104 protein-coding genes, 1 tRNA gene and 1 pseudogene (2 of these 106 running past the window's edge) are annotated in these 115343 nt (G+C 62.6%); 67 read left to right on the top strand and 39 right to left on the bottom strand.

Going from position 1 to position 115343, the window contains the following annotated elements; genetic code table 11:
- Positions 1–630 carry the 3' portion of an ATP-binding cassette domain-containing protein gene (locus B5526_RS26665; protein ID WP_079542796.1) on the top strand. Its footprint begins 216 nt before the window's first position, so only the last 630 of its 846 coding nucleotides appear in the window; its start codon lies off the left edge, out of view; the stop codon is at positions 628–630.
- 7 nt (positions 631–637) lie between these two features.
- Complete coding sequence (locus B5526_RS26670; protein ID WP_079542797.1) at positions 638–1210, top strand: flavin reductase family protein; 573 nt, start codon at positions 638–640, stop codon at positions 1208–1210.
- Here the strand turns inward: B5526_RS26670 and B5526_RS26675 are convergent.
- A complete protein-coding gene (locus B5526_RS26675; protein ID WP_079542798.1) occupies positions 1187–2521 on the bottom strand; it encodes a (Fe-S)-binding protein in 1335 nt (444 codons plus the stop codon). The two genes, B5526_RS26670 and B5526_RS26675, sit on opposite strands and share 24 nt — an antisense overlap.
- Positions 2522–2686: 165 nt before the next feature.
- Here B5526_RS26675 and B5526_RS38515 point away from each other — a divergent pair, with 165 nt between their 5' ends.
- Positions 2687–2842, top strand: coding sequence for a hypothetical protein (locus B5526_RS38515; protein ID WP_172842113.1), 156 nt, complete (start codon positions 2687–2689; stop codon positions 2840–2842).
- A gap of 227 nt (positions 2843–3069) precedes the next feature.
- On the opposite strand, the gene B5526_RS26680 is transcribed toward B5526_RS38515, so the two are convergent.
- Positions 3070–4032 (bottom strand): AraC family transcriptional regulator, encoded by a 963-nt coding sequence (locus tag B5526_RS26680; protein WP_079542799.1) that lies wholly within the window; start codon positions 4030–4032, stop codon positions 3070–3072.
- A 712-nt stretch (positions 4033–4744) separates the two neighbouring features.
- Here B5526_RS26680 and B5526_RS26685 point away from each other — a divergent pair.
- Both B5526_RS26685 and B5526_RS26690 read left to right on the top strand, forming a co-directional pair.
- Positions 4745–6250 (top strand): YadA family autotransporter adhesin, encoded by a 1506-nt coding sequence (locus tag B5526_RS26685; protein ID WP_172842114.1) that lies wholly within the window; start codon positions 4745–4747, stop codon positions 6248–6250.
- 35 nt (positions 6251–6285) lie between these two features.
- A complete protein-coding gene (locus tag B5526_RS26690) occupies positions 6286–6915 on the top strand; it encodes a hypothetical protein (RefSeq protein WP_244562066.1) in 630 nt (209 codons plus the stop codon).
- Positions 6916–6993: 78 nt separating this feature from the next.
- On the opposite strand, the gene flbD is transcribed toward B5526_RS26690, so the two are convergent.
- From flbD to B5526_RS26730, 8 genes are all read right to left on the bottom strand, one after another.
- Entirely contained in the window at positions 6994–8373 is a 1380-nt protein-coding gene (gene flbD, locus B5526_RS26695; RefSeq protein WP_079545421.1) for a sigma-54-dependent transcriptional regulator FlbD, read from the bottom strand.
- A 54-nt stretch (positions 8374–8427) separates the two neighbouring features.
- Positions 8428–8778 (bottom strand): flagellar motor switch protein FliN, encoded by a 351-nt coding sequence (gene fliN, locus B5526_RS26700; protein ID WP_079542802.1) that lies wholly within the window; start codon positions 8776–8778, stop codon positions 8428–8430.
- 42 nt (positions 8779–8820) lie between these two features.
- Positions 8821–9447: a FliH/SctL family protein gene (locus B5526_RS26705; RefSeq protein ID WP_079542803.1), complete on the bottom strand. Its 627-nt coding sequence runs from the start codon at positions 9445–9447 to the stop codon at positions 8821–8823.
- Positions 9447–10529 carry a flagellar motor switch protein FliG gene (gene fliG, locus B5526_RS26710; RefSeq protein ID WP_079542804.1) on the bottom strand — a complete coding sequence of 361 codons (1083 nt, stop codon included), beginning with the start codon at positions 10527–10529 and terminating at the stop codon, positions 9447–9449. The genes B5526_RS26705 and fliG overlap by 1 nt, the downstream gene beginning before the upstream one ends.
- Before the next feature lie 6 nt (positions 10530–10535).
- Positions 10536–12161 (bottom strand): flagellar basal-body MS-ring/collar protein FliF, encoded by a 1626-nt coding sequence (gene fliF / locus B5526_RS26715; protein ID WP_079542805.1) that lies wholly within the window; start codon positions 12159–12161, stop codon positions 10536–10538.
- A gap of 171 nt (positions 12162–12332) precedes the next feature.
- A complete protein-coding gene (locus B5526_RS26720) occupies positions 12333–12608 on the bottom strand; it encodes a DUF1153 domain-containing protein (RefSeq protein ID WP_002714638.1) in 276 nt (91 codons plus the stop codon).
- Positions 12609–12889: 281 nt separating this feature from the next.
- Entirely contained in the window at positions 12890–13594 is a 705-nt protein-coding gene (locus B5526_RS26725) for a flagellar hook assembly protein FlgD (RefSeq protein WP_079542806.1), read from the bottom strand.
- Positions 13595–13604: 10 nt separating this feature from the next.
- On the bottom strand, positions 13605–15239 hold the full coding sequence (locus B5526_RS26730; RefSeq protein ID WP_172842115.1) for a flagellar hook-length control protein FliK: 1635 nt from the start codon (positions 15237–15239) through the stop codon (positions 13605–13607).
- 347 nt (positions 15240–15586) lie between these two features.
- On the opposite strand from B5526_RS26730, the gene mnmA reads away from it, so the two are divergent.
- The 4 genes from mnmA to B5526_RS26750 all read left to right on the top strand — a co-directional run bounded on the left by mnmA (position 15587) and on the right by B5526_RS26750 (position 18362).
- A complete protein-coding gene (gene mnmA / locus B5526_RS26735) occupies positions 15587–16777 on the top strand; it encodes a tRNA 2-thiouridine(34) synthase MnmA (protein ID WP_079545423.1) in 1191 nt (396 codons plus the stop codon).
- A gap of 19 nt (positions 16778–16796) precedes the next feature.
- The gene (locus B5526_RS26740) at positions 16797–17435 is read left to right on the top strand and encodes a class I SAM-dependent methyltransferase (RefSeq protein WP_079542808.1); all 639 of its coding nucleotides are present in this window, start codon (positions 16797–16799) and stop codon (positions 17433–17435) included.
- Positions 17436–17720: 285 nt separating this feature from the next.
- Positions 17721–18077 (top strand): hypothetical protein, encoded by a 357-nt coding sequence (locus tag B5526_RS26745; protein ID WP_079542809.1) that lies wholly within the window; start codon positions 17721–17723, stop codon positions 18075–18077.
- Positions 18078–18285: 208 nt separating this feature from the next.
- Positions 18286–18362, top strand: a tRNA-Met gene (locus B5526_RS26750).
- A gap of 127 nt (positions 18363–18489) precedes the next feature.
- Here B5526_RS26750 and B5526_RS26755 read toward each other — a convergent pair.
- On the bottom strand, positions 18490–18954 hold the full coding sequence (locus B5526_RS26755; protein ID WP_079545425.1) for a PaaI family thioesterase: 465 nt from the start codon (positions 18952–18954) through the stop codon (positions 18490–18492).
- 71 nt (positions 18955–19025) lie between these two features.
- Positions 19026–19670 (bottom strand): TetR/AcrR family transcriptional regulator, encoded by a 645-nt coding sequence (locus B5526_RS26760; protein WP_244562403.1) that lies wholly within the window; start codon positions 19668–19670, stop codon positions 19026–19028.
- Positions 19671–19977: 307 nt separating this feature from the next.
- Between B5526_RS26760 and B5526_RS26765 the strand changes: the two genes are divergently transcribed.
- From B5526_RS26765 to B5526_RS26775, 3 genes are read left to right on the top strand one after another with little or no spacing between them, the layout of a single operon-like run.
- Complete coding sequence (locus tag B5526_RS26765) at positions 19978–21018, top strand: MBL fold metallo-hydrolase (protein ID WP_154071474.1); 1041 nt, start codon at positions 19978–19980, stop codon at positions 21016–21018.
- Positions 20963–21979 (top strand): D-2-hydroxyacid dehydrogenase family protein, encoded by a 1017-nt coding sequence (locus B5526_RS26770; RefSeq protein ID WP_349642746.1) that lies wholly within the window; start codon positions 20963–20965, stop codon positions 21977–21979. The genes B5526_RS26765 and B5526_RS26770 overlap by 56 nt, the downstream gene beginning before the upstream one ends.
- 51 nt (positions 21980–22030) lie before the next feature.
- Entirely contained in the window at positions 22031–23002 is a 972-nt protein-coding gene (locus B5526_RS26775; RefSeq protein WP_079545428.1) for a quinone oxidoreductase family protein, read from the top strand.
- A gap of 288 nt (positions 23003–23290) precedes the next feature.
- Here B5526_RS26775 and B5526_RS26780 read toward each other — a convergent pair whose 3' ends face one another.
- Positions 23291–24133: an alpha/beta fold hydrolase gene (locus B5526_RS26780; protein ID WP_079545431.1), complete on the bottom strand. Its 843-nt coding sequence runs from the start codon at positions 24131–24133 to the stop codon at positions 23291–23293.
- A gap of 857 nt (positions 24134–24990) precedes the next feature.
- Positions 24991–25944: a helix-turn-helix domain-containing protein gene (locus tag B5526_RS26785; protein WP_079542813.1), complete on the bottom strand. Its 954-nt coding sequence runs from the start codon at positions 25942–25944 to the stop codon at positions 24991–24993.
- A 1181-nt stretch (positions 25945–27125) separates the two neighbouring features.
- On the opposite strand from B5526_RS26785, the gene B5526_RS26790 reads away from it, so the two are divergent.
- Genes B5526_RS26790 through B5526_RS26800 form a run of 3 tightly spaced genes read left to right on the top strand, consistent with a single transcriptional unit; the run spans position 27126 to position 30422 of the window.
- Positions 27126–28532 (top strand): adenylate/guanylate cyclase domain-containing protein, encoded by a 1407-nt coding sequence (locus B5526_RS26790; protein ID WP_079542814.1) that lies wholly within the window; start codon positions 27126–27128, stop codon positions 28530–28532.
- A 7-nt stretch (positions 28533–28539) separates the two neighbouring features.
- Positions 28540–29577 (top strand): aldo/keto reductase, encoded by a 1038-nt coding sequence (locus tag B5526_RS26795; RefSeq protein WP_079542815.1) that lies wholly within the window; start codon positions 28540–28542, stop codon positions 29575–29577.
- Positions 29577–30422 (top strand): amidohydrolase family protein, encoded by an 846-nt coding sequence (locus B5526_RS26800; protein ID WP_244562067.1) that lies wholly within the window; start codon positions 29577–29579, stop codon positions 30420–30422. The genes B5526_RS26795 and B5526_RS26800 overlap by 1 nt, the downstream gene beginning before the upstream one ends.
- Positions 30423–30436: 14 nt before the next feature.
- On the opposite strand, the gene B5526_RS26805 is transcribed toward B5526_RS26800, so the two are convergent.
- The 3 genes from B5526_RS26805 to B5526_RS26815 form a co-directional block, all read right to left on the bottom strand.
- Positions 30437–31297, bottom strand: coding sequence for a carbohydrate ABC transporter permease (locus B5526_RS26805; protein WP_244562404.1), 861 nt, complete (start codon positions 31295–31297; stop codon positions 30437–30439).
- Positions 31298–31403: 106 nt separating this feature from the next.
- The gene (locus tag B5526_RS26810) at positions 31404–32522 is read right to left on the bottom strand and encodes a carbohydrate ABC transporter permease (RefSeq protein ID WP_079545439.1); all 1119 of its coding nucleotides are present in this window, start codon (positions 32520–32522) and stop codon (positions 31404–31406) included.
- A gap of 108 nt (positions 32523–32630) precedes the next feature.
- Entirely contained in the window at positions 32631–34259 is a 1629-nt protein-coding gene (locus tag B5526_RS26815; protein WP_154071760.1) for an extracellular solute-binding protein, read from the bottom strand.
- A 118-nt stretch (positions 34260–34377) separates the two neighbouring features.
- On the opposite strand from B5526_RS26815, the gene B5526_RS37970 reads away from it, so the two are divergent.
- On the top strand, positions 34378–34593 hold the full coding sequence (locus B5526_RS37970) for a hypothetical protein (protein ID WP_154071475.1): 216 nt from the start codon (positions 34378–34380) through the stop codon (positions 34591–34593).
- Between the two features lie 2 nt (positions 34594–34595).
- On the opposite strand, the gene B5526_RS26820 is transcribed toward B5526_RS37970, so the two are convergent.
- Positions 34596–35051 carry an RbsD/FucU family protein gene (locus B5526_RS26820; RefSeq protein ID WP_079542816.1) on the bottom strand — a complete coding sequence of 152 codons (456 nt, stop codon included), beginning with the start codon at positions 35049–35051 and terminating at the stop codon, positions 34596–34598.
- 264 nt (positions 35052–35315) lie between these two features.
- Between B5526_RS26820 and B5526_RS26825 the strand changes: the two genes are divergently transcribed.
- From B5526_RS26825 to B5526_RS26885, 13 genes are all read left to right on the top strand, one after another.
- A complete protein-coding gene (locus B5526_RS26825) occupies positions 35316–36116 on the top strand; it encodes an AMP nucleosidase (RefSeq protein WP_079542817.1) in 801 nt (266 codons plus the stop codon).
- A 181-nt stretch (positions 36117–36297) separates the two neighbouring features.
- On the top strand, positions 36298–36582 hold the full coding sequence (locus B5526_RS26830; protein ID WP_079545444.1) for a DUF485 domain-containing protein: 285 nt from the start codon (positions 36298–36300) through the stop codon (positions 36580–36582).
- A 9-nt stretch (positions 36583–36591) separates the two neighbouring features.
- Positions 36592–38166 carry a solute symporter family protein gene (locus B5526_RS26835; protein WP_079542818.1) on the top strand — a complete coding sequence of 525 codons (1575 nt, stop codon included), beginning with the start codon at positions 36592–36594 and terminating at the stop codon, positions 38164–38166.
- A 46-nt stretch (positions 38167–38212) separates the two neighbouring features.
- Positions 38213–39298: a carbon-nitrogen hydrolase family protein gene (locus B5526_RS26840; RefSeq protein WP_079542819.1), complete on the top strand. Its 1086-nt coding sequence runs from the start codon at positions 38213–38215 to the stop codon at positions 39296–39298.
- A gap of 80 nt (positions 39299–39378) precedes the next feature.
- Positions 39379–40305: a LysR family transcriptional regulator gene (locus tag B5526_RS26845; protein WP_079542820.1), complete on the top strand. Its 927-nt coding sequence runs from the start codon at positions 39379–39381 to the stop codon at positions 40303–40305.
- A 188-nt stretch (positions 40306–40493) separates the two neighbouring features.
- Positions 40494–41840 carry an ABC transporter substrate-binding protein gene (locus tag B5526_RS26850; protein ID WP_079542821.1) on the top strand — a complete coding sequence of 449 codons (1347 nt, stop codon included), beginning with the start codon at positions 40494–40496 and terminating at the stop codon, positions 41838–41840.
- A gap of 90 nt (positions 41841–41930) precedes the next feature.
- Entirely contained in the window at positions 41931–42791 is an 861-nt protein-coding gene (locus B5526_RS26855) for an ABC transporter permease (protein WP_079542822.1), read from the top strand.
- Between the two features lie 29 nt (positions 42792–42820).
- Entirely contained in the window at positions 42821–43681 is an 861-nt protein-coding gene (locus B5526_RS26860; protein WP_244562068.1) for an ABC transporter permease, read from the top strand.
- Between the two features lie 11 nt (positions 43682–43692).
- Complete coding sequence (locus tag B5526_RS26865) at positions 43693–44799, top strand: ABC transporter ATP-binding protein (protein WP_079542824.1); 1107 nt, start codon at positions 43693–43695, stop codon at positions 44797–44799.
- 27 nt (positions 44800–44826) lie between these two features.
- Positions 44827–45315 (top strand): (2Fe-2S)-binding protein, encoded by a 489-nt coding sequence (locus B5526_RS26870; protein ID WP_079542825.1) that lies wholly within the window; start codon positions 44827–44829, stop codon positions 45313–45315.
- 2 nt (positions 45316–45317) lie between these two features.
- Entirely contained in the window at positions 45318–47705 is a 2388-nt protein-coding gene (locus tag B5526_RS26875) for a xanthine dehydrogenase family protein molybdopterin-binding subunit (protein ID WP_079542826.1), read from the top strand.
- Positions 47706–47717: 12 nt separating this feature from the next.
- Positions 47718–48521: an FAD binding domain-containing protein gene (locus B5526_RS26880; RefSeq protein ID WP_079542827.1), complete on the top strand. Its 804-nt coding sequence runs from the start codon at positions 47718–47720 to the stop codon at positions 48519–48521.
- A gap of 8 nt (positions 48522–48529) precedes the next feature.
- Positions 48530–49987 carry an amidase gene (locus B5526_RS26885; protein WP_079545447.1) on the top strand — a complete coding sequence of 486 codons (1458 nt, stop codon included), beginning with the start codon at positions 48530–48532 and terminating at the stop codon, positions 49985–49987.
- A gap of 87 nt (positions 49988–50074) precedes the next feature.
- Here the strand turns inward: B5526_RS26885 and B5526_RS26890 are convergent.
- Together B5526_RS26890 and B5526_RS26895 are read right to left on the bottom strand one after the other, a co-directional pair.
- Positions 50075–51058: pseudogene (locus B5526_RS26890) on the bottom strand (LysR substrate-binding domain-containing protein); the annotation flags it as partial.
- 50 nt (positions 51059–51108) lie between these two features.
- Positions 51109–51615: a MarR family winged helix-turn-helix transcriptional regulator gene (locus B5526_RS26895; protein ID WP_079545450.1), complete on the bottom strand. Its 507-nt coding sequence runs from the start codon at positions 51613–51615 to the stop codon at positions 51109–51111.
- A 172-nt stretch (positions 51616–51787) separates the two neighbouring features.
- Here B5526_RS26895 and B5526_RS26900 point away from each other — a divergent pair, with 172 nt between their 5' ends.
- Genes B5526_RS26900 through B5526_RS26915 form a run of 4 tightly spaced genes read left to right on the top strand, consistent with a single transcriptional unit; the run spans position 51788 to position 56036 of the window.
- A complete protein-coding gene (locus B5526_RS26900; protein ID WP_197688368.1) occupies positions 51788–52306 on the top strand; it encodes a flavin reductase family protein in 519 nt (172 codons plus the stop codon).
- 47 nt (positions 52307–52353) lie between these two features.
- The gene (locus tag B5526_RS26905) at positions 52354–53592 is read left to right on the top strand and encodes an acyl-CoA dehydrogenase family protein (RefSeq protein WP_079542828.1); all 1239 of its coding nucleotides are present in this window, start codon (positions 52354–52356) and stop codon (positions 53590–53592) included.
- 20 nt (positions 53593–53612) lie between these two features.
- Entirely contained in the window at positions 53613–54635 is a 1023-nt protein-coding gene (locus tag B5526_RS26910) for an amidohydrolase family protein (protein WP_079542829.1), read from the top strand.
- Between the two features lie 45 nt (positions 54636–54680).
- Positions 54681–56036 (top strand): MFS transporter, encoded by a 1356-nt coding sequence (locus B5526_RS26915; protein WP_079542830.1) that lies wholly within the window; start codon positions 54681–54683, stop codon positions 56034–56036.
- A gap of 227 nt (positions 56037–56263) precedes the next feature.
- On the opposite strand, the gene B5526_RS26920 is transcribed toward B5526_RS26915, so the two are convergent.
- Together B5526_RS26920 and B5526_RS26925 are read right to left on the bottom strand one after the other, a co-directional pair.
- Positions 56264–56599 (bottom strand): 2Fe-2S iron-sulfur cluster-binding protein, encoded by a 336-nt coding sequence (locus B5526_RS26920; protein WP_079542831.1) that lies wholly within the window; start codon positions 56597–56599, stop codon positions 56264–56266.
- Entirely contained in the window at positions 56596–58323 is a 1728-nt protein-coding gene (locus B5526_RS26925; RefSeq protein ID WP_197688369.1) for an FAD-binding protein, read from the bottom strand. Before B5526_RS26925 ends, B5526_RS26920 begins: the two co-directional genes overlap by 4 nt.
- A gap of 389 nt (positions 58324–58712) precedes the next feature.
- Between B5526_RS26925 and B5526_RS26930 the strand changes: the two genes are divergently transcribed.
- Entirely contained in the window at positions 58713–60320 is a 1608-nt protein-coding gene (locus B5526_RS26930) for a GMC family oxidoreductase (protein ID WP_079542832.1), read from the top strand.
- Between the two features lie 99 nt (positions 60321–60419).
- Positions 60420–61403: a hydroxymethylbilane synthase gene (gene hemC, locus B5526_RS26935; RefSeq protein WP_079545456.1), complete on the top strand. Its 984-nt coding sequence runs from the start codon at positions 60420–60422 to the stop codon at positions 61401–61403.
- Between the two features lie 187 nt (positions 61404–61590).
- On the opposite strand, the gene hemE is transcribed toward hemC, so the two are convergent.
- Positions 61591–62562 (bottom strand): uroporphyrinogen decarboxylase, encoded by a 972-nt coding sequence (hemE, locus tag B5526_RS26940; protein WP_433994665.1) that lies wholly within the window; start codon positions 62560–62562, stop codon positions 61591–61593.
- Positions 62563–63204: 642 nt separating this feature from the next.
- Here hemE and B5526_RS26945 point away from each other — a divergent pair.
- Both B5526_RS26945 and B5526_RS26950 read left to right on the top strand, forming a co-directional pair.
- Positions 63205–63435: a hypothetical protein gene (locus tag B5526_RS26945; protein ID WP_079542834.1), complete on the top strand. Its 231-nt coding sequence runs from the start codon at positions 63205–63207 to the stop codon at positions 63433–63435.
- A 249-nt stretch (positions 63436–63684) separates the two neighbouring features.
- Positions 63685–65577, top strand: coding sequence for a sensor domain-containing diguanylate cyclase (locus B5526_RS26950; protein ID WP_079542835.1), 1893 nt, complete (start codon positions 63685–63687; stop codon positions 65575–65577).
- A 272-nt stretch (positions 65578–65849) separates the two neighbouring features.
- Here the strand turns inward: B5526_RS26950 and B5526_RS26955 are convergent, their stop codons facing one another.
- Positions 65850–66065 (bottom strand): SlyX family protein, encoded by a 216-nt coding sequence (locus tag B5526_RS26955; RefSeq protein WP_079542836.1) that lies wholly within the window; start codon positions 66063–66065, stop codon positions 65850–65852.
- Positions 66058–66810: a rhodanese-related sulfurtransferase gene (locus B5526_RS26960; RefSeq protein ID WP_079542837.1), complete on the bottom strand. Its 753-nt coding sequence runs from the start codon at positions 66808–66810 to the stop codon at positions 66058–66060. Before B5526_RS26960 ends, B5526_RS26955 begins: the two co-directional genes overlap by 8 nt.
- Before the next feature lie 233 nt (positions 66811–67043).
- On the opposite strand from B5526_RS26960, the gene ggt reads away from it, so the two are divergent.
- From ggt to B5526_RS26990, 6 genes are all read left to right on the top strand, one after another.
- Positions 67044–68630, top strand: a complete 1587-nt coding sequence (gene ggt / locus B5526_RS26965; protein ID WP_079542838.1) for a gamma-glutamyltransferase — start codon at positions 67044–67046, stop codon at positions 68628–68630.
- Positions 68631–68865: 235 nt separating this feature from the next.
- Positions 68866–69702, top strand: coding sequence for a transglutaminase-like domain-containing protein (locus B5526_RS26970; RefSeq protein WP_079542839.1), 837 nt, complete (start codon positions 68866–68868; stop codon positions 69700–69702).
- A gap of 191 nt (positions 69703–69893) precedes the next feature.
- Positions 69894–70328: an FKBP-type peptidyl-prolyl cis-trans isomerase gene (locus B5526_RS26975; RefSeq protein ID WP_433994599.1), complete on the top strand. Its 435-nt coding sequence runs from the start codon at positions 69894–69896 to the stop codon at positions 70326–70328.
- Positions 70329–70372: 44 nt separating this feature from the next.
- A complete protein-coding gene (locus tag B5526_RS26980) occupies positions 70373–71386 on the top strand; it encodes a D-2-hydroxyacid dehydrogenase family protein (protein WP_079542841.1) in 1014 nt (337 codons plus the stop codon).
- Positions 71383–71898, top strand: coding sequence for a cupin domain-containing protein (locus tag B5526_RS26985; RefSeq protein ID WP_079542842.1), 516 nt, complete (start codon positions 71383–71385; stop codon positions 71896–71898). Before B5526_RS26980 ends, B5526_RS26985 begins: the two co-directional genes overlap by 4 nt.
- Before the next feature lie 50 nt (positions 71899–71948).
- On the top strand, positions 71949–72686 hold the full coding sequence (locus B5526_RS26990; protein WP_079542843.1) for an enoyl-CoA hydratase/isomerase family protein: 738 nt from the start codon (positions 71949–71951) through the stop codon (positions 72684–72686).
- A 119-nt stretch (positions 72687–72805) separates the two neighbouring features.
- On the opposite strand, the gene B5526_RS26995 is transcribed toward B5526_RS26990, so the two are convergent.
- Positions 72806–74332 (bottom strand): amidohydrolase family protein, encoded by a 1527-nt coding sequence (locus B5526_RS26995; RefSeq protein ID WP_079542844.1) that lies wholly within the window; start codon positions 74330–74332, stop codon positions 72806–72808.
- A gap of 223 nt (positions 74333–74555) precedes the next feature.
- Between B5526_RS26995 and B5526_RS27000 the strand changes: the two genes are divergently transcribed.
- Together B5526_RS27000 and B5526_RS27005 are read left to right on the top strand one after the other, a co-directional pair.
- A complete protein-coding gene (locus tag B5526_RS27000; RefSeq protein WP_079542845.1) occupies positions 74556–75581 on the top strand; it encodes an alpha/beta hydrolase in 1026 nt (341 codons plus the stop codon).
- 163 nt (positions 75582–75744) lie between these two features.
- The gene (locus tag B5526_RS27005; RefSeq protein ID WP_079542846.1) at positions 75745–76233 is read left to right on the top strand and encodes a VOC family protein; all 489 of its coding nucleotides are present in this window, start codon (positions 75745–75747) and stop codon (positions 76231–76233) included.
- Between the two features lie 31 nt (positions 76234–76264).
- Here the strand turns inward: B5526_RS27005 and B5526_RS27010 are convergent, their stop codons facing one another.
- From B5526_RS27010 to B5526_RS27020, 3 genes are all read right to left on the bottom strand, one after another.
- Entirely contained in the window at positions 76265–77959 is a 1695-nt protein-coding gene (locus B5526_RS27010; protein WP_079545459.1) for a thiamine pyrophosphate-dependent enzyme, read from the bottom strand.
- 212 nt (positions 77960–78171) lie between these two features.
- Positions 78172–79335, bottom strand: coding sequence for a hypothetical protein (locus B5526_RS27015; RefSeq protein WP_079542847.1), 1164 nt, complete (start codon positions 79333–79335; stop codon positions 78172–78174).
- Between the two features lie 2 nt (positions 79336–79337).
- Positions 79338–80066: a FecR family protein gene (locus tag B5526_RS27020; protein ID WP_079542848.1), complete on the bottom strand. Its 729-nt coding sequence runs from the start codon at positions 80064–80066 to the stop codon at positions 79338–79340.
- Positions 80067–80232: 166 nt separating this feature from the next.
- On the opposite strand from B5526_RS27020, the gene B5526_RS27025 reads away from it, so the two are divergent.
- A complete protein-coding gene (locus B5526_RS27025) occupies positions 80233–81552 on the top strand; it encodes a phospholipid carrier-dependent glycosyltransferase (protein WP_244562069.1) in 1320 nt (439 codons plus the stop codon).
- A 49-nt stretch (positions 81553–81601) separates the two neighbouring features.
- Here B5526_RS27025 and B5526_RS27030 read toward each other — a convergent pair whose 3' ends face one another.
- The 3 genes from B5526_RS27030 to B5526_RS27040 form a co-directional block, all read right to left on the bottom strand.
- The gene (locus B5526_RS27030; RefSeq protein ID WP_154071476.1) at positions 81602–81952 is read right to left on the bottom strand and encodes a hypothetical protein; all 351 of its coding nucleotides are present in this window, start codon (positions 81950–81952) and stop codon (positions 81602–81604) included.
- Between the two features lie 110 nt (positions 81953–82062).
- The gene (locus B5526_RS27035; RefSeq protein WP_079542851.1) at positions 82063–82389 is read right to left on the bottom strand and encodes a hypothetical protein; all 327 of its coding nucleotides are present in this window, start codon (positions 82387–82389) and stop codon (positions 82063–82065) included.
- Between the two features lie 134 nt (positions 82390–82523).
- Positions 82524–83168 carry an OmpA family protein gene (locus B5526_RS27040; RefSeq protein WP_079542852.1) on the bottom strand — a complete coding sequence of 215 codons (645 nt, stop codon included), beginning with the start codon at positions 83166–83168 and terminating at the stop codon, positions 82524–82526.
- 145 nt (positions 83169–83313) lie between these two features.
- Here B5526_RS27040 and B5526_RS27045 point away from each other — a divergent pair, with 145 nt between their 5' ends.
- The 5 genes from B5526_RS27045 to B5526_RS27065 all read left to right on the top strand — a co-directional run bounded on the left by B5526_RS27045 (position 83314) and on the right by B5526_RS27065 (position 87366).
- Entirely contained in the window at positions 83314–83682 is a 369-nt protein-coding gene (locus tag B5526_RS27045) for a type II toxin-antitoxin system RelE/ParE family toxin (RefSeq protein ID WP_079542853.1), read from the top strand.
- A gap of 12 nt (positions 83683–83694) precedes the next feature.
- Positions 83695–84033, top strand: a complete 339-nt coding sequence (locus B5526_RS27050; RefSeq protein ID WP_172842116.1) for a helix-turn-helix domain-containing protein — start codon at positions 83695–83697, stop codon at positions 84031–84033.
- Positions 84034–84208: 175 nt separating this feature from the next.
- Positions 84209–85615: a caspase family protein gene (locus B5526_RS27055; RefSeq protein ID WP_079542855.1), complete on the top strand. Its 1407-nt coding sequence runs from the start codon at positions 84209–84211 to the stop codon at positions 85613–85615.
- A 276-nt stretch (positions 85616–85891) separates the two neighbouring features.
- On the top strand, positions 85892–86146 hold the full coding sequence (locus B5526_RS27060) for a hypothetical protein (protein ID WP_079542856.1): 255 nt from the start codon (positions 85892–85894) through the stop codon (positions 86144–86146).
- Between the two features lie 53 nt (positions 86147–86199).
- Positions 86200–87366 carry a winged helix-turn-helix domain-containing protein gene (locus B5526_RS27065; RefSeq protein ID WP_079542857.1) on the top strand — a complete coding sequence of 389 codons (1167 nt, stop codon included), beginning with the start codon at positions 86200–86202 and terminating at the stop codon, positions 87364–87366.
- Here B5526_RS27065 and B5526_RS27070 read toward each other — a convergent pair.
- Both B5526_RS27070 and B5526_RS27075 read right to left on the bottom strand, forming a co-directional pair.
- A complete protein-coding gene (locus B5526_RS27070; protein WP_079542858.1) occupies positions 87351–87803 on the bottom strand; it encodes a DUF2809 domain-containing protein in 453 nt (150 codons plus the stop codon). The two genes, B5526_RS27065 and B5526_RS27070, sit on opposite strands and share 16 nt — an antisense overlap.
- A gap of 41 nt (positions 87804–87844) precedes the next feature.
- On the bottom strand, positions 87845–88747 hold the full coding sequence (locus tag B5526_RS27075) for a LysR substrate-binding domain-containing protein (protein ID WP_079542859.1): 903 nt from the start codon (positions 88745–88747) through the stop codon (positions 87845–87847).
- Positions 88748–88919: 172 nt separating this feature from the next.
- Between B5526_RS27075 and B5526_RS27080 the strand changes: the two genes are divergently transcribed.
- From B5526_RS27080 to B5526_RS27090, 3 genes are read left to right on the top strand one after another with little or no spacing between them, the layout of a single operon-like run.
- A complete protein-coding gene (locus B5526_RS27080; RefSeq protein ID WP_079542860.1) occupies positions 88920–89666 on the top strand; it encodes an SDR family NAD(P)-dependent oxidoreductase in 747 nt (248 codons plus the stop codon).
- Between the two features lie 30 nt (positions 89667–89696).
- Positions 89697–90443: an SDR family NAD(P)-dependent oxidoreductase gene (locus B5526_RS27085; protein ID WP_079542861.1), complete on the top strand. Its 747-nt coding sequence runs from the start codon at positions 89697–89699 to the stop codon at positions 90441–90443.
- A gap of 21 nt (positions 90444–90464) precedes the next feature.
- A complete protein-coding gene (locus B5526_RS27090) occupies positions 90465–91097 on the top strand; it encodes a glutathione S-transferase family protein (protein WP_079542862.1) in 633 nt (210 codons plus the stop codon).
- Between the two features lie 4 nt (positions 91098–91101).
- On the opposite strand, the gene B5526_RS27095 is transcribed toward B5526_RS27090, so the two are convergent.
- The 3 genes from B5526_RS27095 to B5526_RS27105 are packed head-to-tail and all read right to left on the bottom strand — an operon-like array spanning position 91102 to position 94959.
- Positions 91102–92739, bottom strand: a complete 1638-nt coding sequence (locus B5526_RS27095) for a sensor histidine kinase (protein ID WP_349642747.1) — start codon at positions 92737–92739, stop codon at positions 91102–91104.
- A complete protein-coding gene (locus tag B5526_RS27100) occupies positions 92736–93434 on the bottom strand; it encodes a response regulator transcription factor (protein WP_079545461.1) in 699 nt (232 codons plus the stop codon). The genes B5526_RS27095 and B5526_RS27100 overlap by 4 nt, the downstream gene beginning before the upstream one ends.
- A 7-nt stretch (positions 93435–93441) precedes the next feature.
- On the bottom strand, positions 93442–94959 hold the full coding sequence (locus B5526_RS27105) for a DUF4153 domain-containing protein (RefSeq protein WP_079542864.1): 1518 nt from the start codon (positions 94957–94959) through the stop codon (positions 93442–93444).
- 267 nt (positions 94960–95226) lie between these two features.
- On the opposite strand from B5526_RS27105, the gene B5526_RS27110 reads away from it, so the two are divergent.
- The 9 genes from B5526_RS27110 to B5526_RS27150 all read left to right on the top strand — a co-directional run bounded on the left by B5526_RS27110 (position 95227) and on the right by B5526_RS27150 (position 109266).
- Positions 95227–96564, top strand: a complete 1338-nt coding sequence (locus B5526_RS27110; protein WP_079542865.1) for an MFS transporter — start codon at positions 95227–95229, stop codon at positions 96562–96564.
- Positions 96565–96869: 305 nt separating this feature from the next.
- Positions 96870–97976: an efflux RND transporter periplasmic adaptor subunit gene (locus B5526_RS27115; RefSeq protein ID WP_079542866.1), complete on the top strand. Its 1107-nt coding sequence runs from the start codon at positions 96870–96872 to the stop codon at positions 97974–97976.
- A gap of 25 nt (positions 97977–98001) precedes the next feature.
- On the top strand, positions 98002–101142 hold the full coding sequence (locus B5526_RS27120; protein ID WP_079542867.1) for an efflux RND transporter permease subunit: 3141 nt from the start codon (positions 98002–98004) through the stop codon (positions 101140–101142).
- 35 nt (positions 101143–101177) lie between these two features.
- Positions 101178–101792, top strand: a complete 615-nt coding sequence (locus B5526_RS27125; RefSeq protein WP_079542868.1) for a TetR/AcrR family transcriptional regulator — start codon at positions 101178–101180, stop codon at positions 101790–101792.
- A 135-nt stretch (positions 101793–101927) separates the two neighbouring features.
- Entirely contained in the window at positions 101928–102551 is a 624-nt protein-coding gene (locus tag B5526_RS27130) for a flavin reductase family protein (protein ID WP_079542869.1), read from the top strand.
- 330 nt (positions 102552–102881) lie between these two features.
- Complete coding sequence (locus tag B5526_RS27135) at positions 102882–105158, top strand: acyl-CoA dehydrogenase (RefSeq protein WP_079542870.1); 2277 nt, start codon at positions 102882–102884, stop codon at positions 105156–105158.
- Complete coding sequence (locus B5526_RS27140) at positions 105158–106441, top strand: acetyl-CoA C-acetyltransferase (protein ID WP_079542871.1); 1284 nt, start codon at positions 105158–105160, stop codon at positions 106439–106441. Before B5526_RS27135 ends, B5526_RS27140 begins: the two co-directional genes overlap by 1 nt.
- 2 nt (positions 106442–106443) lie before the next feature.
- A complete protein-coding gene (locus B5526_RS27145; protein WP_079542872.1) occupies positions 106444–108540 on the top strand; it encodes a 3-hydroxyacyl-CoA dehydrogenase NAD-binding domain-containing protein in 2097 nt (698 codons plus the stop codon).
- A 291-nt stretch (positions 108541–108831) separates the two neighbouring features.
- The gene (locus B5526_RS27150) at positions 108832–109266 is read left to right on the top strand and encodes an acyl-CoA thioesterase (protein ID WP_079542873.1); all 435 of its coding nucleotides are present in this window, start codon (positions 108832–108834) and stop codon (positions 109264–109266) included.
- A gap of 12 nt (positions 109267–109278) precedes the next feature.
- Here the strand turns inward: B5526_RS27150 and B5526_RS37980 are convergent, their stop codons facing one another.
- Both B5526_RS37980 and B5526_RS27155 read right to left on the bottom strand, forming a co-directional pair.
- Positions 109279–109506, bottom strand: coding sequence for a hypothetical protein (locus B5526_RS37980; RefSeq protein ID WP_154071480.1), 228 nt, complete (start codon positions 109504–109506; stop codon positions 109279–109281).
- A 47-nt stretch (positions 109507–109553) separates the two neighbouring features.
- Entirely contained in the window at positions 109554–109994 is a 441-nt protein-coding gene (locus B5526_RS27155) for a hypothetical protein (protein WP_154071481.1), read from the bottom strand.
- 662 nt (positions 109995–110656) lie between these two features.
- Here B5526_RS27155 and B5526_RS27160 point away from each other — a divergent pair.
- The 4 genes from B5526_RS27160 to B5526_RS27175 all read left to right on the top strand — a co-directional run.
- Positions 110657–111487, top strand: a complete 831-nt coding sequence (locus tag B5526_RS27160; protein WP_079542875.1) for a DeoR/GlpR family DNA-binding transcription regulator — start codon at positions 110657–110659, stop codon at positions 111485–111487.
- A gap of 269 nt (positions 111488–111756) precedes the next feature.
- Positions 111757–113301 (top strand): glycerol-3-phosphate dehydrogenase, encoded by a 1545-nt coding sequence (gene glpD, locus B5526_RS27165; protein WP_079542876.1) that lies wholly within the window; start codon positions 111757–111759, stop codon positions 113299–113301.
- A complete protein-coding gene (locus B5526_RS27170; RefSeq protein WP_079542877.1) occupies positions 113298–114377 on the top strand; it encodes an ABC transporter ATP-binding protein in 1080 nt (359 codons plus the stop codon). The genes glpD and B5526_RS27170 overlap by 4 nt, the downstream gene beginning before the upstream one ends.
- A gap of 12 nt (positions 114378–114389) precedes the next feature.
- Positions 114390–115343 carry the 5' portion of an ABC transporter ATP-binding protein gene (locus B5526_RS27175; RefSeq protein WP_079542878.1) on the top strand. Its footprint extends 132 nt past the window's final position, so only the first 954 of its 1086 coding nucleotides appear in the window; it begins with the start codon at positions 114390–114392; its stop codon lies off the right edge, out of view.

Below are 115343 nucleotides of genomic sequence, written 5' to 3' on the forward strand. Positions count from 1 at the left end.
CGCAGCGGCTGCGGCAAGAGCACGCTGTTGCGCCTGATCGCCGGCCTCGAAACCATCGACGCCGGCGCCATCAGCTTTGGGGAAGAAACGCGGCCCGAGGACATCCGCGTGATGTTTCAGGAGCCGCGGCTGTTGCCATGGGCGCGGGTTCTGTCGAACGTCGAGGTCGGTCTCGGCCGCGACCGCGCCTCTTCGGATGCGCAAGCGCGGGCCGAAAAGGCGCTGACCGAAGTCGGCCTCGGCGACAAACGGGGCCAGTGGCCGGCGGTGCTTTCCGGCGGGCAGAAGCAACGGGTGGCGCTGGCGCGGGCGCTGGTCAGCGATCCCCGGATTCTGGCCTTCGACGAGCCGCTCGGCGCGCTCGATGCCCTGACGCGGATTTCCATGCAGCGCTTGCTGGAGCGGGTTTGGCGCGACCAGGCATTTACGGCGATCCTGGTGACGCATGACGTGTCGGAAGCGGTCGCGCTGGCCGACCGGGTGCTGGTCCTTGAAGACGGCCGCATCGCCCACGATATCAAGGTGGATGTGCCGCGGCCACGCCGCCGCGGCTCCGCCGATCTCGCGGCCCTGGAAGGTTCGATCCTGCGCGAGCTATTGCAATCCAACAGCGAACCGTCAGACTTGTGAGGCCGCCATGAACTCCGCCGTCCGCACCATCAAGATCGATTACGAGCTTTCCGCGGACGATTTTCGCAAGTCCATGCGCCATCTGGCCGGCGGCGTCAGCGTCATCACGGTCGGACGCGGTAACGACATCACCGGCATGACCGTCACCTCGGTGGCATCGCTGTCGGTCGATCCGCCGACCTTGATCGTCAGCATCAACCGGGAATCATCGTCCTGGCCGCTGCTCAAGCGCCACGGCTGCTTCGGTGTGAATATTCTCAACGCCGACCAAGTCGACATCGCCGAGAGATTTGCCGGCAAGGATGGGCTGAAGGGCGCCGAGCGCTTTGCCGGCGCCGAATGGTTCACCCGCACGTCGGGCGTGCCGCTGCTGGCGGGTGCGCTGGCCGCGATCGACTGTGAGGTCGAGGACATCGTTGAACGCCATTCCCACGCCATTGTGATCGGACGCGTGCTCGATGTGCGGCGCTCGCCGCATAGCGCGGCGCTGGTCTATTGGCAGGGGCAGTATGTCGCGCTCGACCACCACGAGGACGCCGGGTCTGCGCTGCTAAGATTACCGGCCGCCATTCAGGGGTAGCGGCTGGTCGCCGAGCATCGCCTTGACGACGACATCGCGCGCCTTTCCTGCATCGAGCGCGTGCGCTGCGATCAGGTCCCTGCATTCGGAGATGATCTGGTCGGCGTCCTGCATGATCTTGAGCTGTTTGTAGCGATCCTCGCGATTGAGGCCCATGCTCTCGCCGACGATTTCGAGAATATTGACGATACGGAACGGCCAGTCGCGCTCATGCGCGCAGAGCTCGCGATGCTCGGAATGATAGACGGTGACCAGCGCGTCGATGCCGGCATCGCGCGCGGCCTCTAGTTCGCCAAGCTGCAATTCGCGCTTGAACGCCGGCAACACGGCGAGACTGACGCTCTGAAGGCCTACCGCCGGCTGGTTCAAATCGACCAGTTCGACGCCGGGGATGGCCTGCAAAATATCAGTTGCGGCCTCCATCACGCCGGCGACGCCGGGATGCCGGTGCAGCGCGACGCGCATTCTGACCTCTCGCCGCAAATGCGGCGTCAGCTCGGCCAGCCGGCCGCCGAGGAAGCGAATGAACGGCGTCATTTCGAAAGGCCGCGCGCCGCGCTGCCGCTCCAACGTCGGCAATGTGGTTTCGGTGAACTGGACATAGCAGCTCGGGCACCAGGAGATCACCTGGCCGGATTTCGATTGCGCCAGTTTCTCGATCGAGTTCGCCCCCATCCGAGCGGACATCTCGATATCGCCGGCGCGCATTTGCAGGATCCCGCAACAATGGCTCGGTCCGCCCATGACTTGATAAGTGACGCCGAGGGCATCCATGATATCCAGCGCCAGCAGCGCGATATGCGGCGTCTTGAGCACGTTGCAGCCGGTGTAGAATACGAAGTCGGGCGCTTCCGCTGGCGTCGCCACCGACGCCGATTTCTGGCCGAGCCGCTCCAGCACCTCGCCATCGAGCTGCAGCTGCGACAGCACCGTCACGTCGCGGCCGAGATCGCGGTATTTTTCCACGCCCTGGCGGCGCCGTTCGGGCAGTTCATGGTCCGCCTTGGCGATGGCAAGCCGCGCCATCGCCAGCAGAAACCGCGGATTGACGCCCTCATCGCAGGCCTTGATGCAGTCGCCGCTGAGCATGCAGGAGGCTGCCCATGTGCGCGACGCCTCAGGTCCGTCGCCGCTGCGCACGATGTCGAGCACGCCGCTGATGATGTCCTCAGACCTCGCATCCGCGATCCCTGCGGGTTTTACACTCGGACAGGCCTCGACGCACTTGCCGCATCGCGTGCAGGCGTCGAGCATATCCTCGACGCGCCCGGCGAGCGCGGTCTCGAAGGAGATGTCGCTGTTCGGCTGCATGCCAGCTCTCCAGGCGTGCGGATAGCGTACGGTAGCGCACCGCGATCGTGAAAGCCTAACTCAGGAGAGGAGGGTCGTAAATGGCAAGCCGTACCGCCGGGTCGGCGCGGGAATATCGTCTCGGCGAGTAGCGTTTTGCGCCGTCGGGGACTAAAACCTCAACCGATGAAGCGTATTGCGACCTGGGTTTTCTATTGTATCGGCGTGCTCGCGATAGCGTATCTCGCGCTCTACGCCTATGCGGCCTTCACCGGCCGCGACCTGCAGCCCGGCGATCCCATCCATATTTTCCGCAAACCCGACGCGCCGGATTATTCGTGATCCCTCCATCGTCATTGCGAGCCAACGGGTCGGCGCAAAGCGCCGCCCGATGACAGGCTCCGCGAAGCAATCCATAGCGCGGCATAGTAACTGTGGATTGCTTCGTCGCGGAGCCTGTCATCGGGCGCGCGTTCGCGCGACCCGTTGGCTCCTCGCAATGACGGCGGAGAGGGTCTTACCCAATCAAGCCTGCGCGGCGACGCGTTGGCCGGCCTCGGCCCACAAATTCACTCCGGCTCGCGGCGGGCTTGCTCCCTGGCGTCCGATGGCGTCATGCCGAAGCGGCGACGAAATGAGCGGGTGAAATAGGGCAGATCGCCAAAGCCGGCCTTGAGTGCAATATCGCCGATGCTGTGACCGGCAAATCGCGGATCGGTAAGCATCCGCCTCGCCTCGAGCAGCCGCCGTTCGATGACATATTCGGTGAATGTCGCGCCGTCGCTCTCGAACAGTTTCTGGACGTAACGCGTCGTGACGCCGTGGCGTAGCGCGAGCGCGCCGATCGACAGGTCGTTGCGGCCGAGAGATCGTCCGATGTCGAGCTTGATGGCGACCAGCCGCGCGGCGCGCAGACCACGACCGCGCGCGACTTCCTCGCCGTCGCTTGTGGCGCCAATCGCCAGCACCATCAGGTCCTGCAGGTGAGTGGCGAAGGCCTGGCCGAGGCCGGGAGAGTCGAGGCTCAGACTGTCGGTGGATTGTATATAGGAGATGAGCAGGCGCAACACCTCCGATCGCGGCAATGGCCGGCATGCGATGGCTTCGGGATCGCGGACCATCGACACGAGGGTGCGGCGTGGTGCGCTGATCGTCAGGTGCCGCGAGGCACCCGGATGGATGCCGCTGCCTTGCTCGGCGTTCGACATCAATACGCCTTCGTGAGAAGCCAGCACGGCTTCGCGGCCGAGCTGGTGAAACTGCGAACGGCCGGCGCTATTGATAATGAGGACAAGGTTGTCATTGCCGTCAACGACCAGGTTCTTGGTTCGGGTCACTTGATAGCCTGTGCTTGAGAACGAGCCTAGCGACAAACCCGGCAGCTCCCGCAACGTGGCGGTTTGCGAAAAACCGCCGTCTCCGGCCGGCTCAACCTGCGCCATCACGACATAGCGGCCGAACACCTCGCGCCAGATCGCGAGACGGTCGCGCTCCGGCAACACGTCGGTGGAAAATCTCAATGGCTGCTGCATGGGAGGTTAGTTTCCCCGGAAATGTCGTACCCGGTAGTTGCAGTGTTCCGCGTCGGGGTTCGACAAATTCATCCGATTTGCGACGCGCTATCCAGATTGCCTGACAGAAGTGCAATGGACAAACGCCCGAAGTTCGCTTCAGGGCAAACCTGGTTCGTTCGGCGACAAGTGTATTCGGCGCGTCGCCGGTGTTGCAGGATTGCATCGCCGCGGACAAACGACCGAAAATTCGTTTCCCTCCAAGCCGCGTTCGCTTCGGAACAAACGCATTTGCCGGGCGCCGGCTATCTCTGCGGCAGGATGACTGTACCCGCCTGATGCCACGAGAGAGCAATTGCCAATGCGTGACTTCCATCCAATCCGATCGTATCTACGGAGCCTGCTGCTCGGCGCCCCGCTTGCGGCTCTCGTTGGCGTGGCGGCTGTGCCGGCCGCAGACCTTACGCCGAAGACCTACGTCAAGGCGCCCCCGGCGCCAAGTCCGGCCTACGACTGGACCGGGTTTTATGCCGGCGTAAATATGGGCTATGGGGCAGCCTCCGATCCGCTCCATATGTCGTTCAGAAGCGGTCCTGGACCAGGCCGTCAGTTGTTCGGATCCTCGATTCGGTTAAGATTCGGTGAGGCTTAGGTGCACGGAGCAAAGATCAGGTTTGGGCGCAGGCTAATTCACACGAGCTTATTTCAAACGACCCCCGGGCGGGCAATGACCATGAATTTGCGGATTTCGCGCGTTTCGTTTGTTGTGTTTTGCGGACTCACGGCGGGGCTGCTGGCGGAGCCGCCCGCGGCAAGGGCTGGGTGCAATTCAGGCAACGTTGCCAACACCGATTTGCTTTCTAGCGCGAATTGCCAGGCCAATGCGTCCGGCAGCGCTACTGCCGTAGGGCTCGGGGCGACTGCAACCGGGACAAATTCCGCAGCCTTTGGGAACGGGGCATTCGGGCAAGGGGTCAGTTCGACCGCGATCGGTGTTAACTCCGGACCCACTGGCGCTGTAAACGGGTCTACTGCGGTTGGCGCCTTCGCTGGAAGTCTTAGCAGTGGAACATACTCAACCGCTATAGGCGCTGGACAAGGTGTGGGTTCTGCCCCGTCAGCCACAGGGAATTTTAGCGTCGCCGTCGGGGGCGGTGATGGTACTACGATCAACGGCGCTCGAGCCAACGGGAATTTTGCCGCAGCCGTCGGCAGCGGCAGCCAAGCTAGCGGCGACTTCGCATCGGCGTTTGGTATCAATTCAAATGCTGTTACGGGTGCAACGGCTGTGGGTAACAACGCCAGAGCGACCGGAGGCGCTGGAGGAATCGCCAATGACGCTTCGGTAGCGGTCGGAGGACAATCGAATGCGACTAACAGCGGTTCGGTCGCAGTCGGCACCATTTCAAATGCGACGGGAGCGTTTTCCACGGCCCTTGGCGCCGGTAGCACCGCAAACGCCGTGAACTCGATCGCAATAGGCGGCGGCCGCGTCGGTTCTAACGCTCCTGCTTTTGCCGGCGGGGCTAATGGCATAGCAATCGGCAGCAACGCTAGCGTCACAGCGGCGGGCGCAATTGCGCTCGGCCTTAATTCCGCGTCCACTGGCACCAATGCGATCGCAATCGGAGTCGGCGCAACCGCAACCGGGTCTGTCGCGTTGGGAGCCGCGGCGTCCGCAGCGAACGGTGGTGCCGCCATCGGCGATGGCACGGTGGCGACCGGCTCGCTTGCGTCCGCGCTCGGGCCTAATACATCGGCGACGTTCGCTAATTCCACAGCCATCGGCACCGGTGCAGCGACCACACGAGCCAATCAAATCGTGGTCGGAACCGCGGCTAACACTTATACCATGGCGGGCGTCACGTCAGCGGCAAGCCTCGCGGCACAAACGGGGCCGACCAAGGTGTTGACCACCGATGCCTTCGGGAATCTCGCGGCGGCGAGCTTCGCTCCGCAGGACATTTCAGCTTTGCAATCCAACGTGAGCGTCCTTCAGCAGCAGATGAAGCAGGGGTTCGAAGGCACCGCAATCGCAATCGCATTGGGTGGCGCGGCACTGCCATCCGACAAGAGGTTCGCGATCTCCACGAACTGGGGTAATTTCCGCGGACAAAATGCCGTTGGCGTTGCTGCCCAATTCCGGCTCACCGACTACGCCGTTGCGAATATCGGTGTCGGCGGCGGCTTTGCGCAGGGCGGCATCGGCAGCCGCGCAGGCGTGACGTTCGCCTGGTAATGATCGGAACTCGCCCGTCCCTTCAGGCAATCTTGTTGATCGCGTTCATTTGCACGAGCTTCGGCGCGGGACAAGCGCAAACGCCGAAGCCGAAAACTGCGCCGGTCGAAACGCCGGCGCCCAAGCCAGCCCAGATCGATCGCAATGGCGTCTTGATCCTCATCCGCTCCGCATTGCTGGCGCTCGATCAGGCCAACAAGACCGGAAATTATACCGTGCTGCGCGATCTCGGCGCGCCCGGCTTTCAGGTCAACACATCAGCGCGTCTTGCCGAAATATTTGCAAAGCAGCGCAACGATAATCTTGATCTCTCAGGGGTTGCCGTGATCGATCCGCAGCTCAGTCTGCTGCCGCAGATCGAACCCAACGGGCTGATGCGGATGGTGGGCTTTTTCCCCTCGGTGCCGTCGCAGGTCAATTTCGAGCTCACCTTCGCGCCGGTGAACGGCCAATGGCGCCTGTTCGGCATTTCCGTCGCCCTCGGGCAAAGCGGGCCGGTCGCGCCGGAGCCGCCGCCACCTCCTGCCTCGAAGCAAGCGCCTGCTGCGAAGCAAACCCCCACGCCTGCTGCCAGGCAACCCAATGTGGCCGCACCGCTTCCGAAGCAGATCAGCCCTGCGGCTCCGCCCAAGCAACCGGCCACGCAGGACGGGCAGGAAAAATAACCTCGCGGCTGCGTGCGCCAGCGTAAGTGGCAATTCCAGGCGGCACGCTCAGACTCCCGCGACGGGAGAGCGAAAGCATCAGGCCTGCGCCGCGACGCGGTTATAATCGCCGGCGCCGGCGGGGGTGATCGGCAATCCGCCGTCGGCATATTCGTTCAGCTTGTTGCGCAAGGTGCGGATCGAGATGCCGAGGATGTTGGCGGCATGGGTGCGATTGCCGAGGCAATGTTTTAGGGTCTCCAGGATCAGGTCGCGCTCGACATCCGCAACCGTGCGGCCGACCAAAGCGCGCGTCACCTGCTCGGCGGCAAACGTCGCATGCGCCACCGCCGGCACGGTTTTTGGCGCGTCGAGGCGGTCGCCGTCCGGGGTCAGGATGGCGTCGACGCCGATCTCGTCGCCCTGCGCCATCAACACCGAACGATGGATGGTGTTTTCCAGTTCGCGGACGTTGCCGGGCCAACGGTTCGACGTCAGCACCCGCCGCGCATCGGCCGAGATCGGCCGCAACGGTACGCCATTGGCGTCGGCATATTTCTTGGCAAAATGCTGCGCCAGTTCGAGGATGTCCGCGGGGCGATCGCGCAAGGGCGGGATCTTGAGGTTCACGACATTGAGCCGGAACAGCAGATCCTCGCGGAACGTGCCTTCGCGCACGGCATCCGCGAGGTTGCGGTTCGAGGTGGCGATGATACGAATATCGACCGGAACTGGCCTGGTGCCGCCGACCCGGTCGATCACGCGCTCCTGGATCGCGCGCAGCAATTTGGATTGCAGCCGCACGTCCATCTCGGAGATTTCGTCGAGCAAGAGCGTGCCGCCGGTGGCTTCCTCGAATTTCCCGATGCGGCGCGCGACCGCGCCGGTGAACGCGCCCTTCTCGTGGCCGAACAGTTCGGATTCCAGGAGGTGCTCGGGGATCGCCGCGCAATTGATGCTGATAAAGGGCTTTTTGGCGCGGTTGGAGCGGGTGTGGACATAGCGCGCCAGCACTTCCTTGCCGGTGCCGGACTCGCCGGTGATCATGACGGAGGCGTCGGAGCCCGCGATCTGCTGCGCCAGTTTTATCACTTTCGCCATCGCGTCGTCGCGATAGACGAGGTCGCGGGAATCGTTGGCGACGGCGGCGAGCACGGCGGCGATCAATTCCGGATCGGGCGGCAGCGGGATGTATTCCTTGGCGCCGGCGTGGATCGCGGCAACCGCGGCGCGGGCGTCGTTGGAAATGCCGCAGGCGACGATCGGCACGTGGATGTGTTCGGCCTCCAGCCGCATCACCAGGTCGCGGATGTCGAGGAAGACATCGACCAGCAAGAGGTCGGCGCCCTTGCCGCCGCGCAACACCCGCATCGCCTGTTCATGGTCCTCCGCATGTGTCACGGAAGCGCCGTTGTCCATCGCGATCTTGGTGGCTGTCGTAAGCTGGCCCTTTAGTGTGCCAACGATGAGAAGCCGCATCATAATCTCCTGTTCGTCTGTTCGCGCCGTCATGCGCGGTATCGCCTAAAAGGTTTAGCTGCGTTCCGCCTTGATGATTTCCGTCATGGTCACGCCAAGCTTGTCTTCGACCAGAACCACTTCGCCGCGCGCGACCAGACGGTTGTTGACGTAGATGTCGATGGCTTCGCCGACGCGGCGGTCGAGTTCGAGCACGGTGCCGGGACCGAGCTTAAGCAATTCGCCGACGTCCATCTTCGAGCGGCCGAGCACGGCGGAGACCTGCACCGGCACGTCGAACACGGCCTCGAGGTCGGCGGCAACCCGCGAGGCCTGTTCGTTGTCGTGATAGGCCACGTCATCGATCGGCGGCACCTCGGTGGAGTTGAGATCCGGAAGCGGGACCTGTGCGTCGGTGTCACTCATGGTTCAGCCCTCATTTCAGTCCGCATTTCAGTCCTCCCGGCCTCAAGTCGTGGCCTGGTTGCGGGACGCGATGTAGCGTCCGACAAGTTCGTCGATCTTGGTCTCGATCGCGGTGCGCTCCAGCACGACGCCGCCATCGGCCCATTCGATCCTGCAATCGCCGGTGTCGATCTGCGGCTCGGCCAGGATCACGAGACGGCCCTCGAAGCCGCTTTGTTTCGCCAGTTTTTCGATCCGCTCGCGCGCCGCCTCGTAGAGAGAGTCGTTGATCCGGACCACCAGATGCGGCGTCGAGACCAAATGCGAGAAGCAATCGCTCACTAGCGCTGTGATCTCGCCGAGCGGCTCGCCGGCAATCAGTGCGCTGCATAGCTTGCGCGCCACTGCGACCGCGACGTCGACCGCCTCGGTCTCCATCCTGATTTCGATGCCGGAAAAGCGCGTCGCGATGCCCTTGATGGCGATGCCGATCTCCTCGAGCGCCAGCGCCGCGCGGCGGTCGCTTTCCGCCCGTGCCTCGCGTTGGCCGGCATCGAAGCCTTCGCGATAGGCGCGGGCCTCGGCGGCGGCGAGCTTCTGGGCGATCTCGGCAGGAGTAGCCGGCCGCTCGCGCGTCTTGTCCGGCGCGGAGAAGTCGGTGTCGAACAAAAATTTTGCCGGTGCGCCCATCAATACACCAATTCGTCGTCGGCGCGGTTCTTGGTCAGCATGATCTCGCCCTTGGCCGCCAGATCCTTGGCGAGGTTGACCAACAGCGCCTGCGCCTCGTCGACGTCGCGCAATCGCACCGGTCCAAGCGCCGCCATGTCGTCGAGCAGCATCTTGCCGGCGCGGGACGACATGTTGCCGAGGAAGAAGCCGCGGACTTCCTCGTTGGCGCTCTTGAGCGCGACGCCGAGCTTGTCCTTGTCGACGTGGCGCATCAGGGTCTGGGCGGAACCAGAGTCGAGCTTGACAAGGTCGTCGAAGGTGAACATCAGCGCCTTGATGCGTTCGGCGGACTCGCGGTTTTCCTCTTCCAGCGAGGTGATGAAGCGGGTTTCGGTCTGGCGGTCGAAGTTGTTGAAGATTTCCGCCATCACCTCGTGGGCGTCGCGGCGGCGGGTCTGCGACAGGTTCGACATGAATTCGGTGCGCAGCGTCTGTTCGACGCGCTCGATCACTTCCTTCTGCACCGCTTCCATCTTCAGCATGCGGCCGACCACGTCGAGCGCCATGTCCTCGGGCAGGATCGCGAGCACGCGGGCGGCGTGCTCCGGCTTCAGCTTCGACAGCACTACCGCGATGGTCTGCGGATATTCATTCTTGAGATAGTTGGCGAGCACCTCTTCCTGGACGTTGGAGAGTTTCTCCCACATGTTGCGCCCGGCGGGGCCGCGAATTTCGTCCATGATGCCGTTGACGCGCTCGGGCGGCAAATAGAGCTGCAACAGCCGCTCGGTGCCGTCGAAGGTTCCCATCAGCGCGCCGGAAGCCGACATCCGCGAGACGAATTCGAGCAAAAGGTCTTCCACCACGTCGGCCTCGACGGTGCCGAGCGTCGACATCACGAGCGATAGCTCGCGCACTTCATCATCGTCGAGCAGCGACCAGACCTTGCCGCCATATTGCTCGCCGAGTGCGAGCATCAGCACCGCGGCGCGTTTCGGGCCGCTCAGCGGCTGGGCTTTCGGGCGACCGCTCTGACGGGCCGCCAGCGAGGAGATGACGCTGGTGATATCGTTGACGTTGGTGGTTTGCGGTACGTTCATGTCAGATCACGTGGCCGTTTCGGTGAGCCATTGACGAACAATATTGGCGGTTTCATTGGGGTTTCGTTCGGCCAGTTCACCGACCCGATGCACCGACTGGGCATGGACCTGGCCCTGGATCTGGGCGACGTCGATCATTTGCGCGGTGGCGTTGGTGGAGGGAACGAGATTCTGGCCGCCCCCTTGCGCGCTGCCATCGGTCAGCGCCGCCATCGCGCCGTCGCCGGTCAGGGCGGCGACCTCCTCGGAGGCGAGGATGCGCTTGACCAGCGGCCGGATCACCATGAACATCACCACCAGGCTGAGCATCATCATGACGCCGAGCTCGATGACGTACATCACGTCGTCCTTGGTGAACTGCAGCATGCCGAGCAGGCCGGTCGCTTCGGCGACCGGGGGAACCATCGGCGCCTCGGCGAATTTGAGGTTGACGACCTCGACCTGGTCGCCGCGCTTCTGATCGAAGCCGATGGCCGAGCGCACCAGCGCCGCGATGCGGTCGAGCTGTTCCTTGCTGCGCTCCTGGTAGACCATCTCGCCCTTGTCGTTCTTGGTGTAGCTGCCGTCGACCAGCACCGCGACCGAGAGACGGTTGACCCGTCCGGCCTCGGTCACTTCGGTCTTGGTGGTGCGGGAGATCTCGTAATTGTTGGTCTCTTCGGTCTTCTTGCTCTGGTCGCGCGCCGGTATCGCATTGTTGCCGTTTTGATTGCCCGGCAATTCGTTGTTGACGGTGACCTGGCCGTTGCTGTCGGTGGTCGCCGCGGATTCTTCCTTGGTCTGGGTCGAGCGCAGCACGCGGCCTTCGGGATCGAACTTGTCCGAGGTCTGGGTGATCTTGTTGTAGTCGAAGTCGGCCGAGATCTGGACGCGGGCGCGCCCCGCGCCGACCACCGAGGACACGATCGCCTCGACCTGGTTGCGCATCCGCTTCTCGAAGCCCGCCCTTCGCTCGTCGGCCACCGCGTTGTCGCCATCGGTGCCGGTCCCGGCGCCGTCGGCAAGCAATTGGCCGGCCTCGTCGACGATCGACACCCGCTGCGGCTTCAAGCCGTTGACGGCGGAGGCGACCAGATGGCGGATCGCCCGGATCTGCTGCGGTTCCAGCGCGCCGCGGACGCGCAGCACGATCGAGGCCGATGGCTCGGGGGTTTCGCGCGAGAACAGCGGCCGCTCCGGCAGCACCAGATGGACCCGGGCCGCCTGGACCCGGTCGATGGCGTGGATGGTGCGGGCGAGTTCGCCCTCGAGCGCGCGCAAATGATTGATGTTCTGGACGAAACTCGTGGTGCCGAGCGCGTCGGATTTGTCGAAGATCTCGTAGCCGACGCCGCCGCCCTTGGGCAGGCCGCCCTCGGCGAGCTTCATGCGCAGCCGCGTCACCTTGTCCTTCGGCACCATGATCACGGCGCCGTCGTTGCGCAGCTCGAAGGGGATCGCCTGGCGTTCTAGGTCCTTGATGATGGCCGAGGAATCCTCGACGCTTAAGTCGGTGAACAGCGTCGTCAGCTGCGGGGTGGTGACGCGCATGATGACAAAGCCGAAGAAGGCGATCAGCGCGGTTGTCACCGCGACCATCGCCATCAAGCGCGAAGCACCGAGGCCCCTTAGGAAAGCTACCAGACCCTGCACCGACTGCCCCCGAGATTCGGCGCCAAGAGCCGACTGGGCAATTATTGCCTATGGGATGGTTTCGATATGGTTAACGAAGGTTAAGGGGGGCCTGCGAAACGCAAACATCAAAAAAATCGGCTTCGCAGAACGAAGCCGATTTTCATCAAATGCAGTCGGTTTCGAAGAGGGTTATTGGCGATATTGCTGGATGCGGGTCGTGCGCAGTCCGGCAAGGCCATGTTGGTCGATGGAAAACTGCCAAGAGAGGAACTCGTCGACCGTCAGCGTGTAGCGGCTGCAGGCCTCCTCGAGGGAGAGCAGACCGCCGCGCACAGCGGCAACGACTTCGGCCTTACGGCGAATTACCCACCGTTTGGTTCCGGGCGCGGGCAGATCCGCAATCGTTAACGGACTACCGTCAGGCCCGATGACGTATTTTACCCTCGGGCGATGGGGTTCTGTCATGGCGTACTCACAAACTCTCAACCACTGAACTCACGAGCAACAACCTACGCCCCGCGGCTTAAAATTTGCCTAAGCCCAAGGCTTCAATACGAATCTCCTTGAAAATGCCTGTAAAAGGCCATCGGCCCGGCGTCCGAGACGCCAGGCCGGGGGGTTGACCAACAGCGTAGACGTCATTCCGGGGCGCCGCGAAGCGGCGAACCCGGAATCTCGAGATTCCCCGATGTGCAATTGCACATCTGAGGTCTGGTCCTTCGGACCATCCCGGAATGACGAAAGCCCTAGCTGGCGATGCCCTTGATCTGGCTGACCGTATAGGTCTTGCCGTTGATCGACAGCAAGGGGGGTGACTGGGTGAGGTCCACCGAACTGACCACGCCCTGGATCTCGGTGGTGACGGCCACCGAATTGCCCGCGCTGTCGGCAGCCGTTGCGGTCAGCTTGTATTGGCCGTCCGGCAATTGCGTGCCGTCGTTGCCCTTGCCGTCCCAGGTGAAGGGCTGATTCTGGCCGGCGCTGACTGAGTAGCTGCCGGAAAAGACGGTTTGCCCGGTTGAGTTGGTGATCGAGATTTTGACGTTGGAATTGCTCGGAACGCTCAATTCCCAGGTGGCCGAACTCTTGGTCAAGGCCGCGGTCGAGCCGTCGACCACCGCGGTCTTGCCGACGAATCCGAGCGCCTGCGTCGATTGCGCGGTCTGTTGCAGCGAAACCAGGTTAGTCAGCTGATCGTTGGTCTTGAGCTGCTGCTCGACGCCGGCGAATTGCACGAGTTGCTGGGTGAACTGGTTGGTGTCCAGCGGATCGAGCGGATTCTGGTTCTTCAATTGCGTCGTGAGCAGCGTCAGAAAAGACTGAAAGTTGCCGGCGAGCGTGGCGCCGGAGGTCGAACTCAGGGAGGAGCTCGACGAAGACGAGGCCGGTTGCTTCGTCGTCCCCGAAACGATCGGGCTCGCTGTGGTTGCTGCGCCTGTTGTTGTTGTCATGTCCGTCTCCTCAGACCCTGATATCGACGCCGCTGCTCGATCCGAGCATGCGGCCATAGCTTTGTCCCGCAACCGTTGCGGGGATCGTGACGTCGTCGGTGATCACCAGCCGCTGCGCGTTGCGGGGCGTGTCGTTGCCGCCGTTCTGGCCGGAAAAGGACTGGTCGCGCAGGCTGAATTGCAGGCCGCCGTCGCCGGTCTTGAAGCCGGCGTCGTCGAGCGCCTGCTGCAACTGCGGTGCGTCCTGACGCAGCATCGACAGCGTTTCCGGCTTTTCGACCGTCAAATGCGACGTCACGTTGCCGTTGGTATCGACGTTGATGCGAACGTCGATGCGGCCGAGATCGGCCGGATCGAGCCGGATCTCAAAACTGCTCTTGCCGCTCTTGACGGAGGCTGCGATCTGAACCGCAAGCCCGCTCAGCGGCACCGGCGCATTGGTCGCTGCCGTGACGCTCAACGGTCCGGTGGGAGCGAGCGGGGTTGCAGCAGTGCCTGGCTGCGGCTGGAACGCGCCCGTCACTTGGCCGCCGGCATCCGACGAACCGGTCGGTGCGTTGGCCGTCGCCGCGACCGTCGAGTGATCCCGGGCCGTCACGGGCGCAGGCGTTGTCAATGCGGCGCCGGCGGAGGCATCCGGTTTTGCCGCAAGACCGTTGCCGGCTTCCGGCTTGGCGGCGGCGGCTTGTTGTGACGCGACATTGCCGCGATCGGCCGGTGCGGCGGTTGCGGAGGAATCGGATGTTCCTGACGTCGCATCCGAGGTGCCCGATGTCGCGCCCTTTGCCGGCGTAGCCACTGCGGCCTTGGTCGAGGTGGTTTTGGGCGCGACGGGCGCTGTTGCGGCAATGGTCGTTGCCACATCGGTTGCGCCGGTTGGCGTGAGCTGCGGCTTGACGGGCTTGGCGATCGCCTCGCCCGCCGCCGCTTGAACGGCGATCTTCGCCGCTGCCGCGGCATCCGGGTTGGTTGCTGTGGCGGCGGTTGTCGAGGCGGCAGCGGCAGCGTTCGCATCGATCTTGGTCTGCGCGGATGACGTCGATGCCGGTGCGGCTTGCGAACTGGCGGCGATCGCCGCCGCCGCAATCGCGAGCGGTGCCGTAGCGCTGCCGGATCCGGACGCCGGCGTCGCGCCGGGGGTGCCGGACGTTGGGATGGCGACGGCAATGGTGACGGCGACCGGGTTCGGCGTCGTGATGGACAGCGGCTGGGCTACGACGGCGGGAGCCGTCGAGGAATCGGCCGTGGAATTGGCACCGGAAGCCGGCTTGTCCGTCGATTTCGTAGTGTCGGATTTTGTCGTGCCGGATTTCGTCGCGGCGGGTTGACTGGCATTGGCATTGGCACCGGCATCGGAGCCCGGTCCGGTCGTGGCGCCGCCGCTGTTGCCTGAATTGTTGCCGGCGCTCTGGTCGGAAGCCGCTTTATCGCGCGACCCGCTGTTATCCGCAGGCGCCGAATTATCGTTCGAAGGACGCGGCGAGGGGGACTGCTGCGGAGCGGCATGTGGCTGCTGCGCGGCTGGGGCGGTGGAACTGTTGCTGACGTCGGCGGCCGCGTTGCTATCGACCAGGGCCCCGAAACTGTCGGTCGCCCGCGATTGGTCGGAGCGCACGGATTTCGGCGGCGTGGTCGGAACGGACACGCTTGCTGCTAGGTCTGACGTCACACTGAACACGGGCGGCCTCTCGCGATGAAACTGGACCTGAGATCAGCAAGGACCGGGCCATCCGGCGCCCTAAAAAAATCGCTATGTATTTCAATGCGTTATAAAGCGGGCGATGGACCGCGGCGGGGCCGCCGCGGCCCCCCTTTTCTGCCCGGCGGCAAGATTTGCCGATTGTTGCGGGCGAAGCGGGAAGCGTGATTGCTTCACGGGAATGCGGCCTATATTAAAGAGCGGCTTTCACGCCGCATCCGGCAGGGCCAGACCGCTTTGGCCGGAAACCCGCTGTATTCGATGCCGCGGCGATCGCAGCAATGACCGGAACCATGCTCAACAGTCTCGATCTCAAGGGCCGTCCACAGGACACAAGGGTCGTCGTCGCCATGTCGGGCGGCGTCGATTCCTCGGTCACGGCCGCGCTGTTGAAGTCGGAGGGCTATGACGTCGTCGGCATCACGCTGCAGCTCTACGATCATGGCGCCGCCACCCATCGCAAGGGCGCCTGCTGCGCCGGGCAGGACATCCACGACGCGCGCAATGTCGCCGAGCGGATCGGCGTTCCGCATTATGTGCTGGATTACGAAAACCGCTTTCGCGAGTCGGTGATCGACAATTTCGCCGACAGCTATGCCTCGGGCGAAACGCCGGTGCCCTGCATCGAGTGCAACCGCTCCATCAAATTCCGCGACCTGCTCAAGACCGCGCGCGAGCTCGGCGCCGACGTGCTCGCCACCGGCCATTATGTCGCCTCGCGCCGCCTCGCCGACGGCTCGCGCGCGCTGCTGTGCGCGGCTGACGCCGATCGCGACCAGAGCTATTTCCTGTTCGCGACCACGCGCGAGCAGCTCGATTATTTGCGCTTTCCGCTCGGCGACATGACCAAGCACGAGACGCGCGAATTGGCGCGGCGCTTCGGTCTCGAGGTTGCCGACAAGCACGACAGCCAGGACATCTGCTTCGTGCCGACCGGACGCTATACCGACATCATCGGGCGCTTGCGGCCGAATGCGGTTCTGCCCGGCGATATCGTCGACCTCGAGGGCCGCGTCATCGGCAGCCATCAGGGTATCGTTCATTTCACCGTCGGCCAGCGCCGCGGATTGGGCATTGCGTCGAGCGCGCCGCTCTATGTGGTGCGGCTGGAGGCTAAAAGCCGCCGCGTCGTGGTCGGCCCGCGCGAGGCGTTACGGATGGATCGCATCGTGCTGCGCGACGTCAACTGGATCGGCGACGGCGCGCTCGAGCACACGGTCGGCGAGGGGCTCGAGATTTTCGTGCGGGTGCGATCGACCCGCGCGCCGCAGCCGGCATGGCTGCGCGCGGCCAATGGCGGCTACGAAATCGAACTCGTCGCGGGCGAGGAGGGCGTCTCCCCGGGCCAGGCCTGCGTGTTCTACGATGCGCCGTCAGGCCAGGCCCGCGTGCTCGGCGGCGGTTTTATTCAGAGCGCGACCGCGAAGCGCGCGGCGGCGAGCGACACCATGCGACCGCCGCTGGTCGAGGCGATGCGCGGCTAAGAAATTTCAGGGCGGGGGCATGGCGGCAGATATCGACCGCGCGGGGGTCGCGAAGGCTTATGGGCGCTGGGCGCCGGTCTACGATCTCGTGTTCGGCAGGGTATTCGACCACGGCCGCCAATCGACGATTGCCGAAGCCGACCGGATCGGCGGCCGCATTCTCGACGTCGGCGTCGGCACCGGATTGTCGCTGTCGGACTATTCGCGCACCACGAAATTGTGCGGTGTCGATATTTCCGAGCCGATGCTGCGCAAGGCGCAGAGCCGGGTGCGTGCGCTCGGGCTTTCCAATGTCGAGACGCTCGCGGTGATGGACGCCAAGAATCTGGCTTTTGCGGATTCCTCCTTCGACGCGGTGGTGGCGCAATATGTCATCACCGCGGTGCCCGATCCCGAAGCGACGCTCGATGATTTCATCCGCGTGCTAAAACCCGGCGGCGAGCTCATCCTGGTCAATCACATCGGCGCTGAAAGCGGCCCGCGCCGCGTCTTCGAACTGGCATTCGCGCCGCTCGCGCGCCGGCTCGGCTGGCGGCCGGAATTCCCCTGGCTGCGCCTGGAGAAGTGGGCCGCCAAACACGGCGGCGTCAGCCTCGCCGAGCGCCGCCCGATGCCGCCGATGGGGCATTTTTCGCTGATCCGCTATCGCAAATCGTAAGAGTTCCGCGGAACCGCTCGCCGTCTCCCTCGCCCCGCCCTTGCGGGGAGAGGGCGTAGGCGGCCTACGGCCGCCGTGATTGATAGAAGAACGCCGATGCGAAGCATCGGCTATTGTGAGGGGCTGCATCCGCAAATTCGGAAGATTAAAGAGTGCGCGGAGACTCCCCCTCACCCGGCTTCGCGCAACCGCGCGAATCCGACCTCTCCCCGCACGCGGGGCGAGGTGAAGATCCGGCTTTTCGGCGGAACATCTGGGCCTGCGGATCGTTTTTCCCGCATGTCAATGAGATCCGTCAGCCTTCTCGCAAGTGTTCTGCTGGCCGCGTCCGGCGCAGCCAGCGCGCAAGCCCCGCCGTCGCCCAAGACGCCGCAGGGCCAGACCGCGCCGCCGCTGCCGTCGCGTGCGGGCGGTTGCGCGCCGATGCAGCCGGCGACGCCGCACGGGGCCGTGCCTGAAGGCACGACGACCGGCCAAAGCAGAGAGGTGCTCGGCGACAAACTGGCAAGATCCGACGGCGTGTTATGCCCGCCCTCGGGCGTAGACCCCGAAATCCGCGCGCCGACGCCGGATAGCGGCAACACGCCGGTGATCCGGCCGCCTGGCAGCCCCGGCGGTGACCCGAGCGTGCGGCCGAAATAAGCGCGGTTTACAGGCACTTGGCGCGACAAAGCGTTTTCGAGCGAAGTGGGCACCGGTTCGCGTGAAGAAAACGCGTCAAACACAGGGTTAAAGCCTCGGTTCTGAGACATCAGGACCGAGGCTGCTTTGCTTGACATGCCCAAGGGCTACTTCTTATATGCCGCGCGTTCGCGACCGCGGTATATAGAGCCGTGACGACGGACGCCGTGGCGGGGTAGCTCAGCTGGTTAGAGCACGGGAATCATAATCCTGGGGTCGGGGGTTCGAGTCCCTCTCCCGCTACCAAAAGTCATACGATTTTTGCTCGCGATCTTTCGATTTTTTACGGTCCCGCTCACTCGATGGTAGCGCTTGGTCAGTACGGCAGCTCGGCCGTTGTTATCGCGAAGGGCTGGCGCTGCGTAAACTTCCCTCAGGAAACTCCTTCCCGCACGACATGGCAGGTGGTCGTCCCGTGGGCGAGAAGCCTACCCTTCGCGTCGAGCAATCTGCCTTCGCCGATGGCCATCTGCCGACCGACATGTAGCGTCTTGCCCTCCCCACGGACGACCCCCGTATCGGCGGACATCGGTCTTGTGAAGTTGATCTTGTATTCGAGCGTCACGGGGGAAAGGCCTGGCTCCAGCGAAGTTACGATGGCTGCTGCCATACAGGTATCGAGCAGGACGGCCGCGTAACCACCATGGACGAATCCCAGGGGATTGTAGTGCTCTGCCGTCGGTATCGCGGTTAGCACGACGAGCCCAGGCTCGGCAGCCTCGATGTTGATATCGAAAAGCTCGAGCATCGCCGAACGCGCAATGGACCCCTCCATGAGCGCTCTGAAGTACTTAAGACCAGAGAAAGCGGAAACGCCTTCGTTTGCGGTAGGATCCATGCGCTTAGCCTGCATTTAGTTTGTGCTCGATCATCACCGTATTCGGGAGCACTCACCCGAACGAGATCTGCCTAGTGTTTCTTTCGCGGTTTGGGAGCCCGGCCCGAACCCTCATCGAGAGATGCGAGTACATCTCGCTTAACGTTCTCCAGCATCTCGTTCGAAAGCGCTGGCGCGGCCTGCGCGACAGACCGCGACAGGACCAGCGCACCCAGCATTTCGCAATGCAAGCTGATCGCCCGTTCGCGTAACGTCCTACGCTCGCCAGCCACAGCCAAAGATCCGCTCTCGGCGATCAGCCCAGCCAGGATCGTTATCTGATCGTCCAATCCGCCGGCGAAATGCGACTGTGCTTCGGCGCCCAAGCGAGGAGCATCGCCAGCAAATCCAGTGACGGGGCAGCCGTGGTCGATATCGTCGCGGTGGGCCTGCGACAGATACCAGTTTATGTAGTGCCGAAGAGCGGTGGTGGACTCATCGACGGGCGCCTTTGCGATTTTGATGAACTCGGCATTCCCCTCAGCGATTGCCGAGGCAAGCACCTCGGCAACCAGGGCGGCCTTCGACTCAAAGTGGTTGTAGAAGCCACCTTGCGTAAAGCCGGCATGCTTCATCAGTTCGTTCAGCCCGACGGCCTCCACTCCGCGTTCTCTGAATAGCCGCGTCGCCGCGGCAACGATCGCGCGGCGGTTTTCCGCAGCCTGTTCTCTCGACACGCCCAAAAGCTTGCTCCTCGATTCGTTGCCGCCACGGGCATTGACTTAATACATCACGATTGCGTTTACAATCGACAATCACGGTCAGAATGCTGGCTCAAGGCTGGGGTGCATAGAAGCATGACGGGCTCGCTATCAGGCGTTAATTCAATGGATTAGCCTCAATGCGAGGTGTCATGCTCAAGCTCGGATGGTAGAGGCTTGACCTTCTGCCGAAGTAGATTGACAAAGACAATTGTGAACGACATTGTGTTTTATACCTTTCGCGAACGCTACCGCCTCCGCGCTGGCACGCAGCGCCTTCACCTTGGAGATCGACATGATTAAGCCCCCGACGACCCTAACCCGTCGCAGCGTATTTCGTGCCGGCGCCGGACTGGCTGTTGCTGCAACGGCAACGCCGTTGCTCACCCCCGCCTCGGCCCAGTCGGAGGGCGCCCGTCAAGCCGGCGCGGAACCCCTAAACGGCGATGGCTTCTATCGCTTCAAGATCGGCGACTTCCAGGCGACCGTGATCTCGGATGGCTATGGGCAGATACCGATCCGGCCGATCCTCGTTATGAACGCCTCTGAAGCTGAACTCGCTCCGGTGTTGAAGGCAAACTTCATGCAGCCGGTGATCCAAGCCACGAACAACATCTTGGCGGTCGACACGGGACGGGAGCGCATCCTTGTCGATTCCGGCTTTGGTGAGAGACTCGGCCCATCCTACGGCAGCTTTCCCGGGCTCGAAGCGAACCTGCGCCGGGCCGGAATCGCGCCCGAGACTATAGATCTGGTCGTGATGTCGCACGGTCATCTGGACCATATCGGCGGCCTTGTGAAGAAATCGGGCGCGCTGGCGTTTCCGAAGGCTCAGTTCGTCTTTGTCGATACGGAGTGGAACTACTGGACCGGCAGCCGTTACGAAAGCGAGGTCAACAGTTCGCCGATGCCCGACCAGTTCAAGAAGGGTACGATTGGGGCAGCTCGAGATAACTTGCCACCGGTCGCCAACCGAACCCGGTTCGTGAAGCAGGGCGGCGAAATCGCGAGCGGCGTGAACTATATTGCGGCGCCGGGACATTCGCCGTCCCATGCCGCAATCCTGTTCACCTCGGGCAAGGAGCAGTTCATGCATATGGGTGACATCGCCCATAACCCGGTGACGAGTTTGCAGCACCCCGACTGGACGCCCGTCTTCGACTACGACCCCGCGCAAGCGATCAAGTCGCGCAAGGCCATTCTGGACCGCGTCGCGACTGATCAGGTCATGGTGATGGGCTATCATTTTCCATTCCCGGCTATTGGACATGTCGTCCGATACAACACCGCATACCACTGGGAAGCTGCCCAGTGGGCCTGGTAGCGAGCGGCACGCGATGTCTTCCAAGCAAGAGCCCTTTAGAATCGCCGTCCTGGACGACTACCAGCACGTCGCTCTTTCGCTCGCGGACTGGTCGGTGCTGGAAGCGCGGGCGACCGTCACTGTATTTAACGACCATCTCGCGGACTCCGACGCCGTCGTCGAGCGCCTGCAGCCATTCGACATTGTCTGCGTGATGCGCGAGCGCACGCCAATGACGCGCACCATCATCGAGCGCTTGCCCAAGCTCCGCATGATCGCCTCGACGGGGCCCCGGAATGCCTCGATCGATCTCAAGGCTGCAGAAGAGCGGGGCGTGCAGGTCGTTCATACGGGCTACACCTCGGCGCCGACGATCGAACTGACCTGGGCACTTATCCTGGGCAGTGCCCGCGATCTCGTCACCGAGAATACCTCGTTGCGCGGCGGCGGATGGCAGCAGTCGGTCGGTGATGACATGGCCGGGCGGACGCTCGGTGTCCTGGGTCTCGGCAATGTCGGCGGTGCGGTGGCACGGATTGGCAACGCCTTCGGGATGAAGGTGATCGCGTGGAGCCAGAATCTCACGACCGAGCGCGCGGCTGAAGTGGGCGCCACACTCGTCTCGAGGGACGAGCTGTTCCAAAAGGCGGATGTCGTCTCCGTCCATCTGGTGCTCAGTGGAAGGACGCGCGGCCTCGTCGGTGCGGCGGAACTAGCGCTCATGAAGCCAACGGCGCGCCTGATAAATACCTCGCGTGGACCGATCGTCGTCGAGGCCGATCTCGTTGCGGCGCTTAAAGACAAAAAGATCGCCGGCGCAGCCATCGATGTCTTCGACCTGGAGCCGTTGCCGCTCGACCATCCGTTCCGCGCGCTGCCGAACCTGCTGGCAACGCCGCATATCGGCTACGTCTCACGCGGGCTGTACGAGCGCTTCTACCAGGATACGGTCGCGAACATCTGCCGTTGGCTCGACGGCTAAGCAGCCGCTCGACATCTACTGAACAGGTCCGTCACTTTATGGAGGATGGCGATGCGTGCGATCGAGGCGAAAACCTTCTCGGGCTATGGCGGGCTGCGGCAGAGCGAATTGCCCAAGCCGCAACCCGCAAGGGGCAGGGTGCTGGTTCGCGTCACAGCCGCCGGCGTCACGCCGCTCGAATACACGGTCCTGTCGGGAGGACATCCCCGGGCCAAGGCGCCGCTGGTGCTCGGCAACGAGGGCGCGGGTGTCATCGAGGATGCCGGCGACTCCGGTCTCGCGGTGGGAAGCCGCGTGATGTTCACGGGACCCTACGGCGTCGGTGAGAATGGCGCGTGGCAAGAATGGCTGCTGGTGAGGCCCGAAGATCTGGCGCTCGTGCCCGACGCGATCGACGACGTCGTCGCGGCCAGCCTTCCGGTGGCCTATCTGACGGCGCAGATCACGTTGACGCTGGCCGGATTCAAGCCGGGCATGACGGTGCTGGCTCCGGGGATCGGCGGGTCGGTCGGCAACGCGACCTATCAGCTTGCGCGGGCGCAGGGCGCCGGCAAGGTGATTTCGACCGCCGGCAGCGCGGTGAAAGCCGCCAGGGCGCGCGAGCTTGGCTTCGAAGACGTGATTGATCTCTCCACGGAAGGTCTCGCCGAGGGCGCTCGCCGGATAACGGCCGGCAGCGGCGTCGATATCGTCATCGAGAGCATCGGCGGGACCGTGACCAGCGAGGCTTTGAGCAGCCTCGGTCTCGGCGGTGTTCTGATCACGTTGGGCTATTCCGCCGGGCGCAAAACCACCATCGATGTGACAGACCTGATCTGGAAACGGGCGCGGATGGCCGGCTTCTCTCTGTTCGCCCAATCGCCGACCGCGATCGCCACTGCGTGGCGGGACATCATCCCGCTGATCGTCAGCGGATCGGTCAAGCCGATCGTCGAGCGGGTCTATCACCTCGGCGAGGCCGGCGAAGCCTTGCGCCATCTGATTGAGGAACGACCGTTTGGCAAAGTCGTCCTCGCGGGGTGATCACCACTTCGGCGCGATCAAATTTTTGCGCGGAAAAGTCACGGCTTGCTAAGCTTTAGGGTGCGGAGGCAGCCATACGCATCGCACGTTGCGATCTTCGTGGACGACAGGCGCGGTCGATCGGCGAGGCGCCGCTCAACTTGCCGGAGGCGCTCAGATGGTGAGGTTGGTGCAGTACTGAGCATCGAACAGGAAGCGGCCTCCGCTAGTCGTTCGACGTCGCTACGCTCGGCCATCAGCGCGAGCATCGGGAACGGGGCGCGCTGAGGCTGAACGTATGCGGCGGGCCTAGGCCGCCTTGTGCGCTTCCTTGCGTTCAGCAAACGCAAGCAGATCGGCGCTCACCTCGTCCTTGTGTGTCGTGCACAGGCCGTGCGGGGCGCCCTTGTAAACCTTCAGGGTCGCGCCCTTGATGAGCTTGGACTGGAGCTGGCCGGCGTCGGCGAACGGCACGATCTGGTCGTCGTCGCCCTGAATGATGAGCGTCGGTACGTCGAACTTCTTCAGGTCCTCGGTTTGATCCGTCTCGGAGAACGCCTTGATGCAGAAGTATGCGGCAGGGAAGCCCGCCCTCATTCCTTGCAACCAGAATGATTCGCGCACCCCTTCCGAGACCTTCGCGCCGGGTCGGTTGTAACCGTAGAATGCAAGGCTGAGATCCTTCCAGAACTGCGAACGGTCGGCGGCAACGCTGGCGCGTAGCCCATCGAACACCGTGATCGGCAGGCCACCCGGATTGGCGGGCGTCTTCAGCATCAGCGGCGGTACGGAGGCGATCAGGACTGCCTTGGCCACGCGCTTCGTGCCGTGGCGAGCGATATAGCGGGCAACTTCGCCACCGCCCGTGGAGTGACCGACATGGACGGCGCTCTTGAGATCGAGCTTTTGGACGAGTTCAGTGAGGTCGTCGGCGTAGTGGTCCATGTCGTTGCCGGTCCACGGCTGGCTCGAACGCCCGTGGCCGCGGCGGTCATGCGCAATGCAGCGATATCCGTGCGAAGCAAGATAGAACATCTGGTCTTCGAAGGCGTCCGCGGAGAGCGGCCAGCCGTGGCTGAAAACCACCGGCTGCCCGGTGCCCCAATCTTTGTAGTAAATCTGCGTGCCGTCTTTGGTTGTGAAGCTACCCATGTTTCGGTTTCCTTTCGTTGGGTCGGAATGGGTCGAGGCGTTCGCCTGCTCGGAAGTTGCAACCATCGTCGCTGCCGGCAGGCTTGCGGCAACGGCAATACCAGCGCTGCCGATCAGAAACCGGCGGCGCGACGGGGAAGCGACCATCGGTGACGCAATGACTGAATCTTTGAGTGCGGCGCGCTTGATGGTTGACATCGTAAATCTCCCTCGAAACAAAACGGTCAGGCGACGATCTGGAGCAGACACTTGCTTTCCGGAATATGTAGATTGGCAACGTTGGCTGACTCGTCAGAAACTCCGGGGCTTCGTCAGAGACAGCGATAAACCATCGTCCCCAAGATCCGGTGTAGGGAGGTGAATGCGTCGGCCCACGACTCGCGGTCTTCGATGCGGGCTGGCACGCGTCTCGCGCTGAACGTGTACCTGCAGAGAATTCAGACCTCGGATTAGATCTGGAAGGGTTCCGGGATCTGTTTGAAGCACAGGTCGCACACTTGCCCGGCGAAGCCGGATGCGGTGGGATATGCGCTAGGATCGGGACACAGACGCAGGCTCATGCGGCCCCTAAAGGAAGGGACGCATCGAAATCAACTCCAGCGGCCGGCGAGCATACCCTCCGGCCATTCTCGTTAAGCAGGAAAACTGCCCAGCTCGCGGGTCCAAGAAAGACGGCGATAGTTGGGCCGCTATCGGCTTCTCCTTAAAGGCGTGTAAACGCAACAACGTCGAGCGAATTGACTAGCCTGCATGGGTTACTGAAAGCCATTAGGCGAAATCCTGGCGGGAGGAGAGCCCCGTAAGGGAGCGAGCGATTCGCGCGCGACGGATGAAAGTCTTGTCGGTGTCCGGAAGTCTCAAACCATCTTGCGTATTCGCCACTGCGTTGGTGTAGCGCTGGTCTCTCTCTTGAATGCAACACCCAAGGAGCTCTGGTTGGCATAGCCTAGGATGATCGCGATCTGGGTCAGATTCAGGTTGGCATCATGGAGCAGGGCCTTTGCCCGGTCGATCCGCTGACGGCGCACCCATGCATGGGGGGTTATACCCAACGACTGCTTGAATGCCGTTGAGAAATGGCCTGTCGACAGCTCTACACTCGCCGCCACTTCCTGCAGCGAGATATCCTCTCCTAAGCCGCTCATCATGTAATCACACGCGCGGCGGAGACGTGACGGCGGGAGCCCCCCGCGCCGGATCTCCTTCAGCGGGGGAGTGACGGTCGAGAGATTGCGGATGAGATGCATGGCCAAGAGCGTGGCCGCCGTTTCCGTGTAGAGAATGCCTTGCGGCGCACCGTTGGAGCACTCGTCATAGATCACGCGAGCCAGTTGCCAACTCAACGTATCCCTGTAGTCCCACGTTTCGCTAATGCCAAAGTTCACAGGACCTTCAAAGCCTGCGGCACCCAAAAGAAAGTCCCGCTCCAATTCCACTGACAAATTTCGAAATTCGCGAGCCTCTTTCACTCGAAACGCGACGAGAGTGCCTGGCGGAAGAATGTACGCATAGCTCGGCCTGTTTTCGTCGTACCAGATCTTACCGCCCGATCGTGCCTCCGCGTTGATGCAGCCCGAATTCCACGAGAAATGCAGCTCAACCGCCCTGGCCATCACGTCCGCTTCGCCAACCAATGATTGGATTTCGTGCGCTGTAGCGCTGCCACCTGCCCAAGCAACCTGCCGGGACTGATTTACCATTCCATCGAGCGTTGAATGAATGGTTCCCCGGTGCCCATGATGGCCGATCATTGCCGGCGAGGCCCTAAGCACCGTGGGTGCACTTCGAACGAATACTCCGTCGCGGCTCATGCTGGTTTTCCAAGTAGGGCCTTAGCGCCGCGTGCCTCAGCGACGGCCGCTATTTGAACCCACTTCCACCAGATCGACGGGCAGGGTGCCTTGGTAGATCTTAGGGCACATCGTTGAGCCTTTCTCCAAATCGTTCGCGCCGACGAGAAGCGCCGTGCGCGACGAACGCTCCCCGGCTGCCACCCCTACTGTATGCGACGGCTCGCCCTGTTCGGGTTGGAGGACGCGTGCCTTGAGGGTCTCCGACCCATCGTGCTCGGCGTCCGAGCCGCCGAGCTCGGCGTCTCGTGAATCTGCTGTTTTCCAAAATAGGCATCGACAAACCGAAACCAACGAGAATTTGGAAAATAGCCATACGACAAATTCAAAACGCCGTGAGCCGTCCTAGAGGCCGACCACCCATTCGGTTCGCGAGCCTGCCACGATTGCCCGACGGGCAAATCACTCATTTGGCTGTCTAGCCCCCTTTGCAAAAATATTCCTGTTTCGTTCTCACGCAAATCACTTCACTAATATCGCCATCCCGTCCCACACAGAGGGGCGTTTCGCGATCGTCACGGACGTAGGCGGCGGGATGCGGTGGACGCGGCAGCGTCAGGCGCGCGAATAGCGCGCGGACGAATGATGCTGATGCGGACGGCGAAGTCGTGTGGTCCTGACGCCCCGACGCTGGTGTCAAGTTCTTGAGAAGCAAGCTTCTCAGGGGCGACGGTGGCAAGAAAGCCCGGTCGCCGGGGAGAGCACGAAGTAGCGGTTAAAACCATTGCGCGGGGAATGCCGGGTGATTCCGGTGTGACCGTGGTGACTAACGCGCGTGTTTACTACACTACACGCGCGGCTGCGGGCGCATCGGCGCCCGGCATTCCCTGCGCCCTCTGATCTCCGAGGGCGGGAAGTTCTTGCAAACCTCGCGCGAAACACGCGGCGAGATCGCGAAGCCATATCCAACGATCATGGGTCGGGTCGAAGACCGGCGCTGCAAGATCGGTGGGCACTCGGGTGGCGGCCGCAGATGGACCAAGATGCGCCAGTCTCTCGCTCGTTCAGTCGGCCGCAAGCATCAAATCGCACCCATCCTTGTCGGACTTCATCGCCATGACGTCCGGGTTCAAGTTTTCGGTACGCACAAGGGATGGGTCCGCGGGGTTTCCGCTTTGCCTGCTTTCGTGTAGCATTGTCGCATGAACGACGCCGAGACTTTGTTTGTGGCCCTGCGTCAGTCGGCCGACGACGACGTGGTGGACATGCTCGAGCGCATGGTGCGGGATGCCCCGGATCATGCCTTGAACAAGATGAACGCGCTTGATCTCGCGGCTAGCGAAGGCCTCGACGAGGAGCGGGTCATCGCGGCGCTGCTGAATGCGGTGGGGCTCGGCATTTTCGAGATGACATGGAATGTCATGTGCCCAAGTTGCGCCGGTGTTCTTTCCGCCAATAAAAGCCTGAAGACCCTGGATCGGGCGCAGTATAGTTGCGCTTTCTGCGCTGCGGGTTATGACACGACGCTCGACAATTTGGTCGAGGTGACCTTCACGGTAAGCCCGCGCGTGCGGAAGATCGCGGCCCACAGTCCCGACGAATTGTCCGCGGCCGAATATTATCGCCAGATCTTCTGGAGTTCGGCCATCGATCTTCCAGCCGATCTGGAGAAGCTGCTGCGCGAGGTCACGCTCGAAATGGTTGACTTGCCGCCAGGAGAAAGGGCCATCCTTTCATTACAATTGCCGAAGGGCACGTTGATCGTGTTCGATCCCGTGACGCATACGGCCCAGTTCCTTGATGTCGGCGGCGAGGAGGCGAGCGATCGCCAGAACCTGTCCGTGATTTTCAACAAGGTCGATGTTCCCGTCGACACCGTTGCCTTGCGCCCCGGGCCACTGCGCCTGGCTTTGGAAAACCGCACCGAGAGTCGCGTATTACCGGCGGTGTGGGTGGCGAACCAGGTGCTGGACGACCTCCTGAAGCGACGCAAGCCCGTTCTCACTGCAAAGCGTCTCCTCACCAATCAGACCTTTCGCGACATCTACCGGACCGAAACGCTCGCCATCGGCCAGCGCCTCAAGATCTTGAGCCTGACTTTCCTGTTCAGTGATCTCAAGGACTCCACTGCGCTCTATGAGCGCGTCGGTGACCTCGTCGCCTTCGATCTCGTCAACGAGCATTTCAGGCTGCTGCAGGAGATTATCGCGTCCGAAAGGGGGGCCGTCGTGAAGACCGTTGGCGATGCCGTGATGGCGACCTTCGAGACACCTGACCGCGCCATCGCCGCTGCGATCCGTATGCGCGAGGCGATGAGCGATCTCGGCGCCGAGCGTCAGCATCAGAGCCTGCACCTGAAGATGGGCATCCATGAAGGATCATGCCTCGCGGTCACACTCAATGGCCAGCAGGACTATTTTGGCCAGACTGTGAACGTCGCGTCGCGCGTCCAGGGCCTTGCTGACTCACGCTCGATCGTGGTGACGGAATCGGTGGTGGAGAATGTGCATGCCCGGGCCCTGCTTGAGACCAACGGGCTAACGCCAACGCTCAGACACGTGGCGCTGAGCGGCATCGCGGATAAGGTGTTGGTCTACGATATCTCTTGAGCCACATATGATTGCGCTGTCCACAATACCGCGGCGGATGCTGGGCCGGACCGGACTTTCGGTCTCGGCTCTCGGGTTCGGCACCGCGCCGCTTGGCGATCTCTTCGCGCGGCTGGACGACGCCGCTGCCATCGCCGCGGTCGAGCGCGCATTCGAGCTCGGCATCAACCTGCTCGACACGTCTCCTCTTTACGGCCGCGGCCTCGCCGAACATCGCTGCGGGACGGCGATCCGGCGCGTGCCGCGACAGGACATCGTGGTCTGCACCAAGGTCGGTCGCTGGATGGATCCGTTTCACGCGCCCAGCGACGCTTCCGGCTTTGTCGGCGGGCAGCCGCACCGCGCGGTGGTCGACTATTCGTATGACGGCACCATGCGTTCGGTGGAGCAGTCGCTGTTGCGGCTTGGCACCGACCGGCTCGACCTGCTGTTGATCCACGACGTCGATGTCTGGACCCATGGCCTGGAGGCGATCGAGGACCGGTTTCGCGAAGCGATGACTGGGGCCTATGTCGCGCTCGACCGGCTTCGCGCAGAGGGCGTGGTCGCGGGCATCGGGATCGGCGTCAACGAGGCCGAGATGTGCGTGCGTTTCGCGCAAGCCGGATCGTTCGACACCATGCTGCTCGCCGGGCGCTATTCGCTGCTGGAGCAGCCGGCGCTGGCGCACTTCCTGCCGCTGGCCGAGAGGCAGGGCATCGGTGTGTTGCTCGGCGGCGTTTTCAATTCGGGCATTCTGGCAACCGGCGCAGTTCCCGGCGCCAAATACAACTATAGGGACGCGCCACCTCACATCCTGGCAAAGGTTAAAGAGATCGAACGCGTCTGTGCAGCCCATGGCGTCGCCTTGCCAACCGCGGCGCTGCATTTTGCCCTCGGCCATCCGGCTGTCGTCAGCGTCGTGCTCGGAGCGCAACATCCGCAGGAGGTCGAGCGCAACGTGGCTGCACTCGCAAGCCAAGTGCCGTCAGCGCTTTGGAGCGATCTGAAGGCGCAGCACCTGCTCGACGCGGATGCGCCGGTTCCGTCATCGGTCACCGGCTGATGCGGATCGATGCGCATCATCATGTGTGGACTCTTGCTCGCGGCGATTACGGCTGGCTGACGCCCGACCTGGCGCCGATCTATCGCGACTTTTCCCTCGCGGACCTCGCGCCGCATCTCTCCGCAAGCCGCATCGAGGGAACGATCCTGGTGCAGGCCGCGCCGACCGAGGCCGAGACAATGTTTCTGCTCGACATTGCTGACAACGCAGAAGTCGTGCGCGGCGTGGTCGGCTGGACGGATTTCGACGCAGCCGACGCCGTGGCGCGTATCGATGCGCTGGCCGCGCGGAAGCTACTGGTGGGGCTGCGGCCAATGGTGCAGGACATCGCCGATGATGATTGGCTGCTTGGTCCGGGATTGGCGCCGCTGCTGACAGCGATGGCGAGAGGCGGCCTGGTATTTGACGCGCTGGTGCTGCCGCGGCATTTGCCGCGACTCCTGCAAGTGATCGGCCGCCATCCCGATCTGCAATTCGTGCTCGATCATTGCGGCAAGCCGCAGCTTGCGACCGGCGAGATTGCGACATGGCAACGCGATGTCGCGCTGCTTGCTGAGCACCCCAACATCGTCTGCAAACTGTCGGGACTGGTGACGGAGGCTGCACCGGACTGGCAGATCGCGGATCTGCGCCGGGCGGTGGATCATGTCCTTGCGTGCTTCGGGCCACAACGCATGCTGTGGGGAAGCGACTGGCCGGTGGTCAATCTGGCGGGAGGTTATGCAAAATGGTTCGCTGCCACGGAAACCTTGCTGGCTGATCTGTCGCAGCACGAAAAGGCAGACATCTTCGGCGGCAACGCGGCGCGAATCTATCTCTCACGCCGGGGACGACGGAGATCTTGAAGACGATTGACGCCCTACTTGCCCGCGCCCGTGGTCAAACCGCTGACGATGTAGCGTTCCAGGAAGACTCCAACAATCACGAGCGGAGCGATCGCAGCAGTCGAAAGCGCCGCCATCGACCACCAGTTGATGCCTTGCGAGCCGGTTTGGCTGGCTACCATGACGGGCAGGGTTTTGGCATCCGTGCTCGTCAGCAGTGCCGCGAAGAAATATTCGTTCCAGCACAATACAACCGAGAGGATGAAGGCGGCCGCCATTCCGGGAACCGCGAGCGGCAAGATGATACGAAAGAAGGCGCCCCAAACCGACAGGCCGTCGACGAAGGCGGCCTCATCGAGTTCGACCGGGATCGAGTTGAATTGATCGCGCATGATCCAGATCACGATCGGAAGCACGGTCAAAGTGTAGAGCAGGATCAGGCCCAATCGCGTGTCGAGCAGCGACAGCGCCTTGTAGAGAACCAGGAACGGCAAGGCCAGCACGACCGGCGGCAGGATCAACTGCGACATGAAGAAGAACAGGATATCGTCGTTGCGCATCCATGCGAATTTGTACCGGAAGCGGCTCAATCCGTAGGCAGCCAGCGATCCGAGCACGAGCGCCAGGATGGATGCGCCGACCGAGGTAATAATGCTGTTCCCGAACCGGCTCATGAACTCGGCGCGGGCGGTGGAGGTTCCGAAAATCGAATCCGGCGACAGCCCGAGCGAGCGCCAGCCTTTCCAATCCGGCTGGAAGTCGAGCCAGGGAATGAGGTGACCTTGCGTCACGTCGAGTGCCGACTTGAACGAGGTCGTGACCGTCCAATAGATCGGAAACAGGCAGACGAACGCCCAGAACAGCAACGCGCTGTAGATCAGCACACGGCTCAAGATCCGGGTGGCCCGGGACTTCGCGTGAGACTTGCGGACTGGCGGTGCCGCCGAGGTGAAAATGGCCAATCGAGCAACTCCCTTCAGAAACCGGTTTCGGCTTGCGGGCTCACGAAACTCTCTGCGTCCAGCGACTGGACAGGCGCAGCAACACCGTCAGGAAGACGATGATCATGAGAAGATAGAACATGGCGAGCCCGGTGCCGTACCCGACATTCGATCGATCGCGGTACACGCGGTAAATGAAGCTCGACACCGTGTCGGTGGCGCCGCCTGGTCCTCCCGCCGTCACGTTGATCACGATGTCAGCGAGCTTCAATTTGAAAATGATCCTGATGATGAGCACGGTGACGCTCACCGGCAGCATCAGGGGGAACGTTACATGCCAGAACGACTGCCACGCACCCGCGCCATCGACCTTGGCGGCTTCCATCACCTCCTTGGGCATCGCCTGCAGGCCGGCGAGCAACATGATCATGATGAAGGGGATGGAAACCCAGGCATCCATCGCCTCGATGCTGAAGCGCGCGATCCAGGGGAAGGCGAAGAACGCCGGATTTTCCCATCCGAGATCGCGGGCCAGCGTGGCCGCCGGACCAAAGCGATACTCCATCAGCGACTTGCCGATCATCCAGCTCACGGCCACGGGACTGAGCATCAAAGGCAGCAGGAAAACGACGCGAAAGAATTTTCGCCCGCGTATCTCGGCGTTCAGCAACAGAGCCAGCCCAAACGCGATCGCATACTCGCCAAGCACGGCCACCGCGTAGAAGACCATGTTGCCAAGCGCGTTCCAGTAGTAATTATCGTGAAACAATCCGATGAGATTGTTGAGGCCGTTGAAATGCGGGCCTTCGAACGAGCTGAGATTCCAGTCCAGCGAAGCAATGTAGATCCCGAACAGCGTCGGAAAAATAACCACCGCAACGGTGAACAACACGGCCGGCAGCAGGAACAGCGCGCGCAAACCGCGTTCGCCGCGGACCACGACTTGCCCGACACCGAGCGCAATGGCCCAGACGAGATAGGCGTAGAGGATCGGGCGCCAATCGGCGAACCCCGCAGTGATCGATCCGGTCGTGTGCAGAATCTGGATCAGCAGCAGGAGCAGGAATGCAAGCGAGGCTAGGACAATGAGCGCGCGTCCTGCGTTCTTCCGGCTGACAGGGAGCCGCCGCGATGCGAGCTTGTGGTGCGGCTCATCCGCCACCGGTGATGAATTCTGCATCAACATCGCACTCTGCCGGTTTGGATTTTGATCCGGATGCCCCGGGAAAATTTCGGCTGGTGCCGCGAGCGGCGCCAGCCGAAGGCCGATGAAATGTGGCGTGGGAAACTACGCCATGCCGAGCGATGCCTTGTAGAGCGCGATCTGCTTCTCGCGACCGATCTGGTCGGTCAGCTTTTCCCAGGCGGCTGCGATCGCGTTGGCGCCGGTCTGCGCGTCGGCACGGCCGGCGAAGATCTTGGTCAGTTCGTCCTCCGCGATGCTGTAGTACTGGAAAATACCGGGAATGCGCGGCTCGACCGCACGGTTCGGATGATTATAGGAGCCGAACTGCGAGTTCAGGTACGACGTGATGTATTTCCTGTCGTAGCCCGCCGCCACCCATTCGTCGATGTTGGAATGGCTGGTCCGGTGAACCTGGAAGCCGGACGGATACATCACGGTCCACAGCGACAGATCCTTGCCGCCGACATGGGCTGCCGCACTCCACGCCGCCTTGTGCTTGCGTTCGTCGGAGGCGACCCGCGCCATGACGTAAATGCCCCAACCGAGATAGGCGCAGTTCGGAGCATGGTTTGGACCGCTGGCGAGCTTTTCCCATTTGCCTGTCTTGGAATTATAGACGTCGTCCGATCCGGGCAGGATGTCGAAGCCGACGATGTCGCCGATGACGGAGGTGTCGCTCGCTTTCGCCACTTGGCCGATATCTCCCCACCACGGGATCATCGAGCCGATGCCGGCCAAAAACTGCTGGAAGCCGGTGGTGTTCGGGTCGGCGTTGAGCTGATCGGCCGGCTCGTACGGCAGCGCGTCGATGACGTCCTGAATGGCGCGAACCCAGGCCGGATTGTTGATGCGCGGCTTCATGGTGTCGACATCGAACAGCCAGGCCTTGTCGTCCGGATGCTTCGCATAAGCGGTGGCGCGGCTGCCGAGGAAATAGAAGCCGAACCCACCCCAGGGTTTTGGCGCATCGAGGTAGCCGACCGCATTCTGGCCTTTTATCTTTTTGCCCTTGAGGAACTTGGTCACGGCCTGGACCTGCTGCCAGGTCTTCGGCACGCCCCATTCGCTCTGGTTGCCGGCGTCCTTCCAGGCCTTGGCGAGCCCAGCGTCGGAGAAATAATCGGTCCGGTAGTTGAAGTTGTGGCAGTCGCCGTCGATGGTGACCCGATACGTCTTGCCGTTCCAGGTACCGACCGGCGGTTTCAGGTATTCCACATAATCGTCGATATCGATCTGCTTCTTGACCCAGTCCGGCATCTCCGACGCCAGGCCCTTGCCGCACACATCGCCTTCGAACGGGGCGCCCATTTCAAGGATGTCGAAGTCGACCGTGCCGGTCGCGATCGCCTGTTGCAGTCGCGGGTTGTAGTCAGCCTGAGCGAGATCGATCCAGGAAATTTTTGCGCCCGTGTAGGCCTCCCACGGTTTCAGGAAACCGCGGAACAGCAAATTGTGCAGGTTCTGGTTGTTCAGCCCCATGAACGAGAGTTCGACGCCCTTGAATTCGCCCTCCTTGACGTTCGCCTTGGTCGGGCCGAGGCAAAGCTCGCCGACCTTCTGCCAATCGGCGTCGGTTGGAGCGCCTTTGCCCACGCCCGGAATCTGCAGGATCTGTGCCCGCAGATTGTTCTGTGCCAGCGCACGCTCGGAAAACGCGCCGAGAGCGCCGGCCGAGCCGAGGGCAGCCGCGCTGGCCGCTCCCTTGAGGACAGTGCGCCGGTTCGGTCGCATTCTCTGATGCTGATCGTACTCTTGCTGTTTCACCACGAACCTCCCTTTGTTTTTTTGATGCTGCGTTTTGGTCGCCTGAGCACCATTATTCTAGCGGATAGAACTTCGGAGGACTCATATGTCCTCCGCTCTTATTGGCGATATCCGGACAGGTGGTGACAGAGGCCTGTTCGAGTATGCAACAGCCTTGATCAATGTCAACGAAACCGCAGGCAGCCTGGTGCCGGGTATCGCGCTCTCGCAGCGAGATATCATTGTCCGTGAGAAGGAGCGCCGCGCTGGACGTGCATGCGGCGGCGCAATATCGGCGCAACCGCCGTTGTTGATCCCGTAACGCTAGGCCGCATCGGGCCCGATCACTCCCTTCTTGAACACGAAGCAGCCGTAGAAGCGCCGTTCACCGGTCTGGATCACGCAATAGGATTTCTTCGCGAGTTCATAGAAGGCAAATCGCTCGATCGAGCCCATCGGCAAAGGGCCGCCCTGCGCAGCGTCGATCTCACGCTGCACCTCGATCTGCACCGGAGGAACCTCGTCGGGCTCGCCGACGATTTGCATTCGCAAAGCGGGCTTGTCGACAAAGGAATCCAGCGGCAGCACTGAAAGGATCGCGCGCGCCGCCCGGCCAGCCGTTACGTTATCGATCCGCAGCAGCCGCCCCAACACGCTCTGACGGGCGACCGCGTCGGCCGGGAAATTCGTGTCACAGATGACGAGGTCGTCGTCATGGCCCATGGCCCGCAACGCGTAAAGGACGTCTGCATTCAACATTGGATCGATCGACTTCAGCATGCTGCGCCTCCCTAATTGACAGCTTCTTTTTTGGCGACTGGCTGTCTGGTCCCACCGTGCAGCCGTCTCCTTTGATATCCATTATAGAACATGGATTGAGCTGGCGGCCAGTCCGCGCATCTCGCTCAGGGAATTCGCAAGACCCTGGCGAGTATTTGGCCCGCGACTGCAGGTCCAGTTGTCTCACATTTGATGGGGCGCGGTTCTATCCACCCGCGCGGATAGTGCTATGTTGTTACCCGCCTGCAAGTGAGTCCAACGGCAATGAAAGAGAAAAAGGAAATCGTCGAAAACTGGCTGCCGCGCTACACCGGCACGCCGCTTGCTGAATTCGGGCAATATGTCCTTCTGACCAATTTCGACAATTACGTCGAATGGTTCGCCACGGTGCACGGCGTCTTGGTCAAGGGCATCGATCGACCGATGCCGAACGCGACCGCCGATGGAATCACGCTGATCAACTTCGGCATGGGAAGCCCGAATGCCGCGACCGTGATGGATCTGCTAAGTGCCATCTCGCCGAAAGCCGTGTTGTTTCTCGGCAAATGCGGTGGCTTGAAACGCAAGAACCAGATCGGCGATCTGATCCTGCCGATTGCGGCCATTCGCGGCGAAGGCACCTCGAACGATTACCTGCCGCCGGAGGTTCCCGCGCTGCCCGCCTTCCAGCTGCAACGGGCGGTGTCGACCATGATCCGCGATCTCGGTCACGACTATTGGACGGGCACGGTGTACACCACCAATCGCCGTGTCTGGGAACATGATGATCGCTTCCGGGAACTGTTGCGTCGGACGCGAAGCATGGCGATCGACATGGAGACCGCAACCATCTTTGCCGCGGGATTTGCCAACCATATTCCGACCGGCGCGCTGCTTCTGGTGTCCGACCAGCCGATGATTCCCGAAGGGGTGAAGACGGAGGCGTCGGATCAGACGGTGACCGCGACCTTTGTCGAACGGCACATCAAAATCGGGATCGAGGCCTTGAAGCTGGTGCGGCGCCACGGCCGCAGCGTCAAGCACTTGCGGTTCGAAGCCGATTTCGATGGAGGGCATGAGCCGTAGAGCGGCGCTGCTGGCCGCGACCGGCCCGATGGGTTTGTCTTGCCGTTGGCCTCACACGGCTATTTCGCAGGCGCCGGCGGACGGCCAGATCGAAAACCCGCAAGGGCACTCTTGAAAATTCACAGTGTTCATCCGGCCCGGCAGGCTTGAAGGTCCGATCCGCCGGGGCAAAGGGGGCAAAATGACTGCTAAAGACTTTCGATCCAACCGGGGCGCCATCGATCTCGCCAATCGGCGCCTTCGGGTCGCGCTCATTCTGAGCGCCCTGATGATCATCATCTATTTCGGTTTCATGGGTCTTTTTGCGTTCGAAAAGCCCTGGCTTGGTACGATCCTGGCGCCTGGGCTTTCCTACTGCATCATTCTCGGACCGGCCGTCATCGTGAGCTCGTTCGTGCTTTGTCTGATCTACGCCCTGTGGGCCAACCGGGTGTACGACCCCGGCGTCAAATCGCTCAACCGCTAGGGGGCGATCATGCCACAAGGAAACAACGCGCTCGCCATCAGCTTCTTCTTTATCTTCATGGCGCTCACGCTCGTCATCACATACTGGGCCGCACGGCGGACCAAATCCACCGAGCATTTCTATGCTGCGGGCGGCGAGATCACGGCCTGGCAAAACGGCTGGGCACTGGCTGGGGATTTTCTAAGCGCGGCCGCACTGCTCGGTATCGCCGGTATCGTTACATCCAACGGCTTCGATGGAATGATATACTCGATCGGATGGCTCGTCGGCTGGCCGATCGTCATGTTCCTGATCGTGGAGCCGCTGCGCAACGTCGGCAGATTCACCTTCGCCGACGTGGTCGCCTATCGCTTGGCGCAACGTCCCGTTCGTATGGCCGCGGCCGTCGGGACTCTCGCGGTGATCCTGTTTTATCTGATCGCACAGATGGTGGCGACAGGATCCCTGATCAAACTGCTGTTCGGCTTGCCGTATGTGTGGTCCGTCATCCTGGTCGGCGCCGTGATGCTGATCTATGTCCTGTTCGGCGGAATGCTCGCGACCACCTGGGTGCAGATCATCAAGGCCGGGCTATTGATGGCGGGCGGCGCATTGCTTGCGTTTCTCGTCCTCTTGCATTTTGAGCTGAACCCGCTCCGGCTTTTCGCGGCGGCAGCGGAAAAATACGGGACAAGAGTTCTGCAACCGGGATCGCGGGTCGTCTCCGGTCAGTGGGACGCGATATCCCTTGGCCTCGGCCTCATGTTCGGCACCGCGGCGATGCCGCACATCCTGATGAGGGTCTATACGGTGCGGGACGTGAAGGAGGCCCGCATGTCGATCCTGCACGCCACCGGCATCATCGGCATCTTTCATCTCTTCGTTTTCATCATCGGGTTCGGAGCCATGGTGCTGGTCGGTCCCGAGGCCGTCGCAAAGGCAGGCGGCGGTGGCAATATGGCAGCGCCGCTTCTGGCACTGGCGGTGGGGGGAAATGCATTCTTCGGTTTCATCTGCGCAGTAGCATTCGCCACCATGCTCGCGGTCGTTGCGGGTCTGACCCTTTCAGGCGTCGCCACCCTCAGTCACGACATCTGGGCCAGCGTGGTGCGAGATGGAAAATGCCCGGAAGCCGAGCAATTGTTGGTCGCCCGAGGTGCGACCGTGCTGATTGCGCTATTCGCCATCGTTCTAGGCGTGCTGTTCGAGGGACAAAACGTAGCCTTCATGGCGGGCCTTGCTTTCTCGATTGCCTGCGCGGCGAACTTTCCCGCGCTCGTGCTTGCGATTTTCTGGCGACGTTTCACGACGCCGGCCGCGGTCGCGAGCATTCTGACTGGCACCATCGTCTCGCTGGTCCTGATCCTGTTGTCTCCGACCGTGCAGGTAGACCTGCTGGGCAAGGTGCTCAAGGAGGTCGAGAACAATTGGTGGTTCGTACCGCTGCGCAATCCTGCGATCATCGCCATGCCGTTGTCGTTCGGCATGGCCATTGTCGTCTCACTCTTCACGTCGGAGGCGGCCGCCGACGACCGCTTCGATGAGATGCGCAACCGGATTCTGTTCGGCGCTCCGCGGGCGAACCTGCCGCAGGCGGCAGAATAATCCGGACCACTTCCCTCCATCCCGATCCAGCAAAGCAGCACGCTCGATGATTCATCACTATCCGAAACTAAAAGTCGCCGCGGCCCACGTCGCCCCGGTGTTTCTCGATACCGGGCGAACGGTCGACAAGGCATGCTCGCTGATCGCCGAGGCCGCCCAGGCGGGAGCGCGGCTGATCGTCTTCCCGGAGGCGTTCGTGCCGGCGTTTCCGATCTGGACCGCGATCGCGGCGCCGATCCTGACCCACGAGCTGTTCAAGTCGCTCGCCTCGTGCGCGATCGAAATCACAGGGCCTGAGATCGCGCGGTTGAAGGATGCCGCGCGCCGCAACGAAATATGCGTCTCGATCGGGTTCAACGAAGGGACGAAAGCGAGCGTCGGCTGCATCTGGAATTCGAACGTGCTGATCGGCGAGGACGGATCGCTGCTCAATCACCATCGCAAGCTGGTTCCGACCTATTATGAGAAATTGGTCTGGTCGAGCGGAGACGGGGCTGGTCTACGCGTCGTCGAGACGTCGATCGGCCGGATCGGCATGCTGATTTGCGGCGAAAACACCAATCCTCTCGCCCGCTACAGCTTGATGGCACAAGGCGAGCAGATTCATATCTCCACCTATCCGCCGATCTGGCCGACCCGACCCTCCAGGGAAGCGGGAGGTTACGACATCGAGCAGGCGATTCGGATCCGGGCGGGTGCCCACTCGTTCGAGGCCAAGGCCTTCAATATCGTGGCCTCGGCATGCGTGGACGATACCATGCGGGCGAGGCTGGAGGCCGTGCTGGGTGCGTCGGCCCTCGATATCATCGATCATACCCCACGGGCCATCTCGGTCGTGATCGGCCCATCCGGCTTGCCCGTAAGCCCGGTGGTTTCCGGCGAGGAAACGCTGCTTTATTGCGATATCGATCTCGCCGATTGCATCGAGCCCAAGCAATTTCACGACGTAGTAGGTTACTACAATCGCTTCGACATCTTCAAACTCGAGGTCAATCGGGAGGCGAACCGGCCGATCGTCTTCCGCGACGATATCCGAAGCGCGCCGCGGGATCCTTATGCGGACGCGCTTCAAGCCCGGGGCGCCGACCTTTCGGCGCCTTCTGACCCAAAAGTACATCTGCTGGGCGCGTAAATGTATGCTAGATGCTGAGAAGCGAGCGTTCGCTCCCGACCGCCTCTCGGTCGTAGATGAGCTTTTAAAGTTGGGGGTAAATGAGCCTTTCCGGCTTCGATTGGAGCGATCTGGTCTTCTTCCTCGAGCTCGCGCGGCAGGGACGGCTCGTTCCGGCCGCCAGGAAACTCCGCGCCGATCACACCACGGTTAGCCGCCGCGTCGCCGAGCTGGAAAGAAGCCTAAACTGCAAACTGTTCGACCGCGGCGCGGACGGATTTGCATTGACCGATGCCGGTCAAAAACTCTTCAACTACGCCGAGATCATCGAGAGCAATGCTCTGCTGATCGCGGAGAATGTGGCGGGGTTGGCGGGCGTGCCCAGCGGCAACGTTCGTGTCGCCACGATGGAAGGCATCGGCAGCTTCTATCTCGCGCCGCGTATGCCGAGGCTGCGCAAAGAGTTTCCGGAAATCTGCGTCGAGCTGGTGACGGAGCGCCACATCATAAACCTCACCAAGCGAGAGGCCGATATCTCGCTAAGCTTCGCGCCAATGAAAGGCCCGCGGCTGATTTCCGAAACGATCGGGACGTTTCAGCTACGGCTTTATGCCGCGCCCTGCTATCTCGAACGAAGCGGCACACCAACCTCAATCCAAGATCTCGATCAGCATGATTTCGTCGACTACGTTGACGATCTTGTCGCCATCTCCGAGGTGAGATGGCTGCATGATGTGCTCAAGCCGAGCCGGGTGGTGTTTCAAAGCTCCAGCATGATAGCCCAGCACAACGCCGCCGCGGCCGGACTGGGCCTTGTCCTGTTGCCGTCGTTCAGTGCGGCCGATGACGTCAGGCTCGTTCCCGTGCTGGCGTCCGAGGCCGCCGTCTCGCGATCGATCTGGCTCACCGTGCACGAGGACCACCAATACCTCAGCCGAATTAGGACGGTAAAAAGCTTTCTCAAGAAAATCGTCAGCGAAGACCAGCCGTTTCTCAACGGTCTCACCCATCCGCCTTCCCGAAAGTAAAGAGCAAACTTTGGCGCTGCGTGCCTCTGCGCTGGGCAAACGCCAAACCATTAGCTGGCCTTATAGCTCGCATTTCCACTTCCGATTTTACAAGTCGAAATCTCCGCCGCTACGCTTTGACATCAACACGTCGCGACCACGCGCCGGTTGGACGCGGGCCAGTCCATCAACAGGCAACGGAGATAGTTATGTTGGATGATGACAATACTAATGATAACGCGTCTTCTGCAAAGAGACCGGTGAAGCGAAAAGACTTGTCACGGCGCGCCGTGCTCAAGGCCGGCGCCGCGGTGGCGGGCGCCGCGATTGGCTCCGACGCGATCCGCGGCTTTCCGACGATCTGGGCGCAGGAGATCAAGGACATCGAATTGCGGCATGTCGGGGTGTCCTATTCGGTGGTGAAAGCGATCGGAGACCAGGCGGCGAAAGATCTCGGTTTTAAAGTGACGATGCAGAATCTGGATACGTCAGCCGCCATCAACCGCTTCATCAGCCAGCCGGATTCGGTTGACATCGCCGACCTCGAAGGCTGGCAGGCAAAACTCGCGGCGAAGCGGTCGGTGATCCAGGGCATCGAAGTCAAGAAGATCAAGGAATTCGATAACATCCTGCCGATTTTCACCAAGGGCGAGATCGACGGCCACAAGATTCCGCGCCAGGGCATTTCGCCCTATGAGGCGATGTATATCGAAAAGCCCAATTCCACCGAACTACATGACGGCGTCACCGAATGGGCGACGTTCCTGCCGCAGGTCTACAACGCGGACTCGATCGGCTATCGCCCCGATCTGGTCGGCCATGAAGTCACCGAGTGGAAGGATCTGATCGATCCGAAATTCAAGGGCAAGGCCGCGATCCTCGACGTCCCGGCGATCGGCATCATGGACGCCGCGTTATGCTTCGAAAGCGCTGGCCTCATTAAATACGCCAACAAAGGCAACATGACCAAAGAGGAGATCGACTTCACCTGCAACAAATTGATCCAGCTGAAGAAGGACGGTCAGTTCCGCGCCACCTGGACGACGTTCGACCAATCGGTGCAGTTGATGGCGGCCGGTGAAGTCGTGATCCAGTCGATGTGGTCGCCGGCGGTTGCGGCCGTCCGCGTCAAGGAAATCCCTTGCGTCTATGCGCCGGTCAACATCAAGAACGGCAAGGAAGGCTACCGCGGCTGGTGCAACGGCATGGGCCTGATGAAGCATCTGTCGGGCAAGAAGCTCGATGCGGCCTACGAATATCTCAACTGGTATCTGTCGGGCTGGCAGGGCGGCTTCGTCGGTCGCTACGGCTATTACAGCCCGGTGCCTTCGACGGCGAAGAAATTCCTCACCGCCGCAGAGTGGGACTTCTGGTACGACGGCAAGCCGGCACCCGAAATCATCAACGATCCCTACGGCGTGCCGATGGAAAAGGCCGGCACCAAGCGGGACGGCGGTTCGTTCCTCGAGCGGGTCAAGAACATCTCGTGCTGGAACACGCTGATGGACGAGGCCGCCTACATGAACAAGCGCTGGAACGATTTCAAGGTCGCTTGATCTGACAGCACAAGCTGCCGGTGCGGCGCGCGCATCGGCAGCTCCTTCTCGCAAAGAAGTTTTAGGCGGACTTGAGTTAGGCCATACCGGATGTTGCGGCGAAATCTAACTGCATGGCTGTACGTGGCCCCGCTGATGCTGGTCCTCGTGCCGTTCTTTTTGCTGCCGATCCTGGTGGTGCTCGCGGCAAGTTTTTTTGAGACCGATGGCTTCGGCGGATTATTGCCGACGTTCACGCTTGCGAACTATCTCGATGTCCTGACCTCGGCGCAGACCTTTCATCTTTATGTCGCGACCTTGAAGTTCACGGTCTTGACCTGGGTCTTTACGCTGCTGATCGGGTTTCCGGTCGCGTATTTCCTGGTGTTTCATGTCAAGAACCAGTTGCTCGCCATCTCGCTGTTTCTGATCTGCACCGTTCCGTTCTGGACCTCGAATATCATCCGGATGATCTCCTGGATTCCGCTGCTCGGAAAGGAGGGGCTGGTCAACTCGACGCTGCTTGCGACGGGGGTGATCCACCAACCGATCGAGGTGCTGCTCTATTCGAGTCTGGCGGTCGTCATCGCCTATGTCCACCAATTGACGATCTTCATGGTGGTGCCGATCTTCAATTCGCTGGCGCGGATCGACAAGCGGATCGTCGAGGCCGCCCTCGATGCCGGCGCGAGCCGCCTCGACGTCATGCGCTACATCGTCATTCCCTTGTCGAAAAGCGGCATCGCGTTGGGGTCGATTTTTGTCATTTCGATCGTGATGGGCGACTTTTTCGTCGTCAAGGTGATGTCCGGCGGCAGTTCGGCGTCCGTCGTCAGCGCGTTCTATGAAAACGTCGGGGTGCTACAATATCCGCTCGCGGCGGCCAGTGCGGTGGTGCTGACATTGATCCTGACGGTCGTGATCTCCGCCATCCTTCGCGCGGTCGATCTGCGCCGGGAAATCGCCCAATGACGGTGGCGCTGGAAAGGTACGATGTCTCGATGAGCAAGGCCCGACGCGGCGTAGTGGCGCGAAGCGACCGCAGGCCCTGGACATTCTACGTGCTCGCGGCGGTCTTTACGTTCTACGTCGCGGCCCTGTACGGGCCGATGATCTGCATCTACATCCTGTCGTTTCAGGATATCCGCGGCGGCCTGGTATTTCCGATGAAGGGCCACTCGCTGCACTGGTTCATCGACCTCTTCACGCAAGTGCGCACTGGCGACGTCAAGGGCTCGTTCGATCGCTCGATCAAGCTGGCCGCGCTGGTGACGGTGATCACGCTGGTGTTTTCCTTCATGGCGGGACTGGCGTTCCGGCGAAGGTTTTTCGGCGACACCTTTGTATTCTATCTGATGATCGGCAGCCTGGTGGCGCCGGGTCTCGTGCTCGGCATCGGCGTCGGCCTTCTGTTCCAATGGGTCGGCATCAGCCCGAGCTGGTACACCTCTGCGCTGGGCGCGCAGCTGTCCTGGACATTGCCGTTCGGCGTGCTGGTGATGTTCGCGGTGATGTCGCGCTTCAACAGCGTCTGGGAGGAGGCAGCGCGCGATCTCGGTGCGAGCCGCTGGCAGACCATCCGGCTCGTCGTGATCCCGGTGCTGGCACCCGGTCTCGTCGCCGTCGCGCTGTTCGGCTTCACGCTGTCCTATGACGAGTTCGCCCGCACGCTGCAGACCGCCGGCTCCCTCAACACCCTGCCGCTCGAAATCTGGAGCATGACGCTGAACGTGACCTCGCCCTCGCTCTATGCACTGGGTACGGTGACGACGATCGTTTCGTTCGCCATTATCGGCATCTGCATCGGCGCCATCGTTCTCATCAACAAGCGCCGCGGTGTCCGCGCCGACAATAGTCACTAAGGGAATCCTCCATGCGCGCTGGCAAAGGCGATATCGAACTGGCCGGTCTCTGCAAGAGTTTTGACGGCGCCACCAATGTGGTTGACGGCGTCAACTTGAAGATTCCGGACGGCGCCTATTGCTGCTTCCTCGGCCCCTCCGGCTGCGGCAAGACCACGATCCTGCGCATGATCGCCGGCCACGAAGATCCGACCGCCGGCGAAATCGTCATCGGCGGCGAGAATGTCGTGGGGCTGGCGCCGGTCGAGCGGCGGACGGCGATGATGTTCCAGTCCTACGCGCTGTTTCCGCATCTCTCGGTCCGCGACAACATCGCCTTCGCGCTGCGGGTGCGCGGGCAATCCAAGGCGGAGCGCTACAAGGCCGTCGATCGGATGATGGAGAAGGTGCGGCTGACGGAACTGGCCGATCGTCTGCCGGCAAATCTATCAGGCGGACAACAGCAGCGCGTCGCGCTGGCGCGCGCGGCGATCACCGAACCCCGCGTGCTGCTGCTCGACGAACCCCTTTCCGCGCTCGACGAACAGCTTCGCGTGCAGATGCGGCAGGAATTGCGGCGGATGCAGCGCGATCTCGGCATCACCTTCGTTCACGTCACCCACACCCAGCTCGAGGCGATCGCGCTCGCCGACATCGTCGTCGTGATGGAGAAGGGCAAGATCAAGCAGGCAGGCCCCGCGCGCGAGGTCTATGCCCATCCGCGCGACCGCTATGTCGCGGAATTCCTCGGCGGGCAGAATGTGCTGTCCGGCAAGGTCGAAAAAGTCGGCGAGGATCATCTCGTGATCTCGCAGCCGAACCGCGGTGGAATTCAGGTCGGTGTAAAGCCCAATCCGCGTATCGAGGTGGGCGATCGCATCGATCTCGCGGTTCGGCGCGATGATATCGAACTGATGCGCGCGGATGCGTCCGGCCTTGAAAACGGCGCGACGGCGCTGCCGAGCCGGGTATTGGCGATCGAGTACCAGGGCTCGTTCGTCAAGGTGATGCTCGATACTATCCCGGACGAAGACTTCGTCGCCTACATCCCCGAACGCATATTTTTCCGCGATCCCTTTGATATCGGCGATATCCTGCTCGCCACCTGGTCGGCGGGCCGCGCCCGTGTTCTTGCCTGATGTCAGCCAACCAACCGGAGGTCACCCATGATGATCAGTTTTGCGCTTAACGGCCGGCCCCGGACCGTCGATGTCGAGCCCGCGACATTGGTCGCGGACCTGCTCCGCGAGACCCTGAACCTGACCGGAACGCATGTCGGCTGCGACACCAGCCAGTGCGGGGCCTGCGTCGTCCTGTTCAACGGCGAGGCGGTGAAGAGCTGCACGCTGCTCGCGCCGATGCTGGATGGCGGCACGCTGACGACGATCGAGGGATTAGCCGAATTAGGCGGCTCCAATCGCCTGCATCCGATGCAGGAGGCGTTCCATCAAAATCACGGCCTGCAATGCGGCTTCTGCACGCCCGGCATGGTGATGACGGCGGTGGCGCTGACGGCGAAGAATCCGGCGCCGACGGAGGCCGAAGTCCGCCACGGTCTGGAAGGCAATATCTGCCGCTGCACAGGTTACCAGAACATCGTGGCATCGGTTTTGGCCGGTGCGGCGGCCATGAACGCACCCGCGATCGGAGAATGACCATGTCGAACGTCATCGGGATTGGCGCCGCGCCGCGCCGCAAGGAAGATTTCCGCTTTCTGACCGGTCGCGGCAATTATGTCGCCGACGTCAAGCGCGCCGACATGACATTCGGCGTGTTCATCCGTTCGCAGCACGGCCACGCGGTGATCCGCGGCATCGACAAGAAGCCGGCGCTGGCGCTGCCGGGCGTTGAGGCCGTTTTGACCGGCGAGGACGTCGCGGCCGACGGCCTGGGATCGCTGCCTTGCGGCTGGGGCATCCATGGCTCCGACGGCCTGCCGATGAAGGAGCCGCCGTTCCCGATGCTGGCGCAGGGCAAGGTGCGCTTCGTCGGCGATATGGTCGCCTTCGTCATCGCTGATACGCTGGAGCAGGCGCGCGCCGCCGCTGAGGCGGTCGAGATTGATTACGAGGTGCTGCCGTCGGTGGTCGGCGTGCTCGAAGCCGTTCGCCCGGGCGCGCCGCAATTGTTCGACGATGTGCCGAACAATCTGTGCTGCGACTGGGAGCTCGGCGACAAGGCCGCGGTCGCGGTCGCCTTCCGCAAGGCCGCGCATGTCGCGCGCTTAAGCCTTGTCAACAATCGGCTGATTGGCAATCCAATGGAGCCGCGCGCGGCGATCGCCGAATATAATGCCGGCACCGGTCATTACACGCTGTGGTCCACCAGCCAGTTTCCGCATGTGGTGCGGTTTCTGATGAGCGCGCTGGTGCTGAAGATTCCCGAGCAGAAGATGCGCGTGGTGGCGCCCGATGTCGGCGGCGGCTTTGGCGTCAAGCAATTCCACTATGGCGAGGAAGCCGTCATCACCTGGGCCGCAAAACGCGTCGGCCGTCCCGTGAAATGGGTGGCCGACCGTTCCGAAGGATTTGTCTCCGATCGTCACGGCCGCGATCACGTCACCGAAGCCGAACTTGCGCTCGACGAGAACGGAAAATTCCTGGCGCTGAAGGTCGCAACACTGGCCAATATGGGCGGCTACCTCTCGACCTTCGGTCCCAATATTCCGACCAACCTCTATGGGCCATTGTTGAGCGGCGTCTACACCACGCCCGCGATCTATTGCAACGTCAAGGTGGTCTTCACGAACACCGTGCCGGTCGATGCCTATCGCGGCGCCGGCCGTCCCGAGGCGACCTTCGTGGTCGAACGGCTGGTCGACGTCGCGGCGAAAGAGATGGGGATCGATCGCGTCGAGTTACGCCGGCGCAACATCATCCCGAAGGAAGCCTATCCGTATCAGACGCCGGTGCTGGTCGAATATGATTCCGGCGATCCGATGGGATGCCTTGAAGGCGCGCTCGTTGCGGCCGACGTCGCGGGCTTTGGCGCGCGCAAGGCGGCTTCCGAACGTGACGGCAAATTCCGCGGCCTTGGGTTTTCGACCTATGTCGAGGCCTGCGGCCTGGCGCCGTCGCGCTTTGCCGGCCGTCTCGGCGCCCGCGGCGGACTCTACGAGAGCGCCACCGTTCGTGTGCATCCGACCGGACAGGTGACGGTCCTGATCGGCACCCATAATCACGGGCAGGGGCATGAGACCACCTTCGCGCAGATCGTGTCCGAAAAACTCGGGGTCGCCTTCGACAACGTCGACATCGTGTTCGGCGATACCGACCGCGTACAGTTCGGCATGGGCACCTATGGCTCGCGCTCGCTCGTCGTCGGCGGCGCCGCGCTAGCGAAGGCCAGCGACAAGGTCGTGACAAAAGGCAAGAAGATCGCGGCGCATCTGCTTGAAGCGAGCGAGCAGGACATTCAGTTCGAGGCGGGCGTGTTCTCGGTCGCCGGCACCGACCGCGGCAAGACCTTCCAGGAAATCGCAGGTGCGGCTTATGTTCCGCACAATTATCCGCTGGAGGTGCTGGAGCCCGGGCTCGAGGAGCAGGCCTATTACGATCCGATCAATTTTACCTATCCCGGCGGCTGTCACATCGCCGAGGTCGAGATCGATCCCGAGACCGGCATCGTGACGCTGGAGAAATATACCGCGGTCGACGACGTCGGCACCGTGATCAATCCGATGATCGTCGAAGGCCAGTTGCATGGCGGCATCGTTCAGGGCGTCGGCCAGGCGCTGTTCGAGAACGCCGTCTATGATGACGTCTCGGGGCAGCTGTTGTCGGGTTCGTTCATGGACTACACCATGCCGCGCGCCGATCACTTGCCGAACATGACGATCAAGACCCATTCCACGCGGTGCACCCACACGCCGATGGGCGTGAAGGGCTGCGGCGAGGTCGGCACGATCGGTTCGCCCGCCGCCGTCATCAATGCCGTGGTCGACGCGCTGTCGCATCTTGGCGTTCAGCACGTCGACATGCCGGCGACGCCGAACCGGATCTGGCGCGTTATTCAGAACGCCGTGATGCCGCGCGCCGCGGAATAGGAGGAAACAAAAATGAGATCATTTGCATTTCACCGGCCGGACAGCCTTCATGAAGTCTCGGCATTATTGAGCGCCGTTACCGACAGCATGCCGCTCGCCGGCGGCATGACGCTGTTGCCGACCATCAAGCAGCGGCTCGCTTCTCCGGCCGCGCTGATCGACTTGTCGAAGATCCCGCAATTATCAGGGATTTCGGCGAGTGACGAAATCCTGACCATCGGCGCGATGACCCGCCATGTCGATGTCGCGGAGTCCGAACTGGTGCGCGGCAAGATACCGCTGTTGGCGCATCTCGCCGCCGGCATCGGCGATCCCGCAGTACGCAACCGGGGCACCATCGGCGGCTCGGTCGCCAACAACGATCCGTCCGCCGACTATCCGGCCGCGGTGCTGGCGCTCGATGCGAGTGTCGTCACCGACCGCCGCGAGATTGCGGCCGACGCGTTCTTCCGGGGTCTGTTCGAGACCGCGCTCGAGCCGGGCGAGATCATCACGTCGTTGCGCTTTCCGATTCCGTCTGCCGGCGGCTATGCGAAATTCAAATCGCCGGCGTCGCGCTATGCCGTGGTCGGGGTCTGCGTCGCCAAGAGGGGCGGCAAAGTCCGTGTCGCCGTGACCGGCGCCGGCCCCGGCGTCTTCCGCGTCGCGTCGATGGAAGCCGCGCTCGAGGCGTCCTTCACGCCAAGCGCGGTCGCGGCGATCAAAGTGCCGTCGAAAAACCTGACTTCCGATATCCACGCGGATTCGGAATACCGCGCGCATCTCGTGACCGTGATGGCGAAAAAGGCCGTGGCGGCCGCTCTTTTGAATTTGTGAGGCATGCGGTGAAAGCAGGAAGCGCGCGCGCCGACGGCGCCGTCGACGCGAACGAATTGGCGAGACTCTCGGCCGTCGAGCTGCTGGAGGGTTATCGCAGCAGGCGATTCACGCCGCGTGACGTCATCGAAGACGTCATCGCCGCGCTGGAACTGACCAACGCATCGTGCAACGTGGTCGTGACCGCGACCTATGATTCCGCGCGCGCCGCGGCCGACGAAGCCACCGCGGCGTGGTCGACAGGACGTCCCGAAGGCAAATTGGCTGGCGTCCCGGTGAGCATAAAAGATCTCGTCTATGTCGCCGGCGTGCGCGCGCTCGGCGGCGCCCCCGCCAACAAGGATCTGGTGCCGAGCGTCGATGCGGCCGTGGTGTCGGCACTGAAATCGGCGGGCGCGATCGTCACGTGCAAGACCACCACCTGCGAATCCGGATACAAGCTCACCGCCGACAGTCCGGTGTCCGGCATCACCCGCAATCCCTGGAACACGGATCGGACCAGCGGCGGATCGAGCGGCGGCGCCGCGGCGTCGGTTGCCGCCGGATGCGGTCCGCTCGCGATTGGCACCGATGGCGTCGGCTCGATCCGGGTGCCGTCGTCTTTCTGCGGCGTGGTCGGCATCAAGCCGACATTCGGACTGGTGCCGCGGTCGCCGGGATTTTCACCGCCATCATGGGCCTCGCTGGCGCATACCGGGCCGATCGCGCGCACCGTGGCCGATGCCGCATTGTTGCTGGAAGTGGTCGCCGCCCATGATCTGCGCGATGCCGCGAGCCTGCCGGTGCCGCCGCGCAGTTTTGATGCGATTCCGGGCAAGCTTGACGGCATCACGATCGGAAGCAGTGTCGACTTCGGTTACGCCGCGGTCGCGCCCGATGTGCGCAAGGCTTTCCGCCTGGCGGCCGACACCTTGGGCTCGCTCGGCGCCGATATCGTGCCGGATTGTGTGCAGTTCGCGCCGGATATGCTGGAGCGGATCCTGAAACCGATCGCCTATACCGAGCAGGCGGCAGCCGTGTCAGGCCGCGATACCAGCGCGCTCGCCTCGTCCGACAGCGACTACCGCGACGTTGTTGCCCAAGGCGCGACCTATAGCGGCATCGACTATGTCGAGGCCAATTATCGCCGCAACAGCCTGCGCGCGTCTTTCCTGGAGATTTTCAAGACAGTCGATGCCATCGTCACGCCGACGGTTGCGGTGACGGCATTCCAAGCCGGCGCGCTCGGCGTCGACCGGGTTGATGGCGTCGCCGTCGACCGCCATCTAGGCTGGTCGCCGTTCTCGTGGCCGATAAATCTGACCGGACTGCCGGCCGCGACGATTCCCTGCGGGTTCGATAGCGACGGGCTCCCGATCGGGCTTCAGATTGTCGCGCCTTGGCTCGACGAGGACCTGATTGTGCGCATCGCCGCCGCGTTCGAAGCCGCGCGGCCCTGGGCCCGGTTTCGTCCCCGAATGTCCTGAAGGGCCGGAGACGGCATCGGCCGGCGACAACGGCAGTTCCTTGCCGAGCAGCAATTCGTCATCGAGATTGAGATAATGCGCGAGGTAATCGTGCAGCGCGCCTGCGGCCTTCGATGTTGCCGCCGGCGATTTGTAGAGCAGGAGATCGACCTTGGGCAGCGGCGGCAGCCCTTCGGGAGCGCCGATCTCGCGCATGTTGCGCACCAGCGCGCTTCGGCCGAGCACAGTCACCGCCATGCCGGCAAACGCCGCGGCCTGCAAGCCAGAGACGCTGTGGCTGACGCAGGCGATGCGCCATCTTAGCCGCGCGGCCTCCAGTTGCTCGATCGCATGGTCGCGGAAGATATTGCCCGGCGGCAAAAGCGCGAGCGGGATCGGCTTTTCATTGTGGGCGGTGGATTGCTCGCCGGTCATCCAGACCAGTTGTTCCTGCCTCACCACCTGCCCGCCGGTGAAATCGTTCATGCGGGTCACGAGCGCAATATCGACTTCGCCGCGCTTGACGCATCCGACCAGCGGCGTCGACAGCGAGCAGTTCAACTCGAGCTGGACGCGCGGAAAGGCTTTGCGGAAGATTTTCAGGATCGCCGGCAGCATGAAGGCGGCATAGAGGTCGGGCGTGCCGAGCACGACGTGGCCTTCGATATCCGGCGAGGCGAGCTGCGACAGCAATTCGTCATGAAAACCGAGGATCGAGCGCGCATAGCTCAAGACGGTCTCGCCTTCCGCGGTGAGGAACAGCCGGCGGCCTTCATGGATGAAGATGGCCTTTCCGGTGAGTTCCTCGAGCCGCTGCAGTTGCAGGGTGATCGCCGGTTGGGTGCGGCCGAGCCGCCGCGCGGTCTCGGTGATGCTTCCGGTCTCGACCACCGACATCAGCGAGCGCAGCATCCGAATATCCAGGTTGATGAGGTTCATTGCGTCACTCACGGTCCGGGGTCCTGCATATTCCATGCAATTTTCATGCTGCGATGCCGAACGGGGAAGGCCAGATAGTGCTGATGAAACAGGCTGCGGTGTGCAAGGGCTGCCATGCTGCTCGCAAAAAGGGCGAGGCGCCATCCCGAACATGCGCCGCGTGCTCCAGGACCGCGACAACACGCCACCGGCCGGTATTGGGATCACGATCGCCGAGGTGGTCGCTTTGACAGCGATTTCCGCTTCGGCTTCGCCGAAGCTTTCGCAGCCTCAATCTCCGGCTCGATCGATCCGAGCGTCTCGTAGATTTCCCGAAAGATGGTCTTGAGGCGGGCGACCTCGTCTTCCCTGTAATTCTCCACAGCCACTTCGGCGAAATGCACCGCGATCGGCATCAGCTCTTCCACCAGCGCTCGGCCTTTCGACGTGAGATTGATGGCAACGGTTCGTCCATTGTCTTCCAGCCGACTGCGCGTGACGAGACCCTTGCGCTTCATCTCGCCGATCAGCCGCGACAACGTCGAAATCTCCGTGGTCGTCACGCTGGCAAGGTCGCTCAGCCGCTGATCGCCTTTTTCCCACAGCGCGGCCATCACCCGGTACATCGGTAAGCTTACGCCGAACGGCGCAATGCGCCGCGAAAACAATTCGCCCATCCGCACGCCGACCCGGTTGAGCAGATAGGGAAAGGAATTCGAAAGTCTGTACAAGGCCTTGGGCTCCGACAAGCCGCAACAATTGCGCGCCGACAGTTACCGGAAGGGCGTCCGTCTCACAAGTAAATTGCGGCTAGAACTTTTGATTGACAAATAGTTGCATTTGCAAATATTGTAACTGAAATAATCCGACCGAGAAGCGGGCTTTGCGTTACCGGAGCGAGACATGTCCCTGGATGCCGCCACCGACGACCTTCGCGCGTCGTTCAAGCTTGCGATGCGCCGCTTCCCCGCAGCCGTCACGGTCATCACCTCGGCCGACCAGACCCGTCGCCATGGCATGACGGCGACCGCGGTCACCTCGCTCTCCCTCGACCCGCCGTCGCTCGTGGTCTGCGTCAACCAGGCGAGCCTGCTTCACGACATCATGCTGCTGGCGCGCCGGTTCTGCGTGAACCTGCTGCGCCGGGATCAGGTCGCGTTATCGGCGGCCTTCAGCGGGGCGCTGCCGCCTGAAACACGTTTTGGTCTCGGCGAATGGGCGGTCTCGCCCGAAGGCATCAGTTATCTCGAAACCGCGCAGATCAATATCTTTTGCCGAAAGGCCGCCGCCGTTCCCTACGGCACGCACACAATCTTCATCGGCGAGGCCGAACTCGTGAACGTTCACGATCCCGTCGATCCCCTAATCTATCAGGATGCGACCTACTGCTTTTCCGTGCCAGCCGAAACCAAAGCCGCCTAAGCAGGCCGCCACGGCCGCCTGGAATCTTGGATGACGGAGGAACCGACATGAACGTTGCCGCACAGGTCTTCGAAAAAAATTCTGACCAGCCGTTCGGCAGACGCCCGAGCGTCGGCGATCTCAAGCTCCGGGTTGCCAGTATAAGTTCGCAAATCAAGGCGAGAGCGCACGCCACGGAAAAAAGCGGGCGCGTTCCCGCCGAAAACATCCTCGCGCTGCGGTCGATCGGCTATTTCGACATTGTGAGACCGCGCGCCTTCGGCGGCTACGAGTACGATTTCGATGTCCTGGTCGACCTCAACATCGATCTGGCCAAGGCCTGCGCATCGACCGCCTGGGTCGGCGGATTGCTCGCCGCCCACCAATGGCTGATTGCGAGTTTTCACGAGCAAGCCCAGCGCGATGTCTGGGATTCAAACCCCGACGCGCTGGCCTGCGGATCCTATGCGCCGGCAACCAAAGCGGTTGCCGCCCATGGCGGCTATGTCTTGACCGGCCGCTGGTCCTTCGCCAGCGGCTGCGACAATGCACAATGGTCCCTGTGTGCCGCGCTGCTGCCGTCGCGCAGCGAAGCCGACCGGTTTGTCCCGGCGTTTTTGCTGGTGCCGGCGTCGCACTATCTGATCGAGGACAACTGGAATGTCGTCGGCCTTGCCGGGACCGGCAGCAAGACGCTGCAGTTGAAAGACGTATTTGTGCCCGAACACCGGGTTCTCACCTTTCTTGAAACCACATCCGGCAAAACGCCGGGCGCGCTGCTCTATTCGGACAACCCGGGGTTTTCCATTCCGATGCTGAGCAATATTCCCTCCTGCCTTGCTTCCGTCGCCGTCGGCACCGCGGCCGGCGCGCTGGAGGATTATCTCGAAGCCACCAGCAAGCGCGTCACGCGCGGCGCGGTTGCGGGCAGCAACAACCGGATGGCGGAATTCCCCACGATCCAGTTGCGGGTCGCGGAAGCGGCGGCTTCGACCGATGCCGCGCGCGAAATCCTGCTACGCGATTTGCGCGACCGCGCCGCTACAGTTCGCGCAAGCAGGCCGGTGTCGATCGAGGACCGGATCGTCAGCCGCCGCGGCCAGGCATTTGCGGTTTCGCTGGCCATCCGTGCCAGCGAAGCGCTTAATGCCTCGACCGGCGGGCAGGGGCTGGACCTTTCCAATCCGGTGCAACGGGCATGGCGCGACGCCAACGCCGTCGGCCGTCACATCAGCATGAACTGGGATGCGGTAGGTACCATGTATGGCCAGATGGCGCTGGGCCTCGTGCCGCAAGGACAGTACTGAAACCAAAAAGGAGAATGACAATGCAGGGCAAGATCGCGCTCGAGGAGCACTTCGCCATTCCGGACACGCTGATGGATTCCGCAGGCTTCGCGCCCGAGAGCTATTGGCCCGAGCTGAAGGAGCGCCTGCTCGACATCCAGGAAAAGCGGCTGCGGCAAATGGACGAGCAGGGCGTCGAGATGATGATCCTCTCGCTCAACGCGCCGGCCGTGCAGGCGATACCGGACGCCAAGAAGGCGAATGAAATCGCGGTGCGGGCGAACGATTATCTGGCCGAACAGGTCGCCAGGCGCCCCGAGCGCTTTCAGGCCTTCGCGGCGCTTCCGATGCAGGATCCGGATCTCGCGATCGTCGAACTCGATCGCGCCGTCTCTACGATGGGCTTCAAGGGCGCGCTGGTGAACGGCTTCTCGCAGGTCGGCGAGGCGCGCAATGCCGTCTATTACGATCTGGACCGGTACTGGCCGTTCTGGGAGACGGTCGAACAGCTCGACGTGCCGTTCTATCTGCACCCGCGCAATCCGCTCACTGAAGATTCTCGGATCTATGAAGGCCACGAATGGTTGCTGGGGCCGACCTGGGCGTTCGGCCAGGAAACCGCCGTCCACGCGCTGCGCCTGATGGGCTCCGGCCTGTTCGACAAGTATCCGGGCTTGCGCATTATTCTCGGCCACATGGGGGAGGGGCTGCCCTACAGCATGTGGCGGATCGATCACCGCAACGGCTGGGTGAAGGCGCCGCCGCGCTACAAGGCGAAAAAGAAGATCTGCGAATATTTCAACGCGCATTTCTACCTGACGACGTCGGGCAATTTCCGTACCCAGACGCTGATCGACGCCTTGCTGGAAATCGGCGCCGACCGGATTCTGTTCTCGGCCGATTGGCCGTTCGAGAACATCGATCACGCCGCGCAATGGTTCGACAGCGCAACGATCAGCGAGGCGGATCGCAAGAAGATCGGAAGAGATAACGCGCTCCGGCTGTTCAAGCTCGCGGACAACAGCGCCTCGCAATCCGGCAAGGTCGCCCAAGCCGCAGAATAGTGGCAAGTGACTTCAAAAAGACCAAACGACATCGGGGAGGCTAGGATGACTTTGCAAACGATCGACGTTCACGAGGAACTGGCGGGTGCCAAGGTAGGCGTGTTCCATTGGCGCCTCGGCGCGATGATGGGATTGCTGACGCTGTTCGATGGCTATGACACCTTCAATCCCGCCTATGTCATCCACTATGTCGCCGGACCCTGGGGCCTCAAAGCCGGGCAGGCGGGCCTTCTGATCTCCAGTGGATTGGTCGGTTTCCTGCTCGGCGCGGCGATCCATGGCGTGGCGGCCGACCGGTTCGGGCGTCGCGGGGCACTTTTGGCCGGCTTATGGGTCACAAGCGTTTTCACGCTTCTCACCGCGTGGCTCGCCAACTCGTTTCTGACGTTCTGCGCGCTGCGATTGTTGACGGGACTGGGCCTCGGCGTGCTGTTGCCGCTCGCGACCACCTACATCAACGAACTGGCGCCGCGCCGGGTCGCCAACACGTTTGCCTTATGGGGCGTCGCGTTGGGCTGGGCCGCGGGCGGCACGCTGGCGGGAGTTGTCGGGGTGTTCGCCACGCCGTCATGGGGCTGGCAGAGCCTTTATTGGATCGGCTCGCTCTCCTTCCTGTTGCTGCCGTTCATGCATCTGACGCTGCCGGAGTCGCCAAAGTTCCTGGTGATGGAAGGACGGGTCGCCGAGATCCGGCGAATGCTCGCCAAATTGCGGCCCGAGCGCGCCCATATCTATGCGTCCGCGGCGATTGTCGCTGACAACAACAAGGCGTCGGGAAACCTGATCCTCGAACTATTGCAGCCGCGTTACCGCCGGACCACGATCGCGATCTGGGCCACCGCCTTTCTCAGCCTGTTCTGCATTTTCGGCCTGTCCGGATGGATCCCGACGGTGATGATCGCGCGCGGCGAGACATTCGCGGCCAGTTTCGGATTTGGCGCGCTGATGCAGGTCATGTCCTTTGTCGGCGCCATTGCACTTGGCCATCTCGTCGACCGGTTTGGCCATAACCGCGGCCTGCTCGGCCTGTGGTGGGCGCTCGGCGGATGCGCGGTTCTGACGCTGGTATTCCTGAACGACCATCTCGTGAATGTCACCTGCGTCGCGGCCGCCGGGTTCTTCATCATCGGCGCGCAGTTCGTCCTGAACAATTTCACCGCGGCGGCCTATGAGACCAATGTGCGGGCGACTGCGGTCGGAATGGAATTGGGCGTCGGCCGGGTCGGCGCCATCCTCGGGCCGTTCGTCGCCGGCGCGCTGCAACAGAACTATCAAAGCGCGCTGCCGATGTTCCTCGCGATCGGTCTGGCGGCGCTCGCGGCGGGCGGGATCATCCTGCTTGCCAACCGCCGGGGCGCGGAAGCAAGTACCGGGCGTCTCGCTGAACCGAAGGCTGCGTAGCCGATGCAGAACTTCACGCACGGGGCGGCTCTATATCCGCAAATAAAACTTGGAGATGGAGTCAAGCATGACAACGGAATCGAACAAACTTCTTATGAACAGCTTCACAAACTTCATCAACACGGCGAGCGAGGATTTGGCCACCGCGCTCATCTCCGCAAATGGTACGGAGTTCGAAAACGCCTTTGGCCGCGAGCGAACAGGGCCACCACCGCACACTGCCGTCGTTACTGTCGCGGCCAGAGTCGCTCGTCTGGCGGAGCGATCTCGGTGACGAGATCTCGGATCAAGGCCTTCTTCGGCAAGGGCGCAAGCGCGGTCACGCCTTCCTTCAGTCGGACCGTGCAGGCGTAATCGACCTTACCATCGATCAGCATCATGCATTCCTTGCAGGCGTTGGCGTTGATGCAGGAGAACCGAAACGCAAGCGACGGATCGACCTCGCACCGAAGCGCGCGCAAGCCGTCAAGCACAGACTGGCCATGTTCGAACGTGACCTCGAAGCTTTCGACGCGTGGCGGCTCGCCGAGCGCGCCGCGCTGGATCGCGAGGGTTGCCTTCACGGCGCGGCCCTCCCGGTCGATGGCGCGCTGCGGGCGAGATGGATCTTGCCGCCCGAAAGAGCTACGAACTGATTGACGCACCAGTTGTCATCGAGACCTGGATGATCCTCCCGTTGATGCGCGCCGCGGCTCTCGGTGCGGGCGAGCGCCGGCAAAGCAACCGATTGCGCGACCAGCAGCATGTTGCGCAGGTCCAGCCAGTCGACCAGCACAGGATCGAACGCCGCAGCAGATGAAAACGGGATCTCGCCGATTTCGGTTTTCAACCGCTCAATGGCCTGCACGGCCGAACGCAGCTTCTGCTCGGTGCGGAACGGCCCGACCGTATCGGCCATCAGCGCTTTCAACTCTGCGACGACTGCCGCCAGATTGGGTGCGTCGCGCCTTTGCGCGCTGCGTAGCAGATCGAGCGCGGGACCAGCGGCCTGCGGCCACCACAGCGACGGTCTCTGCAACGCACATCGCGCGGCGTTGCGACCGGCGCGGGCGCCGAACACAAAGGCTTCGGTGATCGCGTTGCCCGATAGCCGGTTGGCGCCGTTGGCTCCGCCGACCGCTTCGCCGCAGGCGTAAAGACCGGGCACACGTGCTTGGAGCGTCTCGTCGACCCGCACGCCGCCCATGTGGTAATGCGCGATCGGCGCGACTTCCACGGGGCGTTTGGCAAGATCGATGCCGTTGGCGGCAAGCCGATCCACCACGGGCCCGAAGGCGCTGCGGATCTCGGCCTCGGGCACGTGTTGGAAACTCAGATAGGCGCCGCCCGCGGGGCTACCGCGGCCGGCTTCGACTTCCCTTGTTATAGCGTAGGTCGCAAGATCGCGCGTCAGCACGTAACGGCCATCGCTGCGGTTGTCCCGCGTCGCATAGTCTTGCTCGAATTCGCGCATTTCGGAATTGAGCAGCTTGCCGCCCAGCTTATAGCGGAACGGATCCCACATGATCGGGTCCATGCCGACAAGCCTCGGCGCAAGGTGGCCAATGGGAAAGAACTGCACGAACTCCATGTCGATGAGCTCGGCGCCGGCGCGCAGAGCCAGCGCATAGCCGTCACCGCCCATGTTGGAAGATGCGCTGTTGCGGCGATAAAGTCCCGTCAGTCCGCCGGTCGCAATGACCACGGCCTTGGCGGCGAGCGTGACGGCGTGTCCGGTCGGCAGATGCAGGGCCGTCGCGCCGCAGGCTTCGCCGTCACGAACCGCGATATCAACGATCACAAGCTCGCCGATGCGGCGGACACCGTTCGCAGCGTTCAGCTGCGAGCGCAGGGTGCGCGACACCGCGGGACCGGTGGAAAGAAAATCGACATAGGCGCAACGGGGTCGATCATGGCCGGGCGCCTGGGCCTGCTTGATATGACCATCCTCGCGCGCCCAGCCGACCTTCCAGTCATCCATCTCGCGCAGCCGCCGCGGTCCATCCTCGCACAGCAGTGCGGCAAGACGCTCGTCGCAAAGACCGCGTCCGGCCGCGAGCGTATCGGACAGGTGATGTTCCCAATGATCCGGCGTCTGCTCGCCCAGCGCTGCGGCGACTGTCATTTGCGCCATGATGGTGGCGCCGCCACGCCCGACCAGGCTGCGGTCCGCCAGAACAACCGCCGCGCCGGCCCGCGCGGCCTCAAGAGCCGCGTACATGCCGGCGCCGCCGGCACCGATCACGAGGACATCGGTCTCGATATGCATCGGCGCCGCCGCGGCACCGTTGCTTCCAGCAGGAGGCATGTTCGTTCCAGTTTCGCGCCAGTCACTCGTTCGCACCGGCTTCTCTTACAATGCGCGCACGACAGGTGGAAGACCAGTCGGGGCATCCCAGCGCTGCGAACCGATGCGCCGTTGGCGCGGCCCGCTTCAGCGACGACTTGGTGCCGGTGGCGACGTGTCCTTCCTCACCGCCGTTCGCGAAGAGCCGCAGGGAAATCTTCCAGTGTGGTCCGAAAGCAAAGCACCGAAATTGAAGCTCACTTCCAAAATTCGCTCACCAAGGCTCGACAAGATGCTGAGGTTTGGGCAAAAAGCCCGAACAAATATCGTGAGGTCGTGCGGGGAAAAGCGGTAGCGCTCTCCCGCTGCCCGGTTCCTTATCCAACGTTTGCATATGTGGCGGGCCATTCATGGGTGACGGCAAGACCGAATACGACTACGTCATCGTCGGCGCCGGATCGGCCGGATGCGTGCTCGCAAATCGCCTGAGCACGGACGGAAAACATTCGGTGCTGCTGCTCGAAGCCGGCCCGGAGGATAAAAATCTCTGGATTCATGTGCCGCTCGGCTACGGCAAGCTGTTCAAGGAAAAAACCGTCAACTGGATGTATCAGACCGAACCGGAGCCCGGGCTGAACGGGCGGGCGGTGTTCCAGCCGCGCGGCAAGGTCTTGGGCGGATCGAGTTCGATCAATGGCCTGCTCTACGTTCGCGGCCAGCACGAGGATTACGATCGCTGGCGCCAGCGCGGCAACGACGGCTGGGGCTTTGACGACGTCCTGCCGTATTTCAAGAAGGCCGAGAACCAGGAACGCGGCGCCGACGATTTCCATGGTGTCGGCGGTCCGCTGCCGGTTTCCAATCTTGGCCATCCCGATCCGATCTCCGCGGCATTCATTGCAGCCGCCGTCGAGACCGGCATACCCTTCAATCCCGACTTCAATGGCGCGACACAGGAAGGTGCCGGCTTCTTCCAGACCACGACGCGGCGGGGCAGGAGGGCGAGCACGGCGGTGGCTTACCTCCGCCCCGCGCTGGGCCGAGGTAACCTGCACGTCGAGAGTTCGGCCTTGGCGCAGCGCATCGTCTTCGCCGGACGCCGTGCCGACGCCGTCGAGTATCGCCAAGAAGGCGCGGTGCGAACGGCGCGGGCGCGCAGGGAAATATTGGTGTGCGGCGGCGCCTATAACTCGCCGCAGCTCCTGCAGCTCTCGGGCGTCGGACCTGCGGGGCTGCTGCAAAAGCACGGCATCGACGTCGTGCTCGATGCGCCTGGTGTCGGCCACGACCTGCAGGATCACATGCAGGTCCGTATGGTGATGCGCTGCACCAAGAAGATCACGCTCAACGACGTCGTCAATAGCCCCCTCCGCAAGGTTTTGGCCGGCTTGCGCTATGCGGTTTCGCGTAGCGGCCCGCTGTCGATCGCGGCAGGGACGTCGGGGGCGTTTTTCAAGACCAATCCCCGCCTTGCGACGCCGGATATCCAGATTCACTTCCTGCCGTTCTCGACCGACAAGATGGGCGAAAAGCTGCATTCGTTCTCCGGATTTACCGCATCGGTCTGCCAGTTGCGCCCGGAGAGCCGCGGTTCGCTGCGTATCCGCAGCGCCGATCCCACCGCGCCTCCGGAAATACGGATCAATTACCTCTCAAGCGACGTCGACCGCACCGCCAATATCGAGGCCTTGAAGATATTGCGCCGGATATTGCACGCGCCGGCGCTTGCTCCGTTCGTGGTGGAAGAGGTCGATCCCGGCAAAAAAGTTTCCACCGATAAGGAACTGCTGGATTACTGCCGTGCACGGGGCAGCACGATCTATCATCCGACCTCGACCTGCCGGATGGGGAACGATCCGCTCGCGGTCGTCGATCAGCGGCTTCGCGTCCGCGGCATCGATGCCTTGCGCGTGGTCGACGCCTCGGTAATGCCCGATCTGGTGTCCGGCAACACCAACGCGCCCATCATCATGATCGCCGAGAAAGCCTCCGACATGATTTTGCAGGACGCGCGCTAGCCTCAGGCGCCGAACATGCGTTGCATTGCGGCATGCGCTGGCTCTATCCTCGATCCGGAAGCTGGCCGCGATTCCGGCGCGGCGTCGAAGGGAGCCTCGATGGTGGCAATTCGAATGCGGATCGGCACGCGCAAAAGCGCGATGGCGCTCGCCCAGACTCAGGAGATTGCCCGGCGTCTCGCCGCGGTTGCTCCCGAGGTCGCGGTCGAGATCGTCAAGTTCGAGACCACTGGCGATACCGATCAGGTCGGCAAGCTGCTGCCGCATGGCGGCAAGGGCGGCGCTTTCGTGGCCGAAATCCGCAAAGCGATCCTGTCCGGCGAATTGCAGGCGGCGATGCATTCGCTCAAGGACATGCCGGGCAATGAAGACACTCCGGGGCTCGTGATCGGCGCGACCTTGCCGCGCGATCCGCCCGGCGATGTCCTGGTGCTGCGCGCGGGAATCTCGGTCGACGATCTCAGGCGATCGCGGGGCAGGGGATTCAAGATCGGCACCAATGCGGTGCGGCGAGCGGCCTATGCGCGACGGCTGTTTCCGGAAATCGAGGTGATTCATTACCGCGGTGCCGCGGACACAAGGGTGCGAAAACTCGATAATTCGGAAATGCAGCGGCTTGCCGACGGCGGCGCGGTCGGTCCGGCGGACGCGCTGATCATGGCGCGGTCGGGACTCGAGCGCGTCGGCTTCGCCAGCCGTATTGCTTACGAATTCTCAATTCAGGAAATGCTGCCGGCGGCGGGGCAGGGGATCGTCGCGGTGGAATGCGCGGCCGGCGATTGGCAGACCCGAAGCATCCTCTCGCGCATCGACGACACTAACGCGCATCGCAGCGCCGATGCCGAGCGCGAAGTGCTGTGGGTGCTCAACGGCCATTGCAACTCGCCGATCGCGGGATTTTCCACCATCAATGGCGGAGAGATGTCGCTGACCGCTTCGGTGCTGGACGAGGCCGGCGATCTCTTTATCGAGGCCTCGCGCACAGGGCCCGCCGACCGCCCGCGCGAACTCGGCCGCGCCGTCGGCCTCGAACTGTTGGACAAGGGCGCAGCCGCGATCATCGAGCGCAGCCGGGTGAAGTGATCGGCCGTCGTAGCTTCCACAAACGCGGTTGTCATCATCCGCGAAAGCGGATGATCCGGTACGCCGCAGCGTCTCGATTCTTGCGCAGGCCGGCGATTACTGGATACCCGCTGGAGCCTGTCATCGGGCTCGCCAGGGGCGAGACCCGTTGGCGGGTATGACAGCCGAGGAGGCGCGGCTTTACTCATCAGCCCTTATACGCCCGCACTCGCTTGAGCATCTGCTCGACATGCGCGATCGGGGTTTCCGGCAGGATGCCGTGCCCGAGGTTGAAGATCAGCCGTCCCTTTGCGTAATTTGAAAGCACGTCATCGACCGCAGCATCGAGCGCCGCGCCGCCGGCGATCAGCGCCAGCGGATCGAGATTGCCCTGGATGGCGACGCGGTTCTGCACGCGCTCGCGGATCAATGCCGGCTCGGCGGCCCAGTCGATGCTGACGGCATCGACGCCGGTTGCTTCGACGTAGCCGGGCAGCAGGGCACCTGCGCCGCGCGGAAAGCCGATGATTTTCGCACCCGGTACTTTTTTGCGGACGCCTTCGACGATCCGCCTTGTCGGCTCGACCGACCAGCGTGCGAATTCGCGCGGTGGCAGCACGCCGGCCCAGGTGTCGAACAGCTGCAGCACGTCGGCGCCGGCCGCAAGCTGCCCCAACAGATATCCGATCGAGTTCTCGACCAGCACGTCGATGATATCAGCGAACGCCTCCGGATGGCGGTACGCCATCATCCGCGCCGGCGCCTGATCCGGCGTGCCTTGGCCGGCCACCATATAGGTCGCAACCGTCCACGGCGCGCCGCAAAAGCCGATCAGCGCGATTTTGGAATCGAGCTCGCGGCGCACCCGGCGCAGCGCCTCATAGACCGGCTCGAGCTTGCCGAAGTCGGCCTGCTCAGCCAGGGTTTCGACCTTCTCAGGCGTATCCAGCGGATCGAGCCGCGGGCCCTCGCCGGCCTCGAAGCGGACCGAACGGCCAAGCGCGTAAGGGATCACCAGAATATCGGAAAAGATGATCGCGGCATCGAAGTTGAAACGGCGGATCGGCTGCAGCGTGACCTCGGCTGCGAATTCCGGCGTGAAACAGAGGTCGAGAAAGCCGCCGGCTTTGGCGCGCAATTCGCGGTATTCGGGCAGATAGCGGCCGGCCTGCCGCATCATCCAGACCGGCGGCACCTTTAGCCTGTGGCCGGACAGCACTTCAAGAAAAGGTTTTGTCAATTGGGCCTGGGTCAAGCGCGCTTTATCCGTAATGGGGTGATCGGGAGGCTCGATGCTGCCCCCTGATACACTGCGGATGCGGACTTGACCAAGGGACCCGCGGGCCCCAGCGGCGGCCACCTCGGGGAGAAGTGCGGAAAAGCCAACAAAAAGGCCGGAAAGGCCATGCCGTCCCGGCTTTTTTGCCATTCTGATTTACTGCGGCCGCAATGACCGCGGCGACACGAAGGGAAATCGGCGATCATCCGGTCGTCTTTGCAAGCGGGACCCTGAACGCCCAGTCCTCCGGCCTGGCGACAAGGTCCAGCGGGCGCCCCGATCCTAAAATTCCAAACGGGCTGGGGTCGGAATTCTATCCCGGAGCTCCGCAATTCGTCCCTCGCGATGAGGGTGCAATCTCATCGCGTCCGATAATCCAACCGAAGTCGCGGCGGCTGTCTGTGCGATATTGATCATCGGCCCTAAAAATCCACCGCTCCTTTGCCCCTTAACCCGGGAAAGGGACAGCCTCGGTGACCTTCCGCGCGACCTGACCGGGAACGTCGAGATAACGGAGGCGTTGTCCTGCCATGGAGGCTCGATATGGCGGAGAAATTCAACCCCGCAGCGCACGACAAGCATGCCGCCGATCCCCGCGAGGCGGCCATGGCCGACCGCGAAACCCACGCCAAGCTCGAGGCCGGTTTGATCGACAGTTTTCTGGCATCGGATGCGGTTAGCGCCGCGCAGCCCGCGCCGTCAAAGGCACACCCCGAACCTGATGGTCCGGCTGCGAAGGCGCGTGATGGCTCGACTGCGAAGGTGCGCAAATGAATCGGGAATTCGAGCCCGCGCAGTGAACGATTCCGCGCGAAGCGCGAGCTCGAAACAACCGGGTCGTATGCTTTGCACCGGTCGCGGTAGCGATCTGGTTACGATGAATCCACGAAGTCTCTGCTGCGGAGCATCGATTGCCCGCAATCCTACGGGATTTGCTTCAAATTGTGAGGCTCATTGAACCGTTCATTTCAGAGATAAATAAGGTGTGCGTGGGATTTTCCGCAGCTCGGAGAATCCCTCGACATGAACGTTGCGCCTCACAAATTCAGCCAGATGCCGTTGCGGGCGGCGGCCTTCGTTGCGCTGGTTTGCGTGACCATCGTCGGGTTGAGCGTTTGGCGCGAATGGGAAGCGCGCGAGGTCACGCTGAAGACCGCGGAAGTGGATCTCGCCAATCTGGCGCATTCGCTGACGCAGCACGCCGAAGACAGCCTCGATTTGCTGGACACCGGCATCGTCGGCGTCATCAGCCGGCTTGAAACGGACGGTACCGGTTCCGACACGATTTCGAAACTTCGCAAGATCCTTGTCGCACGCAAGAACAGTTTGAAGCGCATCCACAATATCGTCATAACGGACGAAAACGGTAACTCGCTTGCGTCGGCCATGGGCACGCCGATCAATCGCGACGATCGCGAATATTTCCTGCATCACCAGCAATCCGCCGAACGCGGCGTATTCGTCTCCCACCCCTTCAAGAGCAAGCTCGACACCGATTGGGACATCGCGGTGTCCCGGCGCTTCAATCATGCCGACGGCAGCTTTGGCGGCGTGGTCGTTGCATCCATCAGCTCCGGATATTTTGCGGAATTTTACCGGCAATTCGACAACGGTGCCGGCGGCTCGGTGGCGCTCGTGACCGCCGACGGCATCATGGTGGCGCGCAGCCCCGACAACGAAAGTTATGCCGGACGCGACCTGTCGGATAAGCCGCTGTTCCGGGATCCGGCGCTGCAGTCGGCAAGCGGGGTCTATTATTTCAAGTCGCCGCTGGATGGCGCGGAACGGGTCAGCTTCTACCGGCGGAGCGATCGTTTCCCCTTGCTGCTGCTGACGTCCAGAGACCAGGGCGAAGTGCTCGCGCCGTGGCGCAACGCCGCCATCGGCCGCATGATGTTTGTGGTCGCCCTAATATCGTTGATCGCGGTGATCGGCGCCTATCTGGTCCGGCAATTGCGGCGCGGACATCGCATGGCGGCCGCGCTCGCCGAAAAGGAAGCAAATTTCCGGATGCTTGCGGAAGGGTCGAGCGACATGGTGACCCGCATTGGATTGGATGAGCGGATCCAATACGCCTCGCCGTCGTCGCTGCGTATCGTGGGCTGGGGACCTGACCAGATCGTGGGAACGCCGGCATTGGCCGGGGTCAATCCCGCGGATTTGGCCGCGGTCCAGCAAATGGTGGCCGCGATGAAGCGCGGCGAGGTGGAGGAGGCGCGCGTCACCTTCCGCACGCGCCACCGCGAGAAATCCGAGATTTGGATCGAATCGACGTTGTGCGTCACGCGCAAGGTCTCTGGCGAAATCGATGGCGCGGTCGCGATCTCGCGCGACGTGACGCAACAGAAGGATCTGGAAGAACGGCTTGAGACGCTTGCCATCGAAGACGGCTTGACCGGTCTTGCCAATCGTCGCCGGTTCGACGAGCGGTTGGCTGAGGAATGGACGCGAGCCTATCGCGAGCGCACATCCTTATCGCTGCTGATGATCGATATCGACCAATTCAAATCGTTCAACGACAAATACGGACATCCGGCCGGTGACAAGTGCCTGCGTGCCGTCGCCAGGATTTTGGCGGCGGAAGCGAAACGGATCACGGATCTTGCCGCCAGGTATGGCGGGGAAGAATTCGCCATGCTGCTGCCGAATACCGATGCGGCCGGCTGCGCGCGGATCGGCGAGCGGATTCGCCGCGAGCTGCACGAGGCGGGCATCCCTCATATGCTGAACCCTCCGTTCGCATTGGTGACCGCGAGCCTCGGCGGCGCGGTATGCCGGCCGGCCAGCGAAAGATCGGCCGGACCCGCGTCGCTGGTCGAACAAGCCGACCGCGCGCTCTATGCCGCGAAGGCCGGCGGGCGCAACCGCCTGGTGATGGCGGAGCAAACCCTGCAGCTGGTTCCGGTCGCGTCTTAAGGAATGCCAGAGCCGCTGGTCGCGATAAGCATCGAATAAAGGGCGCAGCTTCGGCTGCTCCCTCGCCCCGCTCTTGCGGGGAGAGGGCTGGGGGTGAGGGGCTGCATCCGCAAATTCGGAAGATGAACAGTGCGCGGTGAGTCCCCCTCGCCCGGATCGCATCTGCGATGCGACATAGCCGAAGCTTTGCTTCGGCGTTCTTATCTAAGGACGGCCGCCGAAGGCGGCCTATGCCTCTCCCCGCAAGCGGGGAGAGGTGACCGGAAACCGCGCTAATAATGCGGCGGCGGTTCGTTGGTGCTGCCGGGCGTGTGCGCCTCGGCTTCCCGCAGCCGTTCGCTCAAGGAAGCGACCTGGCGTGTCAGCGCGTCGATCTTGGCCCACTGCGCGGTGATGGTCTCGTTCAACGTCTCGATGGTCACGTCCTGAAACGTCAGCCGGGCTTCGAGTAGGTCGATGCGGTCGCTGAGCGTCTTCACGTCACTCATCGGATTGGCTTTGCGTTGGACGTTCCCGCAAGCCGTGGCCGAGGGCTATGCGGTCGTCGAAGACAAAACATTCTCCGCGCCATCGGCTTTGCGCTGCCGGCACGCCTTCCAGATATTTCAGGATGCCGCCCTTGAGGTGATAGACTTCCGCAAAGCCGCGCGCCTTCAGATAAGCGCTGGCCTTTTCGCAGCGGATGCCGCCGGTGCAGAACATCGCGACCTTCCGGTGCTTGGCCGGTTCGAGATGCCGCGCGGCAAACTCCTTGAATTGCCCAAAGCTCTTGATGCCGGGATCGATCGCACCGGAGAAGGTGCCGAGCGCGACCTCGAAGGCGTTACGGGTGTCGATCACCAGCATGTCCGGCGCCGCGATCAGATCGTTCCAGTCGGCGGGGTCGACATAGATGCCGACCTGCCGGGTCGGATCGGCGGTGGTATCGCCGAGGGTGACGATCTCCTTTTTCAGCCGGATTTTCAGGCGCTGAAACGGCATCGCCGAAGCGCTTGAGAATTTCAGTTCGGGGTCGTCGAGCCGGCCGGCGAACAGCGCGCCGTGCCGCAATTCCTCAACCAGCGCCGCGATCGCCCCGCCGCCGCCCGCGAGCGTGCCGTTGATGCCTTCATGGGCGAGCAGCACGCTGCCCTTTAATTCGAGACCGGCGCAGATCGCGCGTAGCGGCTCGCGCAATTCCCGGAAATCCGGCAGCGCGGTGAATTGATAGAAAGCGGCGACCTGGTACGGCATGGCGGTGGTTTATCAGGAGGGGTCGAACCGGGAAAGCTTATCCCGCGTTCAAAATATACTGGTGTCGTCCCTGCGAAAGCCGAGACCTATACGCCGCGGCCTTGGCAATTAAAAGATTGGGGGCGGTGAGGGGCTATTATGCGCCCCCAACCATTGCCCATCGCCGCATGAATATGCCATGTAAACCCGAGCCTGAAAGGCAGTGATAACACTTCGAAAGTGAGCATTTTGGCATGAGGAATTTCCATCTCGCCGGCCGGTCCACCGTCCACGCCCAGAACGGGATGGTCGCCACCTCGCATCCGCTGGCCGCGCTGACCGCGATCGAGGTGATGCGCGCCGGCGGTACCGCCGCCGACGCCGCGGTGGCGGCCTGCGCGCTGCTGGGCGTGATCGAGCCGCAATCGACCGGGATCGGCGGCGATTGTTTTGCCCTGGTTCAGCCCAGAGGCGAGGGCAAGATCACGGCCTATAACGGCTCCGGCCGCGCCCCGAAGGCCGCGACGGCGGAATGGTATCTCGAGCGCAACATCAAGACGATCCCGCTGACCTCGGCGCACGCCGTCTCTATACCCGGCGCCATCGATGCCTGGGAAACCATCCTGCGCGACCACGGCAAGCTCGGGCTCGATACGCTGTTGCAGCCCGCGATCAGGTGCGCGGAAGAGGGCTATGTGGTCGCGCCCCGCATCGCCTTCGCCTGGAAAAATCATTTCGAGAAACTGAAAAAAGGCACCAACACCGAGCGCTATCTCTTGCCGCACGGCAGGCCTGCGGTCGCCGGCGACGTGATCCATCAGCCCGAGCTTGGAAAGACGCTGCGCGCGATCGCAAAAAACGGCCGCGACGCGTTTTACAAGGGCGCGATCGCCGAGGACATGGTCGAGACCTTGCGCGGCATCGGCGGCCTGCACACGCTGGACGATTTCGCCACCCATACCACCGAGACCACGACGCCGATCGGCACCCTCTATAAGGGCCACGACGTCTGGCAGTGTCCGCCGAACGGCCCGGGCATCACCATGCTGGTGATGCTGAACATTCTCTCGCGCTTTGATCTGAAAAAATTCCCGCCAATGAGCGTCGAGCGGTTTCATCTCGAAGCGGAAGCGGCGCGGATTGCCTACATGATGCGTGAGCAACACATCGGCGATCCCGCTTTTGTCAACGTCGATGTGGCGAGAATCCTGACGCCGGAATTCGCCGAGGAATATGGCAGCAAGATCCGGATGGACCGGATGCTCGATCTGCCGGTGGTGACGCCGCCGATGAACCCTTCCACCGTCTACATCACGGTGGTGGACAAGGATCGCAACGTCTGCTCCTTCATCAATTCGATCGCGCATGCCTTCGGTTCAGCGATCGTCTCCAACAACACCGGCATCCTCCTGCAAAATCGCGGCGGCGGTTTTCGAATTCAGCCCGGCCATCCCAACTGCATCGCGCCGGGCAAGCGGCCGCTGCACACCATCATTCCCTCCCTCGTCACCAAGAACGGCCGGGCGCAAATGCCGTTCGGCGTGATGGGCGGGCAGTACCAACCGGTCGGGCAGGTTCACGTGCTGACCAACATGCTCGACTATGGTTGCGACGTGCAGGAAGCGATCGATATGCCGCGCGGCCTGCATTACGAGGGTGTCTATCAACTCGAGGACGGCGTGCCCGCCGATATCGTCGACGGCCTGAAGAAGCTGGGCCACAAGACCACCAGCGTAGTCGAGCCGTTGGGCGGCGGCCAGGCGATCTGGATCGACTGGGACAAGGGCACGCTGACCGGCGGGTCCGATCCGCGCAAGGACGGCTGCGCGCTGGGGTATTGAGGGTCGGCTCCAGCAGAACATTTGACGGCGGCTCGAAGGCGGCGGGACATCCCGTCGCCTTCTTTCGTCATGATGAGGTCAACTTCAGCCAATCCCGGGTATCGCGCGATCGAACGCTGCCTGAAAGTTCCGCATCAGATCAAGGTTTTAGCCGGAACGAATGCCGTGCCTCGGGCTTATTCCCCCACAATCGCTTGATATTCCCCTAAATCGCGATCCTTGAGGGAGAAACGACGTGGAAATTCGTGCCGGTTACGACATCGCCTTTCAATGCGTCCAGGAAACCCCGATGGTCCTGATGCTCAGCATTGAGCCGGCGCGGGTGCGCGATCTCCTCAGCGAACACAGGATTGGATTTTCACCCGACATTGCGTCGCACGACTATGTCGACATGTTCGGCAACACCTGCACGCGAATAGTCGCGCCCGCCGGCCTCATCGAAATCCGCAACGAGTTTCGGATCGCCGACAGCGGGCTAGCGGATCAAGTTGCGCCCGACGCGCGGCAACTCGAGGTCGCCGATCTGCCGAACGATGTGCTGATCTATCTGTTGGGTAGCCGCTACTGCGACACCGAAAAGCTTTCGAACCTCGCCTGGTCGCTATTCGCGGGCGTGACGCCGGGCTGGCAGCGCGTGCAGGCGATTTGCGATTATGTCCATGACTGGATTTGCTTCGGCTATCAGCACGCCCGCGCCGACCGCACCGCGTCCGAAGGCCATGCGGAACGCATCGGCGTCTGCCGCGACTTCGCGCATCTCGCCGTGACGCTGTGCCGCTGCATGAATATCCCCGCGCGCTACTGCACCGGCTATCTCGGCGACATCGGCGTGCCCGCCGATCCGGCGCCGATGGACTTCAGCGCCTGGTTCGAGGTTTATCTGGACGGCCGCTGGTTCACCTTCGACGCCCGCCACAACCATCCGCGGATCGGCCGGATTGTGATGGCGCGCGGCCGCGATGCCGCCGACGTCGCGATATCGACCAATTTTGGCGTGGTGCAATTGGTGAAGTTTTCCGTGATTACCGAGGAAGTGACCGCATCGCACGGCCAGGTGTCCAGGGCCGCGTAAGATGTAGCCAACCCGTTGGCTCGCAATGACGATCTAACAATTCTCTGGAATCGCCGGGTTAGCTGCCCAGCCCGGCGTTTTTGCGTGAGTTGACGGGCTGGCAACGGCAGTCGCATTGCGCTAGACACGCACCCCGATCGTTAAACGGAAGGTGCCCAAAGATGCGATGTCTCAAGCGTGCAGGAATCCCGATGCTCGCAGCGATTGCGATGACATTCGTTGCCGTGCCATTGGCCTGTGTACCGACCATAGCAGCGGCCCAGACCGCGGGAAAACCCATGACCACAGCTTCAGGCTTGCAGATTATCGACTCGACCGTCGGCACCGGCGCTTCGCCGAAGCCCGGCCAGATTTGCGTGATGCATTACACCGGCTGGCTTTATGAGGACGGCAAGAAGGGCAAGAAATTTGACTCATCCGTCGACCGCAACGAGCCGTTCGAATTTCCGATCGGGCAACACCGCGTGATCGCCGGCTGGGACGAAGGCGTCGCCACCATGAAGGTCGGCGGCAAGCGTACCCTGATCATTCCGCCCGCGCTCGGGTACGGCGCCCGCGGCGCCGGCGGCGTTATTCCGCCGAACGCGACGCTGATGTTCGACGTCGAACTGCTCGGGGTGAAGTAGGCGCAAGGAAGCAGGTCAAGCCGCGACGAAGCGGGGGGCGCATCGTGAAGATTTCCATCCTTGACGATTATTTCGACACGCTGCGCACCCTCGATTGCTTCCGCAAACTGGCCGGGCACGACGTCACGATCTGGAACGATCACCTCCAGGACGTCGACGCTCTTGCGGAGCGATTGTGCGACACCGAAGCGCTGGTCCTGATCCGGGAGCGAACGCAAATTCGCACCTCCCTGCTGGAGCGGTTGCCGGACTTGAGATTAATCAGCCAGCGCAGCGTCTATCCCCACATCGATATCGACGCATGCACCAGGCTCGGCATTATCGTGTCGTCGAGCCAGCACGCCGATACGCCCTCTTATGCCGCCGCCGAACTGACCTGGGGCCTGGTGCTGGCGGCGATGCGCGCGATCCCGCAGCAAATGGCGGCGCTGAAGGCGGGCCATTGGCAGATCGGCGTCGGCCATACGCTGCGCGGCAAGACGCTCGGCATCTATGGCTACGGCCGGATCGGCGCTGTCGTGGCCGGATACGGCAAGGCATTCGGCATGAACGTGCTGGTATGGGCGCGTGAGCCGGCCTTGGCGAAGGCGCGCGCCGACGGTTACGCAACTGCCACCAGCAAGGCGGAATTTTTCGAGCAGTGCGACGTGATGTCGCTGCATATGCGTCTCGTCGACGCCACCCGTGGCATTGTGACCGCAAGCGACCTTGCGCGCATGAAACCGACGGCGCTTCTGGTCAACACTAGCCGCGCGCCGCTGATCGAGCCGAATGCGCTGGTCAATGCGCTGCGCGCCGGGCGGCCCGGCATGGCCGCGGTGGATGTCTTCGAAAAGGAGCCGCTGCGCGACGTCAATGATCCGCTGCTGACCATGGATAATGTGGTCGCAACCCCGCATATCGGCTATGTGTCGCGCGACGAATACGAAATCCAGTTCACTGATATCTTCGACCAGATCGTTGCCTATGCTAGAGGCCAGCTGGCCAATGTCGTCAATCCGGATGTGCTCGGCAGCACGGCTTTGAGAAAAATGCCAACACCGAAAGCAGCTCGATGACTCATGATCATACGAATTCCGGTCATTCCCACGATCACGACCACTCTGATCGCTGGAAGCATGATGGCGTCCGCGTCATTCCCGGCGATCAGCTCGATCCCAACGTACCCTCGACGCCCGGGATGGACCGCAAGGCCGCGATCAATTTCGCCCGCGCCGGCGCGCAGAAATTGTGGGCGGGCACCGTGACCATCAAGCCCGACGCCAAGACCGGCGCGCATCATCACGGCCATCTCGAAAGCATCATCTATGTGGTGAAGGGAAGAGCGCGGATGCGCTGGGGCGAGCAATTGCAATTCACCGCCGAAGCCAACCCCGGCGACTTCATCTTCATCCCGCCCTATGTGCCGCATCAGGAAATCAACGCCAGCCGCGACGAGATCCTGGAATGCGTGCTGGTGCGCAGCGACGGCCAGGCGGTGGCGATCAACCTCGATATCGAGCCGGTGGAAAAGCCGGAGACGGTGTTGTGGGTCGATCCGGTGCACCGGGACCCCTCCGAGAAGAAGTGACCGGTAGCGCGGAGGGCGCTATGGTACGGGCCGTCGTGTAGGGGAGCGCCATGACACTTGTTCGCTACGAGAGCGTAGGCCACGTCGCCACCATCACGATGGATCGCGGCTCCGCGCATAATGCCCTCAACAACGCCTTGTGCGACGAGCTGCGCGAGGCCTGGGTGCGGTTTCGCGACAGCGAGGATCGCGTTGCGGTGCTGGCGTCTTCGGAGGAGGCTTATTTTTCGGTCGGCGCCGACGTGAAGGATCTTCCCGTCAACATGTGGCACGCTGTTCCCGGACTTGGCGTCGAGCTGGACAAGCCGGTGATTGCCGCGACCTCCGGCTGGGTGGTCGGCGGCGGTTTCGTGCTGGTACAGATGGCCGACATGTGCGTGGCGTCGGAAACGACGCGTTTCATCTACCCCGAGGGCAAGATCGGGACCACCGCCGGCGGCGTCTCGTCGGTGGTGGCGCGAATGCCGCACAAGATCGCCATGGAATTTCTCCTGGTCGGCGAGGAGTTGTCGGCGGAGCGCGCCTATCAGATCGGCTTCGTCAACAAGATCGCGCCGAAGGGGCAGCATATCGCGCTCGCCCAGGAGATGGCCGCAAAAATCGCCGCCAACGCGCCGCTGGTGGTACAAGCGCTGAAAAAGCTGACGCGTGATGTGATGCCGAAGGGACCGCTCGAAACGGTTGCCGAGGTGCGCCGGCTGCTCGACGCGGTGCGGTCGAGTGAAGACCTCAAGGAGGGCGTCAAAGCCTTCAGCGAAAAGCGCAAGCCGCAGTTTAGAGGCAAATAACCAAAGTCATTCCGGGGCGACGCGTAAGCGTCGAACCCGGAATCTCGAGATTCCCCGATGTGCAATTGCACATCTGAGGTCTGGTCCTTCGGACCATCCCGGAATGACGGCAGCGGCGCCTACGCAAACACCCCGTGATCGATCGCCCCGTTCGGCACCACATAACCATAGCGCCGGTTCGACGGCTCCGGCCCGGCCCTTTCGTATTCCGCCTTCATCAGGGCAAAACGGTCGCCCTTGAGCTCGAGCATCGCGCGCTTCGGCTGGATGTTGTAGAGCCGCGCATTGTTGTCGCCGAAGATCGCGGTCTTCACCGGGCCGTCGGCGGCCCCTAACGGGGCGAAGCCGAATTTCTTCTGCATGACTTCCGGAATTTCGAGGCGGCGCAGGCCCTCGATCTGCCATTGCGGCGCGCCGGTCCATAGCGCGTCGGTGCCCCAGCAGACGTGATCGGCGCCTAGTCCTTTTATCAGCGTGCCCATCAGCGCCGCGCAAACATTCGGCTCCGCCACCAGGGTGGTCGCGAACAATTGCCCGACATCGCCATAGACATTGCTGACGCCATATTGCGCCGGGATATCGGCGAGGTCGCTGGTCCAGGAAATCCGTCCGGTTCGCTCGAATTCGGCCAGCGCCACTTTCGGATCGCCGCCGACATGGCGGTAGGCGGAGTGATAGATCACAAAGTTGAGCTGCGGCCAGTCTTTCGCGGCCTGCCCGACGTCGGCGACATCTGCAAAGCCGCGCAGATTGGGAAACGCCTTTTCGATGCCCGGCGGAAACAGGCCCTTGTGAACGCAGACATTCTTGATGCCGGCCTTCACCATTTTCTCGTAGCCCTTATAGGCGACCTTCTCGTCGTCCAGCCGCCAGGGATAGTGGCTGATATCCTTGTGGGTGTTGTCGCCGATGGTGTAGCCCTTGCAGGACTCGGGCTTCAGCGCCAAGCCTGCGTCGAGCTTGTCGAGCCAGCCCGGCTGCCCCGGCGTGAAGATCATGTGACAAAATACCCGCCGCGAGCCGGCCTCGTCGTTGATCTTCTTGCGCGCATCCGCCATCTGCTCGTTGGTCAGGAACCAGTCCTGCTCGATGTCGGAGGGGGCGGACGAGATCAGCGAGATCTTGGTGTCGCTGTCTAAAAACATCTCTTTCTTGTAATTGTTGAATTTCAGGTCCTCGATGGTCTGTTCGTGATCGTTGAGCTCCTTGTTCCAGCCGGCCTTGCCCACCGCCTTGCGCATGTCGACGAAGGTCATGACGCGGGTGTCGTCGCGAAGAAAGTGGGTGTGCATGTCCATAATGAACTGGTCTTTCAGTCCATTGGCGCGCTCCTGCGCCATCGCGGGCGTCGCGGCTTCCGCTTTCGTTACATCGAACAGCGGCCCGTAGACTTCGTTCATGGCGACAAAGGATGCGGCCATGCCGGCGGCGCTCTGGAAAAACCGGCGGCGGTTCAGGCCCTGCTTGCCGCCGAGATCGTCGGCCATCGCGAGCAGCCGGGCCTCGACTTCGCGCTGCCGCTCGTTCTGCGGGTCGGGATAAAATTCGTCGCTGGAGACGATCTGGGTCGGGATCGGCGTCTCGTACGCACACAACTCGGACGGCATCAGTGCGGCAAGTTCAGCATCGGTCAGTTGGCTGCTCACGATTTGCTCCCTGGTTCTTGTCCCCCGCGGTTGAGTCCCTTGGTTGGACGGCCGGAAGACTAGACCCGTAATGGCCGGGAGCAAGCCTGTTCTGGTCGCATTTCGCGCATCCCCGTTCCGCGTACCGCGCTGCAGCGCGCGGTGACTTTCGGCCGGCTAAGCCGTCTGCTAGGCTGGTGTCACGAATACGGGATAACCTCGATGGGCCGACAGGGAGAGTATCATGACAAATTTCGATCGTCCGCTGGCGCGTCGCGCCGTCATCAAGGGTGCGGGCCTGGGTCTCATTGCGGGAACGCTGGCGGATGCCATTTCGACGCAAGAGGCGCACGCGGACATCCCGGGCAGCGAAATCTGGAGCGGCGAATACTGGGCGAAGAAGGGTGATGTCCCTTTGTGGATGTATCGCAAGCGGGTCGGCGCGCCGAAGCAAGGCGAGCCATCGCGACCGGTGGTATTCTTCGTTCACGGCTCCTCGGTCTCATCCCGGGCGTTCGATCTCAACGTGCCCGGCCATGGCGACTATTCGATCCTGAATGCCTTCGCCCGCGCCGGCTTCGACTGCTGGACCATGGATCACGAGAATTACGGCAAGTCGGGGCGCACCTCGGGCAATTCCGACATCGCCAGCGGGGTTGAGGATTTGAAGGCGGCGGTTGAAGTGGTCGCCCGCGAAACCGGCGAGAAGAAATACCATTTCGTCGGCGAATCCTCGGGCGCGCTGCGCGCCGGCGCCTTTGCGATGGCGGCGCCCGAACGCGTCGACCGATTGGTATTTGCCGCCTTCACCTACAAAGGCGAGGGATCGCCGACCCTGGCAAAGCGTGCCGAGCAACTCGACTATTATCGCTCGCACAATATGCGCAAGCGCGACCGCGACATGATCCGCTCGATCGCCACCCGCGACAAGCCCGGCACCAGCGACCCCGCCGTGGTCGAGGCGCTGGCGGACGTCGAGCTGCAATTTGGCGACCAGGTTCCAACAGGCACCTATCTCGATATGACCTCTAATCTTCCGGTGGTGAAGCCTGAAAAGGTGCTTTCGCCGGTGCTTCTGGTGCGCGGCGAATATGACGGGATCGCCACGGTCGCCGACATCGAGGAGTTTTTCAACCTGCTGCCCAATGGCGACCGCCAGTTCATCATCCTGCCGGGCACCGCGCATTCGGTCACGCTTGCCACCAACCGGGGCTTGTTTTGGCACGTGGCCCGGGCGTTCCTGACCATGCCCCTGCCGATGGCGACGTAGCGGTCATTCCGGGGCGAGGCGAAGCCTCGAACCCGGAATTTCGAGATTCCGGGTTCGCGCTAAGCGCGCCCCGGAATGACGGCCGCAAAAATATCAAACCGGATGTCGGGATCGCGCTGCCTTGTTCGTCCTGTGGCCGACGCAGCGAACAAAGAGGAAACCCATGTCCAAGATCACCCCCTGCCTGTGGTTCGACGGCGAGGCCGAGGAAGCGGCGAAATTCTATGTGTCGCTGTTGCCCGATTCCAGAATCGAGAACGTCCAGAAAAACCCCGTCGACGGTCCGGCCGGAAAGGCCGGCACTGTGCTGGTGGTGGATTTCACGCTGGCCGGGCAGCGTTACATGGCGCTCAACGGCGGCAGGCGGTTCGAATACACCCATGCGATCTCCTTCAAGATCGGCTGCGCCGATCAGGCGGAAGTCGACCGGCTATGGGAGGCGCTGTCCGCCAATGGCGGGCAGGTCGAACGCTGCGGTTGGCTGAAGGACCGCTATGGCGTGTCCTGGCAGATCGTGCCGGACGCGCTCGGGCAATATCTCGGCGGGCCCGATCCCGCTGGCCGGCAGCGCGCGATGCAGGCGATGCTGCAAATGATAAAACTCGACATCGCAGGTCTGCAGCGCGCCTATGAGGGCAAATCAGCGGCGTGACGCCCGCGTCGGGAAAGCGCACCGGACGCCGTCACCCGCCGGTGACGGCGAGCACGGCTTCCTTGATCTTGGCCACGGCGTAATGCCCGATCTGCTCGAGTTCGACATGCGGCATGTTCGGCATCTCGTCGGCGGCCACAACGGCATCGACAATCGCCGGTCCGTCGACGGCGAGAGCTTCGCTCACCGCGTCTCTCAATTGACCCGGCTCGCGCGCGGCAAAGCCGTGACCGCCGCAGGCCCGCGCCAGGGCGGCGAAGTCGGGATTTGGGAATTCGATGGCCTCGCGGTAGGGCACGATGCCGACGCTCTCGGCCTCGAGCGTAATCAGTCCGAGCGCCGAATTGTTATAGACGACGACTTTGACCGGCAGTCCGTGATGTACCGCAGTCATGAATTCACCCATCAGCATGTTGAAGCCGCCGTCTCCGACTAGCGCAATCACCTGGCGGGAGCGATCCAGCAGCTGCACGCCGTTGGCCTGACCGAGCGCGGTGCCGACGGCGGCATTGTTGAACGAGGCGATAATCGGCTGCGATCCGGTCTGCCGGATCCAGTTCGCCGACCACAGCGTGTTCAAGCCGGTATCGAGAACGAAGATCGCGTCGCGGCGGGCCGCATCGCTGACGGCGCGGGCGACCGCTTGCGGATGGATGCGGTCGTTGTCGCGCGCCGGATTAGCCTGCTTGTCGAGCATCTCGTCCCACCTCCGGCGCTCATGGGTCACCTTGTCCCAGAACCTGCCGTCGGCCTTGGGCGCGACGCGTTCGAGCAGAAGTTTTAGGGTCGGGCGCGCCGAACCGGCGACGCCGAGCGCCGTCGGCGCGCGCCGTCCCAGCACCTGCGGCCGTTCGTCGATCTGGATCACATTGCCTTTGCTCGGCAGGAAATTGGAGTAGGGATAATCCGTGCCGATCATCAATAGCAGGTCGCAATGTTGTACGGCGTTGTAGACGGCCCTGGTGCCGATCATGCCGAGCCCGCCCATCCAGTGCGGATCGTCATAGGCCATCAATTCCTTGCCTCTGAAGGTATGAATCAGCGGCGCCTTGAGCCGGTCCGACAAGGCGCGAAGCAGGTCGGCGGCATCGCGGCATCCGGCGCCGCACATGATGACGACGCTGCCCGCGCGGTCGATGCGCTGGGTGATCTGGGCGATGTCGCCGGTGGCGGCGGCGAATTCGGATCGCGGCCGCAGCGTCGCGACGCTCGATACAGTCCCCTCGGCCTTGGCCGAGAGCACGTCCTGCGGCAGCGTCAGATGCGCGACGCCGGGGCCGGCATAGGCGGCCGCGATCGCCTGATGAATGACGGCCGGCACCTGCTCCGCGGTCGAGATGGTTTCGGTGTACAGCGAGACGTCGCGAAACAGCAGGTCGGGTTCGGTGGTCTGGATGAAATCCGTGCCGTGCATCTTGCGCGGCATGTCGCCGGACAGCGCCAGCACCGGCGCGTGGTCGCGGCTCGCTTCATAGAGCCCCGCCACCAGATGATTGCTGCCGGGGCCGGTGGTGCCGGCGCAAACCGCAAGCCGCCCGGTGAGTTTTGCCTGGCCGGCGGCGGCGAGCGCGGCGCCTTCCTCGTGGCGGACGCCGATCCATTCGATCTGGCTGCGCCGTACCGCGTCCGCCAGCGGATTGAGGGAATCGCCGACCAATCCGAAGATGTGCTTGACACCGACCTGTTCGAGCACACCGACCAGTTGACCCGCGACCGTCTGTGCCATTGTCCGCTCCTGATGGTGGGCTGTGCGCAATACCGGGGAGCCAACGCGCGCCGCCGCAGATGCGCATTGATATTTGCATGGTTTGGAAATCGAATGCGGCGCGGCGGTGAGATATCCCGGCAACATCTTGTGATGCCGGTTGCCGCGATCAGCAGGGAACGGAATCGCGATTGGTCTTTGCGAAAATGAACGGAGGCTGGAGCGGCCGGCCGCTAATAATTCACGCGCAGTCCGACGCCGCCATGGATGGTGTTGCCGACCGGTTGGGGGCCTAGCGTCCCGTCGATGAAGAGGTCGGCGACCCAGCCATTGGCAATGCGGAAGCCGAGCCGGCCGCCATATTCGAACCAGCTCTGGTTTCCGATCGTCGGCACCACGAGGCCGTCACCGGTCACGGTCGCGACAATGCCGGAGTGGTTCGCAAACGACTGCACGAACCGGCCGTTGATGTTGCCCTCGATGCTGTTGGTCAACAGATGCGTCCACTGGCCGCCGATTTTGACCAGGTTGGTCCGATCGGTCCCGGTCGCGATCGAGGCGTTGTACGGATTGAACGCGGCCATCGGGTCGGTGTATCCGCTGACCCGCTGCCACAACTGCCAGACCTCGATCGAGGCGGCGAGTTCGTCGCGCGGCGAAATTCGCGTGATCCAGCCCGCTCTCCCGTACACGCCATAGTCGCTGCTGTTGGTTGAGCTTACCAGCGAAACCGGGCCGAAGCTTGTCATATAGCTGCGGCTATAGCGCACCTTCTCGAACGGCGACAGGATAGCGCCGATGTCGAAGAATGGCCGTGACGATCCCCAGTCGACGAAATCATAGCGCAGCGCGAAAGCGCCGATCGGCGCGCTGGTCACGCTGTATCCGCCCTCGCTGTATTGGGTGTAGGCGATGCCGGCCAGCAGCGACAAATTGGGTGTCAATTCCTTGCGGCCGTGCACACCGGCCGAGAACGATCCCGCGGAGCCGAACGCGCTGATGCAGTCGCTGCAGTTGATCTGTTCGTTGACGCCCAACAGTACGTTGCCGAGCACCTGATTGGTGATCATCTGGTTGAAGCGCTGATTGGCCAGTCCGCCGAGCGATCCGCCGCTGGAGCCCGCGCCGGTCGGCGTTGGCGACGGTGACGGTGTTGGCGTCGGTGTAGGCGTTGGTGTCGGAGAAGGCGAGGTGGCCGGCGTGGGACTCGGCGTTGGACACGGGTGGTCGCTGTTACAGATTGCCTTCGGCGTCGGCGACGGAATGGACTGCGGGCAGGGACCCGCAGCACAAAATTGCGCCGCCGCCGGAGCCACTTGCACCCCGACCAGCACAAGCGAGATCGCCGCCGTCAGCGCGGCCGATACGATCAAGCCGATTGTTGGGAATTTCGCCATTGTCAACGCCCACACAACGCGCCGTTAGGATCGTTGCCGTCATCGACCGGCGGGGTCACCGCGGGCGCGGGCGTGGCATCGGCAAAGTCCGTGATGGTGCAAAGCCCGGCGGCCGCGGCGCAGGTCGAGGCGAAGGTCCATGGCGGGCTATTGGTCTTGCGGATCGTCACCCGGCCGCCGGTCGAGGTGATCACAGCGGTATCGCCGGGCTGGGTCAGGTCGATACATGGACCGCCGATCGCGCAGACCAGCGAGGCGCCCTCCAGCAGCCCCACCATGGTCGTGCCGCGCCGCGACAGAATATCGAGGATGGTGCCGCGCACACCGATGGTCGCCAATGGCGTGGTGATCTTGTAGGCGGTCTTCTCCGAGTGCCCGGTGACGAAGCGAAACGCGCCGGTCGTCAGCCTGATAGCGATGTCGCGATAGCTGTGCTCGTCGTTGAAAACGGTGCGGTCGAGCGTGATCGTCGCACTGGGGCCGAGCGACAGATTAGTGCTGTCGGCCATCACCAGCCGCGCCGCGCTGTCGGCGCCGGTGCGCACGACCTCGTCGCGCAGCACGCCGTCGCCGACATTGATCGGGTTGGTCGCAGATCCTGCGACGCTGACGACTTCATTCTTGATGATGACCGCTTCGCCGACCCGCGCCTGCGCGTGAGCGGGACTTGCCGCAAGCCCTGCAATGAGGCAAAGCGCGGCGAGAGAAACAACGCAGTGACGCAAGTTCATTTCATTGCCGATCGATTCATCCCGTCACCGTCCCGGATCGGCACTGCCTGCGATGTTGTAAATTTATCACAAGCCGCGCCTTACAAGCCCGATGGTTAGTGACCGCGAACGCGAAATGCGTTCAATGCGATGGACTCGAAATTTTGTCCCGCGCAGACTCGATCAAATGCAACGCCATCGAACCGTGAACACCGAACGCGTACCCTCTATTCCCAAAATTTCGACCGCGCAGACCGTCCTTATTGTCGCCATAATTTTCTTGGTCGCGCATGTTGCTCTGCTGGCCGGCGCGACCACGCCGGATAAATTCTATTTCGACGAAGTACATTATGTGCCGGCCGCGCGGCAGATGCTCGAACCGGTGATGTCCGAGCCGATGCTCAATCCGATGCATCCGCCGTTGGCAAAACAGCTGATCGCATTGTCAATCCGGAGCTTCGGCGATGGGCCGCTCGGCTGGCGCTATCCGGCGGTGCTGTTCGGATCGCTCGCGATCGTCGCGATTTATCTCTGTGGTCTCGCGCTGTTTGCCGCGCGAGGCCCGGCTATTGCCGCGGCGCTACTCGCCTTCTTCAACCAGATGGTGTTCGTGCAGTCGCGGATCGCGATGCTGGATATTTTCGCGCTCGCCTTCAGCCTGTTGGCCATTGCGGCGTTCATCCACGGCTTCCGGAAATCGCACCCGCAACATAGCTTCGCGCTCGCGGGCATCGGCTTCGGCCTTGCGGCCGCCTGCAAATGGAGCGGGCTGTTCGCGCTCGCGACCTCTATCGTCATCGTCGCGGCGATCCGCCTGATGCAGAGCTGGCGCGCGCGGTTTGCCGATGGCAACGCGCTCGACTGGTACCGACCGGATCTATGGCCCGGTTTTCGATTTTATCATTTCGCGGCGTGCTTCGTGCTGATCCCTGCGCTGGTTTATTTCGCGACCTTCGTTCCGCTCTACGGCTTGTCGCTTCCGGACCTCGTCGAAGCGCAGCGCCGGATCTTTTCCGATAACACCACGACCGCGATCGCCGGCCACACCTACATGAGCGCGTGGCCGTCCTGGCCATTTCTGCTGCGGCCGGTCTGGTATCTCTTCGAGAAGGTCGGCGACGACCGGATTGCGGCGATCGTTTTTCTCGGCAATCCGCTGGTGCTGTGGCCGGCCTTGCCGGCGCTCGCGGTCTGCCTGCGCGACTGGGTCGTCAGCCGCCGCGCCGATGCGTTCCTGATCCTGTCGTTTTATTTCGGCCCGTATCTGGCATGGGCGCTGCTGCCGCGGACGCTCGGATTCCTTTATTATTATCTGCCGTCGGCGACCCTTGCGAGTCTCGCGCTGGTCTACGCGCTCACGCGCGGCAACAACCCGCGCTGGCTGTTATGGGCCTTTGTCGCCCTGGCGGCCGCGGGCTTTGCGGTAATGCTGCCGATCTCGGCTGGCTTTGTGGGGACGTCGTTGGATACGTTCAACCGCCTGATGCTTTTCCAGAACTGGATTTGAGGCCGCGATCATGGGCCGCGACCTCGCATGGCTCGCCAAGCGCGGGCGTCTAGAAGCTGAACCAAGGGATCCGGTTCCAGTGAATCCGGTTGCGGTAGAGATGCGGCCAGAAGATCGGGAACGGCTCCCAATAGGCGGTGCGATAATAGCCGTATCGCCAGTGGCGATGGGCATAGCGCCGGTGGCGCGGCGCCGGCTCGTCGGCGGGCAGCGCTGACGCCGGCTCGGCGGTTTTCGGCGCGATCGAGGGACGCGCCACGCTCGGCGGCGGCGCCTCGGTCTGCGTCGCGGCCGGTGCGGCGGCAGCCGCGGGTGCGGCGGCGTCTTCGGCATAGCCGGGTAGCGTAGCGCCGATCACAAGCAGGGCTGCGACGGCAAGGCCAGTGCAATGGGGTTTCATGGCGGTCATCCGTTTTTTGGGGGACGTCATTCCGGGACACGCGTTTTCGCGTGGACCCGTAATCTCGAGATTCCGGGTTCGCGCTTCGCGCGCCCCGGAATGACGGTCTCTTACTTCGCCGGGGCGGCGTCGGACGAAGGCGCGGCCGGGGTAGCGGTGGCATCCGGTGCCTTGGCCGGGGTCGCGTCGGTCGCCGGCGCAACCGCGGCATCGTCTTTCTTGGCGGCGGCAAAGCGCGAGGTGTCCTTGTGGACCTTCTGAAGCTTCGCCTGATGTCCGCCGTGGTAATAGCCATAGCCGGGCGCGTAGACCGTTACGCATGACGACGACCTGCAGCCGTCCTGGACGCGGACGGTGACGCCTTCGTAGGTGAAGGTGCCGGCGTGCGCCGAGGCGCTGATCATGAGAACTGCGGCGGCAATTGCGAATTTTTTCATGGAAATCCCCTGTTCAAAATGAAGTCAGGCGTTTCGACCAACGAGCCATCCGCCTGACGATCGGCTGGTCCGGAGCACGCGTCTTCCAGAACCGCCTGCCGGTGGCCGGCAGGCGGGCAGGCGTTTTTCGTCAATCACTTCGATGCGGTCTTGGTGTCCATATTGACGACCTGAACGCGGCGGTTGATCGGGTCCATCGGCGCGTTCGGATCCTTCGGCTTGGTCTTGCCATAGCCGACGGTGACGAGATCGGTGCCGGCGATGCCGTATTTCTCGGTCAGATAACGCTTGATGGTTTCGGCGCGGCGCTCCGAAAGATCCTGGTTGTAGGCGTCGCCGCCGATCGCATCGGTATGGCCGGCGACCACGAAGGTCGAACCCTTGAGGTTGGCATTGGTGAGCGCCTGGCCGAGCGCCTGTACCGACGGCATCGAGGTCTGGGTGATCTTGTCCGAGTTGTAGTCGAACTGGATATCGAGATCGATGTTCGGCTTGGTCGCGGCGATCTCGGCGATCTCTTCGCGTTCGCCGAGCGACAGCGACCGGGTCTTCCGGCCGCGCACGGTCTGCAGGAAGCTGATCTCCTTGGCTTTGACCGAGGGGTCCACCTGCGGCGCGCCGATCGACAGGCCGCGCGTCACCGGCTTCGGCTGCAGCGCGTGAATGATTTGATCCGCCGTGACGTTATTGTCGCCGGCAATGGCAAGGCCCGCCGTCATCGACAGCGCGGCACCGAGCGTAATCGCTTTTAAACCGTAAAGTCTGAGATAGCTGGTCATTGTCTTAATCCTCGCTGTGACGCCTGATGGCGTTTTGATGCTGAGACGATACGTCGGGTTCAACGAGATAAATGTGATTTGGGTCACGCACCCAAGGTGCGCCGGAACATTTGACGAGGTATAGGGATATCCCTATATTGCGCAGGTGACCGAACGGCCCCAACCGAAACCCTGTTTCTTTGTTGGCTCCAGCCGCAAAGACCTTAGGCGGTTCCCGGCCAAGGTGCAGAATCGGTTGGGCTTCGGTTTATTCATGGTGCAGGAGGGCGATGAGCCCGCGGCCGCGAAGGCGCTGAAAGGATTCGGCGGCCGCGCTGTTCTAGAGTTGGTCGACGATTTCGACGGCAACACGTGCCGGGCGGTTTACACCGTGCGTTTTGCCGAGGTGGTTTACGTGCTGCACGCGTTTCAGAAGAAGGCCAAAAAGGGCGTCGCCACACCCTTGCAAGATATCGAGCTCATTAAGTCGCGCCTGCGTGATACGGAACATCACTACCGCGCCCAGCGAAAATAAAGGCAGTAAGCCATGACAAAACGCAAAACCGAAGTTTACGAAGGTAGTGGTAACGTGTTCGCCGACCTGGGGCTGCCGAATTCCGAAGAGCGGCTCTTGAAGGCTAGCATCGTGAGTGAGCTGCACCGACTGATCAAACAGCGCGGGCTTACGCAAGTGAAAGCAGCCAAACTCATCGGCATCTATCAGCCCGACCTGTCACTTCTCCTGCGTGGCGATTTCGACGATTATTCGGTGGGACGGCTGATGAAGATGCTCACTGCGTTCGAACAAGACATCGAGATTGTCATGAAGCCCAACCGGAAGGCCGGAAAACCTGGGCGTATCACGTTCAAATCCGCGGCAGCGTGATGGGGCGGGTTGCCCCAACGCAACGTCCGTCGAATCGGTTCGATCACGGAGCCGCGCCGCCATCCCCAACGTGACCTAGATCACAGTTCGTACATGAAAAGTTGATCATGTTGGCCCCGACCAGTCGGCCTCCGGGCCAGACACATCGAGGACCGGGATCAGGGGAGAAGGGACCATGCGCTTCTTGATCGCAGCACTGTCAGTGACGGGACTTCTGTTCAGCGCCGACGCGGCCTTGGCCGACAAGCGCGTCGCCTTCGTGGTTGGCAACAGCGCCTATAAGAACGTGGCGCCGCTTCCGAACCCGGCGGTCGATGCCAAATCGATGGCAAAGCTTCTGCGCAATGTCGGTTTCGACGTCGTCGAAGGCTCAAACCTCACCCGCGACAAGATGACGGAGCGGTTGCTCGAGTTCGGCAAGAAGGCCGAAGGCGCCGATATCGCGCTGTTCTATTATGCCGGCCACGGCATCGCCGTTAACGGCAGCAATTATCTGTTGCCGGTCGACGCCGATCTCAAATCCGAAATGGACGTCAAGCTTGGCGCTGCCATCAATGTCGATGTCACGCTGGAGCAGACCATGGCGGACGCCAAGGTCAAGCTGGTGTTCTTCGACGCCTGCCGCGACAATCCGTTCACGGCGAGGATCCGTTCCGCCAAGGCTACCCGCAGCGTCTCGGTTGAATCGGGCCTCGCTGAAATGAAATCCGGCGAAGGCACGCTGATCGCCTTCGCGACCGGTCCCGGACAGACCGCGCTAGACGGCGAAGTCGGCACCAACAGCCCCTTCACCCGCGCGCTGCTCGCCAATATCGCAACCCCGGGCGCCGAGATCCAGCAGGCCATGACCAAGGTCCGCGCCCAGGTCAACGAGGAGACCAACAAGAATCAATTGCCCTGGGGCCACACCAACCTGATTGGTTCGGTCTATCTCAATCCGGTTGCCACTCCGGATACGCCGGCCGTGGCGCCGAACACGCCGGCCGTCACCACCGGTCCGGCCTCGGAAGTTGAGCTCGAGTTCTGGCGCTCGATCAAGGACTCCAACAAGCCGGAAGAACTCAACGCCTATCTCACCAACTATCCGAACGGGACCTTCAAGTCGCTGGCGCTGGCCCGCATCGCTTCGCTGCAGGACGGCCCCTCGACCGCGACCCGCAACCTGACCACCGGGATCGATCCCGCAACCTTCACCGAGGAAGCCGACCAGATCGCGGAAGACCAGCTCGGCCTCGACAAGGGTCAGCGCCGCGACGTGCAGCGCCGCCTCACCGGCCTCGGCTTCGACACCAAGGTCACCGGCAAGTTCGATGAAACCACCCGCGCCGTGATCACCCGCTGGCAGGCCGCGCGCGGCTATCCCAAGACCGGTTTTGTCAATGCGCTGCAGCTCAAGGCGCTGCAGTCAGAGATCGTGTCGAGCCGTGTTGCTTCCTCCGATGATTCCTCCGACGACGAGCCGGTGCACCACGCCGGTCACCACTCCGGCGGCGGAGGCGGCGGCCGTCACTATTCTCGCGGCGGCGGTGGCGGACCCGGTGCTTTCTTCGGCGGCATGATGGGTGGGCTGTTCCGCAGGTGAGTTCCGGTAAACTCGAGCGGTGAATGAAACATCTTGCGAAAGGCGGCATGGCGGGCCGCCTTTTTTGCGCCACTTGCGAATCTTGCTCGACTGGTGGTTTCCTGACCGCGGTCCCGGTCGCAAAGCCGTCGCCGCGGCGCCGATCTGCGAACATCAAATCGGCCAGATGCTTGCTTAAGAAAATCGCTCGCGAACAACAACAGAAGACAGCGGCGTAACAGGGCCTTGTTTCAGTCACCGAAAAGACCAAGCGACTATCAGGGGTATCGGCCGGTGATGCCGGATCGCTCGGGATTATCAGCGCCGATCCTGCTCGGCGCGGTCATCATCGCCGCGGCGATTCTGCTGTCGACGCTGGTCACCTCCGTCACCACGCGGTTCATGGCGATGGACAGTCCGAACGATGACAATGTGTGGCTGATCGACCGCTTAACCGGCGCCGTCTATAAATGTCAGGCTACCGAACGCGGCAAGGCCGCCTGCGAGCCCGACACCGCGACCGGGAGTATCGGCGAGAAGGGCAAGCGCTGAGCCCGGAGAATTTTGCCGCTTGATTTCGGCGAATCCGGCTACATTGCCGGGCGATGCCCACTACGATCAAACTTCATCCCCTGACCAAGATTCAAGCCCGGCGGATCTGGTTGCGCGCGCAGCGGCTCGATTCGCAAGCGCCGTTCGGCGAGGGACCGCGGGCGACCGCGGCCGCGGTCGGCCATCTCGGCTATGTCCAGATCGACACCATCAATGTCATCGAGCGCTCTCACCACCATATTCTGTGGAACAGGATTCCGGCCTACCAGCGCGCCGATCTGCGCCAGGCCCAGAGTGTCGAGAAAAGCGTGTTCGAATATTGGACCCATGCGCTGTCTTACGTGCCGACAAACGACCTGCGCTTCTTCATTCCGGCCATGAAACACCACCAGCGCGAAGGCCATAAATGGCTCGCGTCGGTCAAGCCGGCCGATTTGCGCAAGGTCATGCGATTGATCCGGCGTGACGGCGCGCTGACCATCCGCGACATCGACGACGACGTGCTGGTGGACAAGGAGCATTTGTGGGCGAGCCGCAAGCCGTCGAAACGGGCGCTGCAGCTTTTGTTCTACCAGGGCCGGCTCACGATCTCCGAACGCATCGGCATGTTGAAAACCTATGAGCTGATGGCCCGGCATTTCGGCTGGGACGAGCCGCCAAAGGGCGCGTCGCCGCGCGAGCTCGCCGGCTACTTGCTCGACCGCGCGCTGCGCGCCCAGGGCGTCGTCAGCCTCGATTCGATCTGCCATCTCGACGCGCCGAGCAAGCCGCAGGTCCGCCGCCTGATCGACGCACGCCTTCGCCGCGGCGAGCTGGTGCCGGTCGCGCTGGACGGCGCGGGCAAGCAGGAGCATTGGGCCGAGCCCGCGACGCTGGAAGGTATCGGCGGCGAGGCTGGCGCGCTGGTCCATATCCTCTCGCCGTTCGATCCGCTGATCATCCAGCGCAAGCGCACGCATCTGTTCTTCGACTACGAACATCGTTTCGAGGCCTATGTCCCGAAAGAAAAGCGCGTGTTCGGCTATTTCGCGCTGCCGGTTGTGGTGGGCGAGAACATCGTCGCCGCGCTCGATCTCAAGACCGACCGCAAGAGCAAAAAATTGCTGGTGCAGCAGTGGAGCTGGGTCGGGAACGGCAAAAAGACCGGCGCGCGGAAGGAGCTAAAGCGCCGCATCGAGGAGGAGCTGCACCGGTTCGAGCGGTTTCAGCTCGCGGAGTGAGGGGCCTTTTGCGCTGAAGAAGTTCCAACGCGGTCGAGCAGCATGCCCAAAACGATGCCGACACCGTAGGCAAGCATGTCCCATGGCGAGAAGATACGGCCGAGCAGCAGCGCGCCCGCTAGCGTCAGCCGAAAGGCATCGAGCCAGGGGCTGTGAACCAGCCGGAACAGTTCGACGCAGATCGCGATCACGGCTGAGATCAAAGCGATCCTCTGCCGTGACAGATTTGGACCCGCGATCGCGACCAGGAAGAAGACCATGGTCCCCCACAGCACGGAGCCGCCGTATTTGACGAAAAGCGCCGGCAGCCCGAGGCGAAGCCCTAATCCGCGCAAGGCGAGGCCGCAGATAATGATCGACAGGCAAAGGCAGGCGCGGACGGGCAAGATGGCCCGAGACGTGCGATCCGGCGGCAGGCGATTTGAAATTGTGTCCATCGTCCGCGCTACGCTCGTTCGAGGCGACCCGTCAAGCATGGTCACTCGGCTTTTGATACCCGAAACTTCAGCTCATCGACTTTGGACAAGAGAAATTTCAACAGCGGCGACGTGTTGGCCTCGTTGTAGCCGATCACGAGGTCGACCATCGGCTGCGCGCCCTGGATCGGCCGGCTGACGACCGTCTCCGGCAGCAGGTTTTGGGCATACAGGGGTAGCAAGCAGACGCCGCCGGTGGAGGCGACCAGCGAAATCGCCATCGCCAGATTCTCGGCCTGATGGTCAGGCTTCAGGGCGATGCCGACGCGCTTGATATAATCATCGATGGCAGTCCACGCGGTCGGCGCCCGAAGCGGGGATACGCTGATAAAAGTCTCCCCCGCGATGTCCTGCGGACGGATCGAGTTGCGCGCGGTCAGCGCGTGATCGCGCGGCATCAGCACGATCAGCGGGTCCTTTCTCAAAAGCCTGAACTTCAGACCGGGCGCCTGCTTCTCCGGACGCAAAAAAGCCAGGTCGATCTTGCCGCGGATCAGACCGGCCGCGAGATCGGGCGAATCCTGGCTGTGGATGACGACTTCTGTGGAGGGCAGTTCGGCGCGCAGGATGCCCATGACAGCCGGAAGCCAATCCATCTCGTAGCCGGTCAAAAACCCGATCGCAAAAGACGTCCGCGCCGGTTGCGCCGCCCGCCGCGCCGCCTCGGAGGCCGCCTCGACCTGCAACAGCGCCACCCGCGCATGATCGAGGAACACCCGCCCCGCCGCGGTCAGGTCTATGCCGCGCGGCCCGCGGATCAATAGCTGAACGCCGAGCTCCAGTTCGAGATCGTGGATCTGCCGGCTCAGCGATGGCTGCGCGGTATGCAGCCGCTTTTGCGCGGCCACCGTCAGGCTGCCTTCCTCGGCCACGGCGACGAAGTAACGAAGGTGTCGAAGCTCCATGCGAGATATTCCTCAAAAGTATGGCTCCGACCCTACAAAGTCTTTCTCCTGAACGCCAGCGCGATCTACATCCCTCACAACGGCAGCCAAAAACGTCGGTCAGGGCAACTCATCCGCCCCGCTTCGAAACTTCTGGCAAGGCCAAGCAGGCATACCTCGAAGGAGAAGTCTCATGACCAATCAGATTGTCCTGATCACAGGCGCTCTCACCGGTATAGGCCGCGCCACCGCGACTGCCTTCGCCCGCGACGGCGCCAGCCTTGTCGTTTCGGGCCGCCGCGATGACGAAGGCCAGCGGCTTGTCACCGAATTGCGCGCGCTCGGCGTGGAAGCGGAATTCGTTCGTGCCGACGTTCGCCACGAGAGCGAGGTGCAAAATCTGGTCGACAAGACGGTGGCGCGGTTCGGCCGTCTCGACGTCGCCGTCAACAATGCCGGCACCGAAGGCAAGCCCGGCCCGGTCACCGAACAGACCGCGGAGAGTTTTGCCGCCGCCTTCGACACCAATGTGCTCGGCGTGCTCTTGAGCATGAAGCACGAATTGCGCGTGATGCAGGCGCAGGGCGCCGGCAGCATCGTCAACCTGTCGTCGTCCATGGGCCATCGCGGCGCGCCCAACGCATCGCTCTATACCGCCAGCAAGCACGCCGTCGAAGGATTGACGAAATCCGCAGCCCTTGAAGCCGCCGCGTTCGGTGTCCGTGTCAACGCGGTCGCGCCCGGCCCGGTCGAGACCGCGATGCTCGATCGCTTCACCGGCAGCGCCGAGCGGAAGGCTGGCCTTGTCGCAGGCGTGCCGTTGAAACGCGCGGGCCGGCCGGAAGAGATCGCCGACGCCATCGTGTTCGCAAGCTCGGCCAAGGCATCGTTCATCACCGGCCAGATCATCGACGTCAACGGCGGCAAGACCGCCGCGTAAGCAATTTCTTATCCCGAATGGAAAGCTACCATGAGTGATCTCATCAGCAGAACCGCTCTTGTCACCGGCGCATCGCGCGGCATCGGCCGCGCCACCGCCCGCGCGTTGGCCGCAGCCGGTGCGCGTGTCATCGTTCACTACCGCAACGCCGCCGAGGAGGCGGAGGCGCTGGTCAAGGAGATCCGCGCCGACGGCGGGCGGGCAGACGCGGTGGCCGCCGATCTCGCCGCGCCCGATGGCGCGCACAAGGTGGCGGCGGAAGTCCGCAAACTCGTCGTTGGTCAGCTCGATATCCTGGTTGCCAATGCCGGCGTCGCGACCGCCGCTGCCATCGAGGACCAGAGCGTCGAGGAGTTCGATCGCATGTTCGCCGTCAACGTCCGCGCGCCGTTCTTCCTGGTGCAGCAATTGCTGCCGCTGTTCGGCGAGGGTTCCAGCATCGTGCTTTTGTCGTCGCTGGCGGCGCGGGCGTCGGTCGGCCTGTTGCCGGCTTACGCCGCCACCAAGGGCGCGATCGATACGCTGGTGAAACATTTTGCGGCGCTGTTGGGCCCGCGCGGCATTCGCGTCAATGCGGTGGCGCCCGGCGTGATCGACACCGACATGTCGAAATTCGCCAGAACCGACGAAGGCCGGCAGTTCACACTCGGCATGCAGGCATTGCAGCGCATCGGGCATCCCGACGAGGTCGCCGACGTCATTGCCTTCGTGGCGTCCGATGCGGCGCGCTGGGTCACCGGCGACACCATCCAGGTCGGCGGCGGCTCGAAACTCTGATCGCCGCACAGGGAGGCATCAATGAAGCTTTATCAATCAAACGCGTCGCCGAATTCCCGCCGGGTGAGGATCTTTCTCGCGGAGAAGGGGATTTCGATGCCGATCGTGCCGGTCGATCTCGGCGCGCGTGAGCAGTTTTCGGACGCCTACGCCGCGATCAATCCGCGCCGGGTCGTTCCGACGCTGGTCTTGGACGACGGCACCGCGATCGGCGAAGTGCCGGCGATCCTGCGCTATCTCGAGGAAATCCATCCCGAGCCGCCACTGCTCGGAGTGACACCGAAGAACAAGGCGCTGGTTGCGATGTGGGAGCGGCGCGCCGAACTGGAAGGATTTGCGGCCGCGATGGAAGCGGTTCGAAACGCTGTTCCCGCTCTCAAGAACCGCGCCATCGCCGGACCGCATGACTATGAGCAGATCCCGGCGCTGATCGAGCGAAGCCGAAAGCGCGTGATAAATTTCTACGCCGATTTCAATACCCGGCTCGCCGATGTGCCGCTTGTGGCCGGAGACTCGTTTTCGGTCGCCGACATTACCGCGATCGTCACCGTCGATTTCGCAACCAAGGCGGCCGGCCTTCCGATCGCGGACGAGCATACGGCCTTGAAGCGCTGGTATGATCTGATCTCGGCCCGCGCCAGCATGGGCGCGTAGCTCATCATCCCGGCGGCGCGTCGGCGAGCGGGATGGTCAGCTCGAACGCGGTTCCCTCTTTGGTATCGAGCAGGCGGATCGCGCCGCCATGGGCGTCGAGCATGGCGCGCACGATGGCCAGCCCCATGCCGGTGCCGCCGCTGTCGCGCCGCGTCGTGAAAAAACTGTCGAAGATTTGCGTCCGGTTGTTGGGCGAGACGCCTTCGCCGTTGTCGCCGATCTTCACCCGCAGCAAATTGCCTTGCCGCGTCGCTGCGAGATCGAGCGTCGTGCTGCCGTGGCGCGCCGCGTTGTCGGCAAGATTGGCAAAAATAATGGCGGCATTTTCCTCCGATATGCGCATCGGCGTATCCAACTCGCCGCTGGCGCGAATCTCGAGCGAGGGAAAGGCCGCGCGCAAACCGGTGATCGCGGCAGACAGTTTTGCGGCGCCGAGCGCAATCGGGTTTTCGGCGCGGGCAAAATCGCGCAAGCGGGTGGAGATTTTCGCCAGCCGGTCGGCGTCGGCAACGATATTGTCGAGGAATTTGCGGCGGTCCTGGTCGCTCATGGCGGGCGCCGGCGCGTCGATGTCGTCGCGCAGCAGTTCGGCGGCGCCCTGGATCGAGGTCAGCGGCGATTTCAGTTCATGCGAGACGTGGGTGGCAAACGTCGAGATGAAGCTCGATCGCGCGTTCAGCCGCCGCGCCATATCGAGAAAGCTTTGCGCCAGGCGGGCGAATTCGCTGGTGCCGTGGCGCTTGAGCGGACCAAGCGCGTTGCGGTCGCCCTTGCCGATCAGGTTTGAGCGCTCATTCAGTTCCCGCATCGGCTCGGTGATGGTACGGTGAAACAGGACGCCGATCAAAAGCGTCGGCACGATCATGGACAGGATCGCAAGCACGACCTTGGCGCGCTGCTCATAAAGATAAATGAAGACATTGCTGGGCGTGCGCGAGGCATAGACGACGCCCGCAACCTGGTCGCGCACGATCACGGGCATCGCGGTGAAGACGCGCATGCCGGTGCCCCGGCTCATCGAATAGAGCGAAGGCTGGTCGTGCTTGGAGATGCGCACGCGCAAGATAGCGGCAAAGCGTCCCTGCAGCGCCGCGGCGACTTCCTCGAGATGCGCCAGCGACAGCCCGACTTCCTGGCGGCCGGCGATCACGATGCCGTTGGGATCGAGCAGCCGAAACCCGGCGAGCGTCACGTATTGTGTCGCGACCAGATCCGGCATCATCCGCGCGCCGAGCGCTGTGAAAGCAGGATCGGCTGGTGCTGCAGGCGCGCGCGCTTCCGGCCGCGGCGGCAATATGCTCTCCTCGGCCAGTTCGAGCTTCGGCCAGATCGGCTGATACGGTTCGTCCGGCGGCTGTTGCGGCGGGGGCGGGACTTTTGTCCCGAGCGTGATAGTTGGCGGAATCGAGGTTTCGACCTCGCGCTGGAACACGGCGGATAAAGCAGCACTTTGCGCGATCAGTTCGGACTCGGTCTGCTGGATCAATTGATTTTGGTAGATTTTCAGAAAGTAGAGGCTGAACAGCGGCAGCGACAGCACGCTGGCCAGAACCAGAAAGACCACGAGGCTGAGACTTGGCCGCCACTTGCGCCGCGGGCCGGGCATATTGCTTGTGACGTCAGGACTCGCGGCCTCGGTCAACGCGCGGCCTCGCAGCGGCCCAGCTTGAAGCCGACGCCGTGCACGGTCTCGATCACGCTGTCGCAGCCGGCCGCCGCCATCTTGGCGCGGATATTTCGGACGTGGCTGTCGATGGTGCGATCCGCGACATGAATATTGCCGGCGTAAGCCGCATCGAGGATCAATTCGCGCGTGAACACGAATCCCGGCCGCGCCAGCAGCGTGCGCAGGATCGAGAATTCGAGCGCCGTCAGCGAGACCTGTGTGCCCTGGAAGCTCGCGGTGCGCGCGTCCGCATCGATCGCGAGCCCGCCATGATTCATGGCTTTGGTTACCGCCGGCGCCGGAGTGCTCCGCGCCCGCCGCAGGATCGCATTGACCCTGGCGACCAGTTCGCGCGGACTGAACGGTTTTGTCACATAATCGTCGCCGCCGATCTCAAGCCCGAGGATGCGATCGATCTCCTCGTCGCGGGCCGACAGAAACAGGATCGGCGTATCCGCGCTTTTCCTGATCTCGCGGCAGACTTCGAGGCCGTCCATCTCCGGCATGCCGATGTCGAGCACGATGAGGTCGTGGACGTTGCGGTCGAACTGGCGCAGCGCCTCCTTGCCGTCCTGCGCGATCGAGATCGCCATGCCCGTCTTCTCGAACGCGAAGCGCACGACGTCGCGGATATGCGGATCATCATCGACGACGAGAATGGAGTGAGCCATGTTCGCGCTAGCCTTGGCCGCCATCTACGGGATTGAGCGGTGTGTCGGGATTGTTAGCCAAATATCGCTGCAGGCGCCATGCCCGAAAACCCCAGGCGCGCCAGTTTGCCATGCCCTTTCGGGCTGCATCAGCAGCTTGATCGAACCGGAATCCTGCAACGTAGGGCTGGAACGCCGGGATATTCTGCAGACGTGGCTCGAGGACGGGCAAGACTTGTGGACCAAGCGAAAACAGATATTTCAAATCGAGATTTGGGCCGGCACCGCCAGCTTCCCGGCAGTGCTCAACATTGTAGGAAGCAACGACTTGCGGTGCGTTGATGAAACAGCATCCGTAGAGCACCAGCGCAAGCGTCGCGGCATTGGCTGTGACCAACCATGAATTGGGCTTCTTCAACAAGATCTGGATCAGGATCAGCATTAGCCCCGCGGCCACCAGTCCCATCCAGATGAACGCCGCGAGGCGCAGATAAGTGAGCGAGAAAGCCGCGACATAGAGATCGAGCCGGAAGATCGACGAGATCACCAGCAGGATGTTTTGCCCGATCCATGCCAGCACCAGCGGACGGATCAGCCTGGAGTGCTCCGCCGGTCCGGCCGGGCGCATCGCGATCAGGACAAATCCCGCGGCGAGCAGCGCGGTGGCGATCAGCGGATAGGCGCCGCGATGGGCGTATTCGGCGTGGCTCATGCCGTCGGGGAGGCTGGCGCCGCCCCAGAGATAGACAAGGTCGAGCCCGCTTTGGAGCGCGAACAGCGCGTTGAAAAGGATCAGCGAGCGCACCATCGCGGCTTTACCGAAAAAGAGACCCGGGTCCGATGGCGCTGCGGCAACCGCTTCGCTAGCCGCAGTGCTCGTAATGGAATTGCGGCGGTTGCGACGGAGCATCAAAGGCCAGATAAATCCGGCCAGTAAAACCCAGAATGCCACCCGCGCCGGATCGAGCGCGTTGATGAGTGTCCACAGGTCGATCCGCAACAGCCCGTGCTCGATCAAGGGATTTGCCGAAGCGAACAGCCAGACGAAGATCGTGAAAATCCCGAGCGGAACGATCCAGCCGGCCAGCGAACCGGGTTTCAGCCACTCGTAATTTCCCTGCTGCGTCAGCCGGACCAAATCGGCCGCCAGATGAAACGGGCCGCGAAACGGCGTTGCCAGCACTTCAAGGAGATATTGCCACCAACGCGCACCTTGCCGAGCGGTGACCACCATCACGAACGTCGCCGTTGACAGCGTGCCCACCATCACGGAGAGCAAGTTGACGTCTTCGATCAGGACCAAGAGGCCCGCGACGAAGACGAACGTCATGCCGATCAGGGTATGGCGTGTCGCGCGCACGCCATTGCTGGCGACGGCGACGCCGCCGAGCGCCCCGAGAAACAGTGCAAGCGAGATGCCGATCTCCCAGCCGTAAAACAGCCAGTCGGCCAGCGCGACGCTAGCCGCGGCAAGCATCAGCGGCTTGAGAAGCGGGCGCGCGGGAGCGGGAGCCATTTCCAAATCGGAGGCGGCGGCAATCGACATGATTTTATGTTCCTGAGGTGATGAGGGTCAGGTGAGGGGCTGTAATCGCCAGAATTGAAGGGAGATGATCTTGGCCATGGCCCGACGATGCCAAGCCGATTGGCAGCGCGTTTGCTGGAGACCCTGAGGATTTGCGGATTTTTATGCAGATTTCATGCAGGCGCGGGGCAGGGCGGCCGAAAACCCCATTCTCACGGCCAATCCGCGATGCTAAGAGCCCCGCGTCCCACCACCCCACCAACAAGAACAACACCGGGAGAAAACCCCATGAGCCAATCCGCCACCGCCATCGCCGCGCCCCGCGCCGCCAGTAGCGAGCTCGAAACCTCGACCATCCGCGCGATTTCGTGGCGGCTGATTCCGTTCCTGGTGCTGGCCTATTTCTTTTCCTATCTCGATCGCGTCAATCTCGGTTTTGCCGCGCTGACCATGAATGCCGAGCTGAAATTCTCGCCGACGGTTTTCGCGTGGGGCGCCGGCATCTTCTTCATCGGCTATTTCATCTTCGAGGTGCCGAGCAATCTGGCATTGGAAAGATTCGGCGCCAGCCGCTGGATCGCGCGGATCATGGTGACCTGGGGCATCATCTCCGGATTGATGGCGCTCGTCAGCGGGGTCTGGAGTTTTTATGGACTGCGCTTCCTGCTTGGAGTCGCCGAAGCCGGGTTCTTTCCCGGCATCATTCTTTATCTGACCTATTGGTATCCGGCCGAATATCGCGCGCGCTTTCTCGCCGCCTTCGCCATCGCCGTCCCGGTGTCCTCGGTGATCGGCGCGCCGATCTCGGGGCTGCTGCTCGGGCTCGACGGCGTGATGGGTATTAAGGGATGGCAATGGCTGTTCATCATCGAGGGCATTCCGTCGGTGTTGCTCGGCATCGTGACCTGGTTCTATCTCACCGATCGCCCGGCGCAGGCCGATTGGCTCACGGCCGAGCAGAAGGCCTGGCTGTCGGCAAAACTCGAAAGCGAGACCGCCGCCAAGAAGGCCGCGCAGCACCTGACGCTGGGGCAGGCGCTTTCTTCGCCGAAGGTGATCACGCTGAGCCTGATCTATTTCGGATTCGTTGCCGCGCTCTATGGCATGCAGTTCTGGCTGCCGCAGATCATCAAAGCGTTCGGCTTCACCAACGCGCAGACCGGTTTTGTCGCCGCGGTGCCGTACCTGTTCGGCACGGTCGCGATGATCCTGTGGGCGCGCCATTCCGACGCGAGCCGCGAACGGGTGATGCATGTCGGCGCGCCCTTGCTGTTGACCGCGGCGGCGCTCGGCATCTGCGGCTACATGGACAATCCCTATGTCACCATGGTCGCGCTGATCGTTGCCGCGATCGGCATCTTCGGCACCTTCGCGGTGTTCTGGACATTGCCGACCGCCTGGCTCTCCGGCACTGCCGCCGCGGGCGCGATCGCGCTGATCAATTCGATCGGCAACCTCGCTGGCTTCGGCGGGCCCTATCTGATCGGCTGGGTCAAGGAAGCCACCGGCTCGACGTCGACGGGGCTATTGGTTCTCGCGGTGCTGCCGCTGATTGGCGGGCTTTTGGTTTTCCTCGGCGGCCACGAAACCAAGACGGAATTCGCCACGGCCGCGAAGGCGAAGTAACGTTAGCCCGTCATTCCGGGGCGCGCGAAGCGCGAACCCGGAATCTCGAGATTCCCCGATGCGCAATTGCGCATCTGAGGTCTGGTCCTTCGGACCATCCCGGAATGACGGTCTTAACCGATCGACCTCACCTCAGCCTTCGACCAGCCATACCGCACCGCCTACGCAATTGTGCTCTGAATGGAGGACAGAAATTCGTGACTTCTTAACTACCGCACCTGCTCACGAAATCATGATCACTGACGAATGTTGACAATCGTCACTACATAATCGACACTCCCTCCAACTCATAGAGGGAAGCTGTCATGTTGGTCCGTTCCATTTTCGCTAACTATTACAGACTTTTAGCTGGCGCAGCGCTGGCCCTGGCCGCAATCGCACTGGCCGGCTGCAATGACAAGGTCGCCGAAAAAGCAACGCCGTCGCGCCCGGTTTTGGTGGCGACCGTGCATTACGAGGCGGAATCACCGGCGCGCAGTTTCGTCGGTACCATCAAGCCGCGGATCGAGGCCGATATGGGCTTTCGGGTGCCGGGCAAGGTCGCAAAGCGCCTGGTCGAGGTCGGCCAGAACGTGGATGTCGGCCAGCCGCTCGCCACCCTCGATGAAGTCGACTTGAAGCTGCAGGCCGAGCAGGCCGACGCGGAATTCCATGCCGCGACCGGCGTGCTGGCGCAGGCCGCCGCCGCAGAGACCCGCGCCAAAGACCTTCGCGCCAAGGGCTGGGCCACCGACGCGCAGCTGGATACGGCCAAGGCTGCCGCCGACGAGGCGCGTGCGCGGCTCGATCGTGCGGTGCGCTCGGTCGAACTGACCAAAAACTCTCTCTCTTATGCAACGCTTGTCGCCGACACCCGCGGCGTCGTCACCGCGACCCTGATCGACGCTGGACAGGTCGTGGCCTCTGGACAAACCGCGATCCGGGTGGCCCGTTTTGGCGAAAAGGAAGCCGTGGTCGCGATCCCGGAAACGCTGCTTGGCCGTGCCAAGGACGGCGTCGCGACCGTCAGCCTGTGGTCGGACCCGAACAAGAAATATACCGCAACACTGCGCGAGATCGCGCCCGCGGCCGATGCGGCGACCCGCACCTATCTGGCAAAATTTTCGCTGCCCGACGCCGGTGACGCGGTTTCGCTCGGCATGACCGCGACGCTGACGCTCGCCGATCCCGAGACGACGCGGGTCGCGCGGCTGCCGCTGTCGGCGCTGTTCAGCGAAGGCGGCGGTGCCTCGTTCTACATCGTCGACGACAAGGGCGACGTGGCGCTGAAGCCGGTCGCGGTGAAGTCTTACGAGAGCAATGACGTCGTCATCTCCGGCGGCGTCGACGAAGGCGCCAAGGTGGTTGCGCTCGGGGTGCAGAAACTCGATCCGGCCCAGAAGGTCCGGGTCGTCTCGTCACTTTCATTCTAATTCGAGCTGATTCGAGGAGGGCGTGATGAAGCATTTCAATCTTTCAGCCTGGGCGGTCAGCCACCCCGCGCTCATTCTGTTCCTCGTGGTCGCGCTCGGCGTGGCCGGCTTCTTCTCTTACGAGAAGCTCGGGCGCGCGGAAGATCCCTTCTTCACGGTCAAAGTTGTGAACGTCTCGGCGATCTGGCCGGGCGCCACCGCTGCCGAAATGCAGACCCAGGTCGCCGACCCCATCGAAAAGAAACTGCAGGAACTGCCCTATTTCGAGAAGGTGCAGACCTACTCGAAGCCGGCCTTCACGGCGATGCAGGTCACCTTCAAGGATTCGACGCCGCCAAAGGACGTGCCGTATCTGTTTTATTTGTTACGCAAGAAGCTGGTCGACGTGCAGGGCCAATTGCCGACGGGACTGCTCGGCCCCGTCGTCAACGATGAATTCTCCGACGTCGATTCCATCCTCTATATGATGACCGGCGACGGCGCCAATTACGCGCAGCTGAAAAAGGCCGCCGAGGGCATGCGCCAGCGGCTTCTCAAAGTGCCGGGTGTGACCAAGGTCGACCTCTACGGCATCCAGGACGAACGCATCTTCGTCGAATTCTCGCATGCCAAACTGGCCACGCTCGGGATCACGCCGCAGGCGCTGTTCGATTCGCTTGCGAAGCAAAACAACGTCGTGCCGGCCGGCACGGTGGAAACCTCGTCGCAGCGCGTGCCGCTACGCGTCACCGGCGCGCTCGATGGCGTCAAGGCGGTCGCCGAGACGCCGGTCGAAAGCAACGGCCGGGTGTTCCGGCTGGGCGATATCGCGACGGTTACGCATGGCTATGTCGACCCGCCGAGTTTTGTGGTGCGCCAGGAAGGCAAGCCCGCGCTCGGCATTGGCGTGGTCACCACCAAGGGCGCCAACATCCTGGAGCTCGGCAAGGACGTTGCCGCGGCGACCGACGAATTCATGAAAGCTGTCCCGCAGGGCATCAATGTCGAATTGATCGCCGATCAGCCCAAAGTGGTCGAGCACGCCGTCAATGAGTTCGTGCACTCCTTCATCGAGGCGCTCGCGATCGTGCTGTTCGTCTCTTTCGTGGCGCTCGGCTGGCGCACCGGCATCGTGGTAGCGGCCTCGGTGCCATTGGTGCTGGCGATCGTCTTCATCGTCATGAACACGATGTCGCTCGATCTGCATCGCATCACGCTCGGCGCGCTGATCATCGCGCTGGGACTATTGGTCGACGATGCCATCATCGCGGTCGAGATGATGGTGGTGAAAATGGAGCAGGGCTGGGACCGTGTCCGCGCGGCGTCCTTTGCCTGGGAATCCACGGCGTTTCCGATGCTGACGGGAACGCTGGTCACCGCGGCCGGCTTCCTGCCGATTGGCTTTGCCAATTCCGCGGTCGGCGAATATGCCGGCGGTATTTTCTGGATCGTGGCGATCGCCCTGGTCGCGTCCTGGTTCGTGGCGGTGATCTTTACGCCCTATATCGGGGTAAAACTGCTGCCCAACATCACCGTCAGCCACAATCACGACCCGCACGCGGTCTACGAAACCCGCGTCTACCGCATCCTGCGCAGCATGATCCAGTGGTGCGTCGAGCACCGGGTCAAGGTGGTGCTGGCGACGGTGAGCATCTTTGCACTCTCGATCGTGGGCTTCGGTCACGTCCAGCAGCAGTTCTTCCCGCTGTCGGAGCGGCCCGAACTGTTCCTGCAGCTGCGGTTGCCGGAAGGCACCGCCTTCAATGTCACCGAAAACTCCGTCAAGAAGGCGGAAACGCTGCTGAAGGACGACAAGGATATCGCGACCTACACCGCCTATGTCGGCCAGGGTTCGCCGCGGTTCTGGCTCGGGCTCAACCCGCAACTGCCGAATGAGGCGTTTGCCGAGATCGTGATCGTCGCCAAGGACGTCGAGGCGCGCGAGCGGATCAAGGCGAAAATCGAGAACGCGGTTGCCGACGGTGCACTGTCCGAAGCGCGCGTCCGCGTCGACCGCTTCAATTTCGGCCCGCCGGTCGGCTTCCCCGTTCAGTTCCGCGTGATCGGCCCCGATCCGAACACTGTCCGCGACATCGCCTACAAGGTGCGTGACGTCGTCCGGCAGAATCCCAACGTCAAGGATCCGCAGCTCGACTGGAACGAGCAGTCGCCCTATCTCAAGCTGGTCGTCGACCAGGATCGCGCCCGCGCGCTCGGCCTGACGCCTGAGGACGTGTCGCAGGCGCTGAGCATGCTGATCTCCGGCGCGCCGGTGACGACGATCCGCGACGGCATCGAGAAGGTCGGTGTGGTGGCGCGTGCGGTGCCGTCCGAACGACTCGATCTCGGCCGTGTCGGCGACCTTACTGTGACCTCGCGCAACGGCGTCGCGGTGCCGCTGACCCAGATCGCCAAGATCGAGTACGCCCATGAGGAGCCGATCATGTGGCGGCGTAACCGCGACATGGCGATCACCGTGCGCGGCGATGTCGTCGACGGCGTCCAGGCGCCTGACGTCACCAACCAGATCTGGCCGAAACTGCAGGAGATCCGCGATCACCTCGAACCGGCCTACCGGATCGAGGCCGGCGGTGCCTTCGAGGAATCCGCCAAGGGCAATGCGTCGATCTTCGTGCTGTTTCCGCTGATGGTGCTGGTCATGCTGACGCTTTTGATGATCCAGCTGCAGAGTTTCTCGCGTCTGTTCCTGGTGTTCCTGACCGCGCCGCTCGGCATCATCGGGGCGTCGCTGGGGCTGAATGTGGCGAACCAGCCGTTCGGCTTCGTGGCGCTGCTCGGATTGATTGCGCTCGCCGGCATGATCATGCGCAATGCGGTCATTCTGGTGGACCAGATCGAAACCGACGTCGCCCACGGCCTGACCCGCAAGGAAGCCATCGTGGAAGCCACCGTGCGGCGCGCCCGCCCGGTGGTCTTGACCGCGCTCGCCGCGATCCTGGCGATGATCCCGCTGTCCCGCTCGGCGTTCTGGGGCCCGATGGCGATCACCATCATGGGCGGTTTGTTTGTTGCAACCTTCCTGACCTTGCTGTACCTGCCGGGTCTCTACGCTCTCTGGTTCCGCAAGAGCCTTGGCGAGGCCGGCGTCAGCAAGCCCGCCGATCTTGCGCCGCAGCATGAAGGCGAGGGCGAGCCCGCATTTGGGCTTGCTGAGGCTGCGGAATAATTCGACATTGAGTACCCTAAGGTCTGAGTCCCGATATGACGCTGATTTCTGAACATACCGAAACCGACACCCGGGAACGGATTCTCGTGGTGGCGGAGCGTCTGTTCCGTCAGCTCGGCTATCAGAAGACGACGGTCGCCGATATCGCCAAAGAACTGCGGATGAGTCCGGCCAACGTCTATCGCTTTTTCGATTCGAAAAAGGCGATCCACGAGGGCGTCGCGCGGGCACTGATGGGTGGGGTCGAAGACGCCACCGAGGTGATCGCGGCCAAGCGCGGCTCGGCGGCATCGCGGCTGCGCGAATTGATGACCACGATCCATCGCATGAACTGCGAACGCTACGTCGGCGATTCCAAGCTGCACGAAATGGTCGAGATCGCGATGGAGGAAAGCTGGGAGGTCTGCGTCGCCCATATGGAGCGGATCACCCATACCATTGCCGCGGTCATTGCCGATGGCGCGGCCTCCGGTGAATTCGAGGCGCCGGACGTGCCGCTGGCGGCGATGTGCGCCACCACCGCGATGATGCGATTTTTCCACCCGCAAATGATCGCGCAATGCGCCAACAAGCCGGGCCCCTCGCTCGACCAGATGATCGATTTTGTCATCGCGGGGCTATCGCCGCGGAGCAAGGCGGCCGGCAAATAAGGCTCTCTATCCCCGTCATTGCGAGCGCAGCGAAGCAATCCATCGCTCCGCATAACGCTATATGGATTGCTTCGTCGCTTGCGCTCCTCGCAATGACGGCTAGAGTTACGCTGAAACGATAAGGAAAACACCAGCGTGACAGAAAAAGATATCCATTCCTACGAGCCGGCCAACGGCCACGGCCTCAGGCACGATCCCTTCAACGCCATCATCGCCCCGCGCCCGATCGGCTGGATTTCGTCCCGGGACGCCAAGGGCCACATCAATCTCGCGCCCTACAGCTTCTTCAACGGGTTCTGTTACACGCCGCCGATCATCGGCTTTTCCTCGACCTCCTGGAAAGACAGCGTCGCCAATATCCAGGAGACCAAGGAATTCGTCTGGAATCTCGCGACCAAGGATCTGGCGCAGCAGATGAACGCCACCGCCGCCCACGTCGCCCACGACGTCAGCGAATTCAAGATCGCAGGGCTGACGGCCGCACCCTCAAAACTCGTCAACGTGCCGCGGGTGGCGGAAAGCCCGGTCTCGTTCGAATGCAAATTGACGCAGATCATCCAGTTGCAGGGCGCCGACGGCAAGAAGGCGCAGGCCTGGCTCACCCTCGGCGAGGTCGTCGCCGTCCATATCGACAAGGCCATGATCAAGGACGGCATCTACCAGACCGCACTGGCTCGCCCGATCGTCCGCGCCGGCCGCCGCGGCGATTATTTTGAAATTCGCCCGGAGGCGATGTTCGAGATGGTGCGGCCGGATTGAGTCTTCTCCCTCGCCCCGCTCTTGCGGGGAGAGGGTTGGGGTGAGGGGCTCCATCCGCGAAAGCCGAAGCACAACGCATGCGGAGGCTCCCCCTCACCCGGATTGCATTGCATGCAATCCGACCTCTCCCCGCAAGCGGGGCGAGGTGAGCCGCGCCGCCATTTTCCGGAACGGTTAACGTTGCTCGCCGTTATCTCATGCTGGTTCAATTTCGCTTCATTTTTCGGTGCGAACTTCACCTGAATCTCATGCTTTCCGCTAGAATGAGCCGTCTTTCGCAGATGCGGGACCGCCGGATCGCGTAAGCCCGCCGACCATGAGGACATCGCCATGAGCTCTCAGGCCTTTCGCCGCGACATCATCACCAAGCCGATCTTCTCCTGGGCGCGCACCGTGCTGCCGGCGATGTCGGACACCGAGCGCGAGGCGCTGGAGGCCGGCGATGTCTGGTGGGACGCCGATTTGTTCGCCGGCAATCCCGACTGGGCAAAACTGCTGAACTATCCGCCGGCCGCGCTGACGGCGGAGGAGAAAGCGTTTCTCGATGGTCCCGTCGATACGTTGTGCGCGATGCTCGACGACTGGAAGATCAATTGGGAATGGCGCGATCTTCCGCCCGAGGTATGGGATTTTGTCAAACGCGAAAAATTCTTCGGTATGATTATTCCAAAAGAATTCGGCGGGCTTGGCTTTTCACCCTATGCCCATTCGGAAGTGGTGCGAAAACTTTCGACGCGCTCGCTGACGGCTGCCGTCACCGTGATGGTGCCGAACTCGCTCGGGCCCGGCGAACTCCTGATGCGATTCGGCACCAGGGAGCAGCAGCAGCAATGGTTGCCGCGGCTTGCCGACGGCCGCGAAATTCCCTGCTTCGGTTTGACCAGTCCGGAAGCCGGCTCCGATGCCGCCTCGATGATCGACTCCGGCATCATCTGCAAAGGCAATTTTGAGGGGCGCGAAGTACTCGGGCTGCGCCTCAACTGGCACAAGCGCTACATCACGCTCGGCCCGGTGTCGACGCTATTGGGCCTGGCCTTCAAGGCCTATGACCCCGATCATCTCGTCGGCGCGAAGGAAGACCTCGGCATCACCGTGGCGCTGATCCCGACCAGTCTTCCCGGTGTCGAGATCGGCCGCCGCCACCTGCCGGCGATGCAGGTGTTCCAGAACGGCCCGAACTGGGGCCGTGATGTCTTTATTCCCATGGATTTTATCATTGGCGGCGAAGCGCGCCTCGGCCAGGGCTGGAAGATGCTGATGACGGCGCTGGCCGCCGGGCGCGGCATTTCGCTGCCGTCGCTATCCGCCGCCGGTGCGGCTTATGCGGCGCGCACGACCGGCGCCTATGCCCGCATTCGCGAGCAGTTCAACGTGCCGATTGGGAAATTCGAAGGCATCGAGGAGCCGCTGGCACGCATCGTGGCGACCGCCTATCTGCTCGACGCGGCGCGGCGGTTGACCTGCGCGGCGCTCAACCAGGGCCATCATCCCGCGGTCATTTCCGGGATCATGAAATTGCAGGCGACCGAGCGGATGCGGATCGCGATCGACGACGCCATGGACATCCATGGCGGCAAGGCCGTGATCGACGGCCCGCAGAATTACATGGGCACGCTCTATCGTTCGGTGCCGGTCGGCATCACGGTGGAGGGCGCCAACATCCTCACCCGCAATCTGATCGTGTTCGGCCAGGGCGCGATCCGCGCGCATCCGTATCTCCTGGAAGAGATGAACGCGCTCGGCGAACAGGACCGCGCCAAGGGTTTAGATGCCTTCGACAAGGCGTTCTGGAAGCATATCGGTCACAGCGTCACGACGCTGTTTCGGGCGTGGGGCCGGAGCTGGACCTTTGGCGCTTTTGCACCCGCGCCCGACGCCGGCGAGGCGACCGGTTTCTATCGCCAACTCTCGCGCTACTCGTCGGCATTTGCGCTGTGCGCCGACATGGCACTATTGACGCTCGGCGGCGCCCTAAAACGCAAGGAAATGCTGTCGGCGCGGTTCGGCGACATTCTTTCCGAACTCTATCTGCTCTCCGCCGCGCTAAAACGCTGGCAGGACGAGGGCAGGCAGCAAGCGGATTTTGCCGCGCTCGAATGGTGCATGGCGAGCGGGTTCAGAACAATCGAAAACCGCTTCGCGGAGATTTTGGCTAATCTCCCGAACCGGTTTGTCGCGGTCATTCTAAAATTCCTGATCCAGCCGTTCGGCGCTCGCGTGCTCGGGCCGTCGGATCGGGTGGTCCATTTATGCGCACAGATCGTGCTGGAGCCGTCCGCCGCGCGCGAGCGGCTCACGCCTGACCTCTCGCATGTCGATGACGACCGCGGCGTCGCCCGGCTGGAAAAGGCGTTCCTGCTCGTCACCGCCGCGGAGGATATCGCCCGGCGAATGCGCGCCTCCCATATTCACGACTGGCAAGAGGCGGTGAAGAAGGGCATCATCACCCAAGGCGAGGGCGAGCAGCTGGCGGCAGCGCATGAGGCGGTCGCAAAGGTGATCGAGGTCGACGATTTTCCGCCGGAAGCGCTGTCGCCGATTTACAAAAAACCCGCCGACGTACATCAATTTTTCCAGGAGCTCGGTGAGCAGAGGGCGGCGAGCTGATGCCGCGGCCGGTTTTCATTATCGACGGCAGCCGGACGCCGTTTTTGAAAGCGCGCAGTGGGCCCGGTCCCTTCACCCCGGTCGATCTCGCCGTGCAATGCGGCCGGCCGCTGCTCGCGCGGCAACCCTTTGCGCCCACGGCGTTCGATCAGGTAATCCTCGGCTGCGTCAATGTCATTGCCGATGAGATGAACCCGGCCCGTGTCGCAGCGCTTCGGCTCGGCATGGGGGAGGCGATGGTCGCCTTCACAGTGCAGATCAATTGCGGCTCCGGCATGCAGTCGATCGACACGGCCTATCGTTATATTCAGCAAGGCATTTCGGATCTTATTCTTGCCGGCGGCGCCGAAGCCCTGAGTTACGCCCCCTTGGTTTGGCCGCAACAGGGCGTGCGCTGGTTTGCAGGCCTTGCCGGCGCCAAGGGAATTCTGGGCAAGATCGCGGCCATCGCAAAAGCGCGTCCTTCCTACTTCAAACCGATCATCGGGCTCGAGCGCGGATTGACCGATCCGATCACCGAACTCAACATGGGCCAGACCGCCGAAGTGGTTGGTCACCTCTTCGGCATTACGCGCGCACAGTCCGATGCCTATGCCGCCGAAAGCCACAAGCGGCTGGCAAAAGCTCAGGCCGAGGGCTTTCTCAAGGGCGAGGTCGAAACCGCGTTCGCACGCGACGGCAAATTTTATGATCACGACGACGGCGTGCGGCCGGATTCTTCGCCCGAGACGCTCGCAAAACTAAAGCCGGTGTTCGAACGGCCCTGGGGCCAGGTCACCGCCGGCAATTCCTCGCAGATCACCGACGGCGCATCCTGGACCATCCTGGCGTCGGAAGACGCCGTCAAGAAGCATGGGCTGACGCCAAAGGCCGTCATCGTCGATAGCCAGTGGTCGGCGCTCGATCCCTCGATCATGGGCTTGGGTCCGGTGCTGTCGGCGACCGAGCTTTTGAAGCGCCACAAATTATCGCTCGGGGACATCGAGACCTGGGAATTGAACGAGGCGTTCGCCACGCAAGTGCTGGGATGCCTCGCCGCCTGGAACGACGAGAAATTCTGCCGCGAGATTTTGGGCCTCGACGGCCCCGCGGGGCAGATCGATCGGGCAAAACTTAATGTCGACGGCGGCGCGATCAGCCTCGGGCATCCCGTGGGCTGCAGCGGCAACCGCATCGTGCTGCACCTCGTCCATGCGATGAAGCGGTTGGGCACCAAGCGCGGCATCGCCACCGAATGCATCGGTGGCGGGCAGGGCGGCGCGATGTTGATCGAGATGGTGTGATCATGGACTCAACTGTCATGGACACGCTGGCCGACCGCGTGCTCGAACTCGGGCCGAAGCCCGATGTGGACGGCCCCTACCGCAATTTCAAGCTGACCCGCGATGCCGACGGCGTCGCCTGGCTTTTGTTCGATCGCGCGGGCGCGAGTGCCAACACGTTGTCCGCCGACGTCATCGAAGAGTTCGATGCCGTGTTGGCGGCGCTGGAGAGCCAGCGGCCGACCGGGATTGTGATCCGCTCCGCCAAAAAATCGGGTTTCATTGCCGGCGCCGACGTCAACGAATTCCGCGGCGCGACCGATCCGCGCGCCGTCGAGACGGCCATCGGCCGGGCGCATGCGGTGATCGATCGTCTCGAAGCGGTAAAAATCCCGACGGTTGCCGTGATCCATGGCTTCTGCCTCGGCGGCGGCCTCGAAGTCGCGCTGGCCTGCCAGTCGCGGATTGCGATCGACGGCGCGCGCTTCGGGTTTCCGGAGGTAATGCTGGGCTTGCATCCCGGCCTCGGCGGCCCCGCGCGCTTCACGCATCTGATCAATCCGATGCAGGCGATGAGTTTGATGCTGACCGGCAGGACCATCGACGCGCGGAAGGCAAAATCGCTCGGGCTCGTCGATGCCGTGGCGCAGGAGCGGCATGTCCGCAACGCCGTGAAGGACGCGGTGTTCGGCCATCTGAAACGCGCCAGGCCCGGCTTCCTTAACACCGTTCTGAACTCCTCGCCCGCCAGGGGCTTTCTGGCCTCGCGCATGCGCAAGGAGGCGGAAAAGGCCGCGCCGCACGAGCATTATCCCGCGCCTTACGCGCTGATCGATCTCTGGGAAAAGCACGGTGGCGACAAGGCCGCGATGCTCAACGCCGAAAAGACCTCGTTCGCCAATTTGATGGTGACGCCGACGGCGCAGAATCTGATCCGGGTCTTCTTCCTGCGCGAACAGATGAAAAAGCTCGCCGGAAGCGGCAACAAGGTGGGCCACGTCCATGTCATCGGCGCCGGCGCGATGGGCGGCGACATCGCGGCCTGGTGCGCCGGCCAGGGCATGCGCGTCACGCTCGGCGACATGAAGCCGGAGCCGATCGCCGGCGCGATCAAGCGCGCTGCGGATTTGTTCGGCAAGATCATGCGCAAGGGCACCGAGATCCGCGATGCGCTGGATCGGCTGATGCCAGATCTCGACGGCGAAGGCGTGCGCAATGCCGATCTGATCATCGAGGCCGTGCCGGAGAAGCTGGAACTGAAACAAAAGGTCTATGCCGGGCTGGAGCCCAGGATGAAGCCGGGCGCGATCCTCGCCACCAACACCTCGAGCATTCCGCTGCAGGATCTGCGCACCACGCTGCATCAGCCGGAGCGGCTGGTTGGATTGCATTTCTTCAATCCGGTATCCCGGCTGCAGCTCGTCGAAGTCGTCAGCCATGACGGCAGCGATCCGGCCATGCTGAAGGAGGCGCTGGCCTTTGTCGGCGCCATCGACCGATTGCCGCTGCCGGTGAAGAGTTCGCCGGGCTTTCTCGTCAACCGCGCGCTGACGCCCTACATGCTGGAAGCGATGGTGATGCTGGACGAGCAGATCGACAAGCTCACCATCGATGCGGCGGCGAAAAAATTCGGCATGCCGATGGGGCCGATCGAACTCGCCGACCAGGTCGGTCTCGATATCTGCCTCGATGTCGGCGACATGCTGCGCTCGAAATTCGGCGATGCTCTGCCGCCGACGCCCGCCTGGCTGCGCGAAAAGGTGGCAAAGGGCGAACTCGGCCGCAAGAGCGGCAAAGGCTTCTATGTCTGGAAGGACGGCAAGGCGGACAAGACCGGCGCTTCGCCTTCCACCACGCAGCCGACGGAGGAAATGATCGACCGGCTGATCCTGCCGATGTCGAATGTCTGCGTCGCCGCCTTGCGCGAGGGCATCGTCGACGATGCCGACATGGTCGATGGCGCGATGATCTTCGGTACCGGCTACGCGCCGTTTCGCGGTGGCCCCTTGAACTATGCGCGCACGCGGGGGCCGGACAACGTCGTGTCGGCCTTGCGCGCGCTCGCGCAGAAATTCGGCGGCCGGTTCACGCCGGATGCGGGCTGGGAGAGCTTTAAGTAATCCCTTCCGGGTTTTCCCTTTGTCATGCCCGCGAAACTCGATGCGCTCCCTCGCCCCGCTCTTCGCGGGGAGAGGGTTGGGGTGAGGGGCTCTATCCGCAAGCGCTGAATTTGCGAGGGCACGGTGCCTTGCCCCTCACCCGAAATTCGCTACCGCGAATTTCGACCTCTCCCCGCAAAGAGCGGGGAGAGGTTTAAGGGAGAGCTACGCAAAGGGCGCCTCCGGTTGCCTATCCTCGTCGATGTCTGTATCCACGATCGAACGCGCGACGCGCCTGATGAGCCCAAAGAGATGACCGACACCCAAGCCGTTCACGCCCCGCCGAACACCGAAACCGAGCCGTGCGGCGACCTGACCATCCGCACGCTGGCGATGCCGGCCGACACGAACGCCAATGGCGATATCTTTGGCGGCTGGCTGCTCAGCCAGATGGATATCGGCGGCGGCATCTTTGCGTCGAAAATCGCAAGATCGCGCACGGTGACGGTCGCCATCGACGCGATGAATTTCCGCAAACCGGTCTATGTCGGCGATGTGGTCTCGGTGCACGCCAATCTGGTCCGGCTCGGCAAGACCTCGGTCACCGTCCATCTCGAGGCCTGGGTGCTGCGTCGTAAGGATATGCTCTCGATCCTGGTCACCGACGGTAATTTTACCTACGTCTCGATCGACGATCAGGGCCATCCGCAGCTCATCAAGCAGGACCCGCCGCCGATTTCGGCGTGAGCCGCGCCGGTCTCACCGGGGCGCAGCCGCGACCGCTGCCGGCGGACAATGATGCGCGGCCCGCAGCAGCCGTCCCTGCACATGGCAATCGGGGGTTCCGACCGTCGTCAGGCTTTCGGCCGGCACGCGGGCTTGGGCGGCAAGCGTCTCGTGGGTGTGCCTGTAATGTCTGGCAAGGGCTGCCGTTGAAACGGCCGTCGATGCGAGTATCAGACAGGATAACAGTGCGATCTTTCGCATCCCTTCACCTCATCATGAACCTCGAAGATTTCTGATATGGTCCCAATTCAGCACTCGTCGAGTGCGGGATCAAGAATTACCGTTCGCTGCCGGCATCGCCGGCGCTCGGCGTCACCGCGCTGCTGACGCTGCTCGGCCGCGCCGATGAGGTGATCGAATAGAGCGCTGTCTCTCTGGGAGCGTCGGGCGCTTGCCGACGCCCTTCCAGGGCGAAGCATGCAGGTCATGACGAAACTGGCCCAACCCGGCGCGATATTGCTATAGCCTCGCTCGATGGAGAGCTCGCGACACCGCGTGTATTTGTCTGGATCGTTCTGCGCGAGGCAATAAAACCAGGCCCAACCATTACCCCGACCTCTTAACTCCCGGCAATCCTGCGCGGAAGCGCCGGATGAAAAGGAGGCGACCATGACGGCGGCTGCAGCAATTCTGACCAAACGGGTCATGAACGGGGCTTCTTCCAGGCAATCAGGCGTTGAAATTTTCATCGGTAGTTTCATGATGCCAACGCTATCTTGAATTGTCGATGCTCTCGATCAGTATTTCGAAGGCACCGAATTTCGATTTCGACCCGCCGGCTAGTGGATCGGATCGCAATAGATCTCACGGCCGCGTGAGCTGGTTTCGTCGGGACGCTGCAAAGAAACCAGATAAACAACGAAGAAACCATTTTTGCCGTCCCGCGAAGACTGCCGGACGCAAAAATCGGGCAGCATTGTGGGCTAAATCACAGACGTAAGAGGCGAGATATCGCAAAATCGGTGTCTAGGAAGGGGGGCGCCCATGCTCGCAGAAAAGTTCTTCCTGCTTCTTGAGACAATCAGGAGCCGCTCCCACCCGGACGGAAGCCCGATCGTGGTAAGCACTTCGCGGCACGTCCCGATCAAATTGCCGAGCGGCAACGGGAAGCAGGCGTAACAGGCTATTGTCTCATCGTTGGCCCGGTTGGAGCATAATGACCTCTGACCAACGACTATCCCGCTGAAAACGCGTCAGCGACCTCCCAATAAATCCTTCCAATAAATAATGAACGGCTCGACCGCCGACGAGGCGATCGCGCAAGGACCAGCCATCTCGGCCGGTCTGCCTCGTTGACCGGACGCCCGAACCGCCGCACCATAGGGGCGCCTTCATGTCCCGAGGTGATGCCGTGACCGGACTGACCAACCGCCAGAATGAAATCCTCAACATCGCACGTGCCTTCGGCCGGGTGATGGTGGAAGACCTCGCCCGGCGCTTTGAGGTTTCGGCGCAGACCATCCGTAAGGATCTGAACGATCTCTGCGATCACCGCTCGCTGACCCGCATCCATGGCGGCGCCATCATTGCCTCCGGCGTCGAGAACCTCGCCTATGAGGCGCGCCGTTTTGTGGCTGCCGAGGAGAAGAAAGCCATTGGCGCCGCTGCGGCGGCGCTGATTCCCAACGGCTGCTCTTTATTCATTAACATCGGCACCACCACCGAAGAGGTCGCCAGCGCGCTGACCTCGCATGAAGATCTGCTCGTCATCACCAACAACCTCAATGTCGCGATGCTGCTCTATCGGCATCCGCGCATCGAGGTGATCGTCGCGGGCGGCGCGGTGCGCCGCGCCGACGGTGCCGTGATCGGTTCGACCGCAACCAGTCTGATCGGCCAGTTCAAGGTCGATTACGCCATCATCGGCGCTTCCGCGATCGACGAGGACGGCGCGCTCTTGGATTTCGATTATCGCGAGGTGCAGGCGGCGCAGGCCATCATTGCCAACGCGCGCAGCGTGATGCTGGTCGCCGACTCGACAAAACTGCGGCGCAGCGCCCCGGTCCGCATCGCCCATATCAGCCAGATCCAGACCTTTGTCACGGACGCGGCGCTTCCGGCGGGACTTGCCAATATCTGCCACACCCGCGGCATCGAGGTGATCGAGGCGATGCCGAAGCCGGCTGTCGATATCGATGAGCCGGGTCCCGAGCTTCCTTCCACCGTCACAAGGTTGCGGTAGTGTAAATCCATGGCCTCGTGGTTCGAGACGCGCGGCCTCGCCGCGCTCCTCACCATGAGGGTCTAAGACCGCCATGACGGTCTAAGACCTCCATGATGGTGTGAGACCTCATCCTGAGGAGCGCGCTCTTGCGCGCGTCTCGAAGGATGAAGGCCACTGACGGGTCCCGGTTCCCCCTTTTCACTTGCTTTCGGATTTGGTTGTGATTTAGTCCAAACCGAAAGCGAAATCGCCAATATGAACTGGCGAACGCCCGGGGGAAGCGTCTTTTGGATCGGATTTTCGACCTCGCAATCATCGGAGGCGGCGTCAATGGCTGCGGCATCGCCCGCGATGCGGCCGGCCGGGGGAATTCTGTTTTCCTCTGCGAAATGAACGATTTGGCGAGCGGGACGTCGTCCTGGTCGACCAAGCTCGTGCATGGTGGCTTGCGCTATCTCGAATATTACGAGTTCCGCCTGGTGCGCGAGGCGCTGATCGAGCGCGAAATCCTCTGGCAGATCGCGCCTCACATCATCCGTCCTCTAAGATTCGTGCTGCCGCACCATGACGGGCTGCGCCCGGCCTGGCTGCTGCGGCTTGGGCTGTTTCTGTACGACCATATCGGCGGCCGCAACCTGCTGCCGCCGACGCGCTCGGTCGATCTGACGGAGGACGAGGTCGGGAAGCCGCTGATTCCCAACCGCTACACCAGGGGATTCGAATATTCCGACTGCTTTGTTGATGACGCCCGCCTTGTGGTGCTGACCGCACGCGATGCGGCGGATCGCGGCGCGCAAATCCACACCCGTTCTCGCGCGGTCGAGATCCGTCAGGAGAGCAGGATTTGGAAAGTCACGGTCGAGAACACGACAAGCGGCGAACGCCGCACCATCAACGCCCGCGCGCTGGTCAATGCCGGCGGCCCCTGGGTCGAAGATGTGTTGTCGTCGGGCGCCGGCGTCAACGCGCGCGCAAAAGTGCGGCTGGTGCAGGGCTCGCACATCGTAGTACCAAAATTATATGCGCATGACCGCGCCTACATGTTCCAGAACAGCGACGGCCGCATCGTCTTCGTCATTCCCTATCAAGACGATTTCACCCTGATCGGCACCACCGACCGCGATTTCGACGGCGATCCGGCCAAGGTAAAGGCCTCGAGCGAAGAGATAAAATACCTCTGCGACTCCGTCAGTGAGTATCTGGCGAAACCGGTCAAGCCGGCGGATGTGGTCTGGACCTATGCCGGCGTTCGCCCGCTCTATGACGACGGCGCCAGCGAAGCCAAGGCCGCCACCCGCGACTACGTGTTCGAGCTCGATACGCCCGGCGGCGCGCCGCTGCTCTCGATTTACGGCGGCAAGATCACGACCTATCGCCGCCTCGCCGAGGAGGCGCTGGAGCGGCTGTCGCCCTATCTGCGCAGCGCGATCGCCCGCAAGGGATGGACCGCGAAATCGCCGCTGCCCGGCGGCGACATGGATGTCTCGGCGGTCGCGGCATTGACCGCCGAACTCGTGCGCAACTATCCGTTCCTGAGCACCGCGCATGCCAACAGGCTCGCGCATGCCTATGGCACCCGCGCCACAAAATTGCTCGGCAATGCAAAATCGATGGCCGATCTCGGCCAATCCTTCGGCGCCACCTTGACGGAGAGCGAGGTCAAGTACCTGATGTCATCGGAATGGGCGTTGACCGCCGAAGACATCGTATGGCGACGATCCAAGCTTGGATTGCGAATGTCGGCCAGTGAGATTGCCGCAATCGACGACTGGATCACCGCCCATCGGATCCCCCTGGAAAGTCCCTTGCGTGAAGCCGGAGCGCGGATATGAGCGTTACACTGCAACGCGTCACCCGATCGGTCGACGGCATTCCGACCATTCGCGATGTCTCGCTGACGCTCGAGCGCGGCACCCTGAGCGTGCTGCTCGGACCGACCCTGTCGGGCAAGACCTCGATCATGCGGCTGCTCGCCGGACTCGACAAGCCGACCACCGGCAGGGTGCTGGTGGACGACAAGGATGTCACCGGACTTGACGTGCGGCAGCGTTCGGTGGCGATGGTCTATCAGCAATTCATCAATTATCCCTCGCTGAGCGTCTATGAGAACATTGCTTCGCCATTGCGGGTGCAGGGCAAGCCGCGGCTCGAAATCGAAAAGCGCGTGCAGGAGGCGGCAAAACTCTTGAAGCTCGAGCCGTATCTGAACCGCACGCCGCTGCAATTGTCCGGCGGCCAGCAGCAGCGCACCGCGATTGCGCGCGCGCTGGTGAAGGGCGCCGATCTGGTGCTGCTGGACGAGCCGCTCGCCAATCTCGACTACAAGCTGCGCGAGGAATTGCGCACCGAACTGCCGCGTATCTTCGAGGCGTCGGGCGCGATCTTTGTTTACGCCACGACCGAGCCTTCCGAAGCGCTGCTGCTCGGCGGGCGCACGGTGTGCATGTGGGAAGGCCAGGTCTTGCAGGCCGGCGAGACGCCAAAGGTCTATCGCCATCCCGACACCATGCGGGTCGCGCAGGTATTTTCCGATCCGCCGCTCAACATCGTCGGGATCGAGAAGAAAAACGGCTCGGTGCAGTATGCCGGCGGGGTGCGGGCAGAGGCTACCGGACTCTATGCCGGCCTCGGCGACGGCCCCTACCGCGTTGGCTTCCGCGCCCACCAGTTGGAGCTCGCCAATGGCGCGGCCGGCCGCCATGCCTTTCAAGCCACCGTCACGGTGACCGAGATCACCGGCTCGGAAAGTTTTGTGCATCTCAACCGCGATGCCTCCAACTGGGTCGCCGTGCTGCATGGCGTGCACGAATATCCGCCCGGGCATGTGCTGGATGCGGCGCTCGACCCGAACAATCTCTTTGTGTTCGACCTGGCCGGCCGTCTGGTCGCCGCTCCGGCTGCGATGTGAGGGAAATGCCGCATGGCCCGCATTGACCTCGTCGATCTCGCGCACTCCTACGGCGGCAATGACGCGCCGCCTGAATCCTTTGCGTTGAAGCCGATCTCGATGACCTGGCGGCAGGGCGGCGCCTATGCGTTGCTCGGGCCGTCCGGCTGCGGCAAGACCACTTTGCTCAACCTGATCTCCGGGATTGTCACGCCGTCGCGCGGCAAAATCCTGTTCGACGGCACAGACATCACGCCGCTGTCGACCCAGAAGCGCAACATCGCGCAGGTGTTCCAGTTTCCGGTGATCTACGACACCATGACGGTCGGGCAGAATCTGGCGTTCCCGCTGCGAAATCGCGGTGTGCCGAAGGGCGAGGTCGACGCGCGGGTCGCTGAGATCGCACGGCTCCTGGATCTGACGCCTTTTCTCAATCGCAAGGCGCAGCGGCTGACGGCGGACGCCAAGCAGAAGATCTCGCTCGGCCGCGGATTGGTGCGGTCCGACGTCGCCGCCGTATTGTTCGACGAGCCGCTGACGGTGATCGATCCCGAATTGAAATGGCAGTTGCGCTCAAAGCTCAAGGCGCTGCATCGCGACCTCGATTTGACCATGATCTATGTCACCCACGACCAGACCGAGGCGCTGACCTTCGCTGACACTGTGGTCGTAATGCATGACGGCCGCGTGGTGCAAAGCGGCACGCCGGCGGAATTGTTCGACAAGCCGGCGCACACTTTTGTGGGCTATTTCATCGGCTCGCCCGGCATGAACATCGTGCCGGCCGAGGTGAGGGGACGCGAGGCCCGGATCGACGGCCACACCATCGCGCTCAACCGCAGCTATGACAAGCTTCCGGCAACCGCGAAGATCGAGGTCGGCGTACGTCCGGAATTCGTCGACCTCGCCGCGCCCGCGCCTGGCTTGCTGTCGGCCAATATCGACCGGATCGACGATCTCGGCCGCGTCCGCTTCGCCCGCGTCCGG

The sequence above is a fragment of the Bradyrhizobium lablabi genome (assembly GCF_900141755.1).
Lineage (GTDB): Bacteria > Pseudomonadota > Alphaproteobacteria > Rhizobiales > Xanthobacteraceae > Bradyrhizobium > Bradyrhizobium lablabi_A.

Coding starts and splice junctions, on each gene's coding strand:
- B5526_RS26865 (WP_079542824.1), top strand. CDS start 43,693: ATGCGCGCTGGCAAAGGCGATATCGAACTGGCCGGTCTCTGCAAGAGT.
- B5526_RS27010 (WP_079545459.1), bottom strand. CDS start 77,959: ATGGCACAGACGGTCGCGGGTCAACTGGTCGGTGTGCTCGAACAGGTC.
- B5526_RS27100 (WP_079545461.1), bottom strand. CDS start 93,434: ATGGCTCACTCCATTCTCGTCGTCGATGATGATCCGCATATCCGCGAC.
- B5526_RS26930 (WP_079542832.1), top strand. CDS start 58,713: ATGGGTGACGGCAAGACCGAATACGACTACGTCATCGTCGGCGCCGGA.
- hemE (WP_433994665.1), bottom strand. CDS start 62,562: ATGATGCGGCAGGCCGGCCGCTATCTGCCCGAATACCGCGAATTGCGC.
- B5526_RS27075 (WP_079542859.1), bottom strand. CDS start 88,747: ATGGAGCTTCGACACCTTCGTTACTTCGTCGCCGTGGCCGAGGAAGGC.
- B5526_RS26795 (WP_079542815.1), top strand. CDS start 28,540: ATGATTGCGCTGTCCACAATACCGCGGCGGATGCTGGGCCGGACCGGA.
- fliN (WP_079542802.1), bottom strand. CDS start 8,778: ATGAGTGACACCGACGCACAGGTCCCGCTTCCGGATCTCAACTCCACC.
- B5526_RS27110 (WP_079542865.1), top strand. CDS start 95,227: ATGAGCCAATCCGCCACCGCCATCGCCGCGCCCCGCGCCGCCAGTAGC.
- B5526_RS26950 (WP_079542835.1), top strand. CDS start 63,685: ATGAACGTTGCGCCTCACAAATTCAGCCAGATGCCGTTGCGGGCGGCG.
- B5526_RS26745 (WP_079542809.1), top strand. CDS start 17,721: ATGAGATCCGTCAGCCTTCTCGCAAGTGTTCTGCTGGCCGCGTCCGGC.
- B5526_RS26875 (WP_079542826.1), top strand. CDS start 45,318: ATGTCGAACGTCATCGGGATTGGCGCCGCGCCGCGCCGCAAGGAAGAT.
- B5526_RS26800 (WP_244562067.1), top strand. CDS start 29,577: ATGCGGATCGATGCGCATCATCATGTGTGGACTCTTGCTCGCGGCGAT.
- B5526_RS26900 (WP_197688368.1), top strand. CDS start 51,788: ATGTCCCTGGATGCCGCCACCGACGACCTTCGCGCGTCGTTCAAGCTT.
- B5526_RS26675 (WP_079542798.1), bottom strand. CDS start 2,521: ATGCAGCCGAACAGCGACATCTCCTTCGAGACCGCGCTCGCCGGGCGC.
- flbD (WP_079545421.1), bottom strand. CDS start 8,373: ATGCGGCTTCTCATCGTTGGCACACTAAAGGGCCAGCTTACGACAGCC.
- B5526_RS27105 (WP_079542864.1), bottom strand. CDS start 94,959: ATGTCGATTGCCGCCGCCTCCGATTTGGAAATGGCTCCCGCTCCCGCG.
- B5526_RS26705 (WP_079542803.1), bottom strand. CDS start 9,447: ATGGGCGCACCGGCAAAATTTTTGTTCGACACCGACTTCTCCGCGCCG.
- B5526_RS27125 (WP_079542868.1), top strand. CDS start 101,178: ATGACGCTGATTTCTGAACATACCGAAACCGACACCCGGGAACGGATT.
- B5526_RS27155 (WP_154071481.1), bottom strand. CDS start 109,994: ATGAAAATTTCAACGCCTGATTGCCTGGAAGAAGCCCCGTTCATGACC.
- B5526_RS26770 (WP_349642746.1), top strand. CDS start 20,963: ATGTCGTCCGATACAACACCGCATACCACTGGGAAGCTGCCCAGTGGG.
- B5526_RS26855 (WP_079542822.1), top strand. CDS start 41,931: ATGTTGCGGCGAAATCTAACTGCATGGCTGTACGTGGCCCCGCTGATG.
- B5526_RS26820 (WP_079542816.1), bottom strand. CDS start 35,051: ATGCTGAAGTCGATCGATCCAATGTTGAATGCAGACGTCCTTTACGCG.
- B5526_RS27170 (WP_079542877.1), top strand. CDS start 113,298: ATGAGCGTTACACTGCAACGCGTCACCCGATCGGTCGACGGCATTCCG.
- B5526_RS27145 (WP_079542872.1), top strand. CDS start 106,444: ATGGACTCAACTGTCATGGACACGCTGGCCGACCGCGTGCTCGAACTC.
- B5526_RS26850 (WP_079542821.1), top strand. CDS start 40,494: ATGTTGGATGATGACAATACTAATGATAACGCGTCTTCTGCAAAGAGA.
- B5526_RS26725 (WP_079542806.1), bottom strand. CDS start 13,594: ATGACAACAACAACAGGCGCAGCAACCACAGCGAGCCCGATCGTTTCG.
- B5526_RS26845 (WP_079542820.1), top strand. CDS start 39,379: ATGAGCCTTTCCGGCTTCGATTGGAGCGATCTGGTCTTCTTCCTCGAG.
- B5526_RS26815 (WP_154071760.1), bottom strand. CDS start 34,259: ATGCGACCGAACCGGCGCACTGTCCTCAAGGGAGCGGCCAGCGCGGCT.
- ggt (WP_079542838.1), top strand. CDS start 67,044: ATGAGGAATTTCCATCTCGCCGGCCGGTCCACCGTCCACGCCCAGAAC.
- B5526_RS27085 (WP_079542861.1), top strand. CDS start 89,697: ATGAGTGATCTCATCAGCAGAACCGCTCTTGTCACCGGCGCATCGCGC.
- B5526_RS27120 (WP_079542867.1), top strand. CDS start 98,002: ATGAAGCATTTCAATCTTTCAGCCTGGGCGGTCAGCCACCCCGCGCTC.
- B5526_RS27070 (WP_079542858.1), bottom strand. CDS start 87,803: ATGGACACAATTTCAAATCGCCTGCCGCCGGATCGCACGTCTCGGGCC.
- B5526_RS27150 (WP_079542873.1), top strand. CDS start 108,832: ATGACCGACACCCAAGCCGTTCACGCCCCGCCGAACACCGAAACCGAG.
- B5526_RS27040 (WP_079542852.1), bottom strand. CDS start 83,168: ATGACCAGCTATCTCAGACTTTACGGTTTAAAAGCGATTACGCTCGGT.
- B5526_RS27060 (WP_079542856.1), top strand. CDS start 85,892: ATGCCGGATCGCTCGGGATTATCAGCGCCGATCCTGCTCGGCGCGGTC.
- B5526_RS26780 (WP_079545431.1), bottom strand. CDS start 24,133: ATGGGTAGCTTCACAACCAAAGACGGCACGCAGATTTACTACAAAGAT.
- B5526_RS27025 (WP_244562069.1), top strand. CDS start 80,233: ATGCAACGCCATCGAACCGTGAACACCGAACGCGTACCCTCTATTCCC.
- B5526_RS27050 (WP_172842116.1), top strand. CDS start 83,695: ATGACAAAACGCAAAACCGAAGTTTACGAAGGTAGTGGTAACGTGTTC.
- B5526_RS27065 (WP_079542857.1), top strand. CDS start 86,200: ATGCCCACTACGATCAAACTTCATCCCCTGACCAAGATTCAAGCCCGG.
- B5526_RS26790 (WP_079542814.1), top strand. CDS start 27,126: ATGAACGACGCCGAGACTTTGTTTGTGGCCCTGCGTCAGTCGGCCGAC.
- B5526_RS27035 (WP_079542851.1), bottom strand. CDS start 82,389: ATGAAAAAATTCGCAATTGCCGCCGCAGTTCTCATGATCAGCGCCTCG.
- B5526_RS26960 (WP_079542837.1), bottom strand. CDS start 66,810: ATGCCGTACCAGGTCGCCGCTTTCTATCAATTCACCGCGCTGCCGGAT.
- B5526_RS26955 (WP_079542836.1), bottom strand. CDS start 66,065: ATGAGTGACGTGAAGACGCTCAGCGACCGCATCGACCTACTCGAAGCC.
- B5526_RS26755 (WP_079545425.1), bottom strand. CDS start 18,954: ATGGATCCTACCGCAAACGAAGGCGTTTCCGCTTTCTCTGGTCTTAAG.
- B5526_RS27020 (WP_079542848.1), bottom strand. CDS start 80,066: ATGAACTTGCGTCACTGCGTTGTTTCTCTCGCCGCGCTTTGCCTCATT.
- B5526_RS26840 (WP_079542819.1), top strand. CDS start 38,213: ATGATTCATCACTATCCGAAACTAAAAGTCGCCGCGGCCCACGTCGCC.
- B5526_RS26835 (WP_079542818.1), top strand. CDS start 36,592: ATGCCACAAGGAAACAACGCGCTCGCCATCAGCTTCTTCTTTATCTTC.
- B5526_RS26670 (WP_079542797.1), top strand. CDS start 638: ATGAACTCCGCCGTCCGCACCATCAAGATCGATTACGAGCTTTCCGCG.
- B5526_RS26810 (WP_079545439.1), bottom strand. CDS start 32,522: ATGCAGAATTCATCACCGGTGGCGGATGAGCCGCACCACAAGCTCGCA.
- B5526_RS26740 (WP_079542808.1), top strand. CDS start 16,797: ATGGCGGCAGATATCGACCGCGCGGGGGTCGCGAAGGCTTATGGGCGC.
- B5526_RS26975 (WP_433994599.1), top strand. CDS start 69,894: ATGCTCGCAGCGATTGCGATGACATTCGTTGCCGTGCCATTGGCCTGT.
- B5526_RS26915 (WP_079542830.1), top strand. CDS start 54,681: ATGACTTTGCAAACGATCGACGTTCACGAGGAACTGGCGGGTGCCAAG.
- B5526_RS27055 (WP_079542855.1), top strand. CDS start 84,209: ATGCGCTTCTTGATCGCAGCACTGTCAGTGACGGGACTTCTGTTCAGC.
- B5526_RS37980 (WP_154071480.1), bottom strand. CDS start 109,506: ATGCGAAAGATCGCACTGTTATCCTGTCTGATACTCGCATCGACGGCC.
- B5526_RS26860 (WP_244562068.1), top strand. CDS start 42,821: ATGAGCAAGGCCCGACGCGGCGTAGTGGCGCGAAGCGACCGCAGGCCC.
- hemC (WP_079545456.1), top strand. CDS start 60,420: ATGGTGGCAATTCGAATGCGGATCGGCACGCGCAAAAGCGCGATGGCG.
- B5526_RS26990 (WP_079542843.1), top strand. CDS start 71,949: ATGACACTTGTTCGCTACGAGAGCGTAGGCCACGTCGCCACCATCACG.
- B5526_RS26945 (WP_079542834.1), top strand. CDS start 63,205: ATGGCGGAGAAATTCAACCCCGCAGCGCACGACAAGCATGCCGCCGAT.
- B5526_RS26985 (WP_079542842.1), top strand. CDS start 71,383: ATGACTCATGATCATACGAATTCCGGTCATTCCCACGATCACGACCAC.
- B5526_RS27005 (WP_079542846.1), top strand. CDS start 75,745: ATGTCCAAGATCACCCCCTGCCTGTGGTTCGACGGCGAGGCCGAGGAA.
- B5526_RS37970 (WP_154071475.1), top strand. CDS start 34,378: ATGTCCTCCGCTCTTATTGGCGATATCCGGACAGGTGGTGACAGAGGC.
- B5526_RS27135 (WP_079542870.1), top strand. CDS start 102,882: ATGAGCTCTCAGGCCTTTCGCCGCGACATCATCACCAAGCCGATCTTC.
- mnmA (WP_079545423.1), top strand. CDS start 15,587: ATGCTCAACAGTCTCGATCTCAAGGGCCGTCCACAGGACACAAGGGTC.
- B5526_RS26680 (WP_079542799.1), bottom strand. CDS start 4,032: ATGCAGCAGCCATTGAGATTTTCCACCGACGTGTTGCCGGAGCGCGAC.
- B5526_RS27080 (WP_079542860.1), top strand. CDS start 88,920: ATGACCAATCAGATTGTCCTGATCACAGGCGCTCTCACCGGTATAGGC.
- B5526_RS26925 (WP_197688369.1), bottom strand. CDS start 58,323: ATGCCTCCTGCTGGAAGCAACGGTGCCGCGGCGGCGCCGATGCATATC.
- B5526_RS26785 (WP_079542813.1), bottom strand. CDS start 25,944: ATGAGCCGCGACGGAGTATTCGTTCGAAGTGCACCCACGGTGCTTAGG.
- B5526_RS27015 (WP_079542847.1), bottom strand. CDS start 79,335: ATGGCGAAATTCCCAACAATCGGCTTGATCGTATCGGCCGCGCTGACG.
- B5526_RS27115 (WP_079542866.1), top strand. CDS start 96,870: ATGTTGGTCCGTTCCATTTTCGCTAACTATTACAGACTTTTAGCTGGC.
- B5526_RS26905 (WP_079542828.1), top strand. CDS start 52,354: ATGAACGTTGCCGCACAGGTCTTCGAAAAAAATTCTGACCAGCCGTTC.
- B5526_RS26870 (WP_079542825.1), top strand. CDS start 44,827: ATGATGATCAGTTTTGCGCTTAACGGCCGGCCCCGGACCGTCGATGTC.
- B5526_RS27090 (WP_079542862.1), top strand. CDS start 90,465: ATGAAGCTTTATCAATCAAACGCGTCGCCGAATTCCCGCCGGGTGAGG.
- B5526_RS27140 (WP_079542871.1), top strand. CDS start 105,158: ATGCCGCGGCCGGTTTTCATTATCGACGGCAGCCGGACGCCGTTTTTG.
- B5526_RS26720 (WP_002714638.1), bottom strand. CDS start 12,608: ATGACAGAACCCCATCGCCCGAGGGTAAAATACGTCATCGGGCCTGAC.
- B5526_RS38515 (WP_172842113.1), top strand. CDS start 2,687: ATGAAGCGTATTGCGACCTGGGTTTTCTATTGTATCGGCGTGCTCGCG.
- B5526_RS27030 (WP_154071476.1), bottom strand. CDS start 81,952: ATGAAACCCCATTGCACTGGCCTTGCCGTCGCAGCCCTGCTTGTGATC.
- B5526_RS26825 (WP_079542817.1), top strand. CDS start 35,316: ATGAAAGAGAAAAAGGAAATCGTCGAAAACTGGCTGCCGCGCTACACC.
- B5526_RS26830 (WP_079545444.1), top strand. CDS start 36,298: ATGACTGCTAAAGACTTTCGATCCAACCGGGGCGCCATCGATCTCGCC.
- B5526_RS26685 (WP_172842114.1), top strand. CDS start 4,745: ATGAATTTGCGGATTTCGCGCGTTTCGTTTGTTGTGTTTTGCGGACTC.
- B5526_RS27000 (WP_079542845.1), top strand. CDS start 74,556: ATGACAAATTTCGATCGTCCGCTGGCGCGTCGCGCCGTCATCAAGGGT.
- B5526_RS26880 (WP_079542827.1), top strand. CDS start 47,718: ATGAGATCATTTGCATTTCACCGGCCGGACAGCCTTCATGAAGTCTCG.
- fliG (WP_079542804.1), bottom strand. CDS start 10,529: ATGAACGTACCGCAAACCACCAACGTCAACGATATCACCAGCGTCATC.
- B5526_RS26910 (WP_079542829.1), top strand. CDS start 53,613: ATGCAGGGCAAGATCGCGCTCGAGGAGCACTTCGCCATTCCGGACACG.
- B5526_RS26775 (WP_079545428.1), top strand. CDS start 22,031: ATGCGTGCGATCGAGGCGAAAACCTTCTCGGGCTATGGCGGGCTGCGG.